Here is a 108598-nt window from a genome sequence, read left to right as displayed (position 1 = left end):
CACTGCGAGCTACGCTCAGTCTCGAACTCGAAGTTAGTACTGCTGCCTTCGGACACACGGTTCTGGTCGAAGCTAACATCGAGTTCCTCCGATTTCACCCAGAAGGACACGCCATGCCACTTATTGTTACTATCGCCAGTGTAGATGACGTACGGCTGGCCAGCTTCGAGCTTGGTGGTATCGATCGTGGCTTCATCGTCTTCGTTGACTTCAACGAAGGTCACCCGATCATCAGACTCGGTTTCCGAGGCGTCTAGGCCCTCACGAATCTCGAGGCCGTTAGCGTCGACACCCGTGATGGTGATCTCTTGGCCCATCCAGGCGTTATCGCTTTCGAGTTCATTGGTCTGGTGGTACGTCTCTCCGTCGGTATAGGTATCGGCGTTCTGAACTGCCGCCGCACTGCCCGCGAACGCTGCGGACATCGCGACAACAGAGAGGACCATAAGCGCGGCCAGGACTACTGCGCGTCCCTTTTCGCGATAGGTCGGTTCGCTTGTCATGTAGTGTGTTGTTGTATGTTGTCTGCTGGTTAGCGCACGATACAGTGGAAGGCGACCATCGGTGTCGTAATGGCGGATCACCACAGACCCACCAGCCTCCCGGATAGGGGTACTAGCGGTGTCTTTCTACAATTGGCATAAGTCTTGTGTTCTTATAGGTTCAGGATCATGTCTACGAAAGCACTGCGGAGGGGCTATACAGGCCTTGAAAGCCCGATAACAGAAGTATTTCAATAGAATACATTCAGCTTCGTAAGAATAATGTGAGTCGCCTATGAGGTATTGATGTGGGCGTAATCCCACGTAACGTTCAGATCGCCATCTGGCGTTGCGCGCCGCCCGGGAGCAAAACTACCGGGTAGGGACCGTAGTTTTTCTTCTCCCGCGGCGTGTTTTTCAATTCCTGAGCGTCAGCTCATCTGGTATTACGCGTGCGAGAGACTCAGATGATCCGCGATCAGACCTCGAGGAACGCCGAACGAGTATAATTCACAGGATTAGTGGGGTCGATTCCAACGCACTCGGAACCGGGACGGTATTGATATGGGGTCAAGGCGAACATATTCACTGTCGCGTTCCCCACAGGCGCGACACGAAATCAGCACCCGAACCCCACCCCAACCATGTCGTGTATCCGCCCGGCGGCCATCCCCTTGTGCCCATCCGGGTGACCTTTTGAGGTCTTCTCGGGGCTACCAGACGTCGAGCGGGTATAATCCTAAGAACGGTCTGTCCCGTATAGTCAGAATTTCGTCGAGGACTCGAGTAGGGGTTCCCAGACCGTAACGGTTGACGCGCCAGCAGTGGCGAGTTTCGAGTCGGAAACCTACCTCATTCAGAACTGGTAGTTGGTGTCCGCCGGCTACCAAGATAATCGCTGGCACGTCGAACTCGAGCTCGCAGAAGAGTAATGTCTGGTTCGCGACTCATCACCCCCATCCGATAGCAACGGCAGGTGTGGAATGTCACAAGGTGGGACACAGATGTCCGCGGCGGAGCTGAAGCGCCCGCTCTAGTCGATGGACAATGAAGACTTCGAGCACTTGGTCGCTGATCTCTGGGAGCGACAGGGCTGGCAGACTCAAGTTAGTCAGAAGTCTCGAGACCGAGTCCCTCCGATAACTGTTTCAGGGACATGGCCCGCCGGTGTGTGAGGACCGGGCAGGTGAGATGGAACACAGTTCGAATGTGCGGACCCTGGAAGTCAACGCACTGCTATCGGTGATCCCCGGTCACCGATCGAGCCGACGTCACCAGAGCCCGAGTTGATGCCCCGTGATGAGTGTGAGGAACATCAGGAGCGCCAGCAGTACCAGAACCAGCGGTTCCGGCGAGCCGAACGACTGCAGCAGGCGTTCGTACAGCCCAGACGTTGTGGCCACCCTGTCGAGAGACACCCCATCGCTCTCCTTGTTTGCCATGGTCTACCATACGATACTGCCTACTAAAAAGTATTCATAGCGGAACCGTCACGACGGACGTTGCGAGGCGTTTGTCCCTCGATCGGCGGTCGCTCCTCGCACGGCGGCGACCAACTCTCGGTCGTCGTAAACGGAGGGGACTCGAGTCGACTGAACGGGTCCATTGCCCGTGGAACGACCGAAATACTATGTGAATAGCTTTATACTCCGGGATCGGTCTCGTGTAACTGTCCGTGGGGTCGCGTTCGAAACCACCACCTACCGTCCCCGCGGACGACGTTTCTCGATCGGTCTGCCGTGCATCCGACCGACTCGGTCGTTCGATCCGTACAGTCTCGGAGCCGGCGTTCGTCTCGAGGCAGTTCGAGCCGTCACGAGCGCACTCGAGCGGGGCGACGAATGCGGTAGAGACGAACTGTACACGGTCGACAGCGGATTCTCAGCGGTTCGTCACCGCCTGTCCGCCCCCGTCCCCATCCCGTCAGTTCGTCCCGCGGACGGTGACCGTTCGCTGGGCCACACAGCCGTCGGCCGCGACGCGGACGGGGAACGATTGGTCGTTCGCGACGACGGCCGTCTCGAACTCGAGCGTGATCGATTCCGACCCGCCGCCGTCGATCGAGAGTCGGCGCGTGTCCACGACTGTGGGATCGTGCCCGACAATCAGTTCGATATCCCGGGTAACGGCTCGGTCGGTCGCGTTCTCGAGGGTCGCCGTCACCTCGAGGATGTCGCCGGCGTCGACGGGGTCGTTCGTCCCGGTGATCGTCACCCGGCCGCCCGCGTCGGCGGTCCCGATCACCTCGACGGTCCGTTCGGCGACGGCGTCGTCGGCTTCGACGCGGACGGGGAACGCCTGCGTCCGGTTGACGACGGCGGTTTCGAACTCGAGGGTGACCGTCTCGGTCCCGCCGCCGGCGACGGAGACGGATCGGGTATCGACCCGCTGGGGGTCGTGGCCGACGACGAGGTCGACGTCTCGAGTGACCGGTTCGGTGCTGCCGTTCGCGAGTTCGGCGGTCACCTCGAGGACCTCTCCGGCGTCGACCGGATCGTTCGTCTCGGTGATCGAGGCGCTCAGCCCGGTGTCGCCGGAGCCGGTATCGTCGACCTGCCAGAGCGATTCCGACGCGAACGTGCCGTCGTCGCAGATCACCCACGCGATGACCGGGCACGTGTGACAGAGGCCGCCGTCGACGGTCAGCGACGCCGTATCCGTCGTCCCGCTGACTTCGGACGTGCCGAGGATGAGATCCGACTGGCCGACCCACCAGACGACGCGCTCGAGCGAGCCGTCCGGATCGGCGACGTCGATCTCGAGGTCGATCGTCCCGTCGCGATCGACGGGAAGCGTCCCTCGTTCCGGGCGAGCGGCCTCGATCGTCGGCGACGCGTGTCCGTCGGGCGTCACGCTCACGGTCCAGTCGGCCCGGTAGTTGCCGTCCTCCGTGTCGATGCCGGCGGTGACCTCGTGGGTGCCCTCGGATTCGGGGGTGTACTGCCAGTAATGGGCGTTTTGCTCCGCGTAGTAAACTGACTGCCACGCGGGGCCGACCATCGAGTCGCCGACGCTCTCGCCGTCGACCCACCAGCCGGTGAACTGCGACCCGTCCGCGTCCGGATCGACGGCCCCGGCCTCGAAGAAGACCGTCGTTCCCGGCTGCACCGTGACGGGTTCGCCCGGACGCGTCAGGCCGTCGTCCAGTTCGTCGACTCCGAGTACGGTGACCGTTCGCGCCGCCGAATCGCCCTCGGTTCGGACCCGGACCGTCACTTCGCGATCCCGGGCGGCGGGCTCGATCCGGTAGCTGCGGGGGAACGGCCGCTCCGTCTCCCCCGGCTCGAGCGTCAGCGTGACGGTCCCGGCCGACTCGTCGTCGACGAGGTACTCGACGGTCGGGCGAACCGTTCGGTCGGTCCGGTTCTCGAGTTCGGCGGTCCACCGGAGCAGCCCGCCGCCTTCGACCGGGTCGGTCACGTCGACGAGACGGACGGTCACGTCCGATCCGCCCCCGTCAGTTCCCGCGGTCGATCCGTCGGACTGTGATTGGACAGTGCCGGCGGCGACCGGGACGGTACTACTCGCCGCAGCCCATCGCAGCAGCCGTCGCCGGTTCACAGTGTGTCCCTCATTCGTGCTCGCCAACCGGAATTGCAGTCAAAAAGTAGCGCTACCGTTACGACGGAAAACGGCGCGTTTGTCCCGTGTAAGCTCTCCCGGAACGACGATGGCGGTCCGTACCCCGCTGTTGGCCCCGATTACTCTCCCGTCGACCCGTCGATCCGTGCTCTCGGGCCGCCCCATCAGCGCTCGAGGCAGGTCTAGTGGTCTATTCGGTCTCGGGTCCCCGCGCGATGCGGGCCTCGCTCGTGATCGCATCGACGTGGACGTGAACCGGCCCCGCGTCGGTCTCGAGCGGGACGATCCACGAGGCGCTGGTTCGATGCGGGTCCTCGAGGACGGTCACCTCGTCGTACCCCTCCTGCTCGGCCGTTTTCCGGGCGATCCGCGCCGCCTCGTCGGCGTCCTCGATTCGGATTTCGTCGTTCAGACGGACGGTCACGACCGGCACGTCGGCCATCCGGACGATCCGCTCGGTGACGCTGCCGACCAGCACTCGATCGAGTCCAGTCCGGCCCTGCGTCCCCATGACGATCATATCGATTCCGTGGTCGTCGGCATAGGCGAGGATCTCCTCGTGGGGAACGCCCCGTTCGACCGCCGTGACGGCGTCGACGCCCTCCCGGTCCGCTTCGGCCTCGACGCGCTCGACCGCCCGCTCGGCGGCCGGAATCGCTTCGTCGGTCTGAAGCGTCCCGAGCGGCCCCTCGGGAACGATCGATACCGCGTGGATCGTCGCGTCGAAGCGGTCCGCGATCGTCAACCCGTGCGTGAGCGACTGACGGGTCCCGTCGCTCCCGTCCGTCGGGACGAGGATGTCCTGGTACATGACACGCGTGATTGGAAGTGCGGCGGTAAATACCCTCGAGTCCTCGCCGGCGAGGACCGGCAAACGAGTCGGCAGTGTCGCGACCGCGAGTCCGATTCCGTGCCGTCCCGGCGGCGACTGACTGCCTCTCTCGTTATCGCTGGTAAGAAAAATCGCCGATCGGACCGAACGATGTAAATCTTTTTTACGATACACGGAAACGTATCGCACGGAGTATGACAAATCTTGTCACTAACGTCGCGGGTGCCGTCGAGGAACACGGCGACAACACCGCGATCGGTTTTCACGGGTCCGAGACGAGCTACGAGGAGTTCTGGGGGCAGACGGGGGCGTTCGCGGCCGCGCTCGAGGAGCGAGGGGTCGGCGAGGACGACCGCGTCGCGCTCTATCTCCCGAACGTCCCGCCGTTTCTGATCGCCTTCCACGGGACGCTTCGCGCCGGCGGGGTCGTCGTCCCGATGAATCCCCAGTACAAGGCCCGCGAAATCGGCCACCTGCTCGGCGACAGCGAGGCGAAGGTCGTCGTCGCGCTGGCGGACCTCGTCCCCTTCGTCAAAGAGGTCCAAGACGAGACCGGCGTCGAACACGTGGTCAGCATCGGCGGCGAGGCCGAGGGCGCGACCGAGTTCGAGGAATTCCTCGAGCGGGGAGCCCCCGACATCGCTGACCGGGCCGACGGCGACGTCGCAGTCCAGCCGTACACGTCCGGGACGACCGGGCAGCCGAAGGGCGTCCAGCTCACCCACGAGAACCTGTCGTCGAACGCGAAGGCCGCGGCGAAGCTCATCCCCGACGGCATCCGGCCGGACGACAGATCGCTCGGCGTCCTCCCGCTGTTTCACATCTACGGGATGACGGTGACGATGAACGCGGCGCTGTTCAACGGCGGCGCGTACTATCCGATGGCCTCGTGGGACGCACAGGACGCCGTCTCGCTGATCGAGGACGAACAGCTGACGATCATGCACGGCGTGCCGGCGATGTACAACGACGTGATCAACCAGCCGAACGCCGAGGAGTTCGACATGTCCTCGCTGCGGCTCTGTGGCGTCGGCGGCTCCGGGATTCCGGTCGAGGTCCTGCGCCAGTTCGAGGAACTCTACGAGCCGAAGATCTACGAGGGATACGGCCTGACCGAGACCAGCCCGATCACCCACTTCAACAGCCCGATCGAGGGGCGGCGGGTCGGCAGTATCGGGAAGACGGTCCCCGGCGTCGACTCCAAAGTGGTCGATGACGACTTCGGCGAAGTCGACCCCGTTGAGGAGGGGCCGATCGACGAGGAGGAAGCCGACCTCCACGAGATTACCGGCGAGATCGTCGTCGCCGGGCCGAACGTCATGAAGGGCTACTACGGCCTGCCCGAAGCCAACGAGGAGGCCTTCACCGAGGAGGGCGGCCGCCGCTGGTTCCACACGGGCGACATCGGCTACCACGACGAGGACGGCTTCTTCTACGTCGTCGACCGCGAGAAACACATGATCGTCACCGGCGGCTACAACGTCTACCCGCGGGAAGTCGAGGAACTCCTCTTCGAGCACGAAGACATCGCCGACGCCGCCGTGGCCGGCATCCCCGACGAGCGCCGCGGCGAGACCGTCAAGGCGTTCGTCGTCCGCACGCCCGATGGCGACGTGACCGAGGAGGAGATCAAAGAGTACTGTCTGACCAACCTCGCGGAGTACAAGCACCCGCGCGAAGTCGAGTTCGTGGAGGAACTCCCGCGAACGACCACCGGCAAGGTCCAGAAGTTCAAACTCCGCGAACGCGAGGACGAAGGCGAAGCGGAGGCCGAATAATGGCGCTGGGCGAGGACGTCCTCCTCGAAATCGAAGCCGAGGGCGTCGCGACGATCACGCTCAATCAGCCGGACCGACGCAACGCCCTCTCGGAGGGGATCAGCGAGGGCCTCTCGGACGCGCTCGCGGAGATCGAGGACAGCGACGCCCGCTGTGTCGTCCTCGAGGGCTCGGGCGGCTCCTTCTCGGCCGGCGGCGACATCGAGTCGATGGTCGAGGGGATCGAGAACGACGTGCCCGCCGACGAGCGAGTGCGCAGCCTCGAGCGCTCGACGAACGAACTGCTGCGGACGCTGATCGAGTTCCCGGTGCCGACGGTCGCGCTGGTCGACGGTCCCGCCGTCGGTGCCGGCGCGAACCTCGCGCTGGCCTGTGATATTCAACTCGCCAGCGAGGACGCTGTCTTCGGTTTTGTCTTCCGACAGGTCGGCCTGAGCGTCGACGCCGGCACCTCCTACCTGCTGCCCCGCGTCGTCGGCGAGAACGTCGCGAAGGAACTCGTCCTCACCGGCGACATCGTCGGCGCGGACCGCGCGAAGGAGATCGGACTGGTCAACCACGTCTACGGAACCGACGAACTCGACGAGCGGGTCGACGAATTCGTCCAGAAGATCGTCTCCGGCCCGCCGATCGCGCTCCGCCACGCCAACCGACTCGTCGGCGAGGGCCTCGAGAAGTCCCTCGAGCAGGCCCTGACCGACGAAGCGGTCGCACAGGGTATCGTCTTCGAGACCGAGGACCACGAAGAGGGCGTCTCCGCCTTCTTCGAGGACCGCGAGCCCGAGTACGACGGCCGATAGGCGCGCTCGCAAGCGAGATTTCGCCTCTGCGTTTCTGTTAGACATCCTGAATTATTTCACAAAGCTGTTAGAACGCATAGCTATGCCGCCAGCTTCGCTTCGTGATCAGCTACGGTCCCCCGCCGGCGTTGCCATCGGTCTCCTGTGGCTCGCGAGTTCGGTCTATGGAATCTTCAGTCCCGGGAGTATCTTCCTGTTCTCGGTCCTCCCGCTCGTTCTCGTCCTGTCCGTGATCCTGCTTCGACTGTTCTATCGACTGGTCGTGGCCATCGAGCACCTCGCCTACGACTCGTAGCCGCGCCCGCTCGAGACGTTCCGGCGAGCCGGTGGCAAGCCAGCGGTGATCCGGCGATGGCCGGCGGTCGTTACTGCGCGTCTGCGCCGATCGGGACCAGCGTCGACACCCGCGCGTTCTCCTTGAGCCGGAGGCCGCCGTCGGCCACCGTCAGCGGGATCAGCGGCAGGTGGTCTCGCACCTGCATCGAGGGGTGGGACCCGCCGCGGGCCAACAACTCGTTGCGCGGCTGGAGCTGTGCCGCCCCCTCGAGGTCGGTGAGGAACTCGTTGTGCTGGATCACGTACTGGCCGCCCTCGAGGTGCCACCACCCGTACTCGTCGTGGGGGCTTTCCAGTTCCGTCGGGACCGGCTCGAGGTCGGCGTCCGTGAGTTCGTCGCCGCCGAAGTCGAGTCGCCCGGGAGCGGCCACCTCGTAGACGGCGCTGACCGTCAGATCGATCCCGTGGTCGCGGACCTGTACCGGTTCGTACACCAGATTGTCGACGGCGTCGGCGAGTGGGTGTTCGGCGGGCATATCGGTCGAAATGACGGTTGCGAGAACAAAAAGAATACCGTCGCCCGCGGGGCTCTGGCTCCCCGAAACCTATGGGCTGGCGGACGTATACGCGAGTATGACCGACGTTCTGACCGACGAGATCGCTCGCTTCGTTCGCGCGGCCGGCCCGGACCCCGACGAGACGCTGATCGAGATGGACGAGTTCGCCGCCGCCGAGGGGTTCCCCCACGTCGGCCCCGAGGTCGGCGCGTTCCTGCGCTTCGTCGCCCGCCTGAACGGGGCCGGGCGCGTGTTCGAGTTCGGCTCGGGCTACGGCTACTCGGCCTACTGGTTCGCCGAGGCGCTCCCCGACGACGGCGAGATCGTCCTCACCGAGGTCGACGAGGACGAACTCGAGCTCGCCCGCGAGTACATGGCCGCGGGCGGCTACGACGACGTCTCGCGATACGAACTCGGCGACGCGATGGCGACGATCGACCGCTACGACGGTCCCTTCGACGTCGTCCTGATCGACCACCAGAAGGAGCGCTACGCGGATGCCTTCGAAGCTGTTCGATCAAAAATTCCCGTCGGCGGCGTCGTCGTCGCCGACAACGCGATCACGGCGAGCGTCGTCGAGTTCGACGACCTGCTCGAGTGGGCCGAGGGAACCGCGCCGGCGGACGTCAACGAACACACGCAGGGGGTCATCGACTACCTCGAGACTGTGCGAGCCGATCCGGCCTTCGAGACGATCATGGTCCCGCTCGGCGAAGGGATCGCGGTGAGTTACCGCGTCGAGTGAGTCCGGAGCCGCGACGAGAGCGGTCCCGAAGATGGCGGAGCAGTTTCGGCGGAGAATCAGTGTGGATCGGTGAGAGAACAGCGATTCCGCCTAGAGCGAGTCGGAGGTTTCGCCGTCGAGCATCTGTTCGTCGGCCGGGGCCGGGGAGCCGTACTCCCGGAACCCGAGGAAGATCGTCGAGCCGGCGGCGGCCAGCAGCGTCGCCCACGTGACCGCGGTGAGCGCAACGACCGTCGCCCCCGCGGGACCCGGGGCGACGGAGCCGATCGTCTCGAGGCCGACGGCGTGCCCGCCGGCGACGCCGAGGAACGCGAGCCAGAGCCCCAGCGCCGTCCGGGCGAGCGTTCGCCGGGTGACCGACTGGGCGTAGCGAGCGACACAGTAGACGCCCGCGATGGCGACCCCGGTCGCTCCGAGGGTCAGCCCGGTCCCGTCGACGGTGGCGTTCGCGACGCCAGCGACGGCGAAACAGGCGAGCGAGGCGGCGAGCAGGGATCGGTCCGAACCGCGTGTTGTCGGAATCACGTCGTGCACCGCTTTGCCGGGTTGAGTAGGTGGTCGGATATATAGCTGTTGGCTGACTGCAGCCGACTGAATCGATCTATGCTGCCCCGTCGACGGCCGGCAGCGTAAACGAAAACGTCGCTCCCTCGCCGGGCTCCGAATCGACCCGGATCTCGCCGCCGTGGCGCTCGACGATCCGGTGACAGAGCGCGAGGCCGATCCCCGTCCCGGCGTGGTCCTCGTGGCTGTGGAGCCGCTGGAACACCTGAAAGATCCGCTCCTGATCGTCGGGATCGATGCCGATCCCCTCGTCGCTGACCGAGATTTCCCAGTTCCCGCCGTCTCGTTCGGCCGAGATCCGAACCCGCGGCGGCTCGTCGCCGCTGTACTCGATCGCGTTCGACAGCAGGTTCTGGAATACCTGCCGGAGCTGGCTCGCGTCGCCGTCGACGCGGGGCAGCGCGTCCGCCGTTATCTCGGCGTCCGCTTCCTCGATACTGAACTGCAGGTCCTCGCAGACGTCGTCGAGGATGCCGTCGAGATCGACCGGCTCGAGCGGGTCGCCCTGCGTTTCGACCCGGGAGTACTCGAGGAGGCCGTCGATCATCTCGCGCATGCGCTCGGCTCCGTCGACGGCGTAGTCGATGAACTCCCGGCCGTCGGCGTCGAGGTCGTCGGCGTAGCGGTTCTCGACCAACTGGAGGTAGCTCGTGACCATCCGCAGGGGCTCTTGGAGGTCGTGGGAGGCGGCGTAGGCGAACTGTTCCAAGCGCTCGTTCGACTCCTCGAGGCGGCGCTGGTACCTCGTTCGCTCGGTGATGTCCTGGACGACGAGCATGCCGGCGGTGACCTCGTCCTCAGTCAGGACCGGGAGGGTGTGGGCGCGGAGGTCCCGGCCGTGATACCGAATCTCGAAGGAGCGCTCGTCGCCCTCGAGGGCGGCCCGGAAGTGGGGCTCGATCTCGGCGGCCACGTCGTCGGGGTACCGCTCGTGAATCGTCTGCCCGATCGCGGTCTCCTGTTCGATTCCGAGGTCGGCGAGGAGTTGCCCGCCCGCGGCCGTGTAGCGCAACTGATCGTCGAACAGGGCGACGACCCCGTTCGGGAAGTTCTCGGCGAGCGTGCGGTAGCGCTGCTCGCTCGCCTCGAGTTTGCGCTGGCGCTCCCGCCGTTCGGTGATGTCCCGGACGACGCCGATCCGGCCGGTCCCGGTCTCGTCGGTCGTGATCGACGTGACCGTCGCTTCGACCGGCCGTTCCTCGCCGGACTTCGTCTCGAGCGTCGTCTCGACCGTCGATTCGTCGCTCTCGTTGGTCACGATCCGCTGGGCGAGGTCCATCACGGGTTCGTCGACGACGAGCGACGCGTGGCTCCCGAGCAACTCGTCGCGATCGTAGCCGGTGAGTTCGACGTACGCGTCGTTGACCATCGTGAATCGGCCGTCCTCGTCGAGCGCGTAGATCCCGTCCTCGATGGTTTCGATGATCCGTTCGTACTGCTCTAACTGTCGCTCCCGGCGCTTCCGGTCGGTGATGTCCCGGAAGTACACCGATAGCCCCGTCTCGGAGGGGTAGGCCTGGATCTCCATCCAGATGTCGAGCGAGTCGGAGTAGCGCTCCCACGACTGGGGCTGCTGGGTCTCCATCGCCCGCTCGTAGCGGTCGACGAGATCGGACCGCGTTCCGCTGGGGAACCGCTCCCAGATGTTCTCGCCGACGAGCTCCGCCTCCGAGTGCCCGAGGAGTTCCGTGGCGCGGTCGTTGACCAGCGTGAACCGCCACTCGTCGTCGAGGGCGTAGAACGCGTCCGAGACGCGACCGAGGATCTCGCTCAGTTCGGTCTCGAGTTCCCGCTTGCGGTCCTCGAGGCGGCGCTCCTGTGCTTTGAGCGCCGTGATGTCCTCGCCGGCGGAGATGACCCGCTCGAGCGCGCCGTCGCGGTCGAAGACGGGGACGGCGGTGACGGAGTACCACGTCCGTTCCCCCGTCTCGTCCTCGAAGACGAGTTCCTCGTCGGTGACCGGTTCGCCGGTTTCCCTGACCCGGGCCGAGGGGCCACGGTCGGGGTCGATGGGGTTCCCGTCGGCGTCGACGACAGTCTGCTGTGCGAGCAGTTCGGTCTCGCCGAGCGGGTCGCGCTCATCGAGGCCGAGCGTCGTCTGTGCGTGGCTGTTCGCCAGCACCGTCTCGCCGTCGGCGTCCTCGACCGAGATCGCGACCGGTGCGGTCTTGAGGAGCGTTTCGGTCTGCGACCGTTCGCGCTCGAGGGTCCGCTCGTGGCTGATCCGGTCGAAGGTCACCTCCAGACTCGAGGCGACGATCTTCGCGAGCGAGCGGTCGCCGTCGTCGAACGCCGTCCCCTCTTCGGAGCCGATGAGGACGATGCCGTGGTCGCCGATCGGCAGACAGATTTCGCTTCGGATGGGCGTATCGGGGTTGTAGACGTCCGAATCTGACGTTACGTCGTCGTAGATAACCGGCTCGTTGGACTCGAAGACGCGCCACGCGATCCCCTCGCCCGCCCCGAACGTGGGGAGGTCGCCGAACAGGGCCGCGGCCGGCTCGGACCAGGCGACCGGCTCGAGGACCGCCCGCTCCGGATCGTGGAGGAAGACGCCGTTGATCTCGAGATCGAGGATATCGGAGAGGTGCCGAGAGGCCCGCTCGGCGGCCGCCTCGCGCGTGTCGGCACCGAGCCATTCACGGACGGCCTCGTTCAGCCGGCGGAGCTGGTAGGCGCGCCGGTGCTGTTCGGTGACGTCGTAGTAGAGTTCGACGCGGCCGCCCGCGTACGGGCCGGATTCGATCGGCTTGCTCCGGTGCTCGAGCCAGCGTTCCGCGCGGGTGTCGTCCGCGGTGACGCGGCACTCGAAGCGCTCGGCGTCGCTGTTCTCGTCGTAGGTCGCCCCGAGTATCTCGGCGAATCGCTCCGGGTCGGCGACCCGCTCACTGATCGTCTCGTCGATCAGCCGGTCCTTGTTCCGGCCGATCACGGCCCTCGAGTCGAGGCCGAAGTACCGCTCGGCGGCGTCGTTGATCCACGCGACCTCGAACTCGTCGTCGAGGACGAAGACGCCCACGTCGGCCCCCTCGAGCACCGCGGTGATCGGTTCGAACGGGGGCGAGAGGGGCTGTTCCGGTTCCGACTCCGTGGCGGAGTCGGCCCGGTCGTCCGGCTCCGTCTTCGGCCCCGTCGGCTCCGTCTGCGAACCCCGGTCTACCTCTCGGGGATCGAGTTCGCGGACGATGCCGATCGTCCCTTGCCGGCCGTCAGCGGCCGGGACCGTCCCGAGCCGCAACTCGCAGGGGATCGCGGTGTCGGCGGCCGTCCGAACCGATCGCTCGAACGTGGCGACGCCCGTCGCGGGGGCCCGCTCGAGCGCCTCGACGCCGGATTCGCCGAGCAGCACCGAGACGTGTTCGCCCCGGAGAATCTCCCGGCCGGAGGCCGTCAGCTCGAGGAGCGCGTCGTCGATCGCGACGATCCGGTCGTCGCCGTCCAGCTGGAAGACGCCGCCCGGAACCGTCTCGACGAGGGTACGGTACCACTGACGCGCCGCCCGCTCGTCGCCCTCGTTCCAGGGGGCTAGGCCCGCCGGCTCCGCCGGTTCGGTCATTAGAGAGAGGAAGCCGCTCTGACGGATAAGTCCAGCGCCGCCGCTCGTCGCAGGGACGGACGCGACGTACCGCCGAGTCGACGACCTCGAGACCGATCAACCGGTCGAGTTTCCGGAACGCCGGTCCGGCGTTATGTTACGGCAATCCGTCTCAGTCGTCGCCGCTGCCCGAAAGGACCCGCTCCTCGGCCGTCGGTCGGCCCGGATGAATGCCGTACCGGGCGAAGCCGTAGCAGACCGTCATCGACACCGCACAGAGGACCAGCGCGCCGGCGATCGACTCGAGGACGAGGCCGACGATCGGGCCGGCGAACGCGTCGCCCACGGCCGCGGCGGACTCGCTGGCCGGAGCCGTCGCCAGCGCGTAGGGGAGGAAGGCCGCGAACGCGACGAGCCACCATCGCTTCGCGACGCGTTGGAGCCGCGCCGTCCCGGAGTCGCTCTCGGTGCTCGTGACGCCGGCGACGCCGAGCGCGATCAACAGGAGCGCGGGGACCGTTCGGAGCGGGGCGTCAAAGCCGGTATTAACCGCGACGCCGACGGCGACGAGCGCCACGGAGCCGGCGAGGATCGGACGTGAGGGGCGGTTCCCTGAAGGAGGCATACTGACGCGGGGTAGCGGGTGATTGTACAAAACTCTCGCGAACCGGCGGCGGCGCCCATCGACCGCCGCTGGGCGGTCGGCGTCGCGGCCACAACAAAGGACGTATTACCGGTGCCCGCAACTCGCAGGTGAGAACGAATGAGGGAACGCGATCGAGCCGAATCCCTGACGGCCCTCCGGCGGCACGCGTCGGCCGCGACCGACCGAGCGACTCGCGCGCTCTCGCGAGCCCCCGGCGTCGGAATCGCACGATCACTGCGGCGACTCTGGCAGCGCCACGTCCGGGCCGAACCCGACCGGTATCAGGCGTCGATCACCTTTCCGACGGCACCGGACCGCCCGACGGTCGGCGAGATCCACGACTGGATTGAGGCCCTCGAGCACGCGTTCGAAGGACGCCTCGACGTCTACGCCCGGCGCGGAAGCGTCGCGGTCGTCTCGGACTGTGTCGCCGCCGAGCAGTTCGACGGGGACGCCTTCGAGGCGGTCTGCGAGCGAATCGAGGACGGCTACGCCGGAACGCACTCGCTGTCACACCTCAAAAAGTGGCGACGGAACGACGGGCGACTCGTGCGAGCCCACGTAATCGTCCCGGTCAAACCGCTGTTTCCGCGGGCGAAGGCCGACGAGTCGGCGCGTGGCCGATCGGCGGCCGAGATCGGAGCGAACTGACCGCGGATCGCGGTCGGTCGTCGCACGATCAGTCGCCGTGCGATCAGTCGTCGTCGCTCGGCCCGGGACCGGGCTCGGACCCGGGTTCGCGATCGGTGCTCGGATTGGTGCCGGTCGGCTCGCCGCTCCGAGACCGGCTTCCGGCGGTGTCGCCCTCGCTCGGTGCGACCTCGCTCGTCCGGTTCATCCAGCGGTCGATGTTTTCGGAGACGTAGTCCTTGCCGCCCCACCCGAACGCGACGCCCGCGCCGATAGCGAGGGCCGCGCCGAGTCCCCACGCGAGCGCTCGTGCGAACACGTAGAGGATGGCGACGTCGATCCCCATCGTGTCGAGGCCGATGACGATCGCCGTGAAGTAGAGGAACATCCGCGCCCCGTTGGCGAACCAGCTGGTGTAGGCGGTTTCGGTGGCCGCGCGCGTCCGTTCGATCGCGTCGCCGATGAAGTCCGCGACGACGAACCCGAACGTGATGACGAGCAGTCCCGCGATAAAGGCCGGCAGGTACGAGACCGCCGTCGAAATCCACTGGGAAAGCGTCGCGATCGCGAGCGCGTTCGCGGCCGCGAGGATCGCGAGGCCGTAGACGAACCACTTCGCCAGCGAGCCGAAGGCGCTCGAGACCGCCCGTTCCGTGCCGCCGAGTATCCGGCCGAGCGGCGTCTCGAGGACCATCCGATCGAGTTCGATCCCGTCGGCGAGCCGTCGGACGATGCCCGCCGCGACGCGGCCGAGGACCCAGCCGATCGCGAGGATGATCAGCGCGCCGATCAACCGCGGCAGGAACGTGATCAGTTCCGCAGCGGGATCTTGCAGCCAGTCGGGAACCTGTGCTTGGGCAAGGTACGGTGATACCATGTACGATTCGGGTTGTCGTCGTCCGCCCTTCGTAATTGAGTGCGTATCAATACCTAATGAAACTAACGTGTATCGCCCGCTTCGACAGCGGCGATTGAAGTGTCCGTTACCGCGAATTGCGGGACGACCGTACCGTGACTGATCGATACGAATTCCGAACGAGTCCACGTGGCCGATCGCGATCGGTCGCCGAACGACCCCTGCTCAGTCGGGCGATAAACGCGTATTGGAATCGGACGCGACGGTGGAACAACGAGCGGCGTCGATCGGGCGGGACCCGCCGCCGTCGTCGGCCGACCGAACGTGTCCGATTTCACTCATTGCGAGACGGCGGATGCCGTCTCGAGCACGGGCCGAGAGAACCGGTCCGAGCGCGATCGACTGTGGCTCGAGGCGGGTGCAACTGCACTCGGATGGTCTACGTTCGATGCTACCGCCTCGCGACGAAAGCGCGGACGAACCGCCGTGTTCGGGTGCGCGATTCCGAATAGATCCGCGAATACGCGGCGATACCGGCCGATTCGACAGAACGGACCGGGAGCGAACCAGCGACAACGTCCCCGCAAGCCCCGACTGTGGTAATACCGTATTACCGAATGCGGCGCGTCGGCGGCGTCGCTGTCCCCTGAGCCGTTGGTTTCCGACGGCTACTGGACCGCGCGTCGAGCGCCCCATCGTTCCGTTCGGTCGTGGGCCGGAGTTTCGCGGTACGCTATTGGTGGTCCGGACACGACGGATGGGTATGTACCTCGCCGACGAAGCGTGGCCCGACCTCGAGACGTACTTCGACTCGGAATCGCTCGCGCTCGTGCCGCTCGGCTCGACGGAACAGCACGGCCCGCACCTGCCGGAGGCGACCGACCACCTGATCGGGGAGGCGTTCGCCCGCGAGGTCGCAGACCGAACCGGCTACCTCTGTACGCCGCCGATCAATATCGGCGTCAGCGGCCACCACCGGCAGTTCCACGGGACGATGTGGGTCGAACCGCCGGCGTTTCGGGAGTACATGGAATCGCTGACGCGGAACCTCACGTCCCACGGCATCGATCGGGTGATCTACGTGAACGCCCACGGCGGGAACGTCCCCCACCTCCGGGAGGTCGGGGCGCGTCTGCGGCAGGACGAGGTCGCCTACGCGATCGAGTGGATGTGGGACGAGTCGATTCCGGACCTCGTCGACGACCTCTTCGAGCAGAACGGCCCCCACGGCGGGCCGAAGGAGACCTCGATGATCCAGTACCTCGAGCCGGAACTGGTCCACGACGATCGGCTCGAGGAGGCCAGAGATACCGGAATTCCGAGCGTCGAGGCGGCCGAGACGGTCAAACACGGCTCGCGGACGTTCTACGACGCGGCGGACAACACCGAAAACGGCGTGTTGGGCGATCAGACGGACGCCTCGGCCGAGAAGGGCGAACAGTTGTTCGAGGCGGCGAGCGACCAACTCGTCCGACTCTGCGAGTGGCTCGCCGCACAGGAATTCGAGGATCTACTCCCGCGGGAACACGTCTAGGTCGCCGGCTCGGGACACTCCCACAGTTGCCTCGAGACGCCGCTCGCGGTCGCCGATGATGATAATCCTTAATAGTATCCCAACCTGAGTTATTATATGGCAGTCGTCAGCGTCTCGATGCCGGACGAACTCTTGGAGCGACTCGATCAGTTTTCCGAGGAGCACGGCTACACCGGTCGGAGCGAAGTCGTCAGGGAAGCCTCGCGTAACCTCCTCGGTGAGTTCGAGGACACCCGACTCGAGGACCGGGATCTCATGGGGATCGTCACGGTGTTGTTCGACTACGAGACCACGAGCGTCGAAGAGCGGATGATGCACCTCCGCCACGAACACGAGGACCTCGTCGCCTCGAACTTCCACAGCCACGTCGGCGACCACTACTGCATGGAACTGTTCGTCCTCGAGGGCGAACTCGAGGACATCTCGACGTTCGTCGGCAAGATCCGGGCGACCAGAGACGCGCTGACCGTCGACTACTCCGTCATCCCGGTCGACAGCTTCGACCCGCTCGCACAGGACTAGCGCGCCGTTCGTATCGGAACCACACGAATCGACGCCCGTTCGTCGCGGAAATGGCACGGACCGAAACGGAACGCGTAGTTTTACTGTTGGCCCCCCGAATGGGGACACATGTCATACCGGAAAGTCAACTACGAGGAGGTCGAGCAGGTCTCGAGTGCGATGCACTTTCTCAGCGACCCGCTCGAGACCGAGCAGGTGGGGGTCACGGTGGCCCGCTGCGATCCCGGCTGGAACAGCAAGCCACACGACCACACCGACAACGAACACGAGGAGATCTACGTCCTCATCGAGGGCGACGCGACGGTCGTCGTCGACGACGAGCCGGTCGCGATGGAGACCGGCGACGCGCTGTGGATCCCGCCCGAATCGACGCGACAGATCCGCAACGGCGACCGCGAGAGCGCGTTCGTCCTCGTGAGCGCGCCGAGTATCGCCGACGAGGACAGCGACGGCGACGAGTGGTTGCTCTCCGGCTTCGCCGGCTGATTTCGGCGCGGGCTCGAGACTGGAAGGGATGAGACGAGAGAGCGGGGGTCGGCAGACGGCCGCAGTCACCGGCGGACGGCGCTGCCTGCCGACCCGAAAATCGGCGGGACGGTTTAGTGGGCCCGCGTACACGTCGTCCGTAGGTGAGTTCCGATTTACTCGAAACACCACGCGGCCGTGTCGGTCGTCGTCGCCGGAATCCTGACCGCGTTGCTGCCCCCGATCTCCCTCTTCGGCAACGTCGTCCCGGCGGCGGTCGTCGTCGCCTACGGCACCGCGGTCGGCGTCTTCATCGATCTGGATCACTTCCTCATCGCCCGGTTCAAGACCGGCGACTGGGACGCCCTCCGATTCTGCGTGGCAAACCCCGGCACAGCGGCGACCGATCAGTCCGAAATCTTCGACCCCGGCGACGTCGGCGTCCTCTCGCGACTGCTGAGCCACGTCGTGATCGCCGGGATCGCGGTCCCGGCGATCGCACTGGCCAGCGTCCCGCTGGCGATCGTGACCGGCGCCGTCCTCTATGCCCACCTGCTGGCCGATCTCGTCTGGGACATCTCCCGGCTCGAGCGACACGCCGACGCGGCGGGTTCGGTCGATGATCTCGTGCGGATAGTTCGATAGCGGCGGACGGAACCGCGCGATTCGCACCCGGTGACAGCCGTCGCGGGTTGCGATACTGTCCCCCGAATATTTCCACCGAGCGCCCGTGTGACGGAACATGGAACTGCTCGACGACAGCATCGTCCCGGAGCACGCACGCGATGTCAAGGCCGAGGCCCGCGACTTTGCGCGCGAACACATCGAACCGAACGCACGGGAGTACTTTCAGGCCGGCGAGTATCCGGAGGAGATCCTCGAGGCGGGCCGGGAGGCGAACCTCGTGGCCCAAGACATTCCGGAGGAGTGGGGCGGTCGGGGGCTGGATCTGGCCCAACTGCTCGCGATCACGGAGGAGTTCTATCGGGCCGACGCTGGGATCGCGCTGACCCTGCAGTTGGCGAGTTTCGGCTGCGAAATTACCTACGAACACGGCACCGACGAGCAGTGCGAGCAGTATATTCGGCCGGTCGCGGAGGGCGACCAGCGCTCCGGGCTCGCGGTGTCGGAGCCGGAGACCGGCAGCGACCTCGCGGGGATGCAGACCACGGCGGAGAAAGACGGCGACGAGTACGTCATCAACGGCGAGAAGTACTGGATCGGCAACGGCGTCGAAGCGGACTGGGTCACGCTCTACGCCCGCACCGGCGACGACGAGGACAACCGGTACGGCAACCACTCGATGTTCATCGTCCCGACCGACACCGACGGCTACGAGGCCGAACACATCCCCGAGAAGATGGCGATGCGCGCCTCGAAGCAGGCCCACATCGAACTCGAGGACTGCCGGGTCCCCGAAGAGAACATGATCGGCAGCGAGGGAGATGGGTTCATGCTGCTCGCGGACTTCTTCAATCACGGTCGCGTGGCCGTCGCCGGTCACGGACTCGGCATCGCCGCGGCCGCCATCGAGGAAGCGTGGGAGTTCACCCACGACCGCGAGGAGTTCGGGCGGACGATCAGTGACTTCCAGTCGGTCCAACACGGCCTCGCCGACATGCTGGTCGAGTTCGAGAGCGCTCGGACGCTCACGTGGCGCGCCCGCGAGAAAGTCGCCAACGAGGACAACGCGGGGTACTGGGCCGCAATGGCGAAGACGAAGGCGACCGAGACGGCCGTCGACGTCTCCGAGCAGGGGATGCAGTTCCACGGCGGCCGCTCGGTCTTGGACGAGCGGCGGATCGCTCGCGTCTTCCGCGACGCGCGAATCCCGGTGATATACGAGGGGGCGAACGAGATTCAACGCAACCTGATCTACGGGCAAGCGCCCTGAGCGGCCGGGGAGTCTCCGCTGCGGAAACCAGCCGCTTCGCCCTCTCGGGGACTAGTTGGCCGAAAGAACAATCACGTTCGATTCCATGTGTATCGGCAGACCCATCGTCGTCATGGAGATTTCAACAGTCAGTGTTCCGGCCGTATGAGCCGGCCACGCGTGCTCTGCGTGAGCAGCGATCGATCGACGCGAGCGTCTATCACACTGTCTCTCACTGACGCGGCCGTCGACGTCGTCATCGCCCAGCGATCAGCCGAGGCGATCGACCGGCTCGAGCGGGAGTCGATCGACGCGGTCGTCATCGATCCGAGCGCCGTCGCGAACGTACCGGCGCTCGTCAACACCGTCGAGCGCGAGGCCCCGACGGCTTCGACGATCAGCTACTGGGAGGGAGACGGCGAGACCGGTGCCGTTCTTGGGGACATCGCCGCTCGAGCGGGCGACACCGATCCGGCAACGGGGCTGGCGGACGAGATCCTCCAGCGAACCGATGCCGAGGCGACCCCCGCTACCACGGCCGGTGCCGGCACGGAAGCCGCCGATCCCGGTACGACCGCCGAGGACGCTCTCGCCCTCGAGGATCGTTCCGACGACCTCGCGACCCTCGTCAGTCGCGTTCGCTGCCGGCTGGTCGACGCCACGTCGCCGCTCACCGTCGAGCAGGTGCTCCGCGAGGAGCTGACCGACAGCGACCGGTTCACGTTCGCGTGGGTCGGCGAGTACGACCGGGGCGAACGCGCGATTATCCCGTGGCTCTCCAATACGGACACCACGGAGTGGTCGCTCCGGCGAACGTTCGACATCGGCGGCGGCGACCAACCGCTGCTCGAGCGGGCCGTTCGGACCGGCGAACTCCACAGTACGCGGTACGACGAGGACGAGCGGGGACGCGTTCCGTTCGGCGACCTCGCGTTCGAGCGCGGCGTTCGGTCGGTCGCTGTCGCACCGCTCGCCGCGAGCGACGACCCCTACGGCGTGGTCGTCGTCTACGCAACGGAGCCGTTCTCCGAGCGCGAGCGGGACGCGATTCGAGACGCGACCGCGGCCGCGTCCCACGTCCTCGAGACGATCGCCCTCCGCGGCCGGCACGACCAGCAGGAACGAACGCTCCACCGGTACGAGCGACTCGTCGAGACCGCGGGCGACGGGATGTACGTCCTCGACGAGTCGGGCCACTTCACGACCGTCAACGACGCGCTGGTCGAGATCACCGGCTACAGCCGCGAGGGGCTACTCGGTGAACACGCCTCGATCCTGTTCGACCGCGAGGACGTGGCTGCCGGCGAAGAGACCATCCGATCGCTCCTCGAGACCGGCGAGAGTACCGATACCCTCGAGTTGACACTCGAGACGAAGTTCGGGGAAACGATCCCCTGCGAGGCCAAGATCGCCGTGCTCGTTCCCGACGGGGCGTTCCTTGGCTCGGTCGGCGTACTCCGGGACGTTACCGAACGGAAGCGCCGGGAGCGGCAACTCCGCGAACGCAACGAGCGCCTCGACGCCTTCGCCCGAATCGTCAGTCACGACCTCCGCAACCCGCTGAGCGTCGCACAGGGCTACCTCGACCTGTTCGAGGAGAGCGGGAACCCCGAGCACGCCGAGAAGACCCGCGAGGGACTCGACCGCATGGAGTCGATCATCGAGGACGTGCTGGCGATCGCCCGCGAGGGCGAGTGGGCGACCGACACCGATCCCGCCGACCTCGAGTCGACCGCGCGAGCGGCGTGGAAACACGTCTCGACGGACGCTGCGACGCTATCGGTCGCGGGCACGACGACGCTCGAGGCCGATCGATCGCGGCTCCTGCGGCTCCTCGAGAACTGTTTCCGAAACAGTATCGAGCACGGCGAAACCACCGAGACCGTTCGCGTCGGGCCGCTCGAGGCGGACGGGAGCGGCGCGAACCGGGGGTTCTTCGTCGAAGACGACGGCGAGGGGTTACCCGAGACCCTCCGGGGCGAACTCTTCGACCCGTCAGTGTCGTCGTCCGCAGAAGGGCTGGGGATCGGGCTGTGGATCGTCAGAGAAGTGGCTACCGGACACGGGTGGTCGGTCGACGCGACCGAAAGCGACGGCGGAGGGGCCCGCTTCGAGTTCGAAACCGAGGCTCAATTTTCGGACTGAAGGTCTTGAAACGCGCCGACGAAATCGTCGTGGGAGGACATCCCGGAGACCGTCTCGTCGACCCGCTGCTCGAGCGTCTCGACGCGGTCACAGAGGTCCTGATACTCCTCGTTGTCTGCGAGTTCGCGGTCGGCCTTCTCGGACTCTAACAGCGCCTTCTTCGAGACGAGCGCGTAGTATTCCTGAATATCCGACTCGTAGTCCGAGCGGCCGACCACGTCGTCGACCATCTCGACGAGTTCGTCCTTCGAGACCGGCTTGACCAGATAGTCGTCGAAGCCCATCTCGATGATGTCGAAGTCCGGATCCACAGCCGTCACCATAACGACCCGGGAATCGTACCCGTCGTCGCGGATCTGCTCGAGGACTTCGTCGCCGGAGAGTCCCGGCATCCGTCGGTCTAACAGGACGACCTCGACGGAGTCGGTCATGTTCTCGAGCGCTTCCTCTCCGTCGTACGCCGTCTCGACGGTGCGCTCGCCTTGGAGCCACGCGGCGAACAGGTCCGCGAGACGAGCCTCGTCGTCGACGACGAGCACCTCGGGCCCGTCACTCATTTTGGAACCCCTCCGTTCTCTTCATCGATTACAGCCACGGGACACCAATGGTACCTCTGGGTGATAAATCTCGCGACCAGATGTCAGAGTGAGGACGTATATCGCGGTCGATGACGAACGAACGGAGGCGGACAGACACCGAAGTTCGAACGCAATCCAAACGGGTGGCCGATCGCTGCGTCGCTCAGTCCGGCTCGGTTACTTGCCTTCGAATTCCGGCTCCTCGTCCTCCATGAAGGCCGTGATACCCTCCATCAGGTCGTCGGTCGCCATCAGGTGGCCGAAGGCGGAGGCCTCGTACTCGAGGCCGGCCTCCGTGTCGTCGCGGCCGGCGAGCATCGCGCGCTTGGTGAACTTCTGGGCGATCGGCGGGCCGCCGGCGAGGTCGGTCGCCAACTCGAGGGCGCGGTCCTCGAGGTCGTCGTTGTCGACGACCTCGTTGACGAAGCCGTAGTCGGCCATCGTCTCGGCGTCGTAGCGCTCGGCGGTGAGGATGATCTCCTTCGCTCGGCCCTCGCCGACGATGTGTTTGAGCCGCTGGGTGCCGCCCCAGCCGGGAATCAGCCCGAGATCGAGTTCGGGCTGGCCGAACTGGGAGCGCTCGCTCGCGACGCGCATGTCCGCACAGGTCGACAGCTCCATCCCGCCGCCGAGACAGAAGCCGTCGATCCCGGCGACGACGGGCATATCGCAGGCCTCGAGGGCGCCGAACGTCGACTGCCCGAGCCGCGAGAGTTCCTGTCCCTCGATCGGGTCGGCACCGCTGCCGGCCATGCTCTGGACGTCCGCCCCCGCGGAGAACGCCTTCTCGCCCTCGCCGGTGATCAGGAGCGCACGGACCTCCTCGTCCTCCTCTAACTGCTCGATCGCCGTCGAGAGCTCCTCGAGCAGGTCGTCGCTGATGGTGTTCATCCGGTGTGGCCGGTCGAGGACGATGTGACCGACGTAGTCCCCGGGGTACTCGAGGCGGATCGTCTCGAAGTCGACGCCGTCGGCGTCGTCCGCCGACTCGTAGAAGCCGCCCGCATCGGCCCGTTCCGCGAGGTACTCGTCGGGCGCGTAGCGCTCGTGGCCGGTTTCCTCGTAGGCTTCCTCGAGAGTCTCGTGGAGCGGCGCGAGGCCGTAGTCGTCGACCAGTTTGACCGGCCCGTCGGGGAAGCCGGCCCCGAGCTTGACCGCCTCGTCGATCGACTCCGGCGGGGCGACGTCGCCGCCGATCAGTTTCGCGGCCTCGTTGGCCATCGTCGCGAGGAGCCGCTCCTTGACGAACTCCGACTGCTCGTCGGTCGGGATCTGGACGCCCTCGCCGTCCTCGTAGTCGTAGAAGCCCTTTCCGGTCTTCTTGCCGAGCTCCTCGTTTTCGACTTTCTCCTCGAGCAGCGGGGCCGGCTCGTAGGCCTCGCCCAGCACCTCGTTCATGTACTCGAGGACGTGGTAGCTGACATCGTTGCCGACCTGATCGCCGAGTTCGAAGCTGCCCATCGGCAGGCCCATGTCGTACTTGGTCGTCGAGTCGACCTCCGCGATGGTCGCCTCGTCGTTGCTGACGAGCCACGCGGCCTCGTTCATCAGCGGCACCAGAATGCGGTTGACGATGAAGCCCGGCGAGTCCTTGTGGACCAGAACCGGCGTCTTGCCGAGGTCCTCGGCGAACGCCTCCGTGAGCTCGAGGGTCTCCTCAGCGCTCTCGGCACCCGAAATCACTTCGACGAGTTGCATCCGGACCGGCGGGTTGAAGAAGTGCATCCCGCAGAACCGCTCGGGCCGCTCGGTCACCTCGGCGAGTTCGGTGATCGAGAGACTCGAGGTGTTCGTCGCGAAGATCGCCCGGTCGGGGGCGTGTTCCTCGAGTTCCCCGTAGACGTCCTTCTTGATCTCCATCTGCTCGGGGACCGCCTCGATGACGAAGTCCGCGTCTGCGACGGCCTCTTCCATGTCGACCAGCGGCGTCACGCGCTCGAGGGCAGCGTCTGCTTCCTCGTCGGTGAGCTGGTCGTTCTCGGCGAGTTTGCCCAGCGACCACTCGATCGACTCGTAGCCGTTCTGGACGAACTCCTCTTTGATGTCGCGTATGTTCACGTCGTAGCCGGCCATCGCGGCGACCTCCGCGATCCCGTGACCCATGTTGCCCGCACCCAGAACTGCGACGGTGTTGATATCCTCGAGTTCCATGCCCAAGCATCCTATGTGGACTCGTTTCAACGTTTCCCTCTCCCCTCATAGAAACGATAGTTCTGTTTACTACCGGTTACAAACCTCTTTATCGCTCCGTTAGTAACGATCGTCCATGGAATTCGGACTCAGCGAAGAACAGCAACAGATCCGGGACGAGGTCCGTCGGTTCGCCGAAAACGAGATCGTCCCCAACGCCGAGGAGTACGACACCGAAGAGAAGTTCCCCCACGAGATCGTCGACGAGGCCGCCGAAATGGGACTGGTCGGCTCCTCGATCCCCATCGAGTACGGCGGGGCCGGCTACTCCACCCTCGAATCGGCGCTCATCGCCGAGGAACTGTTCTCCCACGACCCCGGGATCGCGCTCTCGATCATGGCCTGTTCGTTCGGGACCGAGGCCATCCGCGAGTTCGGGACCGAAGACCAGAAGGAGCGCTTCCTCGAGCCCGTCGCGCTGGGCGAGAAGATCTCCGGCGCGGCGATTTCGGAACCCGACACCGGTTCGGACGTCTCCTCCGTCTCGACCCGCGCCGAGAAGGACGGCGACGAGTGGGTGATCAACGGCAACAAGATGTGGATCACCAACGGCACGGTCGGCGACTTCTTCGTCGTCCTCTGTAAGACCGACCCCGACGCCGAGAGCCGCTACGACGGCTTCAGCCAGATCATCGTCGAGTCCGACCGCGATGGCTTCTCCTCGGACAAGATCACCGGCAAGCTCGGCATCCGCGCCTCCGACACCGCCGAACTCATCTTCGACGACGTTCGCGTCCCCGAGGAGAACCTCGTCGGCGACCGCGACGCCGCCTTCCTCCAGCAGATGCAGTTCTTCGACGCCACCCGAACCGGCGTCGCCGCACAGGGACTCGGCATCGCGAGAGGCGCACTCGAGGCCGCGCTCGACTACGCTGAGGACCGCGAGCAGTTCGGCCAGTCCATCTCGGAATTCCAGGCCATCCAGCACAAGCTCGCTGACATGGCGACCAAGACCGAGGCCGCGCGCAACCTGACCTACAAGGCCGCGTGGAACGTCGATCAGGGCAACGACATCACGAAACTCGCCTCGATGGCCAAGGAGTACGCCTCCCGCGTCGCCGTCGACGTCTCCAACGAGGCCGTCCAGATCCACGGCGGTGCCGGCTACGTCAACGACTTCCCCGTCGAGCGCTTCTACCGGGACTCGAAGATCACCCAGATCTACGAGGGCACCACCGAGATCCAGAAGAACGTCATCGCTCGAGAGCTCCTCGACGACTAGAACCGAAATTTTGCGCTGCGCTCTGGCGAGACGACGCCAGCATCGCTGGCGCACGTCTCGCCGACGCTCGGCAAAATTTCGATCAAAAGCACTCCTCCTTCCCCTTTACTACGTTTCGGGTCAGTCGTCGGCCCGCTCGCTCACTGCGTTCGCTCGCGGTCGTCACCGGGTAACGGCCTGCCCTTCCCCGGATCATGCGGCTCTCACATTCGTTCGAGCCACATTCTCGGCCACCAACCGGCCCGTCACAGACGACCACGACCACCAGCGATAGCGCGACAAAGACCACGTGTGTGGCCCGTTGCCGGCAATAATCCACGCGACTGACGAGAGACGTGAGTCTGGGCGTGACGGGCAACGCGATGCGACTGGCGAACCTCGAGCCCGACCTGCCCGACGAGCGACATCGAGAGTAGGGAGACGAGAAACGCCGACGCCGACTGGCCCGTCGACCGAGACGCCTATCTTTCCCCGGCCCCTTCCCGGCGTACCGACACGAATGCTCGAGGAGGCACACACCGTACTGCGTCGAGACCCCGTGATGGCGGAGCTCATCGACCGACACGACCCGTACGTCGAACAGGACTGGGACGAGTACGAGCGGCTCTGTATTTCGATCATCAATCAGCAGCTATCGACGGCGAGCGCCGCCGCCGTCCGCGACCGCGTGTTCGAACTGTTCCGCGGCGAGGTGACTCCCGAAGCGGTGTTAGACGCGGAGGACGAGGCGCTGCTCGGGGCCGGCCTCTCCCGGAGCAAGGTCGAGTACATGCGCAACGCCGCCCGCGCGTTCCGCGAGAACGATTTCACGCGGGAGGGTCTGGCCGACCACTCGAACGAGGCTGTGGTCGATTCCCTCACCGAAATCAAGGGCATCGGCCCGTGGACGGCGCGCATGTACCTCCTGTTCGTCCTGGAGCGCGAGGACGTGTTGCCCCTCGGCGACCTCGCCGTCCGTCGAGCGATCGAAGGGTTGTACGGCGACGGCGAGGAGATGACTCGAGCGGAGATGCGCGAGGTCGCAGAACGGTGGCGGCCGTACCGCAGCGTCGCCACCCGGTATCTCTGGGCCGACTACGAAGCCGAGTAGGTCAGTCCGGGGCCCGCTGGACCGTACCCCGATTCGACTCGGCCGCCTCGAGCGGCGTAATACGGGATTGGGTTCGTAAAACCGAGCGAGGAACCAACGAACGCGCCGGCTAATTCGCGATTACGCACCCGAGTATGCAGGCCGCGAGCGGGGGCTCGAGAAACGAGCTATTGAGCCGACGGGATGGCCCGCCCGACTCAAGTACAGGTCGGTCGGGAGGCCTAGTGAGATGGCAAACGAGACACCACCGACCGATCCGGACGCACCCGACCAGCGGCGAATGACCACCGACACCGAACGCATCAGGGAGTGGGCGGAGGCCCGCGACGCCGTCCCGGTCCGAATCCGGGACAGCGAGGATCACGGCCACTCTTTCACCCCCCGAGACGATTTGGGCGAGAGCCACGAGGAGTACTCCTGGGACGAGTTCGAAGAACGGTTCGACGACGAGGACCTCGTATTCGTCTACCACGAGGAGGAGCCGACCGGCGAGGGGCTGGGCTTCTTCGAGATGGTCGAGCGCGAGCAGGCCTTCGAGCGGGCCGACCTCGGCCGGGACGAACTCGAGGACTCGCTGCGGCGCGGCGAGACGGTGACGACCGAAATCGTCGAGACGCAGGTCGTCGAAACCGAAATCGTCGAACGGGACACGATCGAGAGCGAGGTGATCGACACGGAACTGGTCGAGCGCGAGGTCGTCGACTCCGAACTGCTCTCTCGCGATGTCATCGAGACCGAGTTCGTCGGCGAGGACCGCCTCGAGGTGACCGTCGACGAGACCCGCCTCGATACCATCGAGGAACTCGAACGCTACATCGTCGAGAGCCGCGTCGTCGACATCGACATCGAGCAGGACGAAGAGGTCGAACGCGACGAGATCGAGACGGACATCGAACTCGAGAGCGTCCAGCGATCGATCCTCGAGAGCGACGTCGTCCGCTCGAGTGTCACCCCCGACGACGTGCTCGAGCGGGAGGTCATCCAAAGCCAGCGCACGGAGGGCGACGCCGTCCGGAGCGAACTCATCGAGCGCCGTACCGTCGAGGAGGAGTTAGACGAACACCTGCGGATGACCTACCTCCTCGAGGAGACCGAACTGGTCGAATCCGAGATCATCGGCAGCGACGTGATCGAGGGTGAAATCATCGATGTCGAGGAGTACGGAGCCGCGGGAACGGCCGGGGACGAGATGGAGACCGAAACCGGCGGTGCCGCGGGCGGCGAAGCGACGGCGAGTACCGGAACCGAGGCCGGCGCGGGAACGACGGACGAGGCGATGGACACGCCGATGGACGCATCGGCGGTCGAACTCTCGCGGGACGATCAGGGGAAAGCCGTCCTCGACGAGTCCGGGCAGCAGATCGGCATGGTCGCCGAAGTCGAGGAACAGACCGCGTACGTCGATCCGGAGCCTGGGCTGACGGATCGGCTCAAGGCGCGACTGGACTGGGGCAGCCACGGTGACGACGACTACCCGGTCGAGTCGTCACAGATATCCGAAATCACGGACGACGAAGTCGTCATCCGCAGCGAGTAACGCGAGAATGCGGTCGAACCGGTCGAGCGCTCCCGACCGGGAAACGGTCCCAGCGAAAGCGGTTTTCAGCCGACGATGCGATCAGTACTAGCGCGACTGCTCGAGCGGATTACTCGAGGTCGAAGCGGTCGTTACGCATTACCTTGTGCCACGCGTCCACGAAGTCCTGCACGAACGTCTCTTCCTCGGCCGCGTAGACGTCCGAGATGGCCCGGAGACGCGAGTTCGAGCCGAAGACGAGGTCCACGCGCGAGCCCTTCCACTCGACGTCGCCCGTCTCGCGGTCGCGCAGCTCGTAGACGTCTTCGGCCTCCGAGGACACCTCCCACTCGTAGCCCATGTCGATCAGGGTCTCGAAGAAGTCGTTGGTCAGCGTCCCCGGCTCGTCGGTGAAGACGCCGAGGTCGGAGTCCTGGTAGTTCGCGCCCAGTGCGCGCATGCCGCCGACCAGCACCGTCATCTCGGACGCCGTCAGGTTCAGCAGGTCCGCCCTGTCTACCAGCAAGTCCTCTGGCGGTTGGTCGTGTTCGCCCTCGTAGTAGTTACGGAACCCGTCCGCCTTCGGTTTGAGCGCCTCGAAGGACTCGACGTCCGTCTGTTCCTGCGAGGCGTCCGTCCGCCCCGGTTCGAACGGGACCGCGACGTCGTAGCCGGCGTCGGCCGCCGCCTGCTCGATGGCCGCGTTACCGCCCAGCACGATGAGGTCGGCCAGCGAGACCCGCGTCTCATCGGACCGCGAGCCGTTGAATTCTTCCTGGATGCCCTCCAGCGTCTCCAGCACGATCGCGAGCTCCTCGGGTTCGTTAACATCCCAGCTCTTCTGTGGCTCGAGACGGATGCGAGCGCCGTTCACGCCGCCGCGCTTGTCGCTGTTGCGGTAGGTCGACGCCGCCGCCCACGCGGTCTTGACCAGCTGGGAGCGGGACAGCTCGGACTCGAGGATCTCCGCTTTGAGTTCGGCGGCCTCCTCCTCGCCGATCAGGTCGTAGTCGGCGTCGGGGATCGGATCCTGCCACAGCATCTCCTCGTCGGGCACTTCCGGGCCGAGGAACCGCTCCGGCGGCCCCATGTCGCGGTGGATCAGCTTGTACCACGCCTTCGCGAAGGCCTCCTGGAACTCGTCGGGGTTCTCGCGGAAGCGCTCGATGATCTCCCGGAACTCCGGATCCCGCTTGAGGGCGAGGTCCGTCGTCATCATCATCGGCGCGTGCTTCTTCGAGGGGTCCTGGGCGTCCGGGACGGTGTCGTGAGCCGCCTCGTCGACTGGCTCCCACTGCTTCGCGCCGGCGGGGCTCTCCGTCAGCTCCCACTCGTTGTCGAGCAGCGTGTCGAGGAAGGAGGTGTCCCACATGGTGGGCGTGCTGTTCCAGGCGCCCTCGATGCCACTGGTGACCGTGTCGGAGCCCTTGCCGGAGTCGGTCCAGCCGAGGCTCTGGTCCTCGATGGGGGCCGCCTCGGGCTCGGGGCCCATGTCGTCGGTGTCGCGGGCACCGTGGGCCTTGCCGAACGTGTGGCCGCCGGCGATGAGCGCGGCCGTCTCTTCGTCGTTCATCGCCATGCGACCGAACGCCTCTCGGATGCGGTCCGCGGATCCGAGCGGGTCCGGTTCGCCGTCCGGTCCCTCGGGGTTCACGTAGATCAGCCCCATCACGGTCGCACCGAGGGGCTCTTCGAGCTCTCCGTCCTCGTTGAATCGTTCGGAGCCCTCCCACTCGGTCTCGGGGCCCCAGTAGACGGCCTCGTCGGCCTTGAAGTCGTCCTGTCGCCCGCCGGCGAAGCCGAACGTCTCGAAGCCCATCGACTCGAGGGCGACGTTCCCGGTCAGGACGATCAGATCGGCCCACGACAGCTTGCGGCCGTACTTCTGCTTGATCGGCTCGAGCAGTCGGCGCGCCTTGTCCAGGTTCACGTTGTCGGGCCAGCTGTTGAGGGGCGCGAAGCGTTGCGTCCCGCCCGTGGCACCGCCCCGACCGTCCGTGGTGCGGTACGTGCCGGCGCTGTGCCAGGCCATCCGGATGAACAGCGGTCCGTAGTGGCCGTAGTCGGCCGGCCACCAGTCCTGGGACGTCGTCATCATCTCTTCGATGTCGGCCTTCACTTCCTCGAGGTCGAGCTTCTGGAACTCCTCGGCGTAGTCGAAGTCCTCCCCGTACGGACTGACGTCTTCGGCGTTCTGGTCGACAATGTCCAAGTTCAACTGGTCGGGCCACCACTCGTGGTTCCGCTTCCGTTTGTTGTCGCTCATGTATGGTTCGTACAGTTAGGCAAACGAATTAGAGAATAATATATGTACCGATCGCAACTTCAGGTTCGTGTTTCGGGAAGTAAATTTCCGATAGTGGAAAACAAAGTGATAGTGACGAGAGACTCGGCGGTAGCGGGAATCGGTACCGTGCGGTATCGTTATCGAAAAACATTGCCTGAGGACCCATCAATCTCGTGGATCGGAGTGGTCGGCCGACACCGATCGAAGACGGAGCGTCCGACTACGACGGTCGACTACGCGTCCGATTCGCGTTTCGTCAGATCGACGATCAGGTAGTCGTCGAGATCGGTCATGCGACTGGCCGGAACGACGATCTTTCCGTCGTCGTTCCTGTCGAACCCGCGAATATCGTCGCTCGCCGGGGTAACGAGTACTCGTCGGAGTTCCCCGGTCTCGACGTTCATCGTGAGATTGTGAACCGTGCCGAGTTCCGTCCCGTCGGAGCCCATCACCGGCGTGTCGGAGAGGGTAGAGGCGAGGACCGTCGTCATGTGAGTCCCCATTCGCAAAACAGGTCAATAAAGTAATCGGAAGCGGCGACGCCGAGTAGCGGATCACGGTGGTATGGTCGCTCTGTCGCTCCCGCGGTCGACTACTCCTCTTCTTCCGGCGTATCGGGAACGTCGCTATCGATCCGGCGGCTCACGTCGACCTGATAGTTCTCGAGGATGTCTCGACCGAGCAGGACGGGGTAGTCCATGTGGCTGCGGTCCTCGACGCTTGCCGTGACGGTGTGTTGGTTGCCGCCGACACCGACGACGACGTCGACGACGGGGCGGCTCTTGGACTGCTTGCTGCTCCCCGAGCGGATGCGGGTAATCGACTTGATCGGGCCGGCACCGATATCCGCGGCGAGGCCGGTGTCGATGCTCGTTCGCGTCGCACCGGTGTCGGACTTGGCGAGGACGGACTTCGAGCCGCTCGTCCCGGAGAGGACGACCTCTTCGGTGTAGCCGATGATCGCGGGTTCCGTATCCGCCGTGACCGCGTCCGGCGGCTGGGCCGCCGGCCGAGAGTCGTCGAGGACGTTCGCGATCTCCCGGACGCGGTCGTCGTCGACCTCGCCGCCCGCGCGCTCGATCGCCAGTTTCGCGATGTAGGGTGCCGGGCTCATCTGGGTCGCCTCGTAGAGCCCCTTGAACCCCGCCGTCGGGTTGACCTCGAGGACGAACCAGCCCTCGTCGCCCTCGACGAGGTCGACGCCGGCGTAGTCGAGGTCGATGACCTCGGCTGCGCGCCGGGCCATCTCGCGGGCTTCCGCGGGGAGGTCGTCGGTCGCGTCCTCGACGGAGCCGCCCAGCGCGACGTTGGTCCGCCAGTCGTTGTCCGGCGCGTAGCGGTACATCGCGGCGACGACCTCGCCGCCGACGACGTAGACGCGCAGGTCGCGGTGGCGGACGTCTTCCTGGTCGACCAGTTCCTGCAGGAAGGCGTACCGGTTGCCCACCTTGGCGTTGATCGGGTCGTCGGGGCCGACCTTCCACGTCCCGCCGCCGTGGGTGCCGATCGCGGTCTTGTAGACGGCCTCCTCGCCGTAGCGCTCGCGGGCGGCATTGAGCTTATCGCCGCTGAGAGCGAGCGTCACGTCGGGCGTCCGAACGTCGTTCGACGCGAGCGCGGTCGCCGTCGAGAGCTTGTGGATCGCCGTCATCACCGCGCTCGGCGTGTTGAGCGTCGGGACGAGCTGCGAGAACGCGTTTACCAGCCCGAGTTCCTCGGCGGGCTGTTCGGTGTTCGACAGCAGCATTCGGTTCGCGATCACGTCGACGTCCGGCTCGAGGACGGGGCTGCCGTCGCGGACGCTGATCGACGTGTTCTCGGTGCGAAGCCACTCGCTGTCGTGACCGAGATCTTCCACCGCGTTGAGAATCGCTTTCGTTTCCTTGCTCGTATGAAGACTCAATACCCCGACCGTCACGGGATCGGCAACAGCCATACGAACTAGACGCCGACCCGCCGGATAAGTATTGGCAGGTCATTCAGTCAGGTCGAATCGCCGGGCTGCCGACGAGGGGTGAGACGGCGTCACCCGATGACCGATCGCACCTGTCCGGGATCGACCAGCCCGCTCATCACCGCGAGTACACCCCACGTGATCGCGCCGACGGCGATCGCCCCGAACAGCATGACCAGATTCGAGACCAGCGGCGTCACGAGCAACACCGCAACTCCCATGATGCCCGTGATCCCGCAGATGAGGCCGGTCGTGCGGGCGATCCGAGTAACGTTCAGCCCGAGTTCGGTGTGGACGATGTAGAGGTTCACCGCGACGTACACCGTGTGGGTCGCGACCGTCGCGAGCGCGGCGCCGACGACCCCGATCGTCGGAATCAGCAGGATGTTCAGCCCGAAGTTGGCGACGGCCGTCCCGCCCTTCGCGATGGCGCGCGATCGGGCGCGACCGAGGTAATCGAGACTGTCGCTGGTCAGGTTCGTGATCGCCTGCAACACGACGAACCCGGCGAGCACCTGCAGAACGGGGACCGCGCCCGCGTAGTCGTTCCCAATCACCATCGTCAGGAACGGTTCCGCGACGATCGCGAGGCCGACCGCGGCCGGAATGTAGAGCAACAGGATGTTCGTCAGCGAGGTCTCGTAAATCCGTCTGGCCTCCTCGAGTTGGCCGGCGGCTTTCTGCTCGCCGAAGTTCGGCGAGATGGTAAAGCCGAGCGACTCCGCCGGCGCGAGGACGAAGTCCGTGATCTGCTTTGCGAGGGTATAGAACGCGACCGCGGCGGGATTGAGGAAGACGCCGACCAGCACGATGTCGATCTGCTTGTCGATGACGTTCGCGCTCCGGGTCGCCGTCAGCGGGATGCTGTACTCGATCAGTCGGCGCGCGAGGCCGTCCTCGTACTCCTCGGCCGTGTCGTACCGAGTGTAGAAGCCGTAGTAGAGGATCGTCAGTCCGACGGCGGCCGCGATGGCGTAGCCGACGATGTATCCGAAGAGGGCACCGAGCGCCCCGAGTCCCATGAGGACGAACGCGACGGCGAAGAGGAACCGACCGGCACCGCTGACCGCCTGTACGATCGCGCTGTAGCCGAGGTGGTTGAAGCCCTGGAGCGCGACCTGCGAGAAGGTGCTTCCCGAGAAGACGACGAGGTAGAGCACGCCCGCGGCGAGAAACGGGGCCGCGCCCGGATCGCCGAGCGCGATCGCGATCTGCTCGTGAAAGAGCAAGAGGACGTAGCCGACGACCGTCAGCAGGACGATCTTGGCCGTGATCACCGTCTTGATCAGATGGGGTATCTGCCCGGGATCCGACTCGCGGTACTCCGAAATGTACCGCGCGACGGACTTGCTGAGCCCGAGATCCGCGAACAGTTGGACGATGGTCAACACCCCGATCGCCCAGTACAGCGCGCCGTACCCGTCCGGCTCGAGCAGATACCGCGACAGGACGAACATTAGTAGCGCGCTCGATGCCATGTAGATCGCGCGCGCGACGAGCGTTGCCTTGAAGCCGCTGACGATGTGGTCTTCCCTGTTCATAGTAGATGGGGGCCGACGGGACACTCGCGGCGGCCCGACGCGAAGCGGATAGCGACCAACGTACTCGAGGCCACGAGGGATCGGTCAATTGTAATGCGGGGGCAACAGCCCGAAACCGGCGGCAACAGCAGCGATCGCGCGAAAATTGCCAGCGGCCCCAGCGAGGTCGACAGTTCGGCGGTTCGACGGGAACGGGCTCGAACGTGACTGTAACGGGGACTCAAACGGCCGAAATTCGGCCGTACAGGTAATCGAGGATGTCTCTCCCGCTCGAGTGACTACTTAGAACAAACGAGATAGTGGTGGAGCGAACACTCGTTTTGAGACGACTATTCGGAATCGATACCGATGCGGGGAGAACGGAGAGTCACTGCGGTATCGAAACGGGAGCGACCGCCTCGAGTGTGGAGTGTGGAGACGGCGGCTCGGAACGCGGATCTACTTGCTACAGGTACGAGGCGTCCCACCGGGTCGCTTTCCGCCGATTGCCACAGCTGTTGCATTCGATCCGCCCCATCGCGTCCATCGCGTTGTCGATCGAGTCGCAGTTGCCACAGAACCACGCGTACCGATCGTGCCGGTCGGCGCTCTTGTAAGCCGTGTAAAACGGCGACCGCGTGCCGCGGGCGGCCTCGCCGTAGCTCACGTAGACCGTCTCGCCGTCGACCACGGTCTCGTCGATCGCACCCCACTCGCCGTCGTCCTCGAGGTCGGATTCGACGTAGACGTTCTCGGTGAACGTCTCCGAGCCGATCTCGACCTCGCGCTGGCCGGCCTGTTCGAAGCCGTGGGCCCGGTAGAACTCGTTGCCGCCCTCGTTGTCCGCGAGGACGAAACACTGGATGCCGTCGGCCCCCTCCTTGAGTAACCCTTCACGGGTGCGGACGAGCAGTCGCACGCCCGTCGCGTCGCCGCGGTGGTCGGGATGGACGTGCAGCCAAAGGAGGTGTCCGGTCTTCGACTGCTGGCCGACCAGTTCGCTCTGGGAAAAGCCGGCGATCTCCCCGTCGCGTTCGACGACCAGAACGAGTTCGCGGTCGTCCGCGAGGTCGTCGACGAACGAGTCGCCGTACCACTGCTCGATCGCGGCGTCGATGGTCTCCTCCTCGAGGAAGGTCGTATACGTGGAGTTGAGCGAGTCGCGGGCGATCGAGCGAATCGCTTCGGCGTCCGAACTGGTAGCCTCACGGATCTCCATGCGATATCGTACCACAGCCAGATACAAAACGTATGCCCACGATCCCAAATGCTGATCGGCGGTGTTCGAGGGAAACCGATTTTCTCCGGAAAAAGCGGCACGGAACGCCTCGAGAGCGCAAAACACGGAACCGTTCGGAGCTGAAGGGAGAAGATTCACGGTGATGCCCCCGGAGAACCTGATATGAGCGACGACGCGGCGGCGACCGAACCGCCCGATCAGCCCGGCTCCGACGCGACGGCCGAACCGTTCACGTACAACGGCGGTCGGGTCGATCCCGGCGAGTCGGCGAACATCCGCTACGGCATCAGCGAGACGTACCTCGGGGACCCCGTCAGGATTCCCGTCACGGTGATCAACGGCGAGTTGCCGGGACCGACGGTCTTCCTCTCGGCGGCGGCCCACGGCGACGAACTCAACGGAATCGAGGTCGTCCGCGAGGTCGCCCACGACTGGGACCACTCCGTGCTCCACGGGACGCTGGTCTGTCTCCCCGTGATGAACGTTCCCGGCTTTCTCGCCCAAGAGCGGTATCTGCCGATCTACGATCGGGACCTGAACCGGTCGTTCCCCGGCCGCGAGGGGTCGACCAGCGCCAGACGAATGGCCCACCGAATCTTCACGAACTTCATCGAGCCCTGCGACCTCGGGGTCGACTTCCACACGTCGACGCGCGGACGAACGAACATGCTCCACGTCCGGGCCAACATGGAACGATCGGACGTGGGCCGACTCGCCAAGGCGTTCAGTTCCAACGTCATCATCGCGGGCGAGGGCCCCTCGGGCACGCTCCGACGCGAGGCGACCGAAGCCGGAATCCCCGCGATCACCGTCGAGATGGGCGAGGCCCACCGGTTCCAGCGGCGGCTGATCGACCGCGCGCTCACCGGTGTTGCGAGCGTGCTGGCCGAGTTCGGCCTCCACCGGGAGTCGTCGGTTCACTGGCCCGGCTGGCGGACCGTCATCGACGACGACAACGAGAAGACGTGGCTCCGCGCCGACGCCGGCGGCATCGTCGACATGAAATGCGGCCGCGGCACGCTCGTCAAGGAGGGCGAAGTGATCTGTACCATTACGAACCCCTTCAAGGAAGAGGAAGACATCGTCACCGTCGAGGCCCCCTTTACCGGGCTCATCGTCGGCGTCCTCGAGAATCCGGTCGTCTACCCGGGGAACCCGCTCTGTCACCTCGTCGGCCTCTCGCCGGACACGCTCACGGCCTTAGAGCGCGAGCGGACGACGGAGCGTTCGCGGTCCGAACTCCGACAGAACGACTGACCGTGCCGGGCGTCGAACGGTCGGGTACCGGGTCCCGAACTGATTCGGGAATCCGTGGCAAAAGACCGTTTCGTTCTGAAAATAATTGTATGCACGGAAGTTGGGGCAGGAGAGATAAAAGTAACTTCTATACCCCCACGGTCAAACGGTCCACATGAGCGCATGAGTCAGTCTTACAATCGCGGTCTCATCGAGGACTTCGGTCGCTGGAAGGAGTTCTCGGCCGGCATGTGGGCGTGGATCTTCCACAAGTTCACCGGGTGGGTCTTGATCGGCTACCTGTTCACCCATATCGCCGTGCTGAGCACGTCTATCGGTGCTGCGAGTGAGAGTCAACGAGTCATCGAAGCACAGAACGATATTTACACCACGACGCTGCAGGGACTCGAGGGCCTGTTCCTCATCCGCCTGCTCGAGGTGGGCCTGCTCGCGGTGGCCGTCTTCCACATCCTGAACGGCCTCCGCCTGCTGATGGTCGATCTCGGCGTCGGACTCGAGGCACAGGACAAGAGTTTCTACGCCTCGCTGGTGCTGACGGGTGCGATCACCGTCGCCAGCGTCCCGACCTTCCTGACGGGGGTGGGGATCTGATGGCGGAACGATACTCCTCCTTTACGCCCGGCGGAACCGGCTGGTTCCTCCAACGAGTCACGGCGGCGTTTCTCGTCGTGGTTCTCGCCTTCCACTTCTTCCTCTTACACTTCGTCAACCACGCGTACGAGGTAACCTTCATGGGCACTCAGGCTCGAATGGAGAACATCGGGTACTTCCTGACGATGGTCCTGTTCCTGATTACCGCCACGTTCCACGGCGTCAACGGCGTCTACAACGCGCTGGTCAATCAGGGCCTCGAGGGAACCCAAAAGAAGGTCGTGCTGGCAGTGCTGGTCATCGCGAGTCTCGCCCTCGTCGCACAGGGCACCTACGTCGCACTCACGATGGGAGGGATGATCTGATATGAGTACGCAACAAGCCGAACCCGAAACGCAGGAAGCACCGGAAGACCCGGAGATGAAAGGCGCGGAGTCGCCGGCTGCCGAAGAGCAGAAAGGCGGCGGCATGGTCGACGAACACGCCGAAAAGAAGGCCGAACTCGAGGGCGAGACGGTCCACCTCAAGGTGTTCCGCTACGACCCCGAAGTCGAGGGCAAGCAGGAACCCCGTTTCGACGACTTCCACGTCCCCTTCGAGAAGGGGATGACCGTCCTCGACTCGGTCATGTACGCCCGCGACGAGTACGACTCGTCGCTGACGTTCCGCCACTCCTGTCGACAGGCCGTCTGTGGCTCCGACGCCTTCTTCGTCAACGGCAAGCAGCGACTGGGCTGTAAGACCCAGATCTCGGAACTCGAACAACCCGTTCGCATCGAGCCCCTGCCCCATCAGGAGGTCGTCAAGGACCTGGTCGTCGACATGGACCACTTCTACGACCAGATGCATACGGTCGAGCCGTACTTCCAGGACGAGGACACACCTCCGGTCGAAGACCTCGATGAACAGCGCCAGAGCCCCGAAAACCGCGAGAAGATCAAGATGTCCTCGCGGTGTATCTGGTGTGGCGCGTGTATGTCCTCGTGTAACATCGCGGCCGGCGACAACGAGTACCTGGGTCCGGCGGCGATCAACAAGGCCTACAAGTTCGCCATGGACGACCGCGAGGGCGAGGAGATCAAGGAGCACCGACTCCGCATTCTCGAGCAGGAACACGGCGTCTGGCGGTGCCAGACCCAGTTCTCCTGTACCGAGGTGTGTCCGAAGGACATTCCGCTCACCGAGCACATTCAGGAGCTCAAGCGGGAAGCAGTCAAGAAGAACCTGAAGTTCTGGTAATCATGTACGAACACGACGTTATCGTGGTCGGCGCGGGCGGCGCCGGCCTCCGGGCCGCGATCGCAGCGCACGAAGCGGGAGCCGACGTGGCGATGGTCTCGAAACTCCACCCCGTCCGCAGCCACACCGGCGCGGCGGAAGGCGGCATCAACGCCGCCCTCCAGGAGGGCGACGACTGGGAACTCCACGCCTACGACACGATGAAGGGCTCGGACTACCTCGGCGACGCGCCGGCGGTCGAGACCCTCGCACAGGACGCCCCCGAGGAGACCATCAACCTCGAGCACTGGGGGATGCCGTTCTCCCGCGAGGAGGACGGCCGGGTCTCCCAGCGGCCGTTCGGCGGCCTCTCGTACCCGCGGACCACCTACGCCGGTGCCGAGACGGGCCACCACCTGCTGCACACGATGTACGAGCAGGTCGTCAAACGAGGCATTCAGGTCTACGACGAGTGGTACGTGATGGACCTCGCGACCACCGACGAGTCGGACCCGAACGACCGCGAGTGCCACGGCGTCGTCGCATACGACGTCCAGTCCGGCAACATTGAAGGCTTCAAAGCGAATCAGGGCGTCGTCCTCGCGACCGGCGGCCCCGGGCAGGCCTTCGATCACACCACCAACGCCGTCTCCTGTACCGGCGACGGCCACGCCATGGCATATCGTGCGGGCGCGCCGCTCGAGGACATGGAGTTCATCCAGTTCCACCCGACCTCGCTGCCGTCGACGGGTGTCCTCATCTCCGAGGGTGTCCGCGGCGAAGGCGGTATCCTCTACAACAGCGAGGGCGAGCGGTTCATGTTCGAGCACGGCTACGCGAACAACTCCGGCGAGCTCGCCTCGCGGGACGTCGTCGCCCGCGCCGAACTCACCGAGGTCAACGAGGGACGGGGCGTCGAGGACGAGTACGTCCACCTCGACATGCGCCACCTCGGCGAGGAGCGCATCATGGACCGCCTCGAGAACATCCTCCACCTCGCGGAGGACTTCGAGGGCGTCGACGGCCTCGTCGAGCCGATGCCGGTCAAGCCCGGCCAACACTACGCGATGGGCGGCATCGAGGTCGACGAGAACGGCCAGACCTGCGTCAACGGCCTCTACGCCGCCGGCGAGTGCGCCTGCGTCTCCGTCCACGGCGGCAACCGCCTCGGCGGGAACGCCCTGCCGGAACTGATCGTCTTCGGCAAGCGCGCGGGCCGCCACGCCGCCGGCGACGACCTCGGCGAACCCGAGATCCGGACCGGCTACGGCGACGACGTCGAGGACGAGACCGAGACCGAACTCCCCGTCCAGCCCGGCGAAGCGGGACTCGACACGTCCGGCGGCGTCGCCGCAGACGGTGGCGTCACCGCCGACGCCGAGGGCATCCTCGAGCGAAAGGTCGAAGCCGCTCGCGAGCGCGTCGACACCCTGATGGACAAGGAAGACGGCGTCCAGCACGCCGAGATCCGCGCCAAGCTCCAGAAGGCCATGACCGACTACGTCAACGTCTTCCGCACTGAGGAGGGCGTCAAGAAGGCACTCGAGATCATCCGCGAGTGTCGACAGGAGTATCAGGACGTCTACGTCGACGACCCCTCGAAGACGTTCAATACGGATCTTCAACAGACGATCGAGACGCGGAACCTGATCGACGTGGCCGAGACGATCGCGCTCGGCGCGCTCGTGCGCAACGAGTTCCGCGGCGCTCACTGGCGCCAAGAGAACCAGATCCGCGACGACGAGAACTGGCTCAAGCACACGCTCATCTCGTGGGACGACGGCGAACCCTCGATCTTCTACCGGCCGGTCATCCTCGAAGGGCAGAACAAGACCTACGAGCCGAAAGAACGCAGCTACTGATCGCACTCCGCAGTCACAGCGGATTTTTTATCGAGCGGATCGTCCGACCGACAATTCGACCGTTTTAGTCACACGAAATTCCCCAGCAGAGACGTGTGCTCTCGTCGATACTCGAGTCGTCCCGAAACCCACACTGAGCCTCGTTTCCCGCTACACGCCGAGTATCTCGAGGAGGTCAACGCCGATGTCGAGGTACTCGATCAGCCTGTAGCCGATGTAGATCCCGATGATACCCACGATTCCGGGGAACTCCGGCGGGGCGGGGATCGGGACGTTGAGAAACCGGAACAGTGCGCCGGTCAGCAATCCGGTTAGGAGCGCGAGGAGAGTAAGTTGCGTCGACATCGGATTAGTACTCGCGAGTGAGCCCACAAAAACGGTCCGCCCGGATTCACCGGCCGCAGTTCCGCTGTGAACGAGTCTCACGAATCAGTGGTACGACGATCGACTATATTCGAAATCCGCTACTCGAGCAACTGACTCGTCTCTTTGGAGCATATTCGACGATCGACGCTTTCCGTATCGACAGCAATGACGACCGTCTCATCACTCTGTTTTCGACGATCGTTGTAGATGACGTTTATTATCGTCGAAATGCAGAGGTTCGTGTATGAACCAAACAGCGACGACGGACCTCGACGTGTCGATCCCGACCGATCTCGATTCCGCTCGCGCGAAGCTGGTGTACCTGTATCTGGCCGCCAGCGACGGCGCGACCGCCGACGACCTCTGTGACGACCTCGCGGTCACGAAGGGGACGATCCTCTCGATCACCGGAACGCTTCGGGACCGGGGCTATCTCGAGCGGCAGGACGGACGGTACAAACTCGCCTGAGGGGAGATCGACTGACGTGAATGGCCGGGAGCGAGTTCCGAGCACTGCGAGGAACTCGTGACTCGGGGAAGGGCAGGCAGGTACCCGAAACCCGCCGCGAGCGCCTTCGGCGCTCGCGGGCCGACGACTGATGTGGAGCGAGAGAAACGAGCGGAACGGAAGGAGGAGGCTTTTGATCGAAATTTTACCGAGTGCGGTCGCTTCGCGACCGCACGTGGTTCGAGAGGCGCAAAGCGCCTCTCGTCATCACGGAAGACGCAAAGCGTCTTCCGAACGACAGCGTAAAACTTCGCTATTAGAGCTCGATCCGCTCGACCAACTGCTCGCGGTTCTCGTTCGTGTTGAGCGCGACGATCCGGATCTGGTCCTCGAGGCCGGAGTCCTCGAGTTTGGCCTTGAGCAGGTTATCGACCTGATAGACGCCGGCGGCGTTGGTCATCGAGATTTCGACCATGACGGGCGTGGTGTCACCCTGCTGGAGCGAGACGCGGCTGATGGCCTGACTCGAGAGGGTGTTGATACCCCGGCCGCCGTGCTCGTAGGGGATGCGCGAGCGGCCGCGTTCCATGTCGAGGGCGTCGGAGACGCGGATGACGCCGGCTTCGGTGGTCAACGGCGTCTCGGCGGTGTGGTGACAGAGGATCGCGTGCAGGACCTCACCTTTCATCCGGACCGTCTCGGCGACGTCGTAGAACTCGGGGAGGATCCGGTCGAGGATGTCCGCCGCCAGCGGGATCGAGTAGTAGGCGTGGCTGTCGCGGTGGACGACGTGGCCGACGTCGTGCAGCGTCGCCGCCAGCGCGACGATGACCGATTCGTCCTCCTCGGCCAGTCCCTGTTGGCGCGCGCCGTTGAAGTCGACCTCACCGGCCTTGAGCAGGTCGTAGAGACACAGCGCCCGATTGCGGACGATCTCGATGTGTTTCGTCCCGTGGTCGTTGTACCGCATTCGGTCGACCGCGTTGACGTTTTGGGCCTCGAGATACGTCGTGATCTCCTCGTCGTCGTCGATGAACTCGAGGACCGAGTTCAGTTTCTCGTCGGGAAAGTTGTGATCGTCGTCTGGAGTATAGACGCGGCGGGAGTCCTCGTCGACAGCGGGGTCGCTCATACCGGTACGTCGGTTGCGGACTAAAAAAAGCCCTGCGACGGTCGTGACTGCGTGATGCGACGTTACGACAGGTCGTCGACCGCGGCCTCGACCTCGTCGTAGTCGGGTTCGACGCCGGGGTCGTCGCTGACCCACGAGTAGGCGATGTTGCCGTCGCCGTCGACGACGAACACGGAGCGCTTGGCGACGCCGTGGACGCCCAGATCGGCGAAGTCCATCGGGATCCCGTAGTCGTCGATGATCTCCTTGTTGTAGTCGCTAATGAGGCCGAATTCGAGGCCGTTCTGCTCGCGGAACTCGTTGAGCGTAAACGGCGAGTCGCGGCTGACGCCGTAGACGGTGGCGTCGAGGTCGTTGAACGCGGCCAGACGGTCCTGGAACGTACACATCTCGGTGGTACAGACACCGGTAAAGGCGCCGGGGAAGAACGCGAGGACGATCGGTGCCTCGTCCTCGAGGCGCTCGGAGAGCGTGAACTCCTCGATGTCGCCGTTTGCGAGCGGTGCGGTGAAGTCGGGTGCGGCGTCTCCAGTTGTTACCATCGTCGGAGTATTGTGTACAAGCCGGAAAGATAGTTTCGTTCGCGGACCAGTTACCCGGGTGTTGGGAGAACTGGTTGCTATCGGTCCGACCGTCCAGGTTCTCACCCGAGACTGGACCGAGAGAACGGTGATCGGTCCTCCGTCACCCGCGTTTCTGTGACCGACCGTGATGCGGCCGCCGATCGATGCGGTCAAAATCTCCTATTGTCGTCTTCAAACGGACTGTCGCGGCTTTTTGGTTACCTAAGTGGTCCAAAAAGGTTATAATTGACAGCGGGTAAGCCACGCATAGAGATGGTAGCCGAAATTGCACCGCTGTTCATCCCCGGCGGCATGGGGCCTCCGGAACTCGCCATCATTCTCATCATCGCAATCTTGCTCTTCGGAGCCAACAAGATTCCGAAGCTGGCACGATCGACCGGTGAGGCGATGGGTGAGTTCCAGAAGGGGCGCGAGAAGGTCGAAACGGAACTCGAGGAAATGCGCGAAACCGGCGAATACGAGGGCGACGCGAGCGATGCCGACCTCGAGGAAGACGAGGAGTTCGTCGACACGGAACCCGTCACCACCGACGAGGAGACCGAGACGGAACCCGAAACGGAAACCAACTAAATTCTTTTCGCGCCGGGGCGTGTGGCCTAGCGGATAGGGCAGGAGGTTCCTAACCTTCTGATCGTGGGTTCGAATCCCGCCACGCCCGTGCAGCGAGACGACGAGCGAAGCGAGTCGTCGAGTGAACCGGCACGGCGGGATTCTTGAATCAGGGAGCAGCTTCGCTGCGACCGCGGTTCGAATCCCGCCACGCCCGTCCTGCGACGAACGGACGTGAGGAGCGGACGGGCACGGGATTCGAATGAGAGAACGGCGAGCGAAGCGAGCCGTTCGCGTGGTTCGAATCCCGTCACGTCAGCCGGATACGGCCCTCGAGGCGACCCCCGTTCGGAACCGGCCGACCAGCGGTGTGTCACCCCAAGAGCCGTCTCGAGGACCGACTCACGAGGTGACCGACACCCGATGTGCCGGCCCGTGACCGCGGTCACCGTTCCTAGACGATCGTGCCACTCGAGCGGCCGAAAGCGGGGGTGCCGACGCGGCCGGCGAAAACGGGATCGGCGACGGACCGTCAGTGGTCCGTGCTTCGCTCCCGGTTCGGATCGCCGAAGCGGGTGAGCGGCTCGAGTTCTTCCTCGGGAACGTCATCGAAAGCCGCGCGGGCGATGACCCGTCGGTGGACCTCGTCGGCCCCGTCGACGATGCGGAACTGGCGGACCGATTCGTAGAAGTCCGAGAGCGGGAGATCCTTGCCGATGCCGTTGGCACCGCAACACTGCACCGCGAGGTCGATCGCGTCCTGCGTGGCGTTTGCGGTGTAGACTTTACACATCGAGACGGGGACGCGGGCCTCGTCGCCGGCGGCGATCCGATCGGCGGCGTCGCGGATGCCGGTCCGGGCCATGTGGAGTTTCGTTTCGGCGTCGGCGATCCGGTGGCGAAGCGATTGCTTGTCCGAGAGTGTCGAGTCGAATCCCTGTCGTTCGCTCACGTAGGCCTTCGCGATGTCGAGCGAGCGCTGGGCCATCCCCGAGTATCGCATACAGTGGGTCAGGCGGGCGGGGCCGAGTCGCTCTTGGGCGTGGGTAAAGCCCTGATTCAGTTCGCCGAGCAGGTGTTCGTCGGGCACGCGGACGTTCTCGTAGCGAATTTCGGCATGCGACGCGCCCCGGTTGCCGCCGCCCATGTGGGGTACGTCGCGGACGACCTCGACGCCGTCGGCGTCGGCCGGGACGAGAAAGAGCGAACAGCCCTCGTAGGGGTGGGCCTCGGGATCGGTTCGAGCGAGCACGATCAGGATATCGGCCTCGACGCCCTGTGTCGTCCACCACTTGTGGCCGTCGATGACCCACTCGTCGCCGTCTCTCTCGGCCGTCGTCTGGATCATCTTCGGATCCGACCCCGCCCCCTGCATCGGCTCGGTCATCGAGAAGCCGGACGTGATCTCGCCCGCGACCAGCGGCTCGAGGTAGGCCTCTTTCTGCAACTCGTCGCCGGCCAACTCGAGCAGGTGCATGTTCCCCTCGTCGGGGGCGTCGACGCGCATCGCGACCTGTCCGAGGAGGCTGCGGCCGGCCTCCTCGAAGGCCGGCAGCGAATCGCGGAAGCTCAGTCCCAACCCGCCGTACTCTTCGGGGATTTGTGGGGCGTAGACATCGTACTCGCGGGCGGCCTCGCGGAGTTCGGCGATGGTGCCACTCGAGACGGCCATCCCGCCGGCCCGCTCGCGTTCGATCGGGAGGACGACCTCCTCCAGCAAGTCGTTCGCACGCTCGGCGACCTCGCGCGCTCGGTCGCTGTCGTTGTAGTGCATAGCGGGTGTAGCCCAGACCGGCGGCTAAGCGTTGGGAGAACCCCCACGCGGTCGCAACTATCCCCGTCATTTTTCATGATGGACGGCTCGGGCCGAACCTGATCGGTTCGGATCGGGAGAAAGAGGTGGACGCGAACGGGCAATCGACTGAAACCCGGTCCCTATCGGGCCGTCCAGCCGCCGTCGGCCGCGAGCACCGAGCCGGTCACGTAACTCGAGGCCTCGCTCGCGAGGAAGACGACCGGGCCGGCGATCTCTTCGGGATCGGCGAACCGATCCAGCGGCGTGCGATCGATGATCGACTGGCGCAGTCGCTCGTTGCCCTCGAGGTCCTCGGTGAGTTCCGTCGAGACGTAGCCCGGCGCGACGGCGTTGACCCGGACCTCCGGCGCCCAGTCCAAGGACATGCTCTTAGTGAGGCCGACGAGTCCGTGCTTCGAGGCGACGTAGGGGTGCTGGCGCGGGAGGCCGACCAGCCCGCCGACGCTGGCGACGTTGATGACCGAGCCGCCGTCGCTCTCGAGGAGGTGGTCAGCCGCGGTGCGGGTGACCTCGTACGCGCCGTTCAGGTTGACATCCAGCACGCGGTCGAGGCCCTCTGTCTCGACGTCTTCCGGCCGGCCGAGCGCGTCGTCGGGGTTGAATCCGGCGTTGTTGACGACGATGTCGACGCCGCCGAACTCCTCGACGGTTCGGTCGATAACCGCGCCGACGTCGTCCGAGTCCGTCACGTCCGCGGGCACGGCGAGTGCGTCGCCGCCCGCGTCCTCGATGTCGGCGGCGACGGCCTCGATTTCGTCCGTCGAGCGGGCGCTCGGGACCACCGCGGCTCCCGCGTTCGCCAGTTCGACGGCGATCGCGCGGCCGATACCGCGGCCGCCGCCCGTCACCACTGCGACTCGCCCCTCGAGATCGAACAGGTCGCTCATCGGTCCTCCGTTTCGTCGTCGCCCACGTCAAGCTTTTCGCGCAGGCCCTGCTTGTCGAACTTCCCGGTCGCCGTCTTGGGGATCCGCTCGACGACGCGGATCTCGTCGGGGAGCCACCAGTCGGGCTGCTCGAGGGTCTCCCGCAGGTGGTCCTGCAGTTCCGCCTCGTCGGGGTCGGCATCCTCGGCGGTGACGACGGTCGCGAGCGGCCGTTCCTGCCACTTCTCGTGGGGGACGCCGATCACCGCCGATTCGACCACGTCCGGGTTGGCCATCAGCGCGTTCTCGAGCGCGATCGAGGAGATCCACTCGCCGCCGCTCTTGATGACGTCTTTCGCGCGGTCGACGACCTCGATGTAGCCGTCCTCGTCGACGGAGACGATATCGCCGGTCTTGAGCCACTGGCCCTCGAAATCCGCCTCGTTGGCTTCGGGACGGTTGTAGTACTCCGTGATCACCGTCGGCCCGCGGACCCACAGTTCGCCGGCGGCCTCGCCGTCCCAGGGGACCACCTCGCCCGCGTCGTTTACCACGCGCATCTCGAGGCCGGGCGAGAGCAGCCCCTGTTTCCGCCGTTTCTCGTACTTCCGGCTCGGGTCCCAGTCGGCCATGCGGGACTTCGGCCGGGAGACCGAGCCGATGCTCATCGTCTCGGTCATCCCCCACGCGTGCTCGACGGTGACGTCGAACTCCTCGTCGTAGCGGCGCATCATCTCCTCGGGCGCGGCGCTGCCGCCGACGACGATCCGCTCGAGGGAGGAGAGGTCGCCGCCGTGTTCGTCGACGTACTCGAGCAGGTTGATCCAGACCGTCGGGACGCCGGCAGTCATGGTGACGCCCTCGCGCTCGATCAACTCGAGCAGGTCGGCCGCGCTCGGCGAGGGACCGGGGTAGACCTGCGTCGCGCCGGCCATCGTCGCGGCGTAGGGGAACTCCCAGGAGTTGACGTGGAACATCGGCACGACGGGCATGACCACGTCGCTCTCCTCGATGCCGAGGCCGGCGGGAGTCATCACCATCATGGCGTGGGCGTAGATCATCTTGTGGGTGTACTCGACGCCCTTCGGCCGACCCGTCGTCCCCGAAGTGTAACACATCCCGGCGGGGTACTCCTCCTCGAGGCTCGGCATGTCGGCCTCGTCGATGGGGTCGTACTCGTCGAGCAGGTCCTCGTAGGCGACGGCGTCGACCTCGGTGTCGGGAACGGTCTCGCCCATCACGACTACCTCGTCGACAGCCAGCTCGTCCCACAGCCGCTTGATCGTCGCGAACGGCTCGCCGGGATCGACGAACAGGATGTCGTCGTCCGCATCCTCGACGATATAGGTGATATCGTCGTCGCCGAGTTGGACGTTGATCGTGTGCAACTGTGCGCCCGAGAGGGGCGCGGCGTAGTAGGTCTCGAGGTGGCGGTGGTGGTTCCAGCCGAACGTGCCGATCCGGTCGCCGTGACCGAAGCCGCGGTCCTCGAGCGCCGCGAGCAGGGACCGGACTCGGTCGCCGAACTCGCCGTAGGACGTATCAACGATGCCGTCGTCGGTCCGGGAGACCAGCCGGGTCTCCGGGAAGAGGTTCGTCGGCCGCCAGAAGAACGGCTGGATCGTCAGATCGGTGCCGGTCATCTCAGGCCACCTCCTCCGGCGAGACGGCCAGATACTTCTCGAGCAGGTCGTCGCGCTCCCGGATTTCCTCGATGGAGCCCTCGAACACGATCGAGCCGGTGTCGATGACGTAGCCCCGCGTCGCGAGTTCGAACGCGAAGGAGACGTTCTGCTCGGAGAGCAAGACGGTGACATCCTCCTCGACGACGGCCTGCAGCATCTCCTGGAGGTCGTCGACGATGACCGGCGCGAGCCCCTCGGTCGGCTCGTCGAGCAACAGCGTCGACGGCCGCTGGACCAGCGCGCGGGCGACCGAGAGCATCTGCTGTTCGCCGCCGCTCAGGTTCTGGCCGTTGTTCGTCCGCAGGTCGTCGAGGATCGGAAACAGTTCGTACATCTCTTCGACCGGCCGCGGATCGGCCGCGAGCTTGTGTGCGAGGACGATGTTCTCGTGGACCGTCAGCGTCGGGAACACCCGGCGGTCCTCCGGGACCAGATTGATCCCGAGGTCGTTGATCTCGTCGGGCGATTTGCCCACGATCTCCTCGCCGCGGTATGTGATACTGCCGCGCCGGGGCGGGGTGACGCCCATGATCGAGCGCATCGTCGTCGTCTTCCCGGCTCCGTTGCGGCCGAGCAGTGCGACGACCTCTCCCTCCGCCAGATCCAGTGAAACGTCGTGCAGGACGTGGCTGTTGCCGTAGTAGGTGTCGATGTCGTCGATGTCGAGAACGGTCATACGGTCTCACTTCCGAGGTAGGCTTCGGTCACTCGTTCGTCGCTCAGTACCGCTTGGGGCTCGCCGTCGGCCAGCACCGCGCCCTCGGCGAGCACGACGATCCGATCGGAGATGTCGGTCACGACATCCATGTCGTGTTCGGTGACGATGAACGTCGCCTCGATGTCCCGGTTCAGTTCCCGAATGAGCGAGACGATCTCCTCCGTCTCGGTCGGGTTCATCCCCGCGGTCGGCTCGTCCAACAGGAACACCGACGGCTCGATCGCGAGCGCCAGCGCGATCTCGACGTTGCGCTTCTCGCCGTGGCTCAGCGTGTCGCATTTCGTCTCGGCGATGCCGGTGAGGTTCGTTAGCTCGAGCAGTTCGTCGACGTCGGCGTTGAGTTCCTCGTCGGCGTCGGGCCGAGAGAGCATGTCGAATGTCCGGCCCTCGTAGGTGATGCGTGCGACCTGCAGGTTCTCCCGGACGGTCAGCCCCTCGAAGATATTCGTGATCTGGTAGGACCGGGAGAGCCCGCTGCGGGCGACCTCGTGGGGCTCGGCGTCGGTGATCTCCTGCATGTCGCCGTCCTTTCGGAGCCAGATCTCGCCGCCCGTCGGCTGCAAGACGCCCGTCAACAGGTTGTAGAAGGTCGTCTTGCCGGCGCCGTTGGGGCCGATGATGCTGGTCACGTCCTCGTCATCGAACGCGAGGCTCACGCCGTCGGTCGCGACCAGATTGCCGAACTCCTTGCGCAGGTCCTCGGTGCGAAGCACCGTGGTCATCGGCCGGCACCCCCGTCCCGGACTCCGAGAAGCGTCTTGAGGAAGTTCACGTAGGCTCGAACGATCGCGGCGATTCGAGCGACGACGGCGCGACCCTTCGCAGCGACCGAATCGCCGACGAACGACGCCGCTTCGCCCGCGCCGCCGCGGTCGTAGGCCGCTCGCACGTCCTGTAGCCACGCGCCGAACATGACCAAGCCGCCGGCCGCCCCCTGCTTGAAGTAGAGGACGACGACGATGAGCATGATCCCGAAGAACAGTTCCCAGTAGGCCTCGAGCGCCGGGAAGCGGCTGATCCCCCAGCGCACGTAGTGGTAGAGGAACGCGCCGACGATCGGCCCGGCGAAGTAGCTGGCGCCGCCGATGACGGTCGCGACGACCGGCGTCGCGCTCATCGACCAGTGGGCCTCGTTGGGCGTGGCGACGTTCGTGAAGCCGGCGATCAACACGCCGGCGACCCCGACGAACAGCGCCGAGACGACGAAGGTCATCCACCGGTGGACGGTGACGTTGACCCCCAGCGCCGCGGCCCGGTCGGGGCTCTCGCGCAGGGCCTTACAGATGGTGCCGAACGGCGAGTTGACGATCCGCCAGATGGCGTAGATCGAGACCGTGACGACCGCGGCCGTGATGTAGTAGTAGATCCGGCGTTCGCCCAGTCTGAACTCCGTCCCGCCGATCTCGACGGTCCCGAGTAGCACGAAGATGCCGTCGGTCCCGTTGGTCAGCCCGTTCGGATCCTGCAGGAGCAGCGAGTAGAACAGCATCCCGAACGCGAGGGTGATCAGCGCGAAGTAGATCTCCTCGAGTCGGACGCTCAGGTAGCCGACGGGGATCGCGAGTAGCAGCACCAACAGGAGGCCGACGAATCCGCCGACCACGAACGTCGCGAGCGGGGCGAGCCCGGTGCCGACGACATCGGCCAGCGCCGACTGGTAGTCGCGGAACACGATCGCGAGCCCGTACGCGCCGGCCCCGAAGAACATGGCGTGACCGAACGAGAGCAGTCCGGTGTAGCCGTACAGCAGGTTGAAGGCGACGGCGAACAGCGCGATGATCAGGAACTCCGTGAACAGGTACACCTGGAACCGCGGGCCGAAAGAGACGAGGACGAGACCGAGCAGGCTGAGGATGACGAACCGTTCGGTCGTCCAGCCGTTCCCGAACGCTTGCCTCCCGAAGGAACCGATTCGGCCCACGAGTCCGTCGCTTTGCGTGCTCATTCACCGATCCCTCCGAACAGTCCTTCCGGTTTGAGTAGTAGTACGATCACCATGGCGAGAAACGGGATGGCGATGCTGCCGGCGTCGATGAACTGCGTGCCGAAGCTCTGTAACAGCCCGACGAACATCGCGCCGACGAACGCGCCGGACAGGGACCCGAGGCCGCCGATGACGACGATGATGAACGCCTCGATGATGACCGACTCGCCCAGTCCGGGGGAGATCGACTGCATCGGGGCCGCGAGCGCGCCGCCGAGTCCGGCGAGGAAGCTCCCGGCGAAGAACACCCCCGTGTACAGCCGCGGCACGTCGACGCCGAGCATCGACGCCATCTCCCGGTCGGAGGAGGTCCCCCGAACGAGCGCGCCGAAGTACGTCCGCTTGATGAACAGCCACAGGCCGACCATCACCGCGGCAGCGGCGACGACGACGAACAGCCGGTAGGCCGTGAACTGACTGCCGCCGATCGAGACGGTAAAATCGAGGACGCCGGGCACCGGCGTCCCGTAGGGCTGGGACCCCCAGACCTCGCGGACCAGTTCGTGAATGACGAGGACGAACCCGAAGGTGACGATCAACTGGTCGAGGTCGCTCTCGGCGCGGTCGTACAGCGGTCGGATCGTCACGACTTCGATGATCGCGCCGACTAGCCCCACGGCGATCGCACCGACCACGAGCGCGACCCAGAAGTTGCCGACGAGGTTCGTCGCGGCGCTCAGCGCGAAGTACGCGCCGAGCATGTAGAGGGCCCCGTGGGCGAAGTTGAGGACGCCGAGGACGCCGAAGATCAGGCTCAACCCGACGGCGATCAGGAACAGCCGGCTCCCGAGGCTCAGCCCGATGACGACGTCCCCGACCCCGATGAGTGGAAATACGTTTATTGGAAACATGGTAATAATGGTGACGGTCGGCTCTTACATGCCCGCCGGCAGGTCCGAATTCTCGAGGGCGCTTCGGACGTCCTCGGGGGCGGCCTCCATTCGGTCGACGGGCTCGAGGATGTTGCTCTCCCACTCGTCGGAGTAGCTGACCTCCCCCCAAATCGAGGCGACCGACGCCTGATTGTTCTCGGTGAACTCGTACTCACCGACCGCACCGGTGTGTTGCATGCCGGAGAACTGCTCGACGAGGTCGTCGGCGCTCGTACCGCCGGCCTCCTCGATCGCGCGCTTGTAGAGGTACACCGCCCGGTAGGCACCCTCGGCGTTGTACGTCGGCAACGTGTCGTACTCTTCGACGTAGGTCTCGCGGAACGTGGTGTTCTCCTCGGTGTCGGGCACGAACGGATCGTACCGGGTCGAGGCCCACTCCCCTTCGGGGAGCGGACTGCCGTCGGACGGGAGGTCCGTCCCCATCCCGACGCTGAACAGCGTGTGATCGATCTGATCGAACCATCCGGCGTCCTCGGCCTGCCCGATGAACGTCGTCAGGTCCGACCCCCACAGCGGCGTGATCACCGCGTCCGGGTCCGCGTCGAGGATGGAACTGATAAACGCCGAGTAGTCGTTCGTCGCGAGCTCCGGGAACTCCTCGGCCGTGAACTCGGCGTCGACGCCGAGCCCCTCGGCGAACGCCTGGAAGTAGTCCCACGTCTCGTACCCGAACGCGTAGTCGGGCCCGATCGTTGCCCACTCGGTGGCGTCGAGTTCCGAGGCGACCTGTGCGGCCCCGTACATGTCGTGGGCGACGGTGTTAGAACAGCGGAAGAGGTAGTCGTTCCCGACGGACTCCTCGTGTTCGCCCTCCGGCGACGTGACGAATGGAGTCGCCGCGTGCGTGATCATCATCGGTATCTGGTACTGGGAGACCGGCGTCGCGAGGTTCTTCGCGACCCCGCTGCTGTCGAGTCCGACCAGCCCGTCGACGTTGTCCTCTTCGATGAGGCTCGTCATCTGTTGGTTCGCCGTGTTGGAGTCGGCCTCCGTGTCGCGGAGGATGACCTCGACGTCGTCGCCGTCGATGCCGCCGTCATCGTTGATCTCCTCTACCGCGAGGTCGTAGCCTCGCTCGGCCTCCTCGCCGTACAGCGACGCGAAACCGGACAGGATGTTCAGCGCGCCCAGCGTGACGCCGCTCCCGCCCCCGCCGCCGAGACAACCGGCGACCGACGCGAGACCCGCGCCGACCGTCGCCGTCTTCAGGAACGTTCGTCGATCGTACCCCGTGAGACTGCGTTGTTGGATGTTACCTCGCGTCCCTTGTGTAGTGTTATTGTCTACCACTGGCAACCACGTCCACAAGTGCGAAATAAGAATATATAAACATGATGTATGTATTCAGATAAAAACTGGTATGAGTTACTCGAATTCGGTCGGAATATCCCGTTCCCCTCCGCCCATTGTAGCCAGTAGTGATTGCTAATCCGACACTCCCATTTCGATTTTATGTAGCCGGCCACGAGCAGTGGCTGGCCGTTCGAGTCTATCCGGTGTTCAGTTACTGTAACCGAGACGCCATGTTACACAAAACTTGCTGGAAATGATACGAAATCGACGGATTTGGGTTATCAGAAGTGGTAATGGGCGGATGAATTTTTTGAGGGGTGAGCGTTCGTGTAGACGCAATGGCTATTGACGAGGCCGACCAATCGGATGCCGGGGACTTTTCTGAGGGGGAGGCATCCGACTCTGCGTCGGAAGACGAGCGGTCTCATGGGGCTGACCCGATATCGAACTCGGCCGTCAGCGTCGGCGAGTACACGTGGGAAGAGTTCATGGACGAGTACGGGTACGGTGACGAGGTTTCCGACCTGTATCCGGACGACGCCGAACGAAGCGAGACGGACGACCAACTCGGACTCGATACCGACGAGAACGTCGGCTCGAGGGTCCCGAGCGGGGACGACTGGAATCAGGTCGAGTTCGATCCGGAATCGTATCTCGGACACCATCCGGACGATCTCGCGGACCGCGTCCTGCCCACCGCCGGCGACGACGCCGCCACGCTCTGGGATATCTTCTGTGAGTACGTCGATCCGGAGACGACGCCGGTCGTCAAGGACACCTGGACCTGGGAACACTACAAGTGGGAGTACTACTACGACGAGGACGGCAGTCGCCCGCGCGACGGTGACGGCGAGATCGTCCGTCACGACGAGGAGGAAGCGTTGGGTTTCGATCCGGACACGTTAGAGGCGCGTCTCGCGGCCGGTAACGACGCCGCGCTGGAACTCGACGATATCGTCGAGGAACGGACGGTCAACGTCCAAGAGGACATCGAGGAAGACGAGTTCTTCTCGACGGCCGCGGGCAACACCACCGTCTCCAATCGCTACGACCTCGAGAAGGCCGTTCCCTTCGAGAAGAAGACTCACTTCCGGGAAGTCGAGCGCTACTGGGTGAACAAACCCTACGCCTACGTCGTCATCTTCCACTCGGAAAAGGAAAACGAGAAGAAGTACTACATGATCGAGCCCTACCGGAACGAGATCGAGATCGAACTCCAAGAGTTCCTCTCGGGCAAACTCCGGAAGGCGATCAAGTACTCCGAGGACGGCATCAAGGAGCAGTCGAGCGAGGACGGCCGCCGGACGGTCATCGAGGACGAGACTCGGCGGCTCCTGAAGCGGTACGACCTCTTCGAGGCGACCTCCGGCGAGACCGCCGAGGGAATCCTCGAGACGCTTCGTGGACTTCTCGACGACGACGAAACAGAGGCCGAGAACGCCGGTCCGAGTCAACTCGAGGGAATCGAAGTACGTCCCGAGCCGGCGATCCTCGCCGACGACCCGGACACGCTGAGCGAGTATCAGGTCGAGAAGTTGCTCTACCTGCTCAAACGGGACTTCATCGGCTACGAGCGCATCGACGGGATCAAACACGACATCAACGTCGAGGACATCTCCGTCGACGGCTACAACTCGCCGGTGTTCGTCTACCACTCCGAGTACGAGCAGATCATCTCGAACATCTACCACGGCGAGGACGAACTCGACGACTTCGTCGTCAAACTCGCCCAGCGATCGGGCAAGGGGATCAGCAAGCGGCTTCCACAGGTCGACGCGACCCTGCCCGACGGCTCGCGCGCCCAGCTCACGCTCGGCGAGGAAGTGTCCGACCACGGGACCAACTACACGATCCGGCAGTTCAAGGACGTCCCCTTTACCCCGATCGACCTCATCAACTGGAACACCTTCTCGCTCGACGAGATGGCTTTCCTCTGGCTCGCCATCGAGAACCACAAGAGCCTGATCTTCGCCGGTGGTACCGCATCCGGGAAGACGACCTCGCTGAACGCCGTCTCGCTGTTTATCCCCTCGAGTGCGAAGATCGTCTCCATCGAGGACACCCGTGAGGTCGAACTCCCCCAGCGAAACTGGATCGCCAGCGTCACCCGACCGTCGTTCTCGGACGACGAGCAGGGCGATGTCGACGAGTTCGACCTGCTCGAGGCCGCGCTCCGCCAGCGACCCGACTACATCGTGATGGGCGAGATCCGTGGCGAGGAGGGACGGACGCTCTTCCAGGTCATGTCGACCGGTCACACCACCTACACCACCTTCCACGCCGACTCCGTCGACGAGGTCCTCAAGCGGTTCACGACGGACCCGATCAACGTCTCGAAGACGATGTTCACGGCGCTGGATCTGGTCTCGATCCAGACCCAGACGCGGGTTCAAGGGCGGAAGGTCCGCCGGAACAAGTCCCTGACCGAGATCAACCACTACGAGGCCGAACACGACGAGATCAACGTTCAGGACGTCTACCAGTGGCAGGCCGAAACCGACGAGTACCTCAAAATGGGGGACTCGAACACCTTAGAAGAGATCCAATTCGACCGCGGGTGGAGCAACGAAAAGCTCGAGGAGGAACTGTTCAAGCGGGAGATCATCCTTGCCTACCTCATCAAGAACGAACTGAACACGTACGCGCAGGTCGCCGCGACGGTCCAAGCGTTCATCAACGACCCCGATACGATCCTCACGCTCATCGCGAACGGCCAACTCGAGGACAGCCTCGAGGACCTCCGCGAGATGGAGAGCGTGCTGATCGACGTCGATCCGGAGAAAGAGGAACTCGTGCCCCGGCCCGAGTCGACCAGCGAGACGTACAACCTCTCGATGGACATCCTAGAGCGGGCCGAGGAATCGGTCTTCGAGGAGTTCCGCGGCGAGGTGCCAAGCGGTCTCGCGAGCGCGCTCGGCGAGGTCGAGACGGAGAGTACGATCGACGTCGACTCCGCCGACAGCGAGGAGTTCGAGTTCGGCGGCGATGTCGATGACACCGTCGACGAGAGCGCGTGGGAGTTGGGCGACAGTTCGACCGAGTTCGCGATCGAGGGCGACGACGGCGGGGACGAGCCGGCGTGGCTGAGCGAAGACACCGGATTCGATGTCGAAGCTAGTGACGGCGCAACCGCAGACGCGCCTGCCGGCGCTGAGAGCGCCGCGTCCGCCGACGAGACGGCCACCGCCGACGCCGGTTCCGAAACGGCGTCGAACACAGCCGCCGAGACGGCGACCGCCGGCGATACGAGCAGTCCCGGTGGTTCGACCGCCTCGAGTAGCGAAACGGGAGACGACTCGGCCACAGGCGCTGAAACAGCAGCCGCGGATACGGGGGCGGAGCTACCGGCCCGTCTGGAGACGGAATCCGAACCGAGTCGATCGACCGCGGCGGGTTCGACGGCAGAACCGGCCGATACCGGCGCGGACGGAACTATGGGCTCGAGTTCGGATGGGTCGGACGGATCGGACGGGTCGGATGATTCGACGGTTCTCCCGCACGAAGATGCCGAAGACGGGGATCTCGGCGGGTTGTTCGATGACATGGGCGGGACGATCGACGAAATCGACGACCCCGACTCGGAAGGGGCAGCCGCGACCGGCGATTCGACGGCATCCCCTCGACCGGACACCTCCGGATTCGACTCGATGTTCCCGGAAGACAATCTCGATTCGATCTTCGATCCGGAATCGGCAGACGAGACGTCTGCGGACGATTTCAGCGAGCAGTTCGAGTCCGCCGACTCGGCCTCGGAGATGACCGCTGAGTTCGATGCGCCGTCGACGGACACACCGAGCGACTCGACGACGGAACCGACTGCCGAGAGCGCATCCGACACCGAGTCGAAGCCGTCCACCGACGACGCAGCGACTCCCGACAATGCGAACGCAACGGCCTCGAGTGACGAGCCGGAGCCACCGACGATCGATATCGACGACAGTACTGCGGACCCGCCGGACGGTTCAGCCGACGATAGCGAACCGATAGCCGGAACGGAACCGGAATCGGGTTCGGACAATGCAGCCGATAACGAGCCGGCTGCGGGAACGACCCCCGCTTCTCGAGACCGGCCGAGCGCCGGACGCGAGCCGAACGCCGGCGACGAACCGCCGGTCGAGGACCCGTCACCGAGCGACGAGTCGACGGCCGAGGCTCCACGCTCGCAGGACGGAGCTGACGACGGCGACTCGATATTCGGCGGCGGATCGGAGTCCATCTTCACCGACGACGACGCCGACGACGCCGACGATGACGGCTCGCTGTTCGACGGCGGCGACTCGAGCGACGACGAGTCGATTTTCAAAGGCGGCGACGAGGAGTCGACGGAGAACAACGGCGGTATCTTCGGCGCTGAGGATAGCGACGAGGACAGCGACTCATGAGCCTGCAGACCGACGACAGTGGCGGCTCGGGCATGTCGGCCAGTTCCGACGCGCTCGGCGATCGGTTCTACCCCCTCTACGATCGACTGTTCGGCGAGGACAGCGAGTTCGTCGGCGACGTCGAGACGAAACTGGCCCAGGCCCGGATGACGGATACGGTCGAACTCTACCTCTCACGGGCGCTCGGGATCGGCTTTATCAGCGGGCTCAGTCTCTGGCTGATCGGCCTACTGCTCGGCTACGGCATCTTCGCCATCGGCCTCCTCTCGAACGAGGCGCTCATCGGCATCCCGGTCGGCCACGGGCTCCTCCTCGACATCATCGAGATGCTTCGCGTCCCGGCCGTCGTCTTCGTTACCGGGCTGGTATTCGGGTCGATCGGCTTCGCGATCGGGTTCGGATCGATGGTCGCGATCCCCTACTCGCGCGCCTCGACCCGCAAGCGCGAGATCAACATGCTCCTGACCGACTCGGTCTCGTTCATGTACGCCCTGTCGGTCGGGGGGTTGAACCAACTCGAGATCATCGAGGCGATGGCTGAGGCCGACGACACCTACGGCGAGGTCGCAAACGAGTTCCAGAGCATCGTCAAGGAGACCGAATACTTCGACATCGACTATCGAACTGCGATCCGAAAGCAGGCGCTGGAAACGCCGAGCGACGACCTCTCGCAGTTCCTGACCGACATGCTCTCGATCGTCAACAGCGGTGGCGACATGGAGAGCTTCCTGCAGGACAAGAAAGAAAAGCACATGCGAACCGCAAAGCAGGAACAGGAACTCACCCTCGAGACGCTCGAGTTGTTCGGCGAGATGTACATGACGCTGTCCCTGTTCCCGCTGCTTCTGATCATCATCATGGTCGTCATGAAGATGATTCCGGACGCGACCGTGACGGACAACATGCTCTACATGGTCGTCTACGGACTCATTCCGATGATCGGCGTCGCTTTCATCGTGCTCGTCTCGACGGTCAAACACGACGAGCCCGGTGACGGCTTCCTCTCGATGGGAGACACCGATCAGCGGACCGAAACGGGGCAGGACGACGGGCTGTTGAGCCTCGGACTCGTCGAGCAGTTCACCGGCGAGCACAGCGTCTTCGACCGGATCAAGAACCGCGAGGGGACCTACGAGACGATGGAAGTCCTGCGCAAGCCCCATCTCTTCTTCCGCGACAATCCGTTGATCACCCTCGCGCTAACTGTCCCCCTGACACTGGTCATCGTCGTCACGGCCGTAGTCAACGGCGCAGCGCCGCTTTCGTGGGCGGAACTCCTCGACAAACCGATCTGGGGGACGTTCCTCTACATCTACCTGCCGCTGTATATCACCGCGATCCCCCTCGCGATCTTCCGGGAATGGAACGTTCGTCACCGGAATTCCGTCGTCAACAAACTCTCCGAGGACCTCCGCAAACTCTCGAGTTCGAACGACACCGGACTGACACTACTCGAGTCGCTCAAGGCCGTCTCCGATACCACGAACGGCAAACTGGCCCGCGAGTTCGAGATGATGCACACGAAGGTCAACTACGGAATGAGCCTCAAGGAGGCGCTCATCGAGTTCAACAACAAGTACCACATTCCGCGACTCGCACGGACGACGCGTCTGATTACCGAAGCACAGGAGGCGTCGAACCAGATCTCGGACGTGCTCCGGACGGCTGCAACCGCGAGCGAGAACCACGACGACATCGAACGCGAGCGAAAATCCCGAACGCGGATGCAGATCGTGATCATCATCATGACGTTCATGACGGTGCTCGCGGTGATCGCGATCCTCAAAACGCAGTTCATCGACACGATGGCCGGGCTCAACGCCGGAGGTGAGACCGGCGGCTCCAGTGCCAGTGCCGGTGGCGGGGGCGCGACGAGCGGGGCGAACCTCAGCGAGAACATCGACGTCGACATGCTCTCGGTGTTGTTCTTCCACGCGGTGACCTTACAGGCGATCATCTCGGGGTTCATTTGTGGCTACATCCGGGACGCCGACCTGCTGAGCGGGTTGAAATACGCGGTCGGACTGTCGTCGATCGCACTCATCGGCTGGATGCTGGTGGCCTAATATGAGTCGCAAACGAACACGCAGGGGAGGAAAATCCCGGCGGCCGCGGACGATCTCGATCTCGCTGGACCGACGGGGCCAGACCACGCAGGACTTCGCCGTCGGAATCGGCGTCTTCCTCCTGGCGATCGCCTTCGTCTTCTCGTTTCTCCCGACGGTCGTGACGCCATTCGACTCGTCGATCAGTGGCGCGGAGACGGCACAAGCCGACCGGATTGCGGACCGAATCGTCCACAACACGTCGACTGGATCGGGGAACGAAATCGATCCGACGGCATTCAACACGACGTATGCAAACGGGGATTTGACCGAGAATCTCAGCCTTCGCTCGAGCAATGGACATCAAATCGATAACGTGAATATCAGTATCGAGACGTTCGGTGACAGTGCCACGATCGATGAGCAGGCAAACCGGACGTCCGGTGACGTGTACGACGAGCAGGCGGCAGCCAGTTCGGCACGTATCGTCACGATCAAAGACGGGTCCGGGAACTGCGACCCCGCCTGTCGACTCGTCGTGAGGGTGTGGTAATATGCGTGGAACCGACGACCGAACCGATACGGACCGCGGACAGGCCTACACCCTCGAGGGATTCATCAGCGCGCTGATCGTGTTGATGGCCGTCCTGTTCGCGCTGCAGTCGGCCGTGATCACGCCGACGACGGGTGGATTATCCGACCGGACGGTCCAGGCCCAGATTCAACAGGAGGCACAGGACGCGCTGATCGTCTCGAATCAGGACGGGAACCTCTCCGAGGTGACCCGAAACTGGGACCGAGAGGGCGGCTTCGAGAACGCGGAGCAGCCGCCGGCACCCGAGGAAGAGAATCAGACCTACTCGGTGAACCAGTTCGCGAACGAATCTACGCTGGGACACGTCCTCAAAGAACGGTTCAGTGAAAACGGCTGGAGTTACAACGTCGAACTGCACCCGGAAGAGGGCGGGAAGCGAACGTTCGTCTATCAGGGCAGTCCCCCCTCGAGTGCGTTGACCGCGAGTTACACCGTCACGCTATACGACAACCAGACGGTAACCTCCGACTCGAACACCGACGAACTCCGGGACGCTGCCGAGGACGTAGACAATTACGAGATGATCCCACGGAAATATGCAGATGACGATGAAACGCCGCTCTACAACGTCGTAGAGGTGCGGGTGATACTATGGTAACCCGACGGCGCGAGCGCGCACAGGTGATCCTCATCGGCGCGGTTTCGCTCGCGTTCATCATTCTAGGCATCGTCGTCGTCTTCAACGGCGTTCTCTATACGGAGACGCTATCCTCCGGCGGGACGAGTCAGAGTGCGAGTGACGCCGACGTGATCGAACACGAGATTAACCAGAGCATCGGGTGTCTGCTCGTAGAGGTGGAAGACCAATCGGGTGCGAGTGACAACAGTACGTTAGAGGATCAGGCAGTAGCCAACATCTCGGCGTTCAATACGGCCTATCAGAACACGACGGCTCACTCGACACCGGCGGCCGTGAATATCAGGGACGTCGAAGCGACCGCTAATAGCGATCCAACCTTGGAAAACGTCAATGTAACCGTCGTGTACGACTCGAATTCGCTCAGCCACAGACGAGATCTAACCATCCAACCGAGGTGTCCCTGACATGCCCACGATCGGCCAGCACAACGAGCGCGACCGCGCCGTGTCGATCACGCTCACACACGTCCTCACGATCGGTATCACGACGGTCCTCATCGCCATGCTGTTGACGGCGTCCGGAACCATGCTCGAGTCAGAGACCGAACGCAGCGCCGACGCCTCGCTCGAGACGATCGGCGAACGGATCGCCAACGAAATCGGCAACGTCGATCAGATCGCGAATGGAACCGACGACAGCGTGACTCTGACGACCGAGCATCCGCGGACGGTCGCGAGTTCTCGGTACACTATCGAATTACGAACCGACTGTGACGAGCCGCTGCTCGACGAAGTAGACTGTGTGACACTGACCGCGGAGGACACCGATGCCGTCGCTCACGTGCCGATCAAGACTGACGAAACTATCAGCGAGACGTCGGCGACCGGCGGCACGATCGAAATCGTCTACGAAAGCGATGAGATATCGATCAGGAGTCGATCCCGATGAGACGAACACAACCGATGACGTCCGCGTCAGAACAGCGCGGCGATAGGGCAGTATCCGACGTGCTCGCATTTATTCTCGTGTTCGCGATCATCCTCAGTTCCGTCACGTTGCTGTCGATGACCGGACTCCAGGCGATGCGAGACTATCAGGAGGCCGAACAGCTGCAAAACGCCGAACGGGCGATGGAGACGCTCGCCGTAAACTTCAACGACGTTATCCGATACGATGGAATCGAGCAACGCTACGGCGAACTCGCGTTGCGAGAGGGGACGGTCAGGACCGGCGATAGCGGAACGTCGTTGACGATCTCGATCGATGGGGATCCGATAGACGATGCTCGGTTCGACGGGTACGGAGACGGGGCCGGGGCCACCGTTGACCTCGGCGAATTCACGTACACGTCCGAGGGAGATCGAATCGCCTACGAGGGCGGCGGCCTCGTCCGGAGCGACGAGTCGGAGTCCTGGAGTCTCGTCAGCAAACGACCGCAGTTGCGATGCGGTGACGAAACGGCGGTTATCTCGCTCGTCAGGGTCTCGGCGGATGACCGATCGATACAGAGCAGTGACGGGCTCGGGTTCACGATGTCCGTCGAAGATCGTAGTAGTAAGGTCTACAATGAGACGAGCGACGTGGATATCTCCGTCGAAGAAAGCGATTACGATGACGCGTGGAGTTCGACGCTCGACAGTGGAAACTGGGATGCGGGAACGTGCGACGTCGGCGATGCCGGTGATCCCGGTCGCGTCGTCGTGACGCTGGTCGATGTCGACATCAAGTACTGATCGGATCGGCCGACTCCCGATTACGCGTCCTCCCAGTCGCCGGTCAACATCGCCCGCAATCCTGCTCGAGCGGCCAGCGCCTCGACTCGAGTAGCCCGGTCGTCGACATTACCCGCAGTCGCGAGATAGAGGCCGTTCGAGAGCTGTGTCGACGCGGCCATCGGCGAGCCGTCGGCGTGAGTGGGCTCGGCGTTCAGGACCGTGTCGTCGGCGTCGTCGGGACTCCACGGAACCTCGACCCCGGAGAGGCCGCGTTCGAAGAGGTATTCGGCGGTTTCCACGAGCGCTCCCTCAGCTGTCGAGTGGCCGATCGCACCGATCGAGCCGCGCTCGTTGAAGAACCGAACGACGTATTCGCCGTCCGTCCTCGCCGTGGCGCTTCCGTCACCACCGTCATCCTCGGCGTCCGTCTCGGTGTCGGTAGCCGATCGCGTCTGTCCGTCGTCTCGAGCGGCGGACGCTGATTCATCGTTCGGTTCGGACCCGGTCGTATCGTCCGTGTCCGGTTCGGCAGCGGCATCCGTACTCGAGCCCGCAACGTGTTCCGGATCCACCGTCGCGTCCGTACCGGCCTCGGAACTGCCGTCGCTATCGGGCTCGGACCCGTTCGTTCCGGACCGTGGGGCGGGCTCGCTGCCGGCAGTCGTCGGCGTTCCGTCGTCGGTGATCGCCGACTCGCTGAACCGAATCGAGACATCCGACGCGGTGTTCCCGCCGTTCGGATCGTCCTCGGCGAACGCGACGACGAGCCGGTCGAGGAACCGGTCGGCCGCGGATTCGAACTCGTCGGCGTAGACGTCGCCCTGAACGGTGGCCGCCGCGAGCCGATCGACGATCGAGTCGACGAGTTGCGGTCGCTCGACGGCGAGCTGTCTGGCGACGTGGGTTCTGGCGTGTTGCTCGAGCCGACGGTCGAGGGTCTCCCTCGAGTAGTTGTCGAGGGCCGATTCGCTATCGGCGAGTTCGGAGAGCCTGAGCGCGCGGTACTCGACGTCGGTCGTGCCCGCGAGCAGGAGGTACTCGCGGCCGTTCGTGTAGATCGCGCGGTCGACGCCCGTCCAGGCCATCGCTTTCCGGAGCGCGTTCGCTCGGGATTCGTCGAGCGAGTCGTCGTAGGTTTCGACGGCGACGAACAGCGCCGGAACCGAATCGATCGACGGCACGTACTCGAGCCGAGTACCATCGACGGAGCGGTCCGTGACGCACGAGTCGGCACGGCAGTCCCAACCGAGCGTCTCGAGGAAGGGTTCGACGAGCAAGGTCCGGGTCTCCCGGCGGGAGGTCGGCGGCGCGGCGTCGACCAGTGCCCCGACGCGGGCGACGAACGATCGGAGGTCGGGCGAAGGCATCCGTCGGGAGTATACGGCGGACCGTCATGTAACGAGTGGTTGTCTTCCAGTCTGCGAACAGGACCGCGTGGTCGATCGGGAACTGGGGCCCACCCAAGGCGTCCCGCCGTCGGTTACCGCTCTCGCTGGTAGATCCGCAAGCGGGCCTCGCGGACGGCGAAGGACGACTGGAGGTTCGGCGGAATCGTCTCGGCCTTGCCGATGACGAGGTAGCCGTCCGTTCGAAGCGATCGGGCGATCGTCTCGAGCATCGGCCGTTTGTACGCGTTGTCGATGTAGATGAATAGGTTGCGACAGATGACGAGGTCGAATCCCGACTTCGGTTCGTCGTTGATCAGGTCGTGGCGCCGAAATCGGACGTTTCGTCGCACGTCGTCACCGATCCGATAGGTCCGGCCGTCGACGTCGACGTACTGCCGGTAGTCGTCGAGAAAGGAGAGCTGCTCGTCCAGATCGATCGTTCTCGATTCCTCGTAAACCCCCGCTTGAGCCGTCTCGAGTGCGGGCGTGCTGATGTCGGTTCCGAGGACGTAGACGCTGGATTCGTCGATCTCCGGATCGTCGCGAGCGAGCATCGCGAGCGAGTACGGCTCCCGGCCGTCGGCACACGCGGCGCTCCAGATCCGGACGGTGGCACTGTTTTTGGACAGTTTGCGGAGGATGGTTCGAATCCCCGACCAGACATCGGGGTTCCGAAAGAAGCCGGTGACGTTGATGCTCAACGCCTCGAGTAGCGCCTCCTGCTCGGCCGGATCGGCTCGTAGTTTCTCGAAGTACGCGTCGTAGGTGTCACGCTGCGTGCGGCGCATTCGCGAGGAGACGCGTCGGTCGAGATAGCTGTCGTTGTAGTGGCTCGTCGCGAACGCCAGTTCGTCCTCGACGAACGCGAGAAGGTCGGCGAAGACGTCGTCATCGCCGCCGGGCGCATCGCTCCCGCTGTTGGTGGTGTGGTCGTCGGGATCGATTCCGGTGTCACCAGCACCGTCGCCGATCACAATTCCGTCACTCCGTTGTCCCCGTCGGACGTCTTCACGGTGAGTATTCCCGTGCCCGGCGTGAACTCGACGGTCCGGCCGTATTCGCCGCCGACGTCTTCCGCCTCGAGGGGCACGCCGAGCTTCTCGAGTTCCGCCTTCGCGGCGACGATGTTGCGCTGCCCGACGCCGTCGCCGAAGCTCTCGAACTCGAACATATCGCTACCGCCGGCCATCTTCGCTTCGACGGCGGTGTAGTTGGCTCCCCGCTCGACCATTCGGCGGAGGAGCGCTCGGATCGCCGTATCGGCGTACTTGCCGGGTTTGCGATCGCTGTTGTCCGCGTCGTCGCCGTCGGGCAACATGACGTGTGCTAACCCGCCGATTCCGGTGTTCGGATCGTACAGCGCGATGGCGAGACACGAGCCGAGCCCGTATGATTTGAGCGTGTCGTCGCCGTCACTGACGACCAGTTCCGAGATGCCGACCTGGACCGGCGTCGGTGCGCCCGGTTCGGTGCCGTAGGTTTTCATGCGTTATCGACTTCCTGGAACTCCGCCGTCGTCGGGGCCTCCTCGATCCGATCGACATCTAAGTTGTTCAGCGCCCGCTCGAGGTCCGATTCGTCGGGGATCGCGTACACTTCGCAGTCGAACTCGCGACCGTCGGCCATGACGACCGTGTCGAAGACGAACGCGAAGTCCTGGTTTTCCCCGAGTTGGATGATCACCGGATCGACGGCCGCAGCGCCGATATCGTGGATGAACTCCGGCGTCGAGTGATCGATCGTCGTATCGAGGACGTTCGCCCAGCCGTCGAGGAAGCCGCTGGCCATGATGTTACCCAGCTCTTTGATCGCGCTGGTTCCCATCTCCCCGAAGCCGTCCTCGTCGACCTCCATCGGTACCATCGCGTCGACGATTTCGTGAGCGGACTCCTCGTCGAATAAGAAGAGGAGATAGCCGCTCGGCATCCCGTCGAACTCGAAGGCGACGCCGACGAGTTTCTCGTCGGCGACCTGTTCGGGAATCGCCTCGAGCGAGACGAAGTTCAGCCGGCGGATATCGATGCTGGTATCGATGCCGGTCAGCGTCGTCGCCGTCTTGGCGACCTCTTCGGCACCGCGTTCGGCCATTCGGTCGAAGCCGTCGAGTTTGTCGTACTCGATGCCCCCGCTCGTGCGCAGGCGCTCCAAGAGCTTCGACATCGACTCGCGTTTCGGGAAGAGGTAGTGGCTGAAGCCCACCTCGGTGCCGACGGTTTCGATCCGGCTCTGGAAGAGCAAGGCAAGGTCGTCGTCGGCCGGTGCCTCGTCGATATCGCCGAAAAAGGGCTCGGCGGTCTGGCCCTCGACGAACTCGGGCGTCGAGACGTCGATGACGGTCTCTAAGACGTCGGCCCAGCCGTCGATGAAGCCGCTGTTCATGATGTGACCGACTTCCGTCGCGGCGCTCTCGGTCATCTCGTCGAACGCGTCGACCTCGCCGAGATCGGCGTCGACCCCCGAGTCCGGGTCCGCTTCGGCGAGTAAGGTTTCGACGATCCGGAGCGCGTTCTCGCGGTCGAAAACGACGACCGAGTAGCCTTCGATCCCGCCGGTCAACTTGACGCGAACGCCGACTTTCTCCGTCGAATCCTCGAAGTCGCGCTGGATCTCCTGTCCCCGCATGAAGTTGAGTTTCGTCACGCCGACCTGCGTCTCGACGCCCAGCATGTGGGTGAGTCGGCCCGCCGCTAGTCCGGCGCCCTCTCGAGCCATTCGGTAGAACGTGCCGAGTGCGTTGACGTCGAGTTTCATGCGGGTTGGACTTCGATGCCGTTGACCATTTCCACGAACTCTTCCAAGTCGGGGAATGCGTAGATTTCGGCTTCGATCTGGTAGCTGGGGACGGACAGGTCCGAGTCGAAGAACAGCGCGAGGTCGTCGCCGCCGAGGCTGGCCGTCCGGGTGACGATGTCCTCCGTCGGCGCGTAGACGAGCTGCGGTGCGGCGATATCGATCGCGCGCCCGAGCACGTCGGCCCAGCCGTCGATGAAGCCGCTGGCCATCATGTTACCCATCTCCTCGACGGCACTGCGGGCCATCTTCCCGGAGACATCGCCCATGTCGTCGACGACGTCGCGCAGCATGATCGCGGTGATCTTCTTCGCGCTCGCCTCGGGGAAGAGGATGAGGATGTGTCCGTGGGGCGGGTCGAGCAGCCGGACGCGGACGCCGACCCGCTTCCCGCCGTCGAGTTGGGACTCGATGTCCTCGACGTCGATGAAGTTGGTCTTCGTCACCTCCATCTGGGCGTCCTCGCCGGTCAGTTTGCTCATGTTGTCGGCGACGCCGTTCGTCCCGACCTTCGCCATTTCGTTTATGAAGCTCAGCTTTCGAATATCGACCATCATCGTCATAGGTTTCTCCGTCGGTGTCGGTGTTCGTGTTCGTTCATAGTGTCGTCACATCCAGTATGTTGACTACTTCCCCTCGTCCCCGCACCGTCGCACCGCTGATCCCCGGAATGCCGCTCATAACGCCCTCGAAGGGCTTGACGACGACTTCCTGCTGTCCGTGGACGTGATCGCAGTGCAGCGCCACTTCCCGGACCTCGTCGCGAATGCGGACGACCATGCCGTCGCCGTTCGCACCGGTCGCCGGCGTCTCGAGGACGTCGGCCAGCGAAATAACGGGATAGTCGCCGTCCTCGCCGGGGAGGAGGGAGTCGCCATCGGTCGTCTCGATCGCGGTCGCCGTCTCGATGTCCTGGACGGCCTTGGTCGGGACGCCGAACTCCTCGCCGCCGCTCTCGACGAACAGGATCTCGTCGATCGCGACCGTCACCGGGAGCGTCATCGTGACGGTCGTTCCGTCACCCTCGTCGCTGTCGATCGAGACCGTGCCGTCGAAGTCCTCGATCGTCCGCTTGACGACGTCCATCCCGACGCCGCGGCCGCTGACGTCGGTCACCTCGTCGGCCGTCGAGAGACCGGGATGGAAGATCAGATCGTAGGCGTCCTCGTCGGGGAGCGACTCCGCGTCCGATTCGTCGAGGATACCGGCCTCGACGGCTTCGGAACGGAGCCGATCGGGGTCGAGCCCGCTCCCGTCGTCCTCGACGGTGATGGTGACGCGGTCGCGCGAGCGGTCGGCGTGGACCTCGACGGCCCCTTCGCGGGGTTTACCGACCTCCTCGCGCTGTTCGGGGGCCTCGATCCCGTGGTCGACCGCGTTGCGTACCAGATGGATCAGCGGGTCGCCGATCCGGTCGAGAATACTCCGGTCGAGTTCGACGTCCTCGCCGGTCATCTCGAAGGCGACCTCCTTGTCCTGATCGCGGGCGATGTCGCGGACGACCCGCGGGAGGCGGTTCGTCACCGACTGGAGCGGCACCAGCCGGATGTCCATCACCGTCTCCTGAAGATCCGTCGTCAGGTCCGACAGCGCGTCGAGTTCCGTCTCGAGCGCCGAGCCGCCGTCGTTCGAATCGGCCGCGTGCCGGAGTCGAACGCGACTCGTCACCAGCCCCTCGACGAGAGTCAGCAGCGAGTCGATCTGCTCGACGTCGACTCGGACCGACTGAATCTCGTCGGTCTCGTCGTCGGCGTCCGGCCGATCGCTCGTCTCGGGCAGGGAGATATCCGGAATCTCCATCTCCGGCTCGTCGACGATCCGCACCACGTCATCGTCGTCGCCGTCGTCGTCCGAGGCGGTCGAATCGTCGCCGAAGGAGGCGGCCGAGGGCAGACTCGAGTCGTCGGCGTCGGATGCCGATGCCGGCGAATCGAAGCCGGCGTCGTCGGTCTCGAAGTCGCCGGTTCCGGCGAACGCCTCGTCGGATTGCTCGTCGAACTCGGCCTCGAAGTCGTCGTCCGAATCCGTCTCGGACTCGGCCGGGTCAGCCGAGAGGTCGTCGAACGAGTCGTCATCGACCCCGAACTCCTCGTCGCCGAACGGGTCCGTCTCGTCGCTCGCGGCCTCGAAGTCGTCGTCGAAGGCTGCCGTCGGCTCGAAGTCGTCCGCAGCGGACTCACCGAACGAGTCGGTCGTCGGCTCGTCGTCCGCGGCTGTCGCAGTGGCGTCCGATTCCGCGGCTACCGCGGTGTCGTCCGATTCCGCAACGGCCGCAGTCTCGTCGGTCTCGAGGTCGGCCTCGGCGGTGGCGTCCGCAGCCTCGGCGCTGGCCGCGGCCGTTTCGGGCACAGCCTCGTCGACCGAATCGGTGTCGGTGTCGTCGCCATCATCGCTGACAGAGCCGGTATCGGCCGACTCGGCGGCACCAGTAGAGCGTTCGTCTGACGGCTCCTCGTTGGTGACCGTGTCGCCTCCGTCCTCGCCGTCGATTTCGGCTGCCACGCCATCGTCGCCGGCGGTCTCGTCGCTCGAGACGGCGGGTTCTGAACCGACCGATTGGATGTCGGAATCAACCGGCTGGGTGTCGGTAGCAGCCGGTTGGTCGTCGGTTTCGGCCGGCGATGGCGCCTCGAGTGCGTCGTCTCCGGCGGCGACAGCATCGGAATCCGTCGCCGTCACATCATCGTCTGTGGTTTCCGACACGTCGTCCTCGTCGAATGCGAGGTCGTCGACGGCATCGTCGAGGTCGTCCTCGGTGGACTGAGCCGCTTCGGCAGCATCGCTCTCAGCGGTCGTCTCGTCGTCGACGGCGATCGCTTCGTCGACGGCATCCTCGGACGGTTCCGCGTCGACCAGCACGTCGTCGATCGCATCCTCGGACGGGGCCGTTCCCTCGTCCGACTCCGCGTCGACCAAGATGTCGTCGACCGCGCTCTCGGACGGCTCGGTGTCGTCGAGGAACGAATCGTCGTCGGCGTCGTCGCCGAGGAGTTCGTCCATGTCGACTTCCTCCTCGTCGTCGAACTCGTCGAACTCGAGTTCCTCGAGTTCGTCCTGTAACTCGTCGAAACCGACCATCTCGACCTCGTCTTTGAGTTCGTCGAAGACCGCACCGGCGTCGTCGACTTCGTCGTCCGCGTCGGCGTCCGATGCCGTGTCGGCTCCGGACTGACCGTCGGCGGCCGCCGAGTCGGCGGCCGTCTCGTCTTCCTCGAGGGCGTCGGCCGGCGGTTCGCCGGGTTCGGCCTCGAGTTCGGCGACGTCGTCCTCGTCGAGCAGGTCGTCGAACGAGCCGGCTTCGCCCATGTCCTCGAAGGCATCGAGGTCCTCGTCCTCGACGTCTTCGACCATCTCGTCTAAGTTGTCGAACTCGTTGAACTCGTCGAGCAAGTCGTCGACCTCGAGGTCTTGGGCTTCGTCCGACGAGATGTCGTCACCGGGTTCCGCGGCGGCGGGCTGCTCTGCATCGGCGGCCTCGTCAGTCTCGAATCGATCGCTGACATCGACGATTTCGAAGTCGTCGACCTCCTCGACCGGCTCGAGACCGGAGGAGATCGCGGCTTCGCCGACCGCGGTCCCGAAGACCGCGTCGAAGGCGGTGCCGTAGTCCGCGGCCTCGATCGCCTCGCGGGGCGGCTCGGTGCCGATCAGATCGAACGCGTCGATCAGGGCGTCGACGACCAGTTCGCCGTTGTTGACCCCCTCGCGCTGTGCGATCGCGAGCCGCGCGAGATAGACGTTGTGAGCGTCGTCGGCCGGTGGTTCGAACCGGGCACAGACATCGTCGATCTCGCTCGTCGTGGGCGTTCCGATGCGACCCTCCGTGCCGTCCGCGAGGTGGTCGCGAAGCGCCTCGATGGTGGCCGACGGATCGGTCTCGATCTCGCCGGACTCGGCGACCTCGTCGACCATCGTCTCGAGTTCGTCGACGGCGTCGAAGATGACGTCCATCAGCTCCGCCGTCACTTCGGTCTCGTTGGCGCGGACGGCATCGAGCAGATCCTCGATCGCGTGGGCGAGGTCGCTGGCCGACTCCAGCCCCATCGCCCCGCAGTTACCCTTGAGGGTGTGTGCGATCCGGAAGATGTTCTCCATCGCCTCCTCGTCGTCGGGATCGCGCTCGAGCGTGAGTAAGGCGTTGTTCAGTTCCGTAATCCGTTCTTCGCTCTCCTGAACGAAGTCTGTCAGATAATCACTCATCGTTCTCACCGTCCGTCGTGAACGCGTCGACGATCGCGCCGACGATGCCGTCGGCGGGCGCGACCGTGTCGACACAGCCGGTTTCGATCGCCTGACAGGGGATACCAAAGACCGGACTCGTCGCCTCGTCCTGTGCGATCGTGTGGCCGCCGGCGGCCTTGATCGCCTCGATCCCGGCCGCACCGTCGCGGCCCATCCCGGTCAGGACGACGCCACAGAGCCCGTCGGAGACCCGTTCGGCGGCGCTTTCCATCGTCACGTCGATCGCCGGCCGCACGCCGTGGACTCGGTCGCCGTCGTCGAGTCGCAGACGGAGGGCGTCGCCGACGTTGCTGGCCACCTCGAGGTGGGCGTTCCCGGGCGCGATCGCCGCCTCGCCGGGTCGGATTCGATCGCGGTCCGCGGCCTCGCTGACGTCGTACGCGCTGTGTGAGTCGAGGCGTTCCGCGAACCGTTCCGTAAAGCCCGGCGGCATGTGCTGGACGACCAGTACCTTCGCCTCGAGGTCGGCCGGGAGCCGCTCGAACAGACGTTCGACGATCTTCGGCCCGCCGGTCGACGCGCCAATGACGACCGTCGGCGCGTCCGCGCGCTCGCCCTCGACGGCGACGGGGGCCGTCTCCTCGTCGGATTCGGAGCCGGTTCCGATCCCGGGCGACGCGTTCGGCGCGGCCGTCCCGCGATCGGGAGAGAGTCGGGCGTCGGAGCCGCCGCCCGCGACGGCGTTTCCGGTCGCGGTTTCGCGCGCCGGGCTGCCGGCGCGTCCCGTGCGTCCCGTTCGGGTCGCGTGGGCGGTCGCGGCGGCCCGTGCGAGCGCGACCGACGACACGTCGGCCTCGGCGAGTTCGTCGACTTTCGCGACGACGTCGTCCGTGAGGTGAGCGATGTTCCGCGAGTCCGAGCCGTCGGGCTTGTGGAGGAAGTCCACGGCTCCGCGTTCCAGGGCGTCGAGCGTGGCCTCCGCGCCGCGTTCGGTGTGAACGCTGAGCATGAGAATCGCGGTCGGATTCGACGTCATGATCCGCTCGACGGCGTCGATACCACCCATCTCGGGCATCTCGACGTCCATCGTCACGACGGCCGGATCGAACGCGGCCACCGCCTCGACCGCCTGCGACCCGTTCGCTGCCGTTTCGACGTCGTAGTCCGCCGCCTCGAGCGCGTTGCCGATGACTGTCCGCATAAACTTCGAGTCGTCGACAACGAGTACTCGCGTCATGCAGCGACGACGTCCGAAAGGGCCTTTCTGACGCTGGGTTCCTCGAACGGTTTCGTGACGTATCCGTCCGCGCCAGCCTTCACGGCGAGTTTCATTTTCTCACGCTGTCCGACGCTCGTACACATGATGACGCGGGCGTCCGGGTCGATCTTCTTGATCGCCGCGGTCGCTTTAATGCCGTTACACTTCGGCATCACGATGTCCATCATGACGATGTCGGGATCGTGTTCTTTGTACAATTTAACGGCTTCAGCGCCGTTGGACGCCTCTCCGAGAATGCGGTAATCCTGTTCCAAGATCTGGCGCAGTAGATTCCGCATAAAATGAGAGTCGTCTACGATGAGCACCCCTGTCGACATTCAGTTAGTACACCAAATCCCCGTAGAGATACAACTACCATAAATGCTGTCTCCCGATTATCAGACGTGATAAGGTCGAATACGCCCCGGAGACACCACTCAGGACACTAGATCGGAAACGGGCCGTCTACGGCGGTTATTCGGAGTGGCCGGACGCCTGTAGCAGACGGTCGATATCGATCACTGCGGTCGCCTCGACGACGATTTCGCGCGTGGATTCATCGCCCTCGTCCCGGTCGTCCGCGTCCGCGGTGTCGTCCGCCGTCGGTTCGACCTCGAACGCCTCGCCGACCGACTCACCGATCCCGCTGTCCGTCCCTCGAGCCGACGAGAGAACCGCGGAGCCGCCCGCGGCGTCCAGTCCACCGGCTCCGGGCGCAGCCGTCACACTGGCGGCGTCGTCGGCCGGATCGTCGGCCACCGCACTCCCGAGATCGGCGCGTGGCTCCCGTTCCTGCGTGACGAGCGCAACGATCAGGGGATGTTCGAGGACGTCCCCCGAGAGGTCACTGGTCTCGACCGCGTCGCCCTCGAGTATATCGCTCTCGGGGATCGGTTCGACGCCGATGACGTCGTCGACCCGGATCGCAACCGACTGCTGGTCGCTCGACCGATCGAGCACGAGCAGGCGCTCGCGGCCCGACCGGGTTTCGGTGACGGGAAAGTGAACGGTCGGATCGATGACCGCGGTGATCTCCCCGCGGAGGTCCATCAGTCCCTCGATCGCCGGCGGCGAGCGCGGGACTCGCGTCAGGTCCGCCGGCGGTTCCGCGAGCGTCCTGACCGCGTCGACCGGGAGCGCGAGCCGGTGTTCGCCGACGCCGACGAAGACGAACTGGACGAGTCGTTCCTGCTCGCCGTCGTCGCCGTCCGCGTCGCGGGTCCGATCGGCGTCGTCGATATCGATTCCGAGAAGCTTTTCCGAGAGATCCGGGGCCATGGTCCTGTTCGTGTATCAGGTTCCATCAATAAAACGTTGACTCCACCGTGATAGTCACACAGTCCAAAACGTTCACCTGTGTCACCGTCACCCTCACCATCTCGTTTACACGGCACCGAGAACGCGTTTCGCGTCGACGACCGCCGCTTGGTATGCCGTAACCAGTACTAGTCATCTCTGATTCTACAGGTATCTCGCGCTATGTCGCGCATCGGAACGCTTATTTTTCGAACGGACATCCGTCAGGTGGAATGGGATCGGCATCGAACGACGACGGCGGGACTGACGACCGAGTCTCGGTACTCACGTTCGACCTCGAGGAGAAGCGATACTGTGTCAGGGCCGAGTCGGTCGCCTCCGTTCTCGGCGTCGCGGACGATGACCCCCTCGCGGCCGCCGACGATCCGTGGAACGCGGGGACGCTTTCTGCCGCCGGCGAACGGGTCAGAGTCGTCGACCTGCCGCGGGTATTCGGGTCGTCGTTCCGGACGGCGGCCCGGGTCGACGATCCGAAACTCCTCGTCTTTTCGGTCACCGACGGCGACGGCCGTTACTACGGCTGGCTCGTCGACGATGTCGACGTGACCAGACGCGTCCGACCCGCCTCGCTCGAGGCCCCGCACATGGCGACGACTCACGTGAAAGGGCGACTCGAGATCGACGGCGACGAAGTCGTCTGGCTCGACGAGCGGACGATCCACTCCTGACTGTCGTTCCGAATTCGACGGCAACGGCGACGGTGCGGCAGAAACAGACTACGGGAACTACGGGAAGCCCGGCGGCCCGCCGTCCGAATCGTCGTCAGTGTCCACGTCGAGGCCGAACTCCTCTCGCTGTTCTTGGAGCTGTTTGACCTGTCGGTAGTAGTACCCGATGCCGATGCCCCCGAGTAGGATTGCCGCCCCGACGAGTCCGAGGAACAGCGGAATGTCACGCGTGAGATAGTAGCGCAGCGAAACCGTGCTGTCGAGTTCGTCCCAGTAGAGTCGCTCCCGGTCGTCGACGATTTCGCGTTCGTACCCGTTCGGCGAGGCGTCCCCGAACAGGAAGTTCGTCGTCCGGTGGCCCTCGGGCAGCGTCACCTCGTAGGAACCCTCGACGTAGGCCGGCAGTTGGAACGTCTTTCGGCCGGCGTCGCCCGAGAACGCGAGCGTGCCGTTTCCGTCGGGCACCTGGACAGTGGTCTCCGAACGGCTCTGATCGACCTCGAGTTCCGAGCCGGTCAGTTCGGTGCCGTTGGGATGCCAGTAGCGGACGCTATTGATCTCTAGCGGCTCGTCGTGGAAGAGTGCCGACCGGTACAGCGACAGTTCCTCCGTTCCATTGAGGTCGTAGACCGCCCGGAACTCGCCGCTCTCGATGACGCTCCCGTCTTCGACCTCGATGGCGACGTCGGCGTCGCTGTCACGCAGATCGCTGTAGTCCTGCTCCTGATCGAGTTGTTCGTCCGATACCCCGCCGAAAAGCGCCGAGCAGCCGGCTACCGTCGTGAGCAACACGACCGCGATCGTCGCGAAAACGAGCCGTCGGTTCATGCTAAGGGACGACACAGCGGAGTTCGGCCGGGAGGTATTCGCCCACGCTCGCGAGCAGCCCCGGCGGATCGGTGTTTTCCGTACAGATGACGCTCTGCTCGAGCAGGCCGAGCCGTTCGACGGTCACGTAGTCCTGTGCGTGGCCGGCGCGGTTGAGCGTCGCTCGGACCTCGGCCCGGGTCGCGCTGTTGACGTTGAGGCGGCCGTCGCCGCGGGTCCACTCGTAGAGGCGATCCTGCTCGTCCTCGGCGAGCCGCGACGGCTCCTCGCCGTCGCCGCCGTAGACGAACCGCAGGGGCAGGTGCTGGACCAGCCCGTAGCGCTCGCGGATCTGCATCGCCGACCCCGGACCGAGCCCGAGTTCGTCGGTCGGGATCCGCACGCCGTCTCCCTGCCCGGCGTCGAGGACGAACCCGTCCTCGTCCCACGACTCGAGCGTGCCGACGTAGGTCTCGCCGGCCTCGAGGTCGGGGACGATTTCGCCGAACTCCTCGCGAAGGACGTTTCGCGCAACGGTAGCGTCCTCGCCTTCGATCGTCACCGACGGGAAGTCGTCGTGGCGGATGCCGATCTCGAACTCGACATCGAGTTCGCCGATCTCGTTTGCCACCAGCGAGCGCAGCGAATCCAGCGAGCGCTCTCGAGCGTCGCCCTCGACGTACAGTTTGGTTGCGAGTACGACCATCAGGCGTCCGCGTCGATGTTGAGTTCGTCCTCGAGGGCGTCGAGGCGGTCGTCCATCGCAGTGACCAGTCGGTTGTTGTCCATCGATTCGAGCGGCGAGCCACATTCTGGACACTCGAAGTTGAAGTCCATCGCCTCGCCGAACTCGAAGCGAATCGAGCAGATCTCACAGAGGTAGAACTCGTGGTTGCGCTCGTACTCCCGGCGCTCGTCGAGCGCCTCGTGGAGCCGATACATCTCCTCCTCGAGGTTCTCCGGGATGTTGTCGTACTCGAAGGTCCAGAGGTAGGTCAGCCACCCCGAGTCCTCGTCGCGCAGTCGCCGGTACGTGGCGAGATCGTTCTCGTAGAGAATGAACAGCGCGCGCCGCACGTCGTTCAACTCGAGGTCGAGCTCCTCGGCGAGCTCCTCGTCGGTCACTTCCCCGTCCGGGGGTGCCGCCGCGACGGGCATCCCCTTGGGACCGACCAGCTCGTGCAAATATTTCTGGATCACCGGGTCCTCGAGCAGGTCCTCAAAAGCCATTACCTACGTGTAACGGCATGAGGCCATTAAGTCTTATCAAGTACCCCGCCCGCGGTCGCGCGGCGACTGCGCGGGTCGCGGCCGAACGGGAGCCGCAACGGAGCGACGCCGTCGGCGCGTTCGGACGCGACGTTTATGGTGCTGGCTGGCACGTCTCGAGACGATGACTACCGATGCCGACGGGTCGTGCGGTGCCGTTCGGGCCGACCCCGCTGACCCCGATCTGTCGCACGTTCGTCGCCTCGAGTTCGACGTTCCGTGGCCGCCGAAACACGTCGCCGCCTACCTGCTCGAGGGGCCCGACCCGATCCTGATCGACGCGGGCGCACCCGGCGAGGACGGCGAGTCGGAACTGCGGGACGGACTCGCCGAGTTCGGCTACGAACCGGCCGATATCGATCACGTTCTCGTGACTCACGTCCACAGCGACCATCTCGGCCAACTCCCGGCGCTCCGGGACGCCGGTGCGACGGTGCACGTCTCGCAGGCGGCGATTTCGCGACTCGAGCGCGACCTCGAGACGATCCGGTCCGGACTCCGGGAGACGGCGCGATCGGCGGGCTATCGGGGCGAGGACGGCGACGACATCCTCGAGGAGGAACTCGAGTCGCGCCGCAGGGACCGGCGATTAATCGATGCCGAAACCGTCCAGCCGTTCGATCCCGTGGGGCCGGTTTCTGTCGGTGACCGCGAGTTCGAGGTCTTCGAAACGCCCGGCCACGAGATCGATCACTGTTGCTACGAGACGACTGTGGACGGAACGACGGTCCTCTTCGCGGGCGATACGCTCATCGAACCGTTCCGCGCCGGGGCTTTTCAGGTCGGATTCGATCGCGGAGCCTACGAGGGAGTCGGGGCCTACTACGAGGCGATGGACCGGCTGGCCGAGACGACCGCGACACACGTCTTCCCCGGCCACGGCCCCGCGTTCGAGGACCCCCAGCGAGTCGTCGAGACGACGCGCGAGCGGCTGGACACGCTCCTCGAGGAGACGCGGACGGCACTCGAGGCGATCGAACCCGCGACGCCGCTTTCGATCGCCGAAGAGCGGGTCGGGAACGTCCGCTATCACGCGCCGGTTCTCGACACGCTTGGGGCGCTGGGAACGCTCGAGAACCGAGGCTCCGTCTCGTACGAGACCGACGACGGCGTCCGCTACTACGAAACGCAGTGAAAGCGCCGGTCCGACCGGTCGCGACGGGAGCGGGTGGTTACGCCTCGCCCTCCTCGAGTTTGTACTTCTGGATCTTCCCGCTCGTCGTCCGCGGGAGTTCCTCGATGAACTCGATCTCGCGCGGGTGTTTGTAGCTGGCCACCTCCTCCAGACAGAACTCAGTGAGTTCCGCGGCCGTCACGTCGCTGCCGGGGGCGACGCCCTCGGCGGGGACGACGAACGCCTTCGGCACCTCGTTGCGCCGGTCGTCCGGAATCCCGACGACGGCGACGTCGGCGACGGCCTCGTGCTCGAGCAGGAGGTTCTCGAGTTCGCTGGGATAGACGTTGTAGCCGGCGGTGTTGATCATGTGCTTCTTGCGATCGACGATTTCGTAGTAGTTGTTCCCGTCGCGGCGGGCGATGTCGCCGGTCCGGAAGTAGCCGTTCTCGGTGAAGGCCGCCTCGGTCGCCTCGGGCAGGTTGAGGTACCCCTTCATGACCTGCGGCCCGCGGACGACGAGTTCGCCCTCCTCGCCGGGCGGGACTTCGTCGCCCGACTCGTCGACGATCTTGCAGTCGGTCATCCGCAAGGGCTGGCCGATCGTGCCGTGTTTCAGGCCAAAAGTCGAGCCGCTCTGGGTGTGGGTCGCGCCGTGGGTCTCGGTGAGGCCGTATCCCTCGGAGATATTCACGCCCGCAGTCTCCTCGAATCGCTCTTGGACTGCCGTCGAAAGCTTCGCGCCGCCCTCGGACGCTGACTCGAGGCTGGTGAGATCGTACTCGCCGAAGTCCTCGGCCTCGACCATATCCGCGTACATCGTCGTCACGCCCACGAAGTGGGTGATTCCCTCGTCCTCGATGAGTTGCATGCACTCCTGGGCGTCCCACTCGAGTGCGCTACGGAAGTAGAGCCGCCCGCCGCCGACCAGCGGCTGGAGGGCGGTGTGGGTAAAACCGGTGATGTGGTACAGCGGGAGCCACGTCAGACTGCGGATGTCGTCGGGGTCGACGTCGACGTTCGAGGCGGTCAGCGGCCACAGGAGCTGTGCCCGCGTGTTGCCGTGGGTGAGCTGGACCCCCTTCGGATCGCCGGTCGTCCCGGAGGTGTAGGGCAGCAGCGCCACGTCGTCGTCGGCGCGGTCGACCAGCGTCGGCTCGCCGCGCAGTTCTTCGAAGGCGTGGTCCTCGGGGTCCCGGGGCCACTCCTCGCTTTGAATCGTGATGATTTCCGGCTCCATCTCGGCATCCGCGATCGCCTCGTCGACGACCTCGCGCAGCGCTGGGTGGGTGACGATCGCCTTCGCTGCCGTGTCCTCGAGCTGGTAGGCCACTTCGCGGCGTTTGTACTGGGGATTGACCGGCGAGATCTCGACGCCGGCCTTGAACGCGCCGAGCGAAGCGACGAGGTACTGCGGGCAGTTCGGCAGGAAGACCAGCATTCGGTCGCCGGGCTCGAGGCCGAGATCGTGGAGGCCGCCGGCGAGTTCGGCCGTCCAGTCCCGGACCTCCGCGTGGGTCCAGTGCCGGCCGTGGTGCTCCATCGCCTGCGTCTCCCCGTGGTGCACTGCGGTCTGGTCGAACAGTTTCGCGACGTTCCCCGCTCGCGCGGACTGATCGACCGCTTCCAGATCCATGATTTGTGGTACCGAGGGCCGTGCTTAAAATTGTACCCCACACAGTACCGGGACAGAGCATTCGATCGTCCCGATAGGCTGCTGACTCGAGCGATACACTTACCACTGTTATTGTATTACGGACGACAAATGACCTCCGGGTCCGTCACGTGGCTCCGCAATCGGATCGACACCGCGGATATCGTCACGGTAGGTGTCTTCGCCGGCGTCCTCTTCGCTCTCGGCGTTGACGCGTCCATCATCGGGATGGTCCTCGTGGCCGCAGTCATCGCGCCGCTCGGCGAAGCCGCGTTCGACAGCGCAGACATCGATCCGGCACTCGCTGGGATCGGGTTCGGTTCGTTTGCCGTCATCGCCGGTGTCGTCCAGTTCCGAGATGGCGGCCTCTGGTTCGGCAGCGCCCTCCTCGCGGCGGGTTGTTGGATCTGCCTCGACGGGTTGTATGCACGACACAGCGGCGGAGCGACCACCGATGGCGAACCGGACACGACTGCTGAGGCCATGACGAAAGACGAGGTTGCCCTTGTGGGCCAGCACAACCGATGGCTGCTCGAGACGCTCCGCGAGGCCGACCGCCCGCTCACCGATGACGAAATCTGCGACCGAACCGGCCTACTGGACGAGGACCTCGAGCGGTTACTGGAGATCCACGGCGAGTCGGGGCCGATCGAACGGATCGGAAACGGGTATCGGATCGACGAAAACGAGATGGGGGCCGGCCCGTTTATCCGAACTCTCGTGGGGACAGTCAGCAGCCGGCTCCGCCGACCGTTCCGGCTGTTTCGACTGGGCGGCTGAGTCGACAGTCGACCCGCGATACAGCGGGACCGATCGCTTCGTGCGTCGCTAGTCTCGCTCCGCGTCGGCGTCCGACCCTGCCGACTCGACGCGCTTGCCCGTCTCCATCGGGATCACCTCTCGATCGGCACCGCTCCACTCCTGCTCGAGTTCCTGCCCCTCGAACAATCGGTCGAGGAAGACGGCGAGACCGGCCACTTCGGAGTGGGGCTGGTTGGTGACGCCGACGTTCCAGTCGGCTTCCTCGTAGACGTCGAAGGGAACCTTCTCGGAGCCGACGACGAGCAGGAGCGACTCGCCCTCGGTCGCATGGGCCGACCGAATCTCGTCCTCGATGTCTTGGACGCGCTCGCCGTACATCGTGAGATGGACGACTCGCCCCTCCCAGTTGCGGATGACGGCTTGGGGCGACTCCGTGAGTTCGGCCTCGAAGGGACCGCCGAACCGATCGGTGATGTCCGCGACGGTCTCGAGCGACTGGCCGGCGTTGTCGGGAAAGAGCACGCGGTCGGCACCCAGCGCCCGCGCGGTCAGTCCGACGTGGGTCGTCATCCGATCGTCCCGGCCGGGGCGGTGGCCGAGCCGGAGGACGACGACCTCGCTATCGTCGTGCATGTGCGAACTCACTCTCGGACGGGGTTAGGGGGTTTCGTTTTCCGACCGAACTTTTTGTGCCTCGGGTTCGCTCGCTATGCTCGCTCACCGCTCGTCTGCTCACGGGCGCTACGCGCCCGTTCGCATGGCCCGCGGGACCGAAGGTCCCGCGCTGGCACAAAAACTTCGATGAAAAAGGCCGAGCGCGCCGAGGGCGCGCTCGGTGAACCGCTCGCTTCGCGAGCGGATGCTGCGCTGCACCCACCGATCGGTTCGTTCCCCTCTCGTGCCCCGATCAGTCGTGACCTGACACGATTCGAGGCTCGAGAACGCTTATACTGTTGTGCCTGTCAGTAACAGGCTATGGAGAAGGTCAACGAATCGACTCTTGATTGGAAGGAGTACGATCACGGGGAGACCGCGTTCCGCCGAAAAGAGCTCTCCAACGCCGTCGACGCCGACGACCTCGGCTGCAGCCTCTACGAACTGCCGGCCGGCATGCGGTCGTGGCCCTATCACTACCACACGGCCAACGAGGAGGCGATCTACGTGCTGGCGGGCGACGGCCAGCTCGAAACCGAGGGCGGCCTCGAGCCGCTTGTGGCCGGCGACTACGTGACGCTCCCGGCGGACGAACGCGGCGGTCACAGGGTCGTCAACGACGGCGAGGAACCGCTCCGGTATCTGGCGATGTCGACGATGAACGAGCCGGATATCACCGTCTATCCCGGGATGGAGAAATTCGGCGTCTTCGTCGGTTCACCGCCGGGCGGCCGCGACGAGCGGTCGCTCGAGGGCTACTATCGCATCGACGACGAGACGGCGTACTGGGACGAGTAGCGGGTCGGAGCCGGCCTCGAGCGGCGGTCGGCGACCGGCCTCTCCGATAGGCTTTTTCGGCCCCCTGCGAAAGGGTCACACTATGGTCGCTTTCAGGAACCGGGTGGTGCGCCGATGACGGGGGCCGGCGAGTGGCTCCGGACCGCACGGCAGGAGCGGTGGGGGATCCTGACGGATCTCGCGTTCGCGGTCGTCTGGGTGACGATCGTCGAGACGGTCAACTACCTGCTCGGGCCGCCGACGTTGGTGTATTACATGCTCATGCTCGCGGGAATCGTCGCGTACTTCGGGTTCATCTGGAACTTCGAACTCGCGACCAGACGCCAGAACCAATAGTCTCGACGGCCGGTTCTGGACCGGTCGATCGGACGACCCCGTCAAAGTAACACCGACAGCGCCGCCGACTGTTCTCACCGCCTGCCGGATCGGATTCGCCGTCGCTACTCGAGTGGTGTCGCGAAAAAAGCTGCGTCCCGATCGATTACTCGCTTTCGTCCGTGTCGATGACGAGGACCGGTGCGCGGGTCGAGCGAAGCGTCCGTTCGGTCACGCTGCCGAGCAGCGCCCGTCTGACGCCCGACCGGCCGTGCGATCCCATGACGACGAGATCGATTCCGTTGTCGGCGACGTAGTTGGCGATCATGTCGTGGGGTCGCCCCGCCGAGACGTGCTCGACGGTTTCGATCCCCCGCTCGGCCGCGCGGTCGGCCACGTAGCCGGTGGCGCGTTCGGCGCGTTCCCGCACCTCGTCCATCTCGCCGTAGTGGCCCTGCTCGATGCGGTCGAGTTGCTCGCCGCCGAGGCTGAGACTCATCGCGTTGGTATCGACCACGTACAGGGCGTGTAGCTCCGCCCCGTACTGTTCGGCGAGATCGAGCGCGTGCTCGACCGCCATCTCGGCCGTGTCGCTTCCGTCAGTCGGAACGAGTATTCGTTCGTACATGGGTTCAGTCGTCCGCGGGGGTCTCGCCCCCGTCGGTCACGACGTCTTCGGCGGTCTGTTGCTGGCGCATCGGTTCGGGGCTGTGACACTGCCGAACGACGCGCTTGGTCTCCATCGGCGGTTCGTCCGTCATCAGCGAGACGATGATGGTGACCGCGAAGACGATCGGCAGCGTGATGAGCGCCGACCCGATGGCCGGCATCCACTGGGCCAGCCCCGCCGACAGCGGGGCCTCGAGCGACGAGACGTAGTTCGGCACGATCTCGTTGATCATCGGGATCGACCAGCCGACGAGCCCGGTGGTCATGCCGGCGAGAGCGCCCTGACGGTTGGCGTTCTCCCACCACATCCCGAGGAAGAACATCGGGAACAGCACGGAGCCGGCCAGCGCGAACGCGTAGCCGACGAGCGCGGCGATCGACGACGCGGGGTCGAGCGCGGCCAGCGTCGTCAGCACGCCGAGCGCGACGATCGAGAGACGACCGACGAGGATCTGCTGGCGCTGGGTCGCGTCCTCGTTGATGATGTTCGTGTAGATGTCGTGGCTGATCGCCGAGGAACCGGCGATGAAGAGGCCGGCGATCGTCGCGATCGCCGCGGCGATCCCGCCGGCCGCGATCAGTCCGACGAACCACTGGGGCAGGTTCGACAGCTGGGCCGCCAGCACGACGATGACCTCGCTGGCTGCACCGGTCATGCCGGGGTCGCCGTAGGTCGGAGCGACGTTCTGCGTGTAGAGGTCGGTCCCGAACGCCGCGAACGCCGGGGCGCTCCAGTAGAGGATGCAGATGAAGAACAGCCCCCAGACGGTCGACCAGCGGGCCGTTCGTTCGCTCTCGACCGTGTAGAACCGCACCAGCACGTGGGGCAGTCCGCAGGTCCCGACGATCAGCGAGAATGTAGTCGCGACCCACAGGTAGTAGCTACTATCACCCGCGAACGGTTCGCTGAACTCGCTCCCGAGGTCGTCGATCAGCATCCCGTACTCGAGTTGGGGCAGCACCGTCGAGTAGCCGTTCGTGTAGCCGACGACGAGCAGGCCGACCACGAACGCCAGAATGAGGATGACGTACTGGACCGCCTGGTTCTTCGTCGCGCCCATCATACCGGACAGCGTCAGGTACGCGACGGTAATAATCATCATGGCGACGACCATCACCTGGTAGCCGTCGAGGCCGGGGATGAGGCCGCCGTAGTCGCCGAAGATGTACAGGCCGACGAGCGCCATGCCCTTCGCCTGCCCGATGGCGTAGACGAACCCGATGAGGAACGTCGTCACGGCCGCGATAGCGCGTGCGCTGTCGGAGTTGAACCGGTCGCCGACGAAGTCGGGTGCCGTGTACTTCCCGAACCGGCGCAGCTGTGCGGCCATGAAGATCAGGAGGATGAAGTAGCCCGTCGTCCAGCCGACGACGTACACCAGCCCGTAGAAGCCGGCCAGTGCGATCGAGGCCGCCATTCCGAGGTAGGAGGCCGCCGACATCCAGTTCGCGCCGATCGCCATCCCGTTCTCCAGGTTCCCGATGGAGCGGCCGGCGACCCACATGTCCTCGGTGTCGGCCACGCGGAAGACGAAGCCGATGGCGAGGAACAGGCCCAGCATCCCCACCACGAGGAGCGCGGGAAGCGTCTTGAACGAAATGTCCAACGCTTCGGGAAGGAGGCTCTCCTGTAACGGAACGACCGGAACGCCCGTCATTCGTCCACACCTCCGTCAGAGCGTTGCTCCGACGAGGCTCGCGATCCGTCGGATCGCTCACCCCCATCAGCACCAGCGGCCTCGCCACCGCGGCTGGTTCCGCCGGCGGTCGCGTGATCGATGCCGTACTTCTCGTCTAACGCGTCGCGCTTTCGCGAGTACCAGAACGACAGGATCAGCGCGCTGGTCGGCGCGCCGAAGGCGACCAGGAAGTAGTGCAGCGGGAAGCCGAGCACCGGCATCTGCGTCGTCATCGCGTCGGTCGCGAGGTACGTCGCCGTCACCGGGCCCCAGACCGCGAGGACCCAGATGGCGAAGCCGGTCCAGACGATGCGCAGGTGATCGCGCATGAACGGCGTACTCGGGTTCAGCAGGTTCACCTCCGAGCCGAGGTAGTCGGTGTTTCGGTGGGCTTGGCCGGCCTGTCCGGCCACGCCACCGTCCGTTGCGGTTCGGTTGTCGGCTGAGTCGTGAGTGTTATTATCTGGCATATGTATGCGAATCGTGTGAGTGTGTCGTTGTTGAATCTCGAAAATCGAACGGCGATCGATTAGTCGGTCGCTACCTGGTCTGCGATGTCGTCGACGACCTCGGGATTACGCAGCGTCGAGGTGTTCCCGAGTTCGTTGCCGCTCGCGATGTCCTCGAGCAGGCGACGCATGATCTTGCCCGAGCGCGTCTTGGGCAGTTCGTGCGTGAAGACGACCTCCTCGGGCTTGGCGATCGGCCCGATGGAATCGAGGACGGCCTCGACGGCCCGCTCCTCGAGTTCCTCGTTGCCCTCGTAGCCGTCTTCGGGGATGGCGTAGACGTAGACGGCTTCGCCTTTGACCTCGTGGTCGCCGCCGACGACGGCGGCTTCGGCGATCCCCTCGACGCCGACGACGGCAGATTCGATTTCCATCGTGCCCAGCCGGTGGCCGGAGACGTTGATCACGTCGTCGACCCGGCCGAGGATGGTGATGTAGCCGTCGTCGTCGATCTTCGCGCCGTCCTCGGGGAAGTAGACCCACTCGTCTGCCTCCTCGTCGGAGTACTCCTGCCAGTACTCTTCGATGAACCGCTCGTCGTTGTTATATAGCGTCCGGAGCATGCCGGGCCACGGGTTGTCGACCGTGACGTAGCCGGCCTGTCCGGCGTCTACTTCCTCGCCTTCGGCGTCGACGACTCGAGCGTCGATCCCTGGCAGCGGCGGGCCCGCGGAACCGGGTTTCATGGTGTTGACCCCCGGCAGCGTCGTGATCATCATGCCGCCGGTTTCGGTCTGCCACCAGGTGTCGACGATCGGGCACTCCTCGTTGCCGATGTGCTTGTAGTACCACTTCCACGCGCGCGGATTGATCGGTTCCCCGACGGTGCCGAGCAGCCGCAGCGAGGAGAGGTCGTGGTTCTCGGTGTACTCCGAGCCCCACTTCATGAACGCGCGGATGGCCGTCGGCGCGGTGTAGAAGATGTCGACGCCGTTCTTCTCGACGATCTCCCACAGCCGGTCCTTCTCGGGGTAGTCCGGCGTCCCCTCGTACATTACGCTCGTCGTCCCCAGCGCGAGGGGACCGTAGACGATGTAGGAGTGACCGGTAATCCAGCCGATGTCGGCCGAGCACCAGTAGGTGTCGTCGGCCTCGATGTCGAGGACTGCGTGGCTCGTCCACGCCGTGTAGGCGAGGTAGCCGCCGGTGGTGTGCTTGACGCCCTTCGGCTCGCCGGTCGTCCCCGAAGTGTACATCAGGAACAGCATGTCCTCGGCGTCCCGGGAGACCGGCTCGACCGTCGACCCCTCGTGTTCGGCGACGAGTTCGTCGTAGTCGTGCTGGTTCTCCGCGAGGTCGTGCTCTAAGTCGTCGCCCAGTCGGTCGACGACCACGACATCGGAGACCTCGTGCTCGACCCCCTCGAGGCCCTCGTTGGTCTTCGAGATGTGATCGAGCGCGTCGCCGCGACGGTAGTAGCCGTCGCAGGTGACCAGATACTCGCTGTCGGCCGAGTTCATCCGCGTCGCCAGCGCGTCGGCCGAGAAGCCGGCGAAGACCACGCTATGCGGTGCGCCGATGCGGGCACACGCCAGCATCGCGATGGGCAGCTCCGGCACCATCGGCATGTACAGCGTGACGACGTCGTCCTCCTCGACGCCGAGGTCGCGCAGCGTCGCGGCAAAGTCCTCGACCTCGTCCAAGAGTTCGTCGTAGGTGAAGGTTCGCGTCTCCCCGAGTTCGCCCTCCCACTCGATCGCGACGCTGTCGCCGCGTCCTTCCTCTACGTGCCGATCGAGACAGTTGTACGACGCGTTGAGTTTCCCGTCGGTGAACCACTCGTAAAACGGCGCGTTGTCGTCCTCGAGCACGGAATCGTACTCCTCGTCCCACGAGAGGAGGTCGGCCGCACGCTCCCAACACTCCGGCCAGTTCTCCTCGAACTCCTCGTAGATCCCCGGATCAGAGACGTTTGCCTGCTCGACGAACGACTCGGGCGGCTCGAAGGCCTCCTGCTCCGCGAGTCGTGCCTCGAGGTTGGCATTGTCCTGTGACATGGTACACCCACTCAATCGAGTACATCCATAGTAAAGGCGGCCTCTAGTTGTGCAAAATCGACCCGATACTCGGAGGGGAACCTAGCATATATTGACTATATTAGGTCCTGATAGCCGACCGTCGCCCCCGAACGTTCGGGTTTTCGAGTGCGAAACGGGGGTTCCGAGCGATAACGGATGACAACGAACGTATATTTTGGCGCTGGATTCGTCCGGAACCGACGGACTCTCTAGAGACTTAGTCTCGATGGCCGACGGAACGCGGTCCCAGCCTAGCCGTCCGGATCGTCGAGGAACGTCCGGAGCAACTCGTGTTGGCCCTTCCGCAGGTGGTTGTGCAGCGTCGGCGAGGAGACTCCCATCGCGTCGGCGACTTCTTCGGCCGTGCTCTCCCGGGGCCAGTCGTAGTAGCCGCCGAAGTAGGCCGCTCGGAGCGCGGCCTCCTGTCGGTCGGTCAGCCGGTCCTCGAGGCCCTCGCGGAACTCGCGGGCCGTCTGGACGGTCCGTTCGGCCTCGCGTTTCCCGAGCAGTTCGGAGTCGGGAAACGACGAGCGGAGGCCGTCTATGATCGTCCGGAGGTCGGCGTCGGCCGCGCAGTCGCCGGTGAGCGTCGCCGCGCCGGCCTCGAAGATCGCTTCGTGGACGGTCACGCCGTACTCGGTCAGCGTGACGATGGGACAGGAGCCCTCGATGACGAACTCGACGCGCCAGCCGTCCTCGTCGGTCTCGACTAGCCGGCAGTCCTCGATCCCGGGCGCGGCGTCGGCGAGGTCGAAGACGTCGGCGGGCGACGCCCCCTCGAGCCGGACGTAGTAGAGCTGGGTCGACTCGTCGATCGGCACCAGCGAGTCGAGTTCGAACCGGCAGTCGAGTTGGCGCGAGGCGTCGACGAAAAAGGAGCGGTCGTCCCGACAGGCGACCTCGAGTTCGATCACGCGATCGGACAACAGGAGGTTCCGCCGGCGGATGGCGGCGATCGCGTAGCCGACCTGTCGGCCGATCGTCGCGAGCCACGTGCGCTCGTCCTCGCCGAACGCCGCCGGTCGGTCGGTCGCGACCGAGAGCGTCCCGTAGACGGTATCGCCGTACGCGAGCGGGACTTTCGCGACGGCCCCCGCAAACGAATCGCCGTCCTCGAGCGTCGCCGTCACGTCATCCGCGACCGTGACCGCCTCGTCCCGCGACCGGGCGGTCTCCGTCGGCTCCGCGTCCGCGAGGGACTCGACCGGCTCGTCCGCCCGCCACTCGTCGGGAACGAGCCGCTCGACCGCATCCGGATCGATCCCGCCGGACGCGCGCCACTCCCGGCGGCGATCCGAGATCGTCGCTCGGTCGATCCACGCGGCATCGTAGGCCTCCCCGTCGGTGAGCGCGGTACACGTCGTCGTCTCGACCTCCTCGTGATCGGTCGACTCGAGCAGCGCGTCGGTCACGTCCCGGTGTCGCCGGGCGACCGCGTACAGCCCCTCGAGTTCGTCGCGGCGCTCCCGGACGGTCTCGAGTTCCTCGTGGGCGGCCGTCCCGTCGCGGACGAAGACGGCGAACCCGCGGTGGCGACCCTGATCGTCCCGCAGCGGCGAGACGACTTCGGTCGCGCGAAAGCGCGAGCCGTCCTTGTGGACCCGCCAGCCGTCGGTTTCGCAGCCGGACTCCTCGACGGCCCGCGAGAGCGTGCGGTCGGGCGCGCCGTCCTCGACGGCGTCGTCGGTGTAGAACGCGGAGACGTGCGTGCCGACGATCTCGCCGGCGCGGTAGCCGAACAGCGCGGCCGCGCTCCGGTTCCAGCGCTCGACGTAGCCGTCCGCGTCGAGGCGGACGAGCGCGTACCGGTCGCTCGCGGCCAACAGGAGCCGGACGACGCTGTCGTCGCTCACCGCGGGCCCGGTCTGGGGATCGCCCGACCGGGGACCCGACGGCTCCTCGACGGCGTCGAAGGCGTCGACGATCTGGGAGTCGGTCGGCTCGGGCAGGTAGGACTCGAGGGCTTCGAAGCTGCGCCAGCCGCCCGCGGTCTTGACGACGCGCGGGTTCACGTCGTGGTCGACCAGCGCGGTGTGGGCGAAGTACTGGCGGAGATCGCTCGTAGAGATATCGGCGAGACTGCGGTCGTCGGCCAGATCGCTCGCTCGATCGGCGACGTCCGAGACCAGCATCTGTAGCCGGCGGGGCGTCACGGTGAAGATCCGATCGTCCGTCGAGAGGTCGTTACTGCGGGCGTAGCGTCGGAGTTCCCGTTCGACGCGGGTCGGCAGGTACGCTGTTCGGGACTCTCGCTCGTCGTCGGTCGGCACCCGGATCAGGTACCGCGGCGGATCGATCCGGACCTGATCGATATCGTCGATCGTGAGCCGCGTCAACTCGACCGGCCGAAGCCCGACATCCCCGCAGAGCCGGATCACCAGCGCCTCCCGGTAGGTTTCGGCCGCGTCGAGCAGCGACTCGTACTCCCGCCGCCCGAGTACGTCCCCCACACTCCCCTCGAGACTCATCGATTCTGTTCGGCCATTCTGGCGGCGCGAACATAATTGTATCGCCACTGAACAACGTTTCTAGCAGAACCTCGATTGCAGTGGGCAATAGCCGAGGAGAGAGCGTTTCGCGATCGTAGAAACAGCGAAATCCTATCGGATCGATCCGTCGGGGTCTCCCTCCTCGCCGATCTCGGCCTGGATCTCGCCGACGATCTCCGGGTTTCGCAGGGCGCTGGTATCGCCGAGTTCCTCACCGTTCGCGACGTCCTCGAGCAGGCGGCGCATGATCTTGCCCGAGCGGGTCTTGGGCAGTTCCGGGGTGAAGATCACCGCTTCGGGTCGGGCGATCGGGCCGATCGCGGACTCGATGTCGTCGCGGATCGCGCGCCGGACCGCCGCGTCGGAGTCGTGACCGCTCTCGGTGCTCACGTACGCGTAGACCTCGGTGTCCCCGGTCGGACTCGAGCGGCCGACGACGGCGGCCTCGGCGACGCCGTCGACGTTGGCGATCACACTCTCGATCTCCATGGTGCCGAGCCGGTGGCCGGAGACGTTGATCACGTCGTCGACCCGGCCGAGGACGGTGATGTAGCCGTCCTCGTCGATCCGAGCCGTATCGCCGCTGAAGTAGCGCCACGCGTCCTCGTCGGGATCGGAGAACCGCCGCCAGTACTCCGTGACGAACCGCTCGTCGTTGTCGTACAGCGTGCGGGCCATCCCCGGCCACGGGCGGGCGATCGTGAGATAGCCCGTCTCGCCGGGGTCGACCTCGTCGCCGGCTTCGTCGACGATTCGGGCGTCGATTCCCGGCAGCGGCGGGCCGGCCGACCCGGGCTTCATCTCGTCGAGTCCCGGTAGCGTCGAGATCGTGACCGCGCCGGTCTCGGTCTGCCACCACGTGTCGACGACCGGGCAGTCACCGCCGCCGATGTGTTCGCGATACCAGTTCCACGGGCGCGGGCTGATCGGCTCGCCGACGGTGCCGAGCAGCCGCAGCGACGACAGGTCGTGGGCGTCGGGGTAGTCCGAGCCCCACTTCATGAACGCGCGAATGGCCGTCGGCGCGGTGTAGAAGACGTCGACGGCGTTCCGGTCGACGATCTCCCAGAGCCGATCGCGGTCGGGGTAGTCCGGCGTTCCCTCGTACATCACGGTGGTGGTCCCCAGCGCCAGCGGCCCGTAGACGATGTAGGAGTGGCCGGTGATCCAGCCGATGTCGGCCGCACACCAGTAGGTGTCCTCGGGTTTGACGTCGAGGACGGCGTGGCTCGTCCACGCGACGTGGGCGAGATAGCCCCCCGTCGAGTGAACGACGCCCTTCGGCTCGCCGGTGGTCCCCGAGGTGTACATGAGAAACAGCATGTCCTCGGCGTCGCGGGACACCGGCTCGACGGTCGCGCCGGCGAACTCGTCGCGGAGGTCGTGATAGTCCCACTCGTCGTCGCCGAGGACGTGGGGCAGGTCGTCGCCGAGCCGATCCACGACGACGGTTCGAACGTCCTGCTCGAGGCCGATGCGGGCGTTGTCGGCCTTGCTCTTCTGGTTGAAGGCGTCGCCCCGGCGGTAGTAGCCGTCGCAGGTGACCAGATACTCGCTGTCGGCCGCGTCCATCCGCGTCGCGAGCGCGTCCGCGGAGAGCCCGGCGAAGACGACGCTGTGGGGCGCGCCGATGCGGGCACACGCCAGCATGGCGATCGGCAACTCGGGGATCATCGGCAGGTAGATCGTCACCACGTCGTCTTCCTCGACGCCGAGGTCCCGCAACGCCGCCGCGAACTCGTTGACCTCGACGTAGAGGTCCCGATAGGTGTAGGTCCGGCGCTCGCCCTGCTTGCCCTCCCAGCGGATCGCGGCGTGGTTCTTGCGCCCCGACTCGAGGTGTCTGTCCAGACAGTTGTACGAGGCGTTGAGGCGTCCGTCCGCGAACCAGCGGTAGAAGGGGGCGTCCTCGGCCTCGAGGACGGTGTCGTAGGCCTCGTCCCACGAGAGGAGGTCGGCCGCGCGGTTCCAACACTCCGGCCAGTTCGTCTCGAACGCCTCGTGGATCCCCGGATCGGAGACGTTCGCCTGCTCGACGAACGACTCGGGCGGGGTGTGGGTAGGTCCGATGGGTGCGGACGCGTCTCGGTCCCACCCGTTCCGATCGACCATATCTCGTCCGAACCGTGGATGGTCAGGGGAATAAACGTTCCTCCAAATCGCCAGCCGGTGGGCAGAGACGGACGGCGCTGCGCTATCGTTCGCGAGAATCCATCCCCCAACAGTGTGGTTGGTCCCGCTCGAGGTCGGCTACGGTTCGTCCGTCGTCGAGTCGATATCGACGATTTCCTCGGTGCCGTCGGTATCGTGCCGGCGAACGACGTACACGTCGTAGCGCTGGTCGTTCGCGACCGGGCTCCCGACGCTCGACTGGGGCGCGATCACCGAGCCGGCGTTCTCCGAGCCGATGAAAACGACTGACGCCTCGATCTCGCCGGCGACGCGGCGGATCTCGCGGACGACGTTCATCGTCGACGTCGCGGTCGGTTCGTCGGAGCTGACCCGCTCGACCCTGACTGTCGCTTCCGGCGCGACATCCGCGGCGCGCGTCTGCATCCCCGCCGCGATCGCCTCCGCGTCGAACGGCTCGCCCTGCGTGATCCAGCCCCGCTCTCGCGCGTAGTCGGCGTCGTCCGGAATCACCGTCAGGACGACGACCTCCTCGTCGAGCAGGTCGCCGAACGTCGACGCGCGCTCGAGCGCATGGGTCGCCAGTTCCGAGCCGTCGAAGGGAACGAGCAGTGACATACGACTACGTCACACGACAGCAGTGGTAAATGTTCTCCCTCCACTAACCGGACACTCACGTCTGATACCGCCGTCCTGCGGGGTTCGCGACCGATCCGAGCCCGTCGGATTCGCTACCCGACGACCAGTACCGGGCGGTCCGCGGTTCTGACGACCCTATCGACGGTGCTCCCGAGCAGCGCACCCTTGAACGACGAGCGGCCGCGGGAGCCGAGGACGACCGCACCCGCGTCCACCTCGGCCGCGTACTCGAGGATCTCCTCGTGGGGAACGCCGGACCGAACCACCGTCTCGACGGCCACGTCGCCCTCGGTCGCCGTCGTCTCGAGATCCGCGAGCCAGTCGTCCGCGCGCTCTTCGAGGTGTCGGCGGGCCTCCTCGGGGTCGACGATACCGCTGTCGTAATCGGTCCGCTCGTCGACGACGGCGATCCCGTACAGCGGCGCGTCGAACCGCTGGGCGAGCGCGACCGCGTGGTCGACCGCGGTGGCCGCGGCCTCGCTGCCGTCGGTCGCGACCAGAACGGAGTCGTACATGGACGTCGATACGGCCCGCCTCGAGAAAGGCCTATGGCTCGTCGGCCGCCGTCCGGAGACGCTCTCGAAATCCGATCGTCTCTCTGATAGTTCAGAAGGATTGTAGTATCGGCCGGTGCTTCTCACGGCCACGATGCCACAGGAATTGGCCCCCCTTGCTCGAGCGCTGTCGATGCCCTATTACGACGACGCCCTCCCGGCGCACGATCGGTTCCACGCCACCCGCGTCCGAGACCTATCGATTCGGTTGGCGAACGACTGCGAAAGCGCCGTCGAGCGAGACGTCCTCGCTGCGGCGGCCTGGTTCCACGACATCGGTCGCCCGCTGGAGCGAACGGGCGAGATCGACGATCACGATGCGTGGGGCGCGGCCGAGGCCGCGGACCGCCTCGAGAGAGAAGGCGTCGCGGCGGACCGAATCGACGCCGTCACGCACTGTATCCGGGCGCACAGTATTCGGGCGAGTTCGCCGGAGCCGGAGACGCTGGAGGCGCGGCTGCTCTTCGACGCGGACAAGTTAGATGCCGCCGGCGCACGCGGGATCGTCCGACTGTCCTGTATCGTCGGCGAACGGTCGGGGAGACGGGGCGAACCGTACGCGGTAATCGACGACGCGTCGGCGTCCGAACTGGCCGCGTCGGGGCTGCCGGACATCACGCTCCTTCGAGAGTGGGTCGACGAGCGGCTGGACGCGCTGTACACCGAACCCGGACGTCGCCTCGGCGAGTCCCGCCGGCGGTTCGTCGACGACTTCTTCGCGCGCTTCGAGAACGAGATCGGCGTCGGCGGGACGCAGTAACCCGGTCAGTCGCCGTCGGTCCTCCGCACACGGTCCGCGACGCCGCGGGCCGCCGTCGCCTTCACCGAGGCGACGATCGATCGACCGGGCTCGAGCCCCAGCGCCTCGACGCTTCGCCGCGTGACGAGCGCGACGAGTTCGGTGTCGCCGGCACTCACACTCTCGTCGCCGTCGTCCGGACTCCCGTCACCCGCCAGTTCGATCCCCACCCGCGCGACCGCGTCACCGGCCTCGAGCCACGAGACGGTCCCCGGAAACCGATTTCTGACGCTCGTTCCCTCGGCTCGTGGCACGTCGCTCGGCGCGTGCAGGCTGACGGCGTCGGATCGGATCGTCACGGACGCGCTCGCGGCGTCGGACGGCACGACCGCCAGCACGTCCCCGACACCGGTCGCGACGGTCGCGAGTTCGCCGTCGCGGTCGACGACCGGGCCTGAAAGCACTGTCTCGTCGACGCGGGCGACGCCCTCGTAGGCCGCGACCAGCCGATCGAACCGCGCCAGCAGGTCTCTGGCCGTCCCCGTCAGGGAACTCCCGCCGCCGTCGGCCCCGCCGCGGGTCCGCTCGACCAGCGGGCCGATCGCCGCCTCGAGTTCGACCACCCGCTGTTGCAGCCGCGGATAGGAGCGCTCGAGGGCCTCGGCCGCGCCCGACAGCGAGCCGCGGTCGTCGATCGCGCGCAACATCGCGACGTCGCTGCGGTCGACTGCGACATCGTCGATCCGCAGATAGGGGTCGAACTCCTTTTCCATGGTCATCGGTGGCTCACGCGGTGGTCCCGACCGATCGCGATGGGACCGCTCGAGTCACCCTTCGCGGTCAGGCTGGAAGTTCGTTTTCATCGTACAATAGATCCCCGCGGACGAAGCGGGCGGTCCGCTCGTCGCGCGGGTCGTCGAAGATCCGGTCCGGCGGGCCGACCTCGACGAGTTCCCCCTCGAGTAAGAAGGCGACGCGGTCCGAGATCCGCTCGGCCTGGTGCATGTCGTGGGTCGCGAGCAAGACGCCGCGGTCGCGCTCGCGGACCCGCTCGATCGCCCGCTCGAGGATGGCCGTGTTCCGCGGGTCGAGATCGGAGGTCGGCTCGTCGAGGACGAGCAACTCCGGTCGCGGTGCGAGCGCGCGGGCGAACGACACCCGCTGGGCCTCCCCGCCCGACAGCGACCCCGCGTCGCGGTCCCACTCGTCCCGGAGCCCGACGAGTTCGAGCGCCTCGAGGGTGCGATCGTCGACCGTCGGCGAGCCTCGAATCCAGCGAGCGACGACTCGCCGTGCGAAGTCCCGGAGCCGCTGGGACCACGGCCGGCGGACCCGGCCGCCGATATCCACGTTGCGCGCCACCGTCGTCTCGAACAGGCTCGCCCGCTGGAAGACCATGCCGATCCGCCGGCGGATCTCGAGTCGCTCGTCTCGAGAGCGAGCCCACGGGTCCGTCCCGTCACAGCGGACGACGCCGTCGGTCGGTCGCTCGAACAGGGCGGCCAGCCGCAACAGCGTGGTCTTGCCGGCCCCCGAGGGACCGATGATCGTCACGATCTCGCCGGACTCGACCTCGAGTGAAACGTCCGTCACGATTTCCGTGCCGTCGACGCCGTAGGCGACGTCCTCGAGCGCGAGGTTCATGGTCGTCTCATCGGGATCGGACGCGGGTTTCTCGTGGGCGTCGTATTTCTCGTGCATCATCGACCTCCGAGTCGCAAGACGATTCCGTTGACGAGCAAGACGAGGACGAGCAACACCGCGCCGAGTACCAGCGCCGTTTCGAACTCGCCCTTCCGGACCTCGAACTGGATCGCGGTGGTCAGGGTTCGGGTCTTCGAGGTGCCGTCGGCGTAGGCGATGTTACCGCCCACGATGAGGACGGAGCCGACCTCGCTGATCGCGCGACCGAACCCGGCGAGAATTCCCGTGATGACGCCGTATCGGGCCTCTTTGAGCGTAATCAGGGCGACATCGGCTCGCGTGCCACCGACCCCGTAGGCGGCCCCCTGCACGGCGTCGTCGACGCCTTCGATCGCCGAGAGCGCGACGCCGGTGATCACGGGCGCGGCGAGGACGAGTTGGGAGATGATCATCGCCTCGGGCGTGTAGATGAGGTTCAGGGTCCCCAGCGGCCCCTGATTCGAGAGGACGTACCAGACGAGGAGTCCGACGACGACGCTCGGAAACCCCATCCCGGTGTTGATGACGGCGGTGACGAACCGCTTCCCCCTGAAGTCCGAAAAGCCGACGGCGAAGGCGATCGGCAGGCTCAGGGCGGTACTCAGCAGGACCGCGATCAGACTGACCGTCAGCGAGATCCGGATGATGCTCCGGAGATAGGTCGGATCGGAGAACGCTTCGAATGCCATTAGTGGTGTGGGGAGAGCCGACCGCGATCAATCGCCCGACGAGTCCGGTTGCCACCCTTCGGGGACGTACTGCCGGAAGTTCGGGTCCGCCGACAGGGCCTCGGGATAGAACAGCTGTTCGCCGTTCGCGGTGAACTCCTCGATGATCTGTTGGCCCTCGGGGCTCGTGAAAAACCCGATGTACGACATCGCGAGGTCGTAGTTGACGTTCGGATGAATCTCGGGGTTGACCGCCATGATCCCGTACGGGTTCGCGAGTAGCTCCGGGCCGCCCTCGATCGGCCCTTCCACCAGGATCTCGAGGTCGAGGTCGTCCCGCGAGAGGTACGTGCCCCGATCGGCGAGCGTGTAGGCCCCCGACTCGTTCGCGTTGGTCAACGTCTCGCCCATCCCCTGCCCGAGTTCCTGGTACCACTCGCCGCCGGGTTCGACGCCGGCCTCGTCCCAGATCACGAGTTCCTTCGTGTGCGTTCCGGACTCGTCCCCGCGGGAGACGAACGTCGCCTCGGCGCTCGCGATCGCGTCGAAGGCGGCCGCCGCGCCCTCGGCGTCGCCGATGCCGGCCGGGTCGTCGCTCGGGCCGACGACGACGAAATCGTTGAACATCAGATCGCGCCGATTGACGCCGTACCCCTCCTGCATGAACTCGTCTTCGCGCGAGCGGGCGTGGACCAGAATCACGTCCGCGTTACCGTCTCGAGCGGAACGGATCGAGGCACCCGTTCCCTCCGCGTTGGCCGCGACGCGCACGCCGTATCGCTCCCTGAAGGCTTCGTTAATTTCGGTGAGCAGTCCCGTCGCTTCCGTACTCGTCGTCGTCGCGAGCGCGAGTTCCTCGCCGGCGATCGAGCCCTCACCGTCGTCCTCTCCCGATCCGATGCAGCCCGCAACGGCCGTCGCGATCCCCGCCGCGCTCGCCCCGAGGACCTCCCGGCGTCGATATTCCATATTGGGAACAACGATGGAAGACACTCCTATAAACGTACCGCTCCGAATAGCCGCCAGCGGTTACGACTCCCGCTCGAGACGGCGCTACCGGCGAAATAGTAACGATTTCCGGTTACGCAACGCCGACCGGAACGGCGTCGACCGTCGACGAATCACTCGGACTGTGCGACCGCCGCGACGACGTTCTGGACGTACCGCATGCTCGTCGCGATCGACATGATCCCGTCCATTAGCGCCTGCTGGGATGCGCCGTCCGGATAGACGCGGTACTCGACCTGCACCGTCTCCGCTTCGCGCAACTGACAGGAGATTCCCTCCTCGTTGAGAAACGTGTAGAACCCCGGCGTCGCCGCCAGCATCGGCCCGACGTACCGGAGCAACTCGGCGCGTTGCTGATCGTCGCGGAGCAGATTTCTGGTTTCCTCGGTGTCGAACCCGCTGCGGCCGACGATTCGAACCGGGCCGAACTCGCCCTCCTTGATCACGTGGACCGGTAGATGCGAGAGTTCGACCTGAAAATTGAACGCGGTGTCCTCGTCGGTGTGCTCGGTCACGTCGCGGATCGCCGTGTCGTCGAGCCAGTGGCGGACCTGCGTCTCGCTGATATGGGTTGTCATACCCGGTCGTCGACGGCGAGGCGAATAAGGTTTCAGCGGGAGTACGCATGGCTTCGCCCGGCTTCGTCTCGCCCCGTCTCGAGCGGGCTTACCCGGTCCCGACTAGTCGCACTCGGTCTCGAGCGAGTTCGAACCCGAACCGGCACCGACCGAACCCGATCCTGGCACTTACCCGTGCTTGTCCGGCATCGTCGAGTGCCGTGCGGTCCCGCGCATGTCCGCTCGCTTCGACGGCGGCGGTGCCATCGTCGAGTGGCGACTCGGGCCGCCCGACGCCGAGCCCCGGTTTCCGTCGCTTCCGAGTCCGGATCCGAGGAGGCCCTCGTCGTCCTCCGCGTCCGTATCGTCCGTCTCCGCTTCCTCGGCCGTGGCTTCGTCCGCGTCCTCGGCATCGGCGGCCGGTTCGTCGGTATCGTCCCCATCCCCAGCGGATTCGCCGCTGGCGGCCCCCGAACTCGCCGACTCGAGTCGCTCCTTCAGTTCGGAGACTTCGTCGCCGAAGTCGGCGAACGAATCGCTCATCGCCGATCGGAGACGGTCCCCGATGTCACCGGTGGTCTCTGACTCGTCCGGGTCCTCACTCTCGGTCGTGTCCGCTTCGTCGCTCGTCGATTCGTCCGCTCCGTCCTCGCTACTCGCCGGTTCGGCGTCCGGTTCGTCGCTGCCGCTGTCGCTCTCCTCGTCGTCACCGCCGGCCTCGGCCCGCTCGCCGATCGTCTCCCGGAGGTCGCCGACGGCCGCCTCGAGCCCCCCGTCGTCCGCCCGATCGGCGAGTTTCGAGAGGTGGAGCAACCGCTGGAGGTCCTCGAGGTTCTCCTGTTCGCCGCGGGCGATCGCCTCCGGGATCGAGCCCGGTTCGGTCCCGTCCTCGAGGGTGTCCAGCCCGACCGCCGCGAGCAGCTCGTCGGGCGCTGCCGACTCGAGCAGATCGCTCGCGTCCGCGGCGGCCTCGAGTAGATCCGTCTCGGCCGACTCGTCGTCGCCGTCCGCATCGCCCCCGGAAACGATCGACCCGCTGGACGCGTCGGCCTCGTTCAGTACCTCGTGTACCCGGTCGTGTAGTTGCGATTCGCTCATTGGTCTCTCCGAGATTACCGCGTGGTGTCCGCCTCTTTCCCCTCTCCGAACGGGGTTCGATGCGTGTCAGTCGACTACTCGGCTTCCGCCTCCGCTTCGGACTCCGACTCTTCGTCCGAATCCGACCCCTCGTCCGTCACCGTTTCGATGATCTCGTCGGTCATCTCCTCCCGGCTCAAATTCGCCTTCACGCCGACGTCCTTCGCGACCGACTGCAGATCGCTGTAGGACATCACCCCGAGGAAGTCCTCGAGGGTGTCCTTCCTGAGGTCCTCGAGGTCCTCCACGGACGGCTCGGACTCGTCCTCACCCTCATCGGCCGTATCGGCGTCCTCGTCAGCGTCTTCGGACGCTTCGGTATCCGGTTCGTCGCCTTCGTCGTCCGCCTCGTCGGCGACCTGATCGTCACCGCCGTCCTCGTCTTCCGTTTCCTCTGCGGATTCCTCGTCCTCGGACTCCGCCGGCTCCTCGTCTTCGTCCGTCGGTTCCGAGTCCGCTTCCTCCGCCGATTCGTCCGCGGCGTCGTCGCTCTCGCCGCCGCCGATCCCCTCGAGGAGTCCGTCGACGCTGCTCCCCTCGGTGACGCCCTTGGCCATCGACTCGAGGGACTCGCGGCCCTCCATCTCCGAGACCGAGTCGCGGATGGCGTTCCGAATCGCCGTCGGGAGTTCGGACTGCAGGTCGCCGAGGTCCTTCCCTTCCTCGACGCCCTCGTCGATCGTCTCGTGGATCTCGCGGCCGATCGCGGTCCCCAGTTCGCGGCCGAGTTGTTCGCCGAACTGGCGGCCGACCGCGGCCCCGATCTCGCTCCCGTCGATGCTGTCCTCGATGCTGCCGTCGCCGAGCATATCGGCCACGTCGACCTGATTGCTGACCTCTTCGGCGACCATGCTCTTCAGCCCCGATCCGTCACTCACGGCGATCACCTCGCGTGTGATCCGATTCGGTGGTGTCGCGATTCCGTGTCATGGGCTTACTCCTCCTCGGCTTCCGCTTCCATCTCTTCGTCGTCTTCCGTCTCCTCGGTGGCGTCGTCCTGATCGGACGCCTCTTCCTCGCCCGATTCGGCGTCGCTCTGCTCGTCGCTCTCGCCTTCGGCCTCGGCTTCCGCGTCGCCTTCCTCCTCGGCTTCGTCGTCTTCGGATTCATCGGGTTCGGCGCTTTCCTCGTCCGCCGATTCCTCGTCCTCGTCTTCGTCCTCGGACTCCTCCGATTCCTCCTCTGCCGTCTCTTCGTCTTCGGCGCCCTCCTCGGATTCGTCGTCCTCGCTCTCCGACTCGGCCTCGTCGCTGCTGAGCAGTTCCTCGACGACCATATCGCCGATCGTCCGGCCGAGGGACTCGCCGACCTTCCGTCCGACGAGCGCGCCGATCTGGCCGCCCAGCGCCGCGCCGAGGGGCATGTCCCCGTCGATCTCCTCTTCCCACTGGGTCCCTTCGACCAGTTGATCGACGTCGATGTTTTCCGTGATCTTCTCCGTGTCAATCCGCTGTGTGAGTGATTCGTCGCTCATGATGATGCCTCCGCCTGTGACGTCGCGTCGGGTCCGCCGCCGGACGCTTCCTCGTCGCTCTCGGGCTCGAGTTGCTCGATCAACTGTTCGATCACTTCGCTGACGACCGTCGCCACGAGTTCTTCGACCGGGAACCCGGGGACGAGACCGGCGAGTTGCTCCTTCAGCCAGCCGGCCGCTCTGGAGAGGGGACCGGGGGTCTCCGATCCAGTCTCCTCCTCGTCTGCTGCCTCCTCGGGTTCCGCGGCCTCTTCGTCTTCCGCGGCTTCCTCGTCTTCCACTTCGGCCGCTTCATCGGCAGTGTCCTCGGCTTCGTCGGCCGCTCCGCCGAAGAGCCCGCGGAGCCACTCCACGGGCTTGCCGAGGATCGATTTCAGCCACCCGGCGGCCGACGAGAGCGGTCCAGTGGACTCAGCCTCTTCATCCTCTCCCTCGGCCGCTTCGTCCGCATCGCCCTCTGCTTCGTCACCGCCGATACCGAGCAGACTGGTGAGCCACTCCTTGGGCTTGCTGAGCAGTCCGCTGAGGAATTCCTTCGGTCGCTTGAGCAGCCCGCTGAGAGCCTCCTTGGCCTTCCCGGGGAGCTGCTTGAGCAGTTCTACCGGCTTGCTCAGGAGCGACTTTACCTTGTCCAGCATGGCACCGGGACCGTCCAGCAGTCCCGTCACCGCCGACAGCAGATTTCCGAGCAGATTGTTCCCGCCCGGTCGCGCCGAGACGTCGAGTTGGACCGGATTCAGGTTCACCTCGAGGCCGAGCACGTCGAGAAAGAGGCCGTCGAGGTCGAGGTGGAGGACGCCGGAGGCGTCGTCGCCCTCGTAGACGTCTTCGGCGTCCTCGGCGTGGCCCTCCTCGCGGTCGTCGTCGACGAGGTCACCGGTGTCCTCGCGTTCGTCCTCGTCTTCGCCGGCCTCTTCTTCTTCGACTCCCTCGTCGGCTTCTGGCGATTCGTTTTCGATGTCCTCCTCGGCCTCTTCCTCAGCCTCCTCTTCGGCCTCCTGGTCCTCTGCTTCTTCTTCAGTTTCCTCTTCAGCCGCTTGATCTTCTTCCTCAGCCTCTTCTTCAGTTTCCTCTTCGGCCTCTTGATCTTCTTCCTCTGCTTCTTCTTCAGTTTCCTCTTCGTCCTCTTGATCTTCTTCCTCTGCTTCTTCTTCAGTTTCCTCTTCGTCCTCCTGGTCCTCTTCCTCCGCTTCTTCTTCAGCTTCCTCTTCGGCCTCTTGATCCGCTTCCTCAGCTTCCGCTTCGGCTTCTTCCTCGGCTTCCTGAGATTCGTCCGCAGCCTCTTCTTCAGCCGCGTCCGCCTCGTCGCCCTCGGGCGTGTCTTCGGCTTCGGTGTCCTCGTCGGCCTCTTCCATCTCCGCTTGCCCGCCGTCGGTCATCACCCGGGGCGGCGGTCCCGCCTCCCGGTCTTCCTCATCGGGACGGCTCGAGGAGCGCTCGACCCTCTCGGGATCCGAACGGTCCTCGCGGCCGTCATGTGCGAAATCCTTGGTCATTATACGGACGAAAAGACGGCAGTGAGCGTTGTGGTGGTTGGCCTTGCGTATGCGACTCGCCGACAGGTATGGGAGAAGAGAGTCGCCGCGGAAAACCGGTCGAACCGACGACCGTCGCTACTCGAGCGAGCCGACCCGGAGCGCGTACTCGCCGCGGGTCTCGCCCTCGTCGTGGTACTCGACGGGTTCCTCGACGGCCGCGACAGTCCCGTTTTCGACGGCGGCCGCCGTCGCGATTCCCTCGAGGCGCTCACAGCCGCCGTCACCGGACTCGAGGTCGAACCAGCGGACGGCGTGCGTGTCGGGATCGCGGACGCGGAAATTCTGGGCGCAGGGCGCGATCAACCGCTCGCCGTCCGCGGCGAGGCCGTGGACGAAGCCGCGAACCGCGTCGTCCCACAGGAGATCGCCGTCGGCGTCGAACGCGGCCACTCGGTGTTCGTTCGGGTGTCGGGAGTCGGTCTCCCGGCTCTCGACCGCGTAGGTGTTGCCGGTCACGAACGCCACGCGGCCGTCGCTCGCGTACGCGTGGTTCGGATAGGCGTACAGCCGCTCGCCGTCGATCTCGGTCTCCGTCGCGAGGTCGACGCGCCAGCGCTCGGCACCGCCGGGCCCGAGCAGGTAGCCGCGCTTGTCGCCGTGACTCGAGACCGCGATCGAATCGCCGTCGAACGAGACGTCGCCGACGCGGCGGTCGCCCTCCGTGCCGGGGTCCCACGTCCACTCGAGGTCGCCCGATTCGGTCCCGAGGACGACCAGACCGGTGTCGTGGTCGCCCATACAGCGGTTGTAGCCGACCGCGAGGCGCTCGCCCGCAGTGTCGAGATCGAGCGCGATCGGCGAGGCGTCGGTCTCGTACGTCCAGCGGATCGAGCCGTCGGCCTCGAACGCGTAGACGGTGCTGTGCCACTGCCGCCGTTCGCCGTCGCGTTCGTAGCGTCGGGCGGCGGCGTAGAGCCGTTCGTTGCCGTCGGCGTCGGTCCCCGTCTCGAGCGCCACGATGTAGGGCAGGTAGAAGACGGTATCTTTGACCGCCTCGCCGAGGTCGTCGACGGTGTCGTACCGCCAGCGCTGTGCCCCCGACTCGGCGTCGTAGGCCGCGATCGTCCCGCTTTCGCCGCGGCCGGCGACGACGATGGTCTCGTCGCGCTCGGCTCCGTTACCTGCGAGCGATGCGATTCCAACTGCATGGTCCGGATGATCGACCGTCCACCGGGCCTCGAGCGAGTCGGTTTCGCGGGCGGTGACGGTCCCGTCCCACTCGCCGGTGACGACGAGGTCGCCGGATTCGGCGAACCCGACCGCGGATCGGGTCCACATGTGGCGGCTTCGGGCCGTCTCGATCTCGCCGAGCGGGACCGAGCGGAACTGGCGGGGCCGGTCGCGTTCGGTATCGGCAGTGTCGGCCATCGTCACTCCTCGACGGGGAAGGTCTCGTGGAGCGTGTCGTGGGCGTCGCCGAGTCCGCCGACGATGTGCTCGCCCTGCGCGCTCAGTCGTTGCACGGCTCGCTCGGCGTCGCGGACCGCCAGCAGTCGCCCCCGCGTATAGTCGTACTCTGGGTCGTCGCTGTCCATCGACGCGACTTCCTCCTCCAAATCGACCAGCGCCGCGTCGAGGTGGCGCTCGACCTCGGCGAGGCTGTCGGCCTCCGCGAGCCCCTGAATGGGGCCCTCGAGGTGGCCCTCGAGTTCCTTCTCCGCGTGATCGCGGGCGCTGTCGTCCCCGACGCCGAGGACGTTCATCAGTCCGAGTCGTAGTGCTTCGATTTCGTAGCAGCTCATAGGTGTCTGTCGTGAATGGGTATTCGAATTCTGGTTCCGTCTCGGTACTACAGCGTCTGATCGACGAGGTCGCTGACGATGCGGTCCCGGTCGAGGTGGTCCCCCACGATCCGTTCGGCGTCCTCGTCCTCGACGCCGCCGTACCAGATGCCGTCGGGGTAGACCGCGACCATCGGCCCGTCGCCACAGCGGCCGAGACACGAGGAGCGGGTGATGCGGGCATCGCAGTGCTCCGAGTCTCGAACCTCCTGCCGGAGTCGCTCGAGGACCGCCGGCGAGCCCATCTTCGCGCAGGTCTGGTTGGTACAGACCGCGACGTGCTTTTCGGGTGCGTCGTGGCTGTGCGGTTCGTCGTCGACGTCCTCGCGGTCGGCGTGGGCCTCCTGATGGGCCAGCGCTCGGAGCATGGCTCGGGCCCCGCCGACGTCTTCCTCGTAGCCCTCGAGGTCGACCTTGTACTTACAGGTGTCACAGGACATCTCGACGCTGTCGGTGCGGGCCTCCTGCCAGCGGTCGGCGAAGACGTCCAGCAGCCGGGAGTCCGTGCCGAGCGGGTCGCCGGCCAGCGCGTCGACGTAGGGGTAGTCCGCGTCGAACTCCGCGGTCCAGTCCCGGACCCGCTGGGTCAACACGCCGTCGCCGAGCATGTACGGCAGGACGACGACCGCGTCCGGGCGGTGCTTCGAGAGCCCGTGGAGGGTGTCCTCGAGCGTCGGCTCCGTGACGCCGATGAACGTCGCCTCGACGCGGTCGAACGCGCGGCCCTCGTAGAGCAGTCGGGCGAGTTTGTGCACGTCGCCGTTGGCGTCCGGATCACTCGAGCCCCGGCCACAGACGACGACGGCCACGTCGTCGTCCGCGCGGTCGACGCCAAGTTCCGCTTCGACCGCAGCGGCGCGGTCGTCCAGCAGGTCCAGAATCGCGGGATGGACCCCGAGGTGCGAGCCGTTGTTGATCTCGAGGTCGTGTTCGGCTCGGGCCTGCTCGATCGCCAGCGGCACGTCGTTCTTGACGTGGCTCGCAGCAAAGAGCGAGCAGTGGACGACGGTTACCTGCGACGCGACGGGCCCGAGTTGTGCGAAGGCCTCGTCGATCGCCGGCTCCGCGAGTTCGAGGAACGCGGCGTCGACCGGAATCCCCAGTCGGGACTCGAGGGCGGCGGCCAGTTCGCGGACCTGTTCGTTGGACTTCTCGCGCCGGGAGCCGTGGCCGATCAGGAGGACGGCCTCGTCGTCGAAGCCGGCTGTCGATGCGGGCGTGGTCTGGTCGGGTGTACTCATCGGTGTCGTGGGTGTTGGTCGGGTAGTTACTCGTCGTCGTACGCCGTCGCCTGCTCGAGGCTCCGCTCGAGTTTACGGCGGCGACTCGGGGCGAACAGTCCGGTTTCCTCGCAGTCCTCGTAGAGCCACGTGCCGAACGCGGGCGCGGCGTCGTCGTCGACGCCGAACCAGTAGCCGCCCGAGGAGGTCTCGGACAGCTCGTCGAACGGCGCATCGACGGGACAGTCGGCGATCAGTTCCTGTGCGAACGCGAGCAGGTCTTCGTCGTCGTGGACGAACGAGATGCCGACGGTGCCGCTCGAGGACTTGAAGCAGACGGTGCCACAGCCCTCGAGCAGGCCCCGGAGCAGTTCCCGATCGTAGTCCGAGAACGCGCCGAAGCGGTAGTTCCCACGGCCGTCGACTGGCAGCCCGAGCGCGCCGCTGCGACCGAGCAGCCCCGACTCGTCGCCGTCGATCGACAGCGTGTACTCGTCTTCGGTGCGCGTGATCGAGGTGTCGTGGGCGTAGTCGCGGGTCGTCGTGTCGTGCTCGAGGTCGCCGCCGGCTACGGCGGCGAGCACCTGCGCTGATGCCTCGTCGTTGGCGACGACCTCGATGCCGTCATCGGAAACGTCGCCGCTCCCGGCGACGTGACCCCAGAAGTACGCCGTGGCGGCGTGACCCGCGAGCGGATCGGCCGGCACTTCGATTTCGGTCGCTTCGGTCTCGCTCATTCGCCCACCTCCTCGACGACGATCGCGTCCGTCGGACAGGCCGCTGCAGCCTGCTGGGCTTCGTCGATGCGGTCGTCGTCGAACGTCGCGACGACGCGCTCGGCGTTGTCGGTGACCTCGCCCTCGCAGTCGTAGACCGGGTCCGCGCCCGGGTCGACGGTCGCGAGGCCGTCCTCGCCCTCGATAAAGCGCGGGTCGCGGGTCAGACAGGCGAAGATGCCGTCGCAGGCGTCCTTTTCGATTGTAACTTCGTATCGTGGCATTGTGGGTGTCCTCCGAATCCTCAGTAGTCGTACTTCGTCTCGTAGCCGCGCGGGGTGACCATCCGGTCGTCCCAGACGTAGGTGTCCTCGTTGCCGACGACGATCGTCGTCGTCATGTCGATGATCTCGCTCTCGCCGAGGTCCTCGAGTTCGCCGAGTTCGGTGATCATCACCTGCTCGTCCTCGCGGCCGGCGCCGTGGACGATGCCAACGGGTGTGTCCGCGTCGCGGTGGGCCATGAGGATCTCGCAGGCCTTCTCGAAGTTCTCCCGGCGCTTGCGGCTCCACGGGTTGTAGATCGTGATCGTGAAGGACTCCTTGGCGGCGGAGTGGAGCCGAGACTCGATCTCGGGCATCGGGACGAGGTGATCCGACAGCGAGATCGAGACGGTGTCGTTGACCAGCGGCGCGCCCAGTCGGGCCGCACAGGACTGGGCCGCCGGCACGCCCGGCACGGCCTCGAAGTCGACCATCGACGCCGTCGCGCCCTTGGACTCGAGGATCTCGAGTGCGAGCCCGCCGAGCGCGTAGACGTTGGGGTCGCCGCTGCCGACGATGGCGACGTCGTTGCCCGCGAGCGCGCGGTCGATGGCTTCCTCGGTGCGGGACACTTCGCCGCACATCGGCGTGTCGTACAGCTCGTCGGCCTCCTCGGTGATCTCGTCCGGAATGAGGTCGATGTAGGTCGTGTAGCCGACGATGTGGTCGGCCTCGAGCAGCGCGGTCTTCGCGCGGTCGGTCATCCCCTCCGGGTGGCCGGGACCGAGACCGACGGCACTCAGTTGGCCCGGCTCGGCGTCGAAGTCGTCGACAGTGGAGCCGACCTCCTTCTCGTTCGACCCGTCGTCGTCGGAACTCGCACCACAACTCGAGGACGAAGATGAGGAGCTGGAACTCGAGGAGGCTCCGCACTTCGAACTGCTGGAGTCGTCCGTACTCGTGTTCGACGCGCCACATTTTGAACTCGGGCTATCGGTGCTCGTCTCACTGGAACTGCTTTCCGTACTCGAGGCTCCGCATTTGGAAGTCGATTCGTCGTCGGCGTCCGCGTTGGTGTCCGTACTCATGGGTGTGGTAGTGTTTCAGAAGTCGTCGACGTCACGCCCGCCGCGGGGGGTGACGAGGTACGTTCGGTCGTCGTTGCGCCACGTTTCGGTCTCGTGGTTGCCGATGATCAGCGAGGTGCCCATCCCGGAGACCTTGTCGTCGTGGTCGGCGGCCTCGCCGAGGGTCGTAATGTACTGGCTCTCGCCGTTGCGGCCGGCGTCCGCGCGGCCGGCGTCGTTGACGATGGCCACGTAGGCGTCGTCGGTCCGCTCCTCGCGGACGATCTCGACGGCCTTCTCGTAGTTGCGCCAGCAGTTGTAGAGGACGATCACGAAATCGGAGATCGCCGCCGCGCGAAGCTTCTCCTCGATCTCGTCCCAGCCGCGCCACTTGTCCGACAGCGAGACCGTACAGAAGTCGTTACACAGCGGTGCGCCGACGTTGGCCGACCCGCCGAGTGCCGCGGTGAGACCGGGAACGATCTCGATCGGTACGTCCGTCGCGTCGTCCTCCTCGGCCATCTTGAAGATGAGGTCGGACTTGCCGTAGACCGACGGATCGCCGCCGGAGACGTGGGCCACGTCCTTCCCCTCGCGGACGTGGTCGAACGCCGCGCGGGCGAGTTCGATCTGGCGACCCATCGTCGAGCGGATGATCTCCTGCTCGAAGCCATCGCCGCGGACCGCGATGCCGTCATCGTCCGTCTCCTCCTCCGGCAGCAGGGTGCCGTCATCGCGCAGGAACTCCTGATAGAGGCTCGAGGCGATGACGACCTCCGAGGACTCGATGACCTCCTTGGCCCGCTTGGTCATGTGGTCGGGCAGGCCGGGGCCGATGCCGACGACGTAGAGCGTGCCGTGGTCGTCGGGGGTGCCGCCTGCCTCGGCGTCAGTCGATTCGGCGTCCGAACTCATCGCCCGATCGCCACCGTGACCTCGTTCTCGTAGCTGATTTTCTCGAGGATCAGTTCCTGCTCGGCCCCGCCGGCGATCGCCGACGCTTCCGAAACGCCCGGCCAGCCGATCAGCTCCTTCGACTTCGAGGGGGTCGGCCCCTCGTGTTCGAGCAGGGTCTCCTTGCCGAAGGCGACGACGCCCAGATCGAGTTCTTGGGCTGCCTCGAGCAGGCCTTCCTCGTCTTCCTTCCGGGTCGCGGTGCCGACGAACTCGACGTCCGCGAGGTCGTAGTCGGTCTGCTCGAGGGCGTCCTCCCACGCGGCGAGGAACGCCTCCTTGCTCGCGCCGGAGACGCTGCCGGTGCCGAGGACGACGCCGTCGTCTTTGTTGCGCTTGAGAACCGTCACGTCGTCACCGACGAGGACGGCTTTCGGCCCCTCGAGTCGCTCGACGGGACCGAGATTGTCGTCGAGAACGGCGAGGTTCGTCTTGACCGTCGAATCGCCGTTGACGACGTGGGTGTCCATCGCCTTCGCGCGGGACTCGACGCCCTGCTTGCCGGCGGCCTCGCTGGCGGTGGTCATCGCCGGCACGGCACCCATCGTCGCCAGGTCCTGTGCGACCTGATTCGCGCCGTGGTGGCCGCCCGTGATCGGGATCGCCCACGTCAGTTCCTCGTCGACCACACAGATCGCGGGGTCGTCCCACTTGTCGTCGAGCAGGTGGGCCGTCTTCCGCATCGCAATCCCCGAGGCCATCAGGCCGATGAAGCAGTCGTACTCGCCCCAGTGCTCCTCGAAGACATCGCCGTGGTACTCGATGATGTCGATCGCCTCGTAGCGATCGCCGATCTCCGATTTGATCTCCTCGGCGGTGTCCATCTTCCGGCCGAAGGAGATGATCGCGATCTCCTCGGCGACTTCGCCGTCCGAATCCGCCGTCGAACAGTGGCCGCCGCCGGAGTCCGATTCCGAATCGTCCGTCGTGTCCGCGTTCTCAGTTCCTGAACTCATTGTGTAACTCCTCTCGTACCGAAATCGTCCGTTCCACGTCTAATCGACCCGTCCAGTCCACCGATCGGGTGGGACCGAAAGGGGCCAGTTCCCGCGGCGAAGGCGGACGAAGCAACACCGCAGGGAGGGAGCCCTGCGACCGACCGAGACGCGCAGCGAGGCCCCCGAGTCGCGGGAACTGGGGGCTTTCACCGTGGTTGCGGTCTCGAGTCCGAATCATCTCAGTCATCACTCGCCTCCGTTTCAGCCGAATTTTCCGAAGAACCGCGATTGGCCCAATCACCGTAGAGGAAGGAACGCTCGTAGCCCGCGCCGGTCACGGCGTCGCCGATGACGACCAGCGCCGAGGCGCGGTAGCCCGCCTCCTCGACTTTGTCAGCGATGTCGCCGATCGAACCGACGATCACGTCCTCGTCCGGCCACGAGGCGTGGTAGATCACCGCGACCGGCGTCTCGGGGTCGTGGTCGTCCTCGAGCAGTCGGTCCATCGTGTCCCGAACCGCGTGGGTGCCGAGGTAGATGCAGGTCGTAACGTCGCCCATCTCGACGAAGTCGGAGATGTGGTCCTCCTCCGGGGTCAGGGTTTTCCCCTGCGGCCGGGTGAACGCGACGTGGTTCGACACTTCGTTGAGCGTCAGTTGCGTCCGCAGCGTCGCGCTGGCCGCGAAGGCCGAGGTGACGCCCGGCACGAAGTGGGTCGGCACGCCCTCGTGTTCCAGCGCGTCCATTTGCTCTAAGGCGGCCCCGTAGATGGCCGGATCGCCGCTGTGCAGGCGGACGACGTTGTCGCCGTCCTCGTAGGCGTCCCGCATCAGCGGGATCAGTTCCTCGAGGTCCTTTCCGACGGAATTGACCAACTCAGCGTGGCCGCAGTACTCGTCCAACAGTTCGCTGTTGACCAGCGAGCCCGCGTGCACGACGAGATCGGCTTCCTCGAGCAGTTCCTTCCCGGCGACGGTCAGCAGTCGCGGGTTGCCGGGACCGGCACCGACGAAGGGAATCCCCTCCTGTTCGTCGCCGGCGCTGTGCTCGAAGATCCGGTCGTCCAGTTCCTCGCGGCGGCGCTCGCCCTGGGAGTCGATCGCGTCCTGCGGGTCGTTCGGCGCGTCGTCAGTCATCGATGGCCTCCGCCGTATCCGCAGTCGTCGCTTCCTCCGATCCGGACTTCTCGGACCC

Annotated in this window: 103 protein-coding genes and 1 tRNA gene (1 of these 104 only partly in view); 36 read left to right on the top strand and 68 right to left on the bottom strand. The window is 65.3% G+C overall.

All coding sequences use genetic code 11. The features are described 5' to 3' along the window. The coding region (locus tag ACT4ML_RS09320; RefSeq protein ID WP_444720599.1) for a surface glycoprotein at window positions 1–503 on the bottom strand (503 nt) is incomplete at its 3' end. Window positions 504–1522: 1019 nt separating this feature from the next. Here ACT4ML_RS09320 and ACT4ML_RS09315 point away from each other — a divergent pair. Continuing rightward, window positions 1523–1657 carry a restriction endonuclease gene (locus tag ACT4ML_RS09315; RefSeq protein WP_444720598.1) on the top strand — a complete coding sequence of 45 codons (135 nt, stop codon included), beginning with the start codon at window positions 1523–1525 and terminating at the stop codon, window positions 1655–1657. Between the two features lie 96 nt (window positions 1658–1753). Here ACT4ML_RS09315 and ACT4ML_RS09310 read toward each other — a convergent pair whose 3' ends face one another. The 3 genes from ACT4ML_RS09310 to ACT4ML_RS09300 all read right to left on the bottom strand — a co-directional run bounded on the left by ACT4ML_RS09310 (window position 1754) and on the right by ACT4ML_RS09300 (window position 4875). Then, a complete protein-coding gene (locus tag ACT4ML_RS09310) occupies window positions 1754–1924 on the bottom strand; it encodes a hypothetical protein (RefSeq protein ID WP_444720597.1) in 171 nt (56 codons plus the stop codon). Between the two features lie 481 nt (window positions 1925–2405). Further along, entirely contained in the window at window positions 2406–4043 is a 1638-nt protein-coding gene (locus tag ACT4ML_RS09305; protein WP_444720596.1) for a hypothetical protein, read from the bottom strand. Window positions 4044–4254: 211 nt separating this feature from the next. After that, window positions 4255–4875, bottom strand: coding sequence for a universal stress protein (locus tag ACT4ML_RS09300; RefSeq protein WP_138245510.1), 621 nt, complete (start codon window positions 4873–4875; stop codon window positions 4255–4257). Between the two features lie 215 nt (window positions 4876–5090). Here ACT4ML_RS09300 and ACT4ML_RS09295 point away from each other — a divergent pair, with 215 nt between their 5' ends. The 3 genes from ACT4ML_RS09295 (at window position 5091) to ACT4ML_RS09285 (ending at window position 7769) form a co-directional block, all read left to right on the top strand. Further along, window positions 5091–6674, top strand: coding sequence for a long-chain-fatty-acid--CoA ligase (locus ACT4ML_RS09295; RefSeq protein ID WP_444720595.1), 1584 nt, complete (start codon window positions 5091–5093; stop codon window positions 6672–6674). After that, a complete protein-coding gene (locus ACT4ML_RS09290; RefSeq protein WP_444720594.1) occupies window positions 6674–7474 on the top strand; it encodes an enoyl-CoA hydratase/isomerase family protein in 801 nt (266 codons plus the stop codon). Before ACT4ML_RS09295 ends, ACT4ML_RS09290 begins: the two co-directional genes overlap by 1 nt. Window positions 7475–7556: 82 nt before the next feature. Then, complete coding sequence (locus tag ACT4ML_RS09285; RefSeq protein WP_444720593.1) at window positions 7557–7769, top strand: hypothetical protein; 213 nt, start codon at window positions 7557–7559, stop codon at window positions 7767–7769. A 70-nt stretch (window positions 7770–7839) separates the two neighbouring features. Here ACT4ML_RS09285 and ACT4ML_RS09280 read toward each other — a convergent pair whose 3' ends face one another. Then, window positions 7840–8286: a dCTP deaminase gene (locus ACT4ML_RS09280; RefSeq protein ID WP_444720592.1), complete on the bottom strand. Its 447-nt coding sequence runs from the start codon at window positions 8284–8286 to the stop codon at window positions 7840–7842. Between the two features lie 97 nt (window positions 8287–8383). Between ACT4ML_RS09280 and ACT4ML_RS09275 the strand changes: the two genes are divergently transcribed. Continuing rightward, window positions 8384–9052, top strand: coding sequence for an O-methyltransferase (locus tag ACT4ML_RS09275; protein ID WP_444720591.1), 669 nt, complete (start codon window positions 8384–8386; stop codon window positions 9050–9052). Window positions 9053–9142: 90 nt separating this feature from the next. Here the strand turns inward: ACT4ML_RS09275 and ACT4ML_RS09270 are convergent, their stop codons facing one another. The 3 genes from ACT4ML_RS09270 to ACT4ML_RS09260 form a co-directional block, all read right to left on the bottom strand. After that, on the bottom strand, window positions 9143–9586 hold the full coding sequence (locus ACT4ML_RS09270) for a hypothetical protein (protein ID WP_444720590.1): 444 nt from the start codon (window positions 9584–9586) through the stop codon (window positions 9143–9145). A gap of 67 nt (window positions 9587–9653) precedes the next feature. Further along, complete coding sequence (locus ACT4ML_RS09265; protein ID WP_444720589.1) at window positions 9654–13172, bottom strand: PAS domain S-box protein; 3519 nt, start codon at window positions 13170–13172, stop codon at window positions 9654–9656. A gap of 151 nt (window positions 13173–13323) precedes the next feature. After that, entirely contained in the window at window positions 13324–13776 is a 453-nt protein-coding gene (locus ACT4ML_RS09260; RefSeq protein WP_444720588.1) for a hypothetical protein, read from the bottom strand. Between the two features lie 138 nt (window positions 13777–13914). On the opposite strand from ACT4ML_RS09260, the gene ACT4ML_RS09255 reads away from it, so the two are divergent. Next, window positions 13915–14448, top strand: a complete 534-nt coding sequence (locus ACT4ML_RS09255; protein WP_444720587.1) for a hypothetical protein — start codon at window positions 13915–13917, stop codon at window positions 14446–14448. Between the two features lie 43 nt (window positions 14449–14491). On the opposite strand, the gene ACT4ML_RS09250 is transcribed toward ACT4ML_RS09255, so the two are convergent. Further along, entirely contained in the window at window positions 14492–15304 is an 813-nt protein-coding gene (locus ACT4ML_RS09250; protein WP_444720586.1) for a mechanosensitive ion channel family protein, read from the bottom strand. Between the two features lie 742 nt (window positions 15305–16046). On the opposite strand from ACT4ML_RS09250, the gene ACT4ML_RS09245 reads away from it, so the two are divergent. The 6 genes from ACT4ML_RS09245 (at window position 16047) to ACT4ML_RS09220 (ending at window position 21822) form a co-directional block, all read left to right on the top strand. Next, the gene (locus ACT4ML_RS09245; RefSeq protein ID WP_444720585.1) at window positions 16047–16817 is read left to right on the top strand and encodes a creatininase family protein; all 771 of its coding nucleotides are present in this window, start codon (window positions 16047–16049) and stop codon (window positions 16815–16817) included. A gap of 96 nt (window positions 16818–16913) precedes the next feature. Next, window positions 16914–17339, top strand: coding sequence for a nickel-responsive transcriptional regulator NikR (gene nikR / locus ACT4ML_RS09240; protein ID WP_138245522.1), 426 nt, complete (start codon window positions 16914–16916; stop codon window positions 17337–17339). Window positions 17340–17447: 108 nt separating this feature from the next. After that, window positions 17448–17825: a cupin domain-containing protein gene (locus ACT4ML_RS09235; protein WP_138245523.1), complete on the top strand. Its 378-nt coding sequence runs from the start codon at window positions 17448–17450 to the stop codon at window positions 17823–17825. A gap of 177 nt (window positions 17826–18002) precedes the next feature. Next, window positions 18003–18449, top strand: coding sequence for a hypothetical protein (locus tag ACT4ML_RS09230; RefSeq protein ID WP_444720584.1), 447 nt, complete (start codon window positions 18003–18005; stop codon window positions 18447–18449). A gap of 97 nt (window positions 18450–18546) precedes the next feature. Beyond that, a complete protein-coding gene (locus ACT4ML_RS09225; protein ID WP_444720583.1) occupies window positions 18547–19698 on the top strand; it encodes an acyl-CoA dehydrogenase family protein in 1152 nt (383 codons plus the stop codon). Window positions 19699–19842: 144 nt separating this feature from the next. Further along, the gene (locus ACT4ML_RS09220) at window positions 19843–21822 is read left to right on the top strand and encodes a PAS domain S-box protein (RefSeq protein WP_444720582.1); all 1980 of its coding nucleotides are present in this window, start codon (window positions 19843–19845) and stop codon (window positions 21820–21822) included. On the opposite strand, the gene ACT4ML_RS09215 is transcribed toward ACT4ML_RS09220, so the two are convergent. Then, a complete protein-coding gene (locus ACT4ML_RS09215) occupies window positions 21807–22379 on the bottom strand; it encodes a HalX domain-containing protein (protein ID WP_444720581.1) in 573 nt (190 codons plus the stop codon). The two genes, ACT4ML_RS09220 and ACT4ML_RS09215, sit on opposite strands and share 16 nt — an antisense overlap. A gap of 198 nt (window positions 22380–22577) precedes the next feature. Beyond that, complete coding sequence (locus ACT4ML_RS09210) at window positions 22578–24551, bottom strand: 3-hydroxyacyl-CoA dehydrogenase NAD-binding domain-containing protein (RefSeq protein ID WP_444720580.1); 1974 nt, start codon at window positions 24549–24551, stop codon at window positions 22578–22580. A 115-nt stretch (window positions 24552–24666) separates the two neighbouring features. On the opposite strand from ACT4ML_RS09210, the gene ACT4ML_RS09205 reads away from it, so the two are divergent. The 3 genes from ACT4ML_RS09205 to ACT4ML_RS09195 all read left to right on the top strand — a co-directional run bounded on the left by ACT4ML_RS09205 (window position 24667) and on the right by ACT4ML_RS09195 (window position 28439). After that, window positions 24667–25812, top strand: a complete 1146-nt coding sequence (locus ACT4ML_RS09205; RefSeq protein ID WP_138245527.1) for an acyl-CoA dehydrogenase family protein — start codon at window positions 24667–24669, stop codon at window positions 25810–25812. Between the two features lie 499 nt (window positions 25813–26311). Beyond that, entirely contained in the window at window positions 26312–26902 is a 591-nt protein-coding gene (locus ACT4ML_RS09200) for a DNA-3-methyladenine glycosylase family protein (RefSeq protein ID WP_444720579.1), read from the top strand. Window positions 26903–27131: 229 nt separating this feature from the next. After that, entirely contained in the window at window positions 27132–28439 is a 1308-nt protein-coding gene (locus ACT4ML_RS09195) for a hypothetical protein (protein ID WP_444720578.1), read from the top strand. Window positions 28440–28548: 109 nt separating this feature from the next. Here ACT4ML_RS09195 and katG read toward each other — a convergent pair whose 3' ends face one another. From katG to ACT4ML_RS09170, 5 genes are all read right to left on the bottom strand, one after another. Beyond that, entirely contained in the window at window positions 28549–30684 is a 2136-nt protein-coding gene (gene katG, locus ACT4ML_RS09190; protein WP_444720577.1) for a catalase/peroxidase HPI, read from the bottom strand. 254 nt (window positions 30685–30938) lie between these two features. Further along, entirely contained in the window at window positions 30939–31196 is a 258-nt protein-coding gene (locus tag ACT4ML_RS09185) for a PRC-barrel domain-containing protein (RefSeq protein WP_444720576.1), read from the bottom strand. A gap of 101 nt (window positions 31197–31297) precedes the next feature. After that, window positions 31298–32641 (bottom strand): RimK family alpha-L-glutamate ligase, encoded by a 1344-nt coding sequence (locus ACT4ML_RS09180; protein WP_138245533.1) that lies wholly within the window; start codon window positions 32639–32641, stop codon window positions 31298–31300. An 89-nt stretch (window positions 32642–32730) separates the two neighbouring features. Continuing rightward, window positions 32731–34200, bottom strand: a complete 1470-nt coding sequence (locus ACT4ML_RS09175) for a flippase (RefSeq protein WP_138245534.1) — start codon at window positions 34198–34200, stop codon at window positions 32731–32733. 445 nt (window positions 34201–34645) lie between these two features. After that, window positions 34646–35398 carry a GNAT family N-acetyltransferase gene (locus ACT4ML_RS09170; protein WP_444720575.1) on the bottom strand — a complete coding sequence of 251 codons (753 nt, stop codon included), beginning with the start codon at window positions 35396–35398 and terminating at the stop codon, window positions 34646–34648. Window positions 35399–35581: 183 nt separating this feature from the next. Between ACT4ML_RS09170 and ACT4ML_RS09165 the strand changes: the two genes are divergently transcribed. The 5 genes from ACT4ML_RS09165 (at window position 35582) to ACT4ML_RS09145 (ending at window position 40347) form a co-directional block, all read left to right on the top strand. Next, window positions 35582–36676, top strand: coding sequence for a succinylglutamate desuccinylase/aspartoacylase family protein (locus tag ACT4ML_RS09165; protein ID WP_444720574.1), 1095 nt, complete (start codon window positions 35582–35584; stop codon window positions 36674–36676). Window positions 36677–36838: 162 nt separating this feature from the next. Beyond that, the gene (gene sdhC, locus ACT4ML_RS09160; RefSeq protein ID WP_444720573.1) at window positions 36839–37267 is read left to right on the top strand and encodes a succinate dehydrogenase, cytochrome b556 subunit; all 429 of its coding nucleotides are present in this window, start codon (window positions 36839–36841) and stop codon (window positions 37265–37267) included. Then, the gene (locus tag ACT4ML_RS09155; RefSeq protein WP_444720572.1) at window positions 37267–37632 is read left to right on the top strand and encodes a succinate dehydrogenase hydrophobic membrane anchor subunit; all 366 of its coding nucleotides are present in this window, start codon (window positions 37267–37269) and stop codon (window positions 37630–37632) included. Before sdhC ends, ACT4ML_RS09155 begins: the two co-directional genes overlap by 1 nt. A gap of 1 nt (window position 37633) precedes the next feature. After that, window positions 37634–38506 (top strand): succinate dehydrogenase/fumarate reductase iron-sulfur subunit, encoded by an 873-nt coding sequence (locus ACT4ML_RS09150; RefSeq protein WP_444720571.1) that lies wholly within the window; start codon window positions 37634–37636, stop codon window positions 38504–38506. Between the two features lie 2 nt (window positions 38507–38508). Next, the gene (locus tag ACT4ML_RS09145) at window positions 38509–40347 is read left to right on the top strand and encodes an FAD-binding protein (RefSeq protein WP_444720570.1); all 1839 of its coding nucleotides are present in this window, start codon (window positions 38509–38511) and stop codon (window positions 40345–40347) included. Window positions 40348–40497: 150 nt separating this feature from the next. On the opposite strand, the gene ACT4ML_RS09140 is transcribed toward ACT4ML_RS09145, so the two are convergent. Continuing rightward, a complete protein-coding gene (locus ACT4ML_RS09140; RefSeq protein WP_444720569.1) occupies window positions 40498–40692 on the bottom strand; it encodes a XapX domain-containing protein in 195 nt (64 codons plus the stop codon). Window positions 40693–40957: 265 nt separating this feature from the next. On the opposite strand from ACT4ML_RS09140, the gene ACT4ML_RS09135 reads away from it, so the two are divergent. After that, complete coding sequence (locus tag ACT4ML_RS09135) at window positions 40958–41182, top strand: helix-turn-helix domain-containing protein (RefSeq protein WP_444720568.1); 225 nt, start codon at window positions 40958–40960, stop codon at window positions 41180–41182. 295 nt (window positions 41183–41477) lie between these two features. Here the strand turns inward: ACT4ML_RS09135 and ACT4ML_RS09130 are convergent, their stop codons facing one another. Together ACT4ML_RS09130 and ACT4ML_RS09125 are read right to left on the bottom strand one after the other, a co-directional pair. Further along, window positions 41478–42293 carry an HD domain-containing protein gene (locus ACT4ML_RS09130; RefSeq protein WP_444720567.1) on the bottom strand — a complete coding sequence of 272 codons (816 nt, stop codon included), beginning with the start codon at window positions 42291–42293 and terminating at the stop codon, window positions 41478–41480. Between the two features lie 62 nt (window positions 42294–42355). Further along, window positions 42356–42835: a redoxin domain-containing protein gene (locus tag ACT4ML_RS09125; RefSeq protein WP_444720566.1), complete on the bottom strand. Its 480-nt coding sequence runs from the start codon at window positions 42833–42835 to the stop codon at window positions 42356–42358. 294 nt (window positions 42836–43129) lie between these two features. Between ACT4ML_RS09125 and tatA the strand changes: the two genes are divergently transcribed. Both tatA and ACT4ML_RS09115 read left to right on the top strand, forming a co-directional pair. Next, window positions 43130–43447 (top strand): twin-arginine translocase TatA/TatE family subunit, encoded by a 318-nt coding sequence (tatA, locus tag ACT4ML_RS09120; protein ID WP_138245545.1) that lies wholly within the window; start codon window positions 43130–43132, stop codon window positions 43445–43447. A 15-nt stretch (window positions 43448–43462) separates the two neighbouring features. Next, window positions 43463–43535: transfer RNA gene (locus ACT4ML_RS09115), tRNA-Arg, on the top strand. 423 nt (window positions 43536–43958) lie between these two features. Here ACT4ML_RS09115 and ACT4ML_RS09110 read toward each other — a convergent pair. The 8 genes from ACT4ML_RS09110 to ACT4ML_RS09075 form a co-directional block, all read right to left on the bottom strand. Beyond that, entirely contained in the window at window positions 43959–45200 is a 1242-nt protein-coding gene (locus tag ACT4ML_RS09110) for an acyl-CoA dehydrogenase family protein (RefSeq protein WP_444720565.1), read from the bottom strand. Between the two features lie 161 nt (window positions 45201–45361). After that, complete coding sequence (locus ACT4ML_RS09105) at window positions 45362–46129, bottom strand: SDR family NAD(P)-dependent oxidoreductase (RefSeq protein WP_444720564.1); 768 nt, start codon at window positions 46127–46129, stop codon at window positions 45362–45364. Next, a complete protein-coding gene (locus tag ACT4ML_RS09100; RefSeq protein WP_444720563.1) occupies window positions 46126–47751 on the bottom strand; it encodes a long-chain fatty acid--CoA ligase in 1626 nt (541 codons plus the stop codon). The genes ACT4ML_RS09105 and ACT4ML_RS09100 overlap by 4 nt, the downstream gene beginning before the upstream one ends. 1 nt (window position 47752) lies before the next feature. Next, the gene (locus ACT4ML_RS09095) at window positions 47753–48469 is read right to left on the bottom strand and encodes an ABC transporter ATP-binding protein (protein ID WP_444720562.1); all 717 of its coding nucleotides are present in this window, start codon (window positions 48467–48469) and stop codon (window positions 47753–47755) included. Then, window positions 48466–49233: an ABC transporter ATP-binding protein gene (locus ACT4ML_RS09090; RefSeq protein WP_444720561.1), complete on the bottom strand. Its 768-nt coding sequence runs from the start codon at window positions 49231–49233 to the stop codon at window positions 48466–48468. Before ACT4ML_RS09090 ends, ACT4ML_RS09095 begins: the two co-directional genes overlap by 4 nt. Then, window positions 49230–50456 (bottom strand): branched-chain amino acid ABC transporter permease, encoded by a 1227-nt coding sequence (locus ACT4ML_RS09085; protein ID WP_444720560.1) that lies wholly within the window; start codon window positions 50454–50456, stop codon window positions 49230–49232. Before ACT4ML_RS09085 ends, ACT4ML_RS09090 begins: the two co-directional genes overlap by 4 nt. Beyond that, window positions 50453–51346, bottom strand: a complete 894-nt coding sequence (locus tag ACT4ML_RS09080) for a branched-chain amino acid ABC transporter permease (RefSeq protein ID WP_444720559.1) — start codon at window positions 51344–51346, stop codon at window positions 50453–50455. Before ACT4ML_RS09080 ends, ACT4ML_RS09085 begins: the two co-directional genes overlap by 4 nt. Window positions 51347–51370: 24 nt before the next feature. Next, window positions 51371–52639, bottom strand: coding sequence for an ABC transporter substrate-binding protein (locus ACT4ML_RS09075; RefSeq protein ID WP_444720616.1), 1269 nt, complete (start codon window positions 52637–52639; stop codon window positions 51371–51373). Between the two features lie 380 nt (window positions 52640–53019). Here ACT4ML_RS09075 and ACT4ML_RS09070 point away from each other — a divergent pair, with 380 nt between their 5' ends. From ACT4ML_RS09070 to ACT4ML_RS09040, 7 genes are read left to right on the top strand one after another with little or no spacing between them, the layout of a single operon-like run. Continuing rightward, complete coding sequence (locus ACT4ML_RS09070) at window positions 53020–57063, top strand: ATPase, T2SS/T4P/T4SS family (protein ID WP_444720558.1); 4044 nt, start codon at window positions 53020–53022, stop codon at window positions 57061–57063. Further along, the gene (locus ACT4ML_RS09065) at window positions 57060–59129 is read left to right on the top strand and encodes a type II secretion system F family protein (protein ID WP_444720557.1); all 2070 of its coding nucleotides are present in this window, start codon (window positions 57060–57062) and stop codon (window positions 59127–59129) included. Before ACT4ML_RS09070 ends, ACT4ML_RS09065 begins: the two co-directional genes overlap by 4 nt. Before the next feature lies 1 nt (window position 59130). Continuing rightward, window positions 59131–59661, top strand: a complete 531-nt coding sequence (locus ACT4ML_RS09060; protein WP_444720556.1) for a DUF7287 family protein — start codon at window positions 59131–59133, stop codon at window positions 59659–59661. A 1-nt stretch (window position 59662) separates the two neighbouring features. After that, on the top strand, window positions 59663–60301 hold the full coding sequence (locus tag ACT4ML_RS09055; protein ID WP_444720555.1) for a DUF7288 family protein: 639 nt from the start codon (window positions 59663–59665) through the stop codon (window positions 60299–60301). Further along, complete coding sequence (locus tag ACT4ML_RS09050) at window positions 60295–60747, top strand: hypothetical protein (RefSeq protein WP_444720554.1); 453 nt, start codon at window positions 60295–60297, stop codon at window positions 60745–60747. Before ACT4ML_RS09055 ends, ACT4ML_RS09050 begins: the two co-directional genes overlap by 7 nt. Window position 60748: 1 nt before the next feature. Next, entirely contained in the window at window positions 60749–61231 is a 483-nt protein-coding gene (locus ACT4ML_RS09045) for a DUF7266 family protein (RefSeq protein WP_444720553.1), read from the top strand. A gap of 14 nt (window positions 61232–61245) precedes the next feature. After that, window positions 61246–62016, top strand: a complete 771-nt coding sequence (locus ACT4ML_RS09040) for a DUF7289 family protein (protein ID WP_444720552.1) — start codon at window positions 61246–61248, stop codon at window positions 62014–62016. A 20-nt stretch (window positions 62017–62036) separates the two neighbouring features. Here the strand turns inward: ACT4ML_RS09040 and ACT4ML_RS09035 are convergent, their stop codons facing one another. The 9 genes from ACT4ML_RS09035 to ACT4ML_RS08995 all read right to left on the bottom strand — a co-directional run bounded on the left by ACT4ML_RS09035 (window position 62037) and on the right by ACT4ML_RS08995 (window position 72894). Further along, the gene (locus tag ACT4ML_RS09035) at window positions 62037–63365 is read right to left on the bottom strand and encodes a hypothetical protein (protein WP_444720551.1); all 1329 of its coding nucleotides are present in this window, start codon (window positions 63363–63365) and stop codon (window positions 62037–62039) included. 113 nt (window positions 63366–63478) lie between these two features. Then, on the bottom strand, window positions 63479–64360 hold the full coding sequence (locus ACT4ML_RS09030; RefSeq protein ID WP_444720550.1) for a CheR family methyltransferase: 882 nt from the start codon (window positions 64358–64360) through the stop codon (window positions 63479–63481). Beyond that, window positions 64357–64872: a chemotaxis protein CheD gene (locus ACT4ML_RS09025; RefSeq protein ID WP_138245562.1), complete on the bottom strand. Its 516-nt coding sequence runs from the start codon at window positions 64870–64872 to the stop codon at window positions 64357–64359. Before ACT4ML_RS09025 ends, ACT4ML_RS09030 begins: the two co-directional genes overlap by 4 nt. After that, window positions 64869–66137 (bottom strand): chemotaxis protein CheC, encoded by a 1269-nt coding sequence (locus ACT4ML_RS09020; RefSeq protein ID WP_444720549.1) that lies wholly within the window; start codon window positions 66135–66137, stop codon window positions 64869–64871. Before ACT4ML_RS09020 ends, ACT4ML_RS09025 begins: the two co-directional genes overlap by 4 nt. Continuing rightward, a complete protein-coding gene (locus ACT4ML_RS09015) occupies window positions 66134–66739 on the bottom strand; it encodes a chemotaxis protein CheC (protein WP_444720548.1) in 606 nt (201 codons plus the stop codon). The genes ACT4ML_RS09020 and ACT4ML_RS09015 overlap by 4 nt, the downstream gene beginning before the upstream one ends. 34 nt (window positions 66740–66773) lie before the next feature. Further along, window positions 66774–70376, bottom strand: a complete 3603-nt coding sequence (locus tag ACT4ML_RS09010; protein WP_444720547.1) for an Hpt domain-containing protein — start codon at window positions 70374–70376, stop codon at window positions 66774–66776. Continuing rightward, complete coding sequence (gene cheB / locus ACT4ML_RS09005; protein ID WP_444720546.1) at window positions 70369–71595, bottom strand: chemotaxis-specific protein-glutamate methyltransferase CheB; 1227 nt, start codon at window positions 71593–71595, stop codon at window positions 70369–70371. The genes ACT4ML_RS09010 and cheB overlap by 8 nt, the downstream gene beginning before the upstream one ends. Beyond that, window positions 71592–71954, bottom strand: a complete 363-nt coding sequence (cheY, locus tag ACT4ML_RS09000; protein WP_006181855.1) for a chemotaxis protein CheY — start codon at window positions 71952–71954, stop codon at window positions 71592–71594. Before cheY ends, cheB begins: the two co-directional genes overlap by 4 nt. A 136-nt stretch (window positions 71955–72090) precedes the next feature. Further along, the gene (locus ACT4ML_RS08995) at window positions 72091–72894 is read right to left on the bottom strand and encodes a chemotaxis protein CheW (protein WP_444720545.1); all 804 of its coding nucleotides are present in this window, start codon (window positions 72892–72894) and stop codon (window positions 72091–72093) included. Window positions 72895–73145: 251 nt separating this feature from the next. On the opposite strand from ACT4ML_RS08995, the gene ACT4ML_RS08990 reads away from it, so the two are divergent. Beyond that, window positions 73146–73601, top strand: coding sequence for a chemotaxis protein CheW (locus ACT4ML_RS08990; protein ID WP_444720544.1), 456 nt, complete (start codon window positions 73146–73148; stop codon window positions 73599–73601). Window positions 73602–73658: 57 nt separating this feature from the next. Here the strand turns inward: ACT4ML_RS08990 and ACT4ML_RS08985 are convergent, their stop codons facing one another. The 3 genes from ACT4ML_RS08985 to tfe are packed head-to-tail and all read right to left on the bottom strand — an operon-like array spanning window position 73659 to window position 75638. Continuing rightward, window positions 73659–74429 (bottom strand): DUF5803 family protein, encoded by a 771-nt coding sequence (locus ACT4ML_RS08985; protein ID WP_444720543.1) that lies wholly within the window; start codon window positions 74427–74429, stop codon window positions 73659–73661. Between the two features lies 1 nt (window position 74430). After that, window positions 74431–75114, bottom strand: a complete 684-nt coding sequence (locus tag ACT4ML_RS08980) for a DUF2110 family protein (RefSeq protein WP_444720542.1) — start codon at window positions 75112–75114, stop codon at window positions 74431–74433. Continuing rightward, window positions 75114–75638: a transcription factor E gene (gene tfe / locus ACT4ML_RS08975; protein ID WP_006429779.1), complete on the bottom strand. Its 525-nt coding sequence runs from the start codon at window positions 75636–75638 to the stop codon at window positions 75114–75116. The genes ACT4ML_RS08980 and tfe overlap by 1 nt, the downstream gene beginning before the upstream one ends. A gap of 163 nt (window positions 75639–75801) precedes the next feature. Between tfe and ACT4ML_RS08970 the strand changes: the two genes are divergently transcribed. Next, window positions 75802–76812, top strand: coding sequence for an MBL fold metallo-hydrolase (locus tag ACT4ML_RS08970; RefSeq protein ID WP_444720541.1), 1011 nt, complete (start codon window positions 75802–75804; stop codon window positions 76810–76812). A 37-nt stretch (window positions 76813–76849) separates the two neighbouring features. On the opposite strand, the gene ACT4ML_RS08965 is transcribed toward ACT4ML_RS08970, so the two are convergent. Beyond that, window positions 76850–78427, bottom strand: coding sequence for a class I adenylate-forming enzyme family protein (locus ACT4ML_RS08965; protein WP_444720540.1), 1578 nt, complete (start codon window positions 78425–78427; stop codon window positions 76850–76852). Between the two features lie 129 nt (window positions 78428–78556). Here ACT4ML_RS08965 and ACT4ML_RS08960 point away from each other — a divergent pair, with 129 nt between their 5' ends. Then, the gene (locus ACT4ML_RS08960; protein WP_444720539.1) at window positions 78557–79225 is read left to right on the top strand and encodes a hypothetical protein; all 669 of its coding nucleotides are present in this window, start codon (window positions 78557–78559) and stop codon (window positions 79223–79225) included. Between the two features lie 48 nt (window positions 79226–79273). Here ACT4ML_RS08960 and ACT4ML_RS08955 read toward each other — a convergent pair whose 3' ends face one another. Continuing rightward, the gene (locus tag ACT4ML_RS08955; RefSeq protein WP_444720538.1) at window positions 79274–79840 is read right to left on the bottom strand and encodes a tRNA (cytidine(56)-2'-O)-methyltransferase; all 567 of its coding nucleotides are present in this window, start codon (window positions 79838–79840) and stop codon (window positions 79274–79276) included. Between the two features lie 342 nt (window positions 79841–80182). On the opposite strand from ACT4ML_RS08955, the gene ACT4ML_RS08950 reads away from it, so the two are divergent. Both ACT4ML_RS08950 and ACT4ML_RS08945 read left to right on the top strand, forming a co-directional pair. Continuing rightward, complete coding sequence (locus tag ACT4ML_RS08950; protein WP_444720537.1) at window positions 80183–80659, top strand: cupin domain-containing protein; 477 nt, start codon at window positions 80183–80185, stop codon at window positions 80657–80659. A gap of 114 nt (window positions 80660–80773) precedes the next feature. After that, a complete protein-coding gene (locus ACT4ML_RS08945) occupies window positions 80774–80995 on the top strand; it encodes a hypothetical protein (RefSeq protein WP_444720536.1) in 222 nt (73 codons plus the stop codon). Between the two features lie 145 nt (window positions 80996–81140). Here the strand turns inward: ACT4ML_RS08945 and ACT4ML_RS08940 are convergent, their stop codons facing one another. The 8 genes from ACT4ML_RS08940 to ACT4ML_RS08905 all read right to left on the bottom strand — a co-directional run bounded on the left by ACT4ML_RS08940 (window position 81141) and on the right by ACT4ML_RS08905 (window position 91622). After that, entirely contained in the window at window positions 81141–81602 is a 462-nt protein-coding gene (locus ACT4ML_RS08940; RefSeq protein ID WP_444720535.1) for a universal stress protein, read from the bottom strand. Between the two features lie 4 nt (window positions 81603–81606). After that, entirely contained in the window at window positions 81607–83301 is a 1695-nt protein-coding gene (locus ACT4ML_RS08935; protein WP_444720534.1) for a VC_2705 family sodium/solute symporter, read from the bottom strand. After that, window positions 83298–83792 carry a DUF4212 domain-containing protein gene (locus ACT4ML_RS08930; protein ID WP_444720533.1) on the bottom strand — a complete coding sequence of 165 codons (495 nt, stop codon included), beginning with the start codon at window positions 83790–83792 and terminating at the stop codon, window positions 83298–83300. Before ACT4ML_RS08930 ends, ACT4ML_RS08935 begins: the two co-directional genes overlap by 4 nt. 59 nt (window positions 83793–83851) lie before the next feature. Continuing rightward, on the bottom strand, window positions 83852–85828 hold the full coding sequence (acs, locus tag ACT4ML_RS08925; RefSeq protein ID WP_444720532.1) for an acetate--CoA ligase: 1977 nt from the start codon (window positions 85826–85828) through the stop codon (window positions 83852–83854). 272 nt (window positions 85829–86100) lie between these two features. Beyond that, the gene (locus ACT4ML_RS08920; protein ID WP_444720531.1) at window positions 86101–88317 is read right to left on the bottom strand and encodes a bacterio-opsin activator domain-containing protein; all 2217 of its coding nucleotides are present in this window, start codon (window positions 88315–88317) and stop codon (window positions 86101–86103) included. 132 nt (window positions 88318–88449) lie between these two features. Further along, window positions 88450–90450, bottom strand: coding sequence for an acetate--CoA ligase (gene acs / locus ACT4ML_RS08915; protein WP_444720530.1), 2001 nt, complete (start codon window positions 90448–90450; stop codon window positions 88450–88452). Window positions 90451–90588: 138 nt separating this feature from the next. After that, on the bottom strand, window positions 90589–91086 hold the full coding sequence (locus ACT4ML_RS08910; protein WP_444720529.1) for a universal stress protein: 498 nt from the start codon (window positions 91084–91086) through the stop codon (window positions 90589–90591). 113 nt (window positions 91087–91199) lie between these two features. Further along, complete coding sequence (locus tag ACT4ML_RS08905; protein ID WP_138245584.1) at window positions 91200–91622, bottom strand: universal stress protein; 423 nt, start codon at window positions 91620–91622, stop codon at window positions 91200–91202. Window positions 91623–91755: 133 nt separating this feature from the next. On the opposite strand from ACT4ML_RS08905, the gene ACT4ML_RS08900 reads away from it, so the two are divergent. Beyond that, window positions 91756–92421 (top strand): HD domain-containing protein, encoded by a 666-nt coding sequence (locus ACT4ML_RS08900; protein ID WP_444720528.1) that lies wholly within the window; start codon window positions 91756–91758, stop codon window positions 92419–92421. 5 nt (window positions 92422–92426) lie between these two features. On the opposite strand, the gene ACT4ML_RS08895 is transcribed toward ACT4ML_RS08900, so the two are convergent. The 19 genes from ACT4ML_RS08895 to ACT4ML_RS08805 form a co-directional block, all read right to left on the bottom strand. Beyond that, a complete protein-coding gene (locus tag ACT4ML_RS08895; RefSeq protein WP_444720615.1) occupies window positions 92427–93173 on the bottom strand; it encodes a TOBE domain-containing protein in 747 nt (248 codons plus the stop codon). Window positions 93174–93240: 67 nt separating this feature from the next. After that, window positions 93241–94044, bottom strand: coding sequence for an ABC transporter ATP-binding protein (locus ACT4ML_RS08890; protein ID WP_444720614.1), 804 nt, complete (start codon window positions 94042–94044; stop codon window positions 93241–93243). 56 nt (window positions 94045–94100) lie between these two features. Further along, on the bottom strand, window positions 94101–94772 hold the full coding sequence (locus ACT4ML_RS08885) for an ABC transporter permease (RefSeq protein WP_444720527.1): 672 nt from the start codon (window positions 94770–94772) through the stop codon (window positions 94101–94103). Window positions 94773–94799: 27 nt separating this feature from the next. Next, a complete protein-coding gene (locus tag ACT4ML_RS08880) occupies window positions 94800–95720 on the bottom strand; it encodes a substrate-binding domain-containing protein (protein ID WP_444720526.1) in 921 nt (306 codons plus the stop codon). Window positions 95721–95872: 152 nt separating this feature from the next. Next, a complete protein-coding gene (locus tag ACT4ML_RS08875; RefSeq protein ID WP_444720525.1) occupies window positions 95873–96337 on the bottom strand; it encodes a hypothetical protein in 465 nt (154 codons plus the stop codon). 168 nt (window positions 96338–96505) lie between these two features. Next, window positions 96506–97414, bottom strand: coding sequence for a hypothetical protein (locus tag ACT4ML_RS08870; protein ID WP_444720524.1), 909 nt, complete (start codon window positions 97412–97414; stop codon window positions 96506–96508). Window positions 97415–97488: 74 nt separating this feature from the next. Continuing rightward, window positions 97489–98340 (bottom strand): hypothetical protein, encoded by an 852-nt coding sequence (locus tag ACT4ML_RS08865; protein ID WP_444720523.1) that lies wholly within the window; start codon window positions 98338–98340, stop codon window positions 97489–97491. A 47-nt stretch (window positions 98341–98387) separates the two neighbouring features. After that, complete coding sequence (locus ACT4ML_RS08860; protein WP_444720522.1) at window positions 98388–98927, bottom strand: hypothetical protein; 540 nt, start codon at window positions 98925–98927, stop codon at window positions 98388–98390. Beyond that, window positions 98924–100423 carry a DNA primase gene (locus tag ACT4ML_RS08855; RefSeq protein ID WP_444720521.1) on the bottom strand — a complete coding sequence of 500 codons (1500 nt, stop codon included), beginning with the start codon at window positions 100421–100423 and terminating at the stop codon, window positions 98924–98926. The genes ACT4ML_RS08860 and ACT4ML_RS08855 overlap by 4 nt, the downstream gene beginning before the upstream one ends. Window positions 100424–100540: 117 nt before the next feature. Continuing rightward, window positions 100541–101833 (bottom strand): outer membrane protein assembly factor BamB family protein, encoded by a 1293-nt coding sequence (locus tag ACT4ML_RS08850; protein ID WP_444720520.1) that lies wholly within the window; start codon window positions 101831–101833, stop codon window positions 100541–100543. A 2-nt stretch (window positions 101834–101835) separates the two neighbouring features. Then, window positions 101836–102207 (bottom strand): DUF3209 family protein, encoded by a 372-nt coding sequence (locus tag ACT4ML_RS08845; RefSeq protein WP_138245594.1) that lies wholly within the window; start codon window positions 102205–102207, stop codon window positions 101836–101838. Window positions 102208–102254: 47 nt separating this feature from the next. Further along, window positions 102255–103487, bottom strand: a complete 1233-nt coding sequence (locus ACT4ML_RS08840) for a CbiX/SirB N-terminal domain-containing protein (protein ID WP_444720519.1) — start codon at window positions 103485–103487, stop codon at window positions 102255–102257. A gap of 26 nt (window positions 103488–103513) precedes the next feature. Further along, window positions 103514–104203: a cobalamin biosynthesis protein gene (locus tag ACT4ML_RS08835; protein WP_444720518.1), complete on the bottom strand. Its 690-nt coding sequence runs from the start codon at window positions 104201–104203 to the stop codon at window positions 103514–103516. Beyond that, entirely contained in the window at window positions 104200–104466 is a 267-nt protein-coding gene (locus tag ACT4ML_RS08830; RefSeq protein WP_444720517.1) for a ferredoxin, read from the bottom strand. Before ACT4ML_RS08830 ends, ACT4ML_RS08835 begins: the two co-directional genes overlap by 4 nt. A gap of 20 nt (window positions 104467–104486) precedes the next feature. Next, the gene (cobJ, locus tag ACT4ML_RS08825; RefSeq protein ID WP_444720516.1) at window positions 104487–105533 is read right to left on the bottom strand and encodes a precorrin-3B C(17)-methyltransferase; all 1047 of its coding nucleotides are present in this window, start codon (window positions 105531–105533) and stop codon (window positions 104487–104489) included. Window positions 105534–105548: 15 nt separating this feature from the next. After that, the gene (locus tag ACT4ML_RS08820; RefSeq protein WP_444720515.1) at window positions 105549–106427 is read right to left on the bottom strand and encodes a precorrin-3B C(17)-methyltransferase; all 879 of its coding nucleotides are present in this window, start codon (window positions 106425–106427) and stop codon (window positions 105549–105551) included. Further along, window positions 106424–107422, bottom strand: coding sequence for a cobalt-precorrin 5A hydrolase (cbiG, locus tag ACT4ML_RS08815; protein WP_444720514.1), 999 nt, complete (start codon window positions 107420–107422; stop codon window positions 106424–106426). Before cbiG ends, ACT4ML_RS08820 begins: the two co-directional genes overlap by 4 nt. Before the next feature lie 221 nt (window positions 107423–107643). Beyond that, complete coding sequence (locus ACT4ML_RS08810; RefSeq protein ID WP_444720513.1) at window positions 107644–108540, bottom strand: cobalt-precorrin-4/precorrin-4 C(11)-methyltransferase; 897 nt, start codon at window positions 108538–108540, stop codon at window positions 107644–107646. Continuing rightward, on the bottom strand, window positions 108533–108598 hold the 3' end of the coding sequence (locus ACT4ML_RS08805) for a cobalt-factor II C(20)-methyltransferase (RefSeq protein ID WP_444720512.1). The gene runs 678 nt beyond the window's last position; only the last 66 of its 744 coding nucleotides appear in the window; its start codon lies off the right edge, out of view; its stop codon occupies window positions 108533–108535. Before ACT4ML_RS08805 ends, ACT4ML_RS08810 begins: the two co-directional genes overlap by 8 nt.

This window comes from Natrinema sp. LN54, assembly GCF_052439245.1.
Taxonomy (GTDB): domain Archaea; phylum Halobacteriota; class Halobacteria; order Halobacteriales; family Natrialbaceae; genus Natrinema; species Natrinema versiforme_A.
Note: the sequence above shows the minus strand (reverse complement) of the source record. Positions and strands in the feature narration are given on the sequence as shown.

Excerpts from the sequence above, each read along its gene's own strand:
- ACT4ML_RS09315 (WP_444720598.1), top strand. The coding sequence starts at position 1,523 with ATGGACAATGAAGACTTCGAGCACTTGGTCGCTGATCTCTGGGAGCGA.
- ACT4ML_RS09310 (WP_444720597.1), bottom strand. The coding sequence starts at position 1,924 with ATGGCAAACAAGGAGAGCGATGGGGTGTCTCTCGACAGGGTGGCCACA.
- ACT4ML_RS09300 (WP_138245510.1), bottom strand. The coding sequence starts at position 4,875 with ATGTACCAGGACATCCTCGTCCCGACGGACGGGAGCGACGGGACCCGT.
- ACT4ML_RS09295 (WP_444720595.1), top strand. The coding sequence starts at position 5,091 with ATGACAAATCTTGTCACTAACGTCGCGGGTGCCGTCGAGGAACACGGC.
- ACT4ML_RS09290 (WP_444720594.1), top strand. The coding sequence starts at position 6,674 with ATGGCGCTGGGCGAGGACGTCCTCCTCGAAATCGAAGCCGAGGGCGTC.
- ACT4ML_RS09285 (WP_444720593.1), top strand. The coding sequence starts at position 7,557 with ATGCCGCCAGCTTCGCTTCGTGATCAGCTACGGTCCCCCGCCGGCGTT.
- ACT4ML_RS09280 (WP_444720592.1), bottom strand. The coding sequence starts at position 8,286 with ATGCCCGCCGAACACCCACTCGCCGACGCCGTCGACAATCTGGTGTAC.
- ACT4ML_RS09275 (WP_444720591.1), top strand. The coding sequence starts at position 8,384 with ATGACCGACGTTCTGACCGACGAGATCGCTCGCTTCGTTCGCGCGGCC.
- ACT4ML_RS09265 (WP_444720589.1), bottom strand. The coding sequence starts at position 13,172 with ATGACCGAACCGGCGGAGCCGGCGGGCCTAGCCCCCTGGAACGAGGGC.
- ACT4ML_RS09260 (WP_444720588.1), bottom strand. The coding sequence starts at position 13,776 with ATGCCTCCTTCAGGGAACCGCCCCTCACGTCCGATCCTCGCCGGCTCC.
- ACT4ML_RS09255 (WP_444720587.1), top strand. The coding sequence starts at position 13,915 with ATGAGGGAACGCGATCGAGCCGAATCCCTGACGGCCCTCCGGCGGCAC.
- ACT4ML_RS09250 (WP_444720586.1), bottom strand. The coding sequence starts at position 15,304 with ATGGTATCACCGTACCTTGCCCAAGCACAGGTTCCCGACTGGCTGCAA.
- ACT4ML_RS09245 (WP_444720585.1), top strand. The coding sequence starts at position 16,047 with ATGTACCTCGCCGACGAAGCGTGGCCCGACCTCGAGACGTACTTCGAC.
- nikR (WP_138245522.1), top strand. The coding sequence starts at position 16,914 with ATGGCAGTCGTCAGCGTCTCGATGCCGGACGAACTCTTGGAGCGACTC.
- ACT4ML_RS09235 (WP_138245523.1), top strand. The coding sequence starts at position 17,448 with ATGTCATACCGGAAAGTCAACTACGAGGAGGTCGAGCAGGTCTCGAGT.
- ACT4ML_RS09225 (WP_444720583.1), top strand. The coding sequence starts at position 18,547 with ATGGAACTGCTCGACGACAGCATCGTCCCGGAGCACGCACGCGATGTC.
- ACT4ML_RS09220 (WP_444720582.1), top strand. The coding sequence starts at position 19,843 with ATGAGCCGGCCACGCGTGCTCTGCGTGAGCAGCGATCGATCGACGCGA.
- ACT4ML_RS09215 (WP_444720581.1), bottom strand. The coding sequence starts at position 22,379 with ATGAGTGACGGGCCCGAGGTGCTCGTCGTCGACGACGAGGCTCGTCTC.
- ACT4ML_RS09210 (WP_444720580.1), bottom strand. The coding sequence starts at position 24,551 with ATGGAACTCGAGGATATCAACACCGTCGCAGTTCTGGGTGCGGGCAAC.
- ACT4ML_RS09205 (WP_138245527.1), top strand. The coding sequence starts at position 24,667 with ATGGAATTCGGACTCAGCGAAGAACAGCAACAGATCCGGGACGAGGTC.
- ACT4ML_RS09200 (WP_444720579.1), top strand. The coding sequence starts at position 26,312 with ATGCTCGAGGAGGCACACACCGTACTGCGTCGAGACCCCGTGATGGCG.
- ACT4ML_RS09195 (WP_444720578.1), top strand. The coding sequence starts at position 27,132 with ATGGCAAACGAGACACCACCGACCGATCCGGACGCACCCGACCAGCGG.
- katG (WP_444720577.1), bottom strand. The coding sequence starts at position 30,684 with ATGAGCGACAACAAACGGAAGCGGAACCACGAGTGGTGGCCCGACCAG.
- ACT4ML_RS09185 (WP_444720576.1), bottom strand. The coding sequence starts at position 31,196 with ATGACGACGGTCCTCGCCTCTACCCTCTCCGACACGCCGGTGATGGGC.
- ACT4ML_RS09180 (WP_138245533.1), bottom strand. The coding sequence starts at position 32,641 with ATGGCTGTTGCCGATCCCGTGACGGTCGGGGTATTGAGTCTTCATACG.
- ACT4ML_RS09175 (WP_138245534.1), bottom strand. The coding sequence starts at position 34,200 with ATGAACAGGGAAGACCACATCGTCAGCGGCTTCAAGGCAACGCTCGTC.
- ACT4ML_RS09170 (WP_444720575.1), bottom strand. The coding sequence starts at position 35,398 with ATGGAGATCCGTGAGGCTACCAGTTCGGACGCCGAAGCGATTCGCTCG.
- ACT4ML_RS09165 (WP_444720574.1), top strand. The coding sequence starts at position 35,582 with ATGAGCGACGACGCGGCGGCGACCGAACCGCCCGATCAGCCCGGCTCC.
- sdhC (WP_444720573.1), top strand. The coding sequence starts at position 36,839 with ATGAGTCAGTCTTACAATCGCGGTCTCATCGAGGACTTCGGTCGCTGG.
- ACT4ML_RS09155 (WP_444720572.1), top strand. The coding sequence starts at position 37,267 with ATGGCGGAACGATACTCCTCCTTTACGCCCGGCGGAACCGGCTGGTTC.
- ACT4ML_RS09150 (WP_444720571.1), top strand. The coding sequence starts at position 37,634 with ATGAGTACGCAACAAGCCGAACCCGAAACGCAGGAAGCACCGGAAGAC.
- ACT4ML_RS09145 (WP_444720570.1), top strand. The coding sequence starts at position 38,509 with ATGTACGAACACGACGTTATCGTGGTCGGCGCGGGCGGCGCCGGCCTC.
- ACT4ML_RS09140 (WP_444720569.1), bottom strand. The coding sequence starts at position 40,692 with ATGTCGACGCAACTTACTCTCCTCGCGCTCCTAACCGGATTGCTGACC.
- ACT4ML_RS09135 (WP_444720568.1), top strand. The coding sequence starts at position 40,958 with ATGAACCAAACAGCGACGACGGACCTCGACGTGTCGATCCCGACCGAT.
- ACT4ML_RS09130 (WP_444720567.1), bottom strand. The coding sequence starts at position 42,293 with ATGAGCGACCCCGCTGTCGACGAGGACTCCCGCCGCGTCTATACTCCA.
- ACT4ML_RS09125 (WP_444720566.1), bottom strand. The coding sequence starts at position 42,835 with ATGGTAACAACTGGAGACGCCGCACCCGACTTCACCGCACCGCTCGCA.
- tatA (WP_138245545.1), top strand. The coding sequence starts at position 43,130 with ATGGTAGCCGAAATTGCACCGCTGTTCATCCCCGGCGGCATGGGGCCT.
- ACT4ML_RS09110 (WP_444720565.1), bottom strand. The coding sequence starts at position 45,200 with ATGCACTACAACGACAGCGACCGAGCGCGCGAGGTCGCCGAGCGTGCG.
- ACT4ML_RS09105 (WP_444720564.1), bottom strand. The coding sequence starts at position 46,129 with ATGAGCGACCTGTTCGATCTCGAGGGGCGAGTCGCAGTGGTGACGGGC.
- ACT4ML_RS09100 (WP_444720563.1), bottom strand. The coding sequence starts at position 47,751 with ATGACCGGCACCGATCTGACGATCCAGCCGTTCTTCTGGCGGCCGACG.
- ACT4ML_RS09095 (WP_444720562.1), bottom strand. The coding sequence starts at position 48,469 with ATGACCGTTCTCGACATCGACGACATCGACACCTACTACGGCAACAGC.
- ACT4ML_RS09090 (WP_444720561.1), bottom strand. The coding sequence starts at position 49,233 with ATGACCACGGTGCTTCGCACCGAGGACCTGCGCAAGGAGTTCGGCAAT.
- ACT4ML_RS09085 (WP_444720560.1), bottom strand. The coding sequence starts at position 50,456 with ATGAGCACGCAAAGCGACGGACTCGTGGGCCGAATCGGTTCCTTCGGG.
- ACT4ML_RS09080 (WP_444720559.1), bottom strand. The coding sequence starts at position 51,346 with ATGTTTCCAATAAACGTATTTCCACTCATCGGGGTCGGGGACGTCGTC.
- ACT4ML_RS09070 (WP_444720558.1), top strand. The coding sequence starts at position 53,020 with ATGGCTATTGACGAGGCCGACCAATCGGATGCCGGGGACTTTTCTGAG.
- ACT4ML_RS09065 (WP_444720557.1), top strand. The coding sequence starts at position 57,060 with ATGAGCCTGCAGACCGACGACAGTGGCGGCTCGGGCATGTCGGCCAGT.
- ACT4ML_RS09060 (WP_444720556.1), top strand. The coding sequence starts at position 59,131 with ATGAGTCGCAAACGAACACGCAGGGGAGGAAAATCCCGGCGGCCGCGG.
- ACT4ML_RS09055 (WP_444720555.1), top strand. The coding sequence starts at position 59,663 with ATGCGTGGAACCGACGACCGAACCGATACGGACCGCGGACAGGCCTAC.
- ACT4ML_RS09050 (WP_444720554.1), top strand. The coding sequence starts at position 60,295 with ATGGTAACCCGACGGCGCGAGCGCGCACAGGTGATCCTCATCGGCGCG.
- ACT4ML_RS09045 (WP_444720553.1), top strand. The coding sequence starts at position 60,749 with ATGCCCACGATCGGCCAGCACAACGAGCGCGACCGCGCCGTGTCGATC.
- ACT4ML_RS09040 (WP_444720552.1), top strand. The coding sequence starts at position 61,246 with ATGACGTCCGCGTCAGAACAGCGCGGCGATAGGGCAGTATCCGACGTG.
- ACT4ML_RS09035 (WP_444720551.1), bottom strand. The coding sequence starts at position 63,365 with ATGCCTTCGCCCGACCTCCGATCGTTCGTCGCCCGCGTCGGGGCACTG.
- ACT4ML_RS09025 (WP_138245562.1), bottom strand. The coding sequence starts at position 64,872 with ATGAAAACCTACGGCACCGAACCGGGCGCACCGACGCCGGTCCAGGTC.
- ACT4ML_RS09020 (WP_444720549.1), bottom strand. The coding sequence starts at position 66,137 with ATGAAACTCGACGTCAACGCACTCGGCACGTTCTACCGAATGGCTCGA.
- ACT4ML_RS09015 (WP_444720548.1), bottom strand. The coding sequence starts at position 66,739 with ATGACGATGATGGTCGATATTCGAAAGCTGAGCTTCATAAACGAAATG.
- ACT4ML_RS09010 (WP_444720547.1), bottom strand. The coding sequence starts at position 70,376 with ATGAGTGATTATCTGACAGACTTCGTTCAGGAGAGCGAAGAACGGATT.
- cheB (WP_444720546.1), bottom strand. The coding sequence starts at position 71,595 with ATGACGCGAGTACTCGTTGTCGACGACTCGAAGTTTATGCGGACAGTC.
- cheY (WP_006181855.1), bottom strand. The coding sequence starts at position 71,954 with ATGTCGACAGGGGTGCTCATCGTAGACGACTCTCATTTTATGCGGAAT.
- ACT4ML_RS08995 (WP_444720545.1), bottom strand. The coding sequence starts at position 72,894 with ATGGCCCCGGATCTCTCGGAAAAGCTTCTCGGAATCGATATCGACGAC.
- ACT4ML_RS08990 (WP_444720544.1), top strand. The coding sequence starts at position 73,146 with ATGGGATCGGCATCGAACGACGACGGCGGGACTGACGACCGAGTCTCG.
- ACT4ML_RS08985 (WP_444720543.1), bottom strand. The coding sequence starts at position 74,429 with ATGAACCGACGGCTCGTTTTCGCGACGATCGCGGTCGTGTTGCTCACG.
- ACT4ML_RS08980 (WP_444720542.1), bottom strand. The coding sequence starts at position 75,114 with ATGGTCGTACTCGCAACCAAACTGTACGTCGAGGGCGACGCTCGAGAG.
- tfe (WP_006429779.1), bottom strand. The coding sequence starts at position 75,638 with ATGGCTTTTGAGGACCTGCTCGAGGACCCGGTGATCCAGAAATATTTG.
- ACT4ML_RS08970 (WP_444720541.1), top strand. The coding sequence starts at position 75,802 with ATGACTACCGATGCCGACGGGTCGTGCGGTGCCGTTCGGGCCGACCCC.
- ACT4ML_RS08965 (WP_444720540.1), bottom strand. The coding sequence starts at position 78,427 with ATGGATCTGGAAGCGGTCGATCAGTCCGCGCGAGCGGGGAACGTCGCG.
- ACT4ML_RS08960 (WP_444720539.1), top strand. The coding sequence starts at position 78,557 with ATGACCTCCGGGTCCGTCACGTGGCTCCGCAATCGGATCGACACCGCG.
- ACT4ML_RS08955 (WP_444720538.1), bottom strand. The coding sequence starts at position 79,840 with ATGCACGACGATAGCGAGGTCGTCGTCCTCCGGCTCGGCCACCGCCCC.
- ACT4ML_RS08950 (WP_444720537.1), top strand. The coding sequence starts at position 80,183 with ATGGAGAAGGTCAACGAATCGACTCTTGATTGGAAGGAGTACGATCAC.
- ACT4ML_RS08945 (WP_444720536.1), top strand. The coding sequence starts at position 80,774 with ATGACGGGGGCCGGCGAGTGGCTCCGGACCGCACGGCAGGAGCGGTGG.
- ACT4ML_RS08940 (WP_444720535.1), bottom strand. The coding sequence starts at position 81,602 with ATGTACGAACGAATACTCGTTCCGACTGACGGAAGCGACACGGCCGAG.
- ACT4ML_RS08935 (WP_444720534.1), bottom strand. The coding sequence starts at position 83,301 with ATGACGGGCGTTCCGGTCGTTCCGTTACAGGAGAGCCTCCTTCCCGAA.
- ACT4ML_RS08930 (WP_444720533.1), bottom strand. The coding sequence starts at position 83,792 with ATGCCAGATAATAACACTCACGACTCAGCCGACAACCGAACCGCAACG.
- acs (WP_444720532.1), bottom strand. The coding sequence starts at position 85,828 with ATGTCACAGGACAATGCCAACCTCGAGGCACGACTCGCGGAGCAGGAG.
- ACT4ML_RS08920 (WP_444720531.1), bottom strand. The coding sequence starts at position 88,317 with ATGAGTCTCGAGGGGAGTGTGGGGGACGTACTCGGGCGGCGGGAGTAC.
- acs (WP_444720530.1), bottom strand. The coding sequence starts at position 90,450 with ATGGTCGATCGGAACGGGTGGGACCGAGACGCGTCCGCACCCATCGGA.
- ACT4ML_RS08910 (WP_444720529.1), bottom strand. The coding sequence starts at position 91,086 with ATGTCACTGCTCGTTCCCTTCGACGGCTCGGAACTGGCGACCCATGCG.
- ACT4ML_RS08905 (WP_138245584.1), bottom strand. The coding sequence starts at position 91,622 with ATGTACGACTCCGTTCTGGTCGCGACCGACGGCAGCGAGGCCGCGGCC.
- ACT4ML_RS08900 (WP_444720528.1), top strand. The coding sequence starts at position 91,756 with ATGCCACAGGAATTGGCCCCCCTTGCTCGAGCGCTGTCGATGCCCTAT.
- ACT4ML_RS08895 (WP_444720615.1), bottom strand. The coding sequence starts at position 93,173 with ATGGAAAAGGAGTTCGACCCCTATCTGCGGATCGACGATGTCGCAGTC.
- ACT4ML_RS08890 (WP_444720614.1), bottom strand. The coding sequence starts at position 94,044 with ATGAACCTCGCGCTCGAGGACGTCGCCTACGGCGTCGACGGCACGGAA.
- ACT4ML_RS08885 (WP_444720527.1), bottom strand. The coding sequence starts at position 94,772 with ATGGCATTCGAAGCGTTCTCCGATCCGACCTATCTCCGGAGCATCATC.
- ACT4ML_RS08880 (WP_444720526.1), bottom strand. The coding sequence starts at position 95,720 with ATGGAATATCGACGCCGGGAGGTCCTCGGGGCGAGCGCGGCGGGGATC.
- ACT4ML_RS08875 (WP_444720525.1), bottom strand. The coding sequence starts at position 96,337 with ATGACAACCCATATCAGCGAGACGCAGGTCCGCCACTGGCTCGACGAC.
- ACT4ML_RS08870 (WP_444720524.1), bottom strand. The coding sequence starts at position 97,414 with ATGAGCGAATCGCAACTACACGACCGGGTACACGAGGTACTGAACGAG.
- ACT4ML_RS08860 (WP_444720522.1), bottom strand. The coding sequence starts at position 98,927 with ATGAGCGACGAATCACTCACACAGCGGATTGACACGGAGAAGATCACG.
- ACT4ML_RS08855 (WP_444720521.1), bottom strand. The coding sequence starts at position 100,423 with ATGACCAAGGATTTCGCACATGACGGCCGCGAGGACCGTTCGGATCCC.
- ACT4ML_RS08850 (WP_444720520.1), bottom strand. The coding sequence starts at position 101,833 with ATGGCCGACACTGCCGATACCGAACGCGACCGGCCCCGCCAGTTCCGC.
- ACT4ML_RS08845 (WP_138245594.1), bottom strand. The coding sequence starts at position 102,207 with ATGAGCTGCTACGAAATCGAAGCACTACGACTCGGACTGATGAACGTC.
- ACT4ML_RS08840 (WP_444720519.1), bottom strand. The coding sequence starts at position 103,487 with ATGAGTACACCCGACCAGACCACGCCCGCATCGACAGCCGGCTTCGAC.
- ACT4ML_RS08835 (WP_444720518.1), bottom strand. The coding sequence starts at position 104,203 with ATGAGCGAGACCGAAGCGACCGAAATCGAAGTGCCGGCCGATCCGCTC.
- ACT4ML_RS08830 (WP_444720517.1), bottom strand. The coding sequence starts at position 104,466 with ATGCCACGATACGAAGTTACAATCGAAAAGGACGCCTGCGACGGCATC.
- cobJ (WP_444720516.1), bottom strand. The coding sequence starts at position 105,533 with ATGAGTACGGACACCAACGCGGACGCCGACGACGAATCGACTTCCAAA.
- ACT4ML_RS08820 (WP_444720515.1), bottom strand. The coding sequence starts at position 106,427 with ATGAGTTCGGACGCCGAATCGACTGACGCCGAGGCAGGCGGCACCCCC.
- cbiG (WP_444720514.1), bottom strand. The coding sequence starts at position 107,422 with ATGAGTTCAGGAACTGAGAACGCGGACACGACGGACGATTCGGAATCG.
- ACT4ML_RS08810 (WP_444720513.1), bottom strand. The coding sequence starts at position 108,540 with ATGACTGACGACGCGCCGAACGACCCGCAGGACGCGATCGACTCCCAG.